This window comes from Chryseobacterium lathyri (assembly GCF_003290185.1).
GTDB lineage: Bacteria > Bacteroidota > Bacteroidia > Flavobacteriales > Weeksellaceae > Chryseobacterium > Chryseobacterium lathyri.
Genome location: NZ_QNFY01000003.1, coordinates 173,015 through 288,357, shown reverse-complemented (window position 1 = coordinate 288,357; position 115,343 = coordinate 173,015). Strand labels below are relative to the sequence as shown.

The window sequence follows — 115,343 nt, the reverse complement described above, 5'->3', positions numbered from 1 at the left end:
CTAAAGGAAAAACGTTGCAGGATATTCCGCCTTTTCCCATTACGGTTTCTTACGTAGATGATACTGGGCTACAGGTCTGTCATGTGCTTTACGGCTGTAAGTTCAAAGAGAATGGAAGGTCGGCGGAAGCGGGAAGCAATGATGCTCTGGTTGTAGAAAGCCCCCTATATATTCACGATATAGACTTTGCCGCGTAATGGACCGCCCGACACTCAGGGACGTATGCAGGGAGCTTGAAATTCCCTTCACCCCCAAGAATACAATTAAAGAACTTTCTAATAAAATACGATTAAAAAAAATGTCAATCGAAACAAAAGAGGGAAATATTACCCAGGAGCAGATCACAGAATGGAAGAAAAAGTTTAAAACAGATAAGCTTCACAAGCTGACTGTAAAAGACAAGGACGGAAACCCGATTGTCGGTTATCTGAAACCGCCGGGCAGGGAAATTAAAGCCACCGCACTTTCGATGTATTCCCAAAATAAAATTCTGGAATGCGGGGAATTTATCAGGGATAACTGCTGGCTTGGTGGTGATGAGAGGCTAAAAATGAGTGGCGATATTGCCGATACGGCAGCCATTCAGGCATCAGGAATTATCAAGTTTTTAGAAGCTGAACTGGGGGAAGTTTAGGGCTTCCGATTAATAAGGAGGCCGGGTTTGATTTCATCCGTAAAGTGAGCGCACTATTAAGCTATCATTTTAAAATACCTTATCCGGAAAAGCTGGACGACCATACTTTTTGGAATAAATGGGAGCAGCTTAAATGGGTACTTTTTTTTGAAAATAAAAGAATGAACGCCAAAGAAGGAGAACATGTCGAATTATAATATTAATGTTAAAGAACTAATGGGGCGGCACTTTCCGTTTAAACTGGGTTTTGCCACGCAGACTGTTGCGGATGCGCTTTTCAACGGTTTTGATGATATTCAGGTACTGCCTACCTATAATGAAGCCGCTAAAGTTTCCGCAATGGGAACTCCGGTTTGGGATTTTATAGACTTAAAGCCCTCCTATATTGAAGGAACCGGTGAAGAGTTCGGAGGGTATTCTTTTCCGCTCGAAACCACCATTGAGCCGATACGGCCTAAAAAGATTGTAGAAACCGATATTTTCGGGCGTGACGGAAATGTAGAGGAACTCATCGCACTGGATGACTGGCAGCTAACTATCAGGGGGCTCATCATCAACTATGACAGCACCGATTACCCGGAAGAGCAGGTCAAAGAACTTCAGAGGGTTTGTGAGCTTAAAACTTCTTTACTGGAGTGCGAAGGAACCCTGTTAACAATGCTTGGTATTAATTATATGAGCATTCACAAACTGATATTAACACCGTCAATAGGTTACTCTCATATTCAGGCTTTTGAATTGGAGGCAAAAAGTAAAACCCCATTTATAATCTCCCCATAATGGTACCCTGTATTGAAATCCTGATTGGAAAATTAAAATTCACGGCAGCAGCAGAACTCAATATTAAAAAAAGCTGGAGGACCTTTACAGATACAGCATTGGTAAAGCTTCCGAAGGCGATTTATTATTATGATGAAAACGGACTGTTAAAACCTGTGGAACACCTTGGAAAATTTATAAAAGTTGGTGATAAGATAGAAATTAAGCTGGGTTACAACCGACAGCTCTTTACGGAGTTTACCGGCTATGTGGCCAGGTCACCACGGGTTAATATCCCGTATGAGATTTACTGTGAGGATGAAATGTGGCAGCTCAAAAGAAAAGAAACGAGTGTTTCCATTGAAAATGCAACGGTAAAACAGATTATCGAGGCGGTGGCACCGGGTTATGAGCTGGACTCTATTGATGAAGTGTACGGGGATTTTTCCATGAAACAAACCACCGCTGTAAAGGTATTTAACGAGCTTCAGGAAAAAGTGGGCATTTATACTTTTTTTAGGGACAAACGCCTGGTCTGCGGAAAAATCTATTCTGATGAGAAAGTTTCAAAGGTTCAACCTGTTTTCCAGTACTCTGAAAATATCATTGATCATAACCTGCAATATATTTTCCCGGATGAGGCAAAGGTTAAAGTGTATGCGAAAAGTAAGCAAAGCAATGGTACTTATGAAAGAGTTGAAATTGGAGAGGACGGTGGAGATATTGAGCAATGGAATTTCAGTGCGGGATTAAATAAAGAAACTTTGAAAATAAATGCTGAATCCCGATTAAAAAACAAAAAAACAAGAGGCGGCTATAAAGGGACTGTAACCTCATTCGGTTGGCCGCGTGTAGAACACGGGCAGGTTGTACAGGTCATTGACAAAAAATATGAAGAAAGAAATACTAAAAATTTTGTTGATGAAGTCGAGATCAATGTCAGTGCAAACGGTGGATACAGAAGAACAATGGATATAGGGAAAACATACAGGGATGGAGAATTTAAAACAATTACTTAACAGATTTCCTATAGAAGTGGCAAATGGAAAGGTCATAACAGTAAAGGAAAATATTTGCCATATCATTTTAGAAAATTCTAAAAAAGATATTTGGAACTGTTCTATAAATTCTATTGTAGAAAACGGAGAAAATCAACTCACAGTTTATCCTAAAGAAGGGAGCATTGTCGTAGTAGGGTTAACCGGTGATGGTAGTGCCACGATTTTAGCGGTTAGCGAAGTTGAAAAAATTTACTTCAGGAATGAAAAATCTGAATTCACGTTTGATAGTTCCGGTTTTCAGTTTAACCGTGACGGGGAAAATCTGAAAGAGGTCCTTAATAATTTTCAGGAGGGATTTGGGAAATTATGTGATGAGCTGGCAAAGGTAGTGGTTTCCATTGGAGTGTCGCCCGATGTTCTGGCCATCATGCAGATTAAAAACGACATTGTTAATGCTAATAAACAAGCATTAAACAAAATTTTAAAATAAGCATTATGACTGACATACTTCTGAATAATGATAATGATTTATCTATTGTAAACGGTGATTTCCAAATTGGGGAATCAGAGCGGCAGGAAATTGAAAGCATACTCATTTCTTTTAAAGGAGAATTTAAAAATTCTCCGCTTTTGGGTGCTGAAATTCCCAGAATGTTAAAAGCAAGAAATACCAGGCAAGGGATCACGCGGGAGATCAACGAACAGTTAAAATATGACGGTTTTCACAACATTAATTTTAAAATTGAGGATGCCGAAAATTTCACCATAAACGCCCAAAGAAATGTCACTTAACAAACCTCAATTAATACAAAGTCTTATAGCACTTTTTAATAAGCCCAAGACAGAAAGTAATATTGAAATAGCTGCTCAGGAATTGGCAGATGCCATTGAGCAGTATGTGAAGAGTGGAACCGTTACCGGGGTTTGCCCTCCTAACGGGGGAGCATTAACACAGGGAAAATTAACGTAATGAAACCAATTATTTTAAACAACCAGTCTATTCTGGATATCGCAATACAACATACCGGTGATGTCCAGAACTGTTTTGCAATTGCCATATATAACGGCTTTTCGGTTTCGGATATTTTATCCGCGGGATTACCTGTTGAAATTCCGGAGGATTTACTAAAAAATACTGATGTGTTGAATGCGTACAGGGCCAAAAAAATTCAGCCTGCTACTGGGCTGGCAGCACAGAATAACGAAATCCCATTATTAAAAGGCATAGGATATATGAGAATAGGAGGAGATTTTAAAGTAAGCTAAAGAAATGAATAAAACACTTTTAGAAATTATTGCGGAAATGTTTGGAATCAAAGAGCAGAACGGCTACTTACAGCAGCTTAGTTCTACCTCTAAAGTTTCTGTTTGGCGTAATCTTTTGGAATCAGTGGCCTTTGCAATTTTTATTTTTCAGCAGGCCGCTAACCTTCACATGAAAGAAATCGATAATAAAATCGCAAATCAGAAGGTTCCCCGCCTACCTTGGTACAGAGATTTAGCATTAGCGTTTCAATACGGTTTCGACTGGCTGGAGGAGTTGGACGGGTTTTCTCCGACTTATGAAGATAACGGAGTGCAGGTAGAAGCAACACAGCAGCAGGTAGAAGCTTCAAAGATTATAAAATATGTTGCTGTAACCAGGAGCAGATCCAATACAGGAAAAATTAAAATTTCTATGAAAATAGCCGGTGAAAATACTGATGAAGTACTTTCAGACGAAAAAGCGCAGGCATTCAAAAAATATATTGAAGAAACACAGTGTACCGGTGATGATATTGTGATCGTAAACTTTCTGCCGGATATTTTAAAATCAGACCTTAAAATATGTTATGATCCTTTGATTCTGCTTCCTAACGGAATGAGTATAATGACAGGGAGATTTCCTGTTCAGGATACTATAAACCGCTTTTTGCTGAATCTTCCTTTTAATGGTGAATTTAGTGTACAGGCTTTTTTAGAAGCTATCAAAGCTACTGAAGGAGTGATTGATCTTGATGAGCTAAATATACAAAGTAAATGGATCGAGCCTGGTGTAGGATACGGGCAGTTTCAGCCTATTGAAATAAGCAAAATCCCAAAGTCTGGAAGATTTAAAATTGAGGATTGGAGTGGAATTACTTATATAAATTATACAGCACAGGAATAATGGATCATTTATTTAATATCAATTTTAAAAGGTTAGCTCTGTGGTGGGTTCCTACTTTCAGAAGAAAGTCGATTACCCTTAATTACCTGTGGTGTCTGCTTTTTCCTTTAGAGGCGATGTACATTGATTTTTTAAGGAAAAGAAAACAGAACCTTATTAAAATGAATTACAACTATCAGAAGTATTCAGTTCAAAAAAGGCTGAATGATGCTTTTGATCCGATAGAGCGCCGGATAAAAATTGTAAAGGCGGTACAGTATGAAGGGGTGTATCTGTACACAGAAGCTGAGGACAATCCGCAGTACTCTAAAACAAAGTGGCTATATGATGACAGTAACCCAATTTATTTAAGAACAGAAGCAGAGCTGTACAGTGAATATGATTTTATCGTAGAAATTCCAAATACCGCAATTAACCCATTACAGCTAAAAGCAGAGATTGATTTTTATATCCTGCAGAGCAAACAATATCAAATAGTAATCATTTAATTATGAAATATATTTTCAAATTTTTACAGACCGGTGGAGTGCCCCTGACAAATGATCTGATGGCTCTTATTGAGGAGGCATATGGCATCTTTGAGGTGTTGGGTGATCTGTCAGGAAATTTGACCATTCTTTCAGGCTGTGACATTACCGGAACAAATGTCGCACCTGGCATTGTGGCGATTGAAGGAAAATTATATTATTTCGAGGGTGGCTCCATCATTTCAACCGTCTATATTCATAAAGAAGATATTGCCAAAACTTTCGAGGATCAGACCACAAAAACACTTATTGAGAAAAGGACAGTTCGCTTCGGATCAGGAGCTGTTAATTATAATTGGAGTGATTTTGTGAAGCTTCAAACTCTGAAGGAAATTCAATCGAAAGTTGATAACAGTGTAAGCCGGCAAGAATTTGAAGTTGCTCTGGCTGATATCGAATTATTGAAGCTTAAAACCGCACCAATCGTTAACGGTGGTGTTGTTTGGGCCTTTGGTAAACCTGTAGATGAAATCCCTGCCGGTTGGAAAGAATGTACTGACATCAGGGGAAAAGCGGTTGTCGGCTGGGACCCGGATGATCCTGATTTTGAAGATATAGGAAACAGTGGCGGAAGTAAAACCATTCTGTTAACCGTTTCACAGCTTCCGAAAATCAAGTTTCAATATACAAGAACACTGCCCTGGTCTTCAGGAAGTGGTGGCGGATTTTCAGGAGGGGGAAATCAGTTTAATATCGGCCCTTCAGAAACTAACGAACTGGGTAACAATGACCCTATTAACATTATGATCCCACATTTTATTGCGGCTTTTATAGAACCTAATTTACCATAATATGCCCATTACACCATTAAATACGATACTAAGCTGGTATGAGACCGGAGACTATCCTACACAGGAACAGTTTGCAGCTTCATGGTCTTCGTTTTGGCATAAAGATGATCTTATTCCAATAGATAAAGTAGAAAATCTTAGCGCCAAATTACAGGATAAAACAGATAAATTAGTTTATAATGCACATCTAACCGATCAAGATGCTCACAATTCTACACTTGCAAAATTAGACGGATCAAACCTGAATGATGTAAATATTCAGGCTTGGAAAAATATTTTAGGGGTTGGAGCCCTGCCCGCGAATATGGCAACGGTTGATGATCCGGCAAATACTATTTATGGGAATGTTTGGAAAAAAGAGCAGAGCGACGCCCTTTATATGATCGCAGACCACTTTGTCTCTAATGGTAAAATTATGGCTTCCGCAATTGAAGCTCTGGGGCTTACAACCATACTTAAGGACCCTATGCCTGTAGAATCTACGATTGCCCAGTTTGCCGTTAATTCTGCAAATTATGAATTTCAGGATAATGACATAATTCCGATTCCCTCCGGAGGAGGAAATTATACATTGTATATTTTTATTGGTGGGAACAAATCTCAAACCCTTAATTATCTTTCTATGGGTCTGAGTAATATTACGATTGCTATGGTTCAGGGCCTTCAGGCTGCTTTGGATGCTAAAATGAATAAACCTGTAGGAAATGGAAATTTCTTTATCAATCAAACAGGAACCGTTACAACCTATAAAAACATTAATCCGGCTGCTAATTATCTTTTATTCTGGAATAGTACTGATTTTACCGTTTCCGGCATTTACCACAATTCCGGTAAATATGGTGCGGGAACTACTTCGCCAAGTGAAATGCTGCATTTATTTAATGGTAGACTAAGGACAAAGGCTGTTGTTTTGGATGATAATAGCGAACAACTTCCAGGGCAGATCACCTATGCCGGCCGTAGATTCGCCGGCACGGATGATACTGGAGTATCCCGGAATTTCATGTACCGGGATTATACAGATATGTTAGGTTTGTTTTCTTCCTTTACTCAATCTCAGTTGAATGAATGGAAAACAGTGGCTAATGGTGGCTGGACTACAGGAACCATGAGCGTAGCCGTAATACTTCCCCCTATTGTTGATAAGCAGGACAGGGATTATTATATCACCTTAAAAGGTGCAAATCTGAATCTAAATCCTACAAGCTTTTCAGTAGAGATTATGAATAGTGCCGGAACAACTGTAATAGCTACCGTGCCTAATTCACAGGTACAGCTCTATCAGAACGGTGTTGATCTCGTATTTTATTATAATTTTAAAAACCTTCCATTAGGTAATTATAAAATAAGGCTATGGAACGGCGTTGCTTTTTATGTAACGAATCCCACTATTAATTTGATCGACTTGCTCACTCCGGTTAGTTTGTCTGGGTTAAGCTGGAATATGCTTAATAATGCTACAATTTGCCCTACCGTAGATATTACAACAGCTTCGGGAACATCAATACATAGAGCAAGGAATACCAATGAGCAGTTTGTAGGTTCTAACCAAGATGCTATTTCATATAAAAGTTCTGTTTTGATTCCTTCTGCAATTGCAGACGGTGATTTCTATTTAGAACTCACAAACACTACTGCCGGTGTGATTTACTATGACGGTAATTATGGCTACGATTATGGTTTGGTTGATGCAGCACAGCCCCTATCTCATTCAATGCAGATTTTAGCAGGAATAAGACGAAATTTTTTCTTTGATGAAAGAATTTTACCGGACAATATTGTCGTTAATGGAAGTAATATCAATACTGCTACAGGCTTAAATAGAACTTCTAAACTTTACATAACCAAAAAAGGGAATATAGTAAGTATCAGTTCTGTTAATAACGGTCAGCTTACTACCGTTGTATCAACTTGGTTTCAGCCTAACGGGGTAGATCTAGCGTTTTTCGTGAATTTTAATTCTTACAACAATAGTAACAACAACAACGGGGCGAACATTCAAACCGACATCTATGTTAATTCACTAATCCAATTATAAAAATGAAAACAGAACTTATATTAACACCGGAAGTACAGGCTATAGTAGATGCCATAAAAAACACCGGAAAATCATGGCATGAAATAGGACTGCCGGATCATCCTATGTACCCACAATTTTCCAGAAGATTAGTGGTAACAGGATTTAACACTCCCGATATGGAAGGAGACGAAGACCGTATTTATGTCAATGTTCGTCAAAATCTGATAGTCAGGGAAGGGAATAAAATACATAAACAGTTAAGAATGCCGGACTGGATGATCCATGAAAATAATACAGAGGAAATTTTAGGAGAAAATGGCTTTTTAAAAGGAATTAACCGCACTACCAATGATAACGGGGAAATCATAAGCGAAGAAGAGGTTAATGTAAAAGCGGGCTCAGTACAATACATCCGGTTTTTGATCAAAACAAAATCTGTGCATTTAGCTGATATATTAACCCGTTTCATGGGAATGTATATACAGATTTTTGATGAAGAAATTAATAATATTTAACCCACCTGACAATCTCACTATAACCTTTACTGATCAGAAATGAAAGAACTATTAAAATTACTCATTGAACACTTCGGAGCCTTCATCGGGGCAGTTTTAACCGGGCTTGCAGGGTTTATATTCGGAAAGAGAAAATTACGGGCAGAAGTTGCCGGAATAAACGCCGACAATGAAGGCAAAGAAATTGAAAACGCTGATAAATTGGTCAAGCTTTACAAGGAAGCTTTAGATGATCTGGGCAGCCGGTACGAAGCAAAATTTACCGAATTTTCAGATCTGTCGGATAAAAAAGTCCTTATGCTCCAACAGCAGATTGACTTTCAGAAACGCATTAACGAACAGTTAAAAGCCGAAAATAATTTGTTGAAGGCGGAAAATACGATGCTGAAAACAAAATTAAAAGATAATGGGATTGTAATAACATCATAAAAACAAAGTATATGGCAGAATTTAAATACAAAGAGCAGCATGCTGTTATCATTAAGGTAGACAGCGAAAAAGAGCAAAAGGAACTCTTCGACAAACTTAAAGAAATGGGATTTAAAAATTTAAAAGTAGTATCCGTATGAAAATAGAAGTAAAACATACCTGTAAAAATTTTAATTCGTTCAGGTCAGAAAAAGTAAAAAGTTTATTTAATGCTGAAAGCGGCCACAACTGGCAGCATATTGCCGATCTTCCGATTGAGGATGAAGGGTGGCAAATTGGGCTTATCGTTGGTCCTTCAGGAAGCGGCAAAACATCAATAGGCAGTCAAATTTGGGAAAATGAAATCGTAAACCTTGCCAAAGGTTGGAATCCTGAACTTCCGATTATTGAAGACATCGCGCCGGACTTAGATATGAATACAGTAACGAGTGCATTGTCGGCCGTTGGACTGGGTGATGTTCCGGCTTGGCTTCGTCCTTTCAAAGTTCTGAGTAATGGGGAGCAGTTCCGCGCCGGCCTTGCCCGTCTTATTTGTGAGGCTCCGGATAAAGCTGTTATTGATGAATTTACCTCAGTCGTGGATAGGCAGATTGCCAAAATCGGGGCATCTGCATTTTCCAAAGCATGGCGAAAAACGAAAGGAAAACAGATTGTACTTTTATCATGCCATTATGATATTGTCGAATGGCTGCAACCTGATTGGGTTTATGATACCCGGACAGGTGAAGTAAAAAAAAAGCCTCAAAACGGCCTCCTGTTAAACTCGACATTTGGAAGGTCAACGGAAGTTACTGGAAGTTTTTTAAACAGCATTATTATTTAGATTTAAAACATCCACCCTGTGCAGAATATTTTGTCGGAACCGTAGATGGTGAGTTAGTTTGTCACGTTGCTGTTTGCCCCTTCTTTCCTTCAGGGGGATATCGCGCAACCCGTTTGGTTGTAATGCCGGAATGGCAGGGAGCCGGAGTGGGCACCGCCTTTTTAAATGAAATTATGCAGTATCATTTGGAAGGCAAGGGAAGATGTGAAAGAAAATATCCAACTTATTTTCACACATCACACCCTCAGCTTTGCGGATATATGAGAAATTCTAAAAAGTGGAAACAGGTATCGGCAAAACTTACCGGGGATAATAAGGCACGAAGCATAAAGTCACTTCAAAATACAGCTAAGGGTTTTGATAACGGCAAAAAAACAACAACCGGAGGCTATGGCGGTCATTTTAGGGCGGTACAGGGATTTAAATATATAGGAAATGAAGAAATTTAAAGTTTTTATATCGGGACAGAAGTTTTTCGGAGAAGAGGTTTTCAGGCTTTGTCAGAAATTAAATATTGAAGTTATCGGCGTTTGTTGCCCATTGGATGATAAATATATTGGTAGGGCTGCTCGGCGTTGGAACATACCAATCATACCGGCAGGTAGTCTCAGCGCAGATAATATGCCGGACTGTGATTTAGGTATTACAGCGCATTCATTCGATTATATCGGAAAGAAAACAAGATTTATTCCCCGTTTGGGATGGCTTGGCTATCATCCTTCATTGTTACCAAGACATAGGGGCCGTTCGTCTATTGAATGGGCTATCAGGATGAAGGAATCCGTAACTGGAGGGACGATTTTCTGGCTGAATGCAGGAATTGACCGTGGTGACATTGCTTATCAGGATTGGTGCTGGATACCTCCGGAATTTCATTTAAGCCCTCAAAAATCGGCTGTCAGCCTTTGGCGTGATACATTACTCCCGATGGGGCTGAAACTCTTTGAAACAGCCCTTAACGACATCTTAAACGGAGTCATCATGCGTAAACCGCAAGATAAAAGGTTTAGCACATTTGAACCGGATACCAATGTCAAAGATATTTACCGACCCGATCTGCTAATGATCGGATATGAAAACAGCCACAACTAAGTGGCTGCTTTTTTATATCTTTGAATTTATACTTTTTTCGGCAATTTGGAAAGGGCCTTCCGGCTTTTTGGAATTGTTGGTTGTAAAATGATTATAATTCAAGTTATATAGGAAAGGCAAATACTTATGTTTTTGATACTTTTACTTATCAAAATATAGAAGCTTGTGACATTTTAAAAATCGAAAAAAATGAAATCTATTTTTATCATATCAAAAAGGGATTTGATAACTCAATGCGTGATCTATGTAATCAAGTCTATATTTCAGCGAGAAAAACTATTGAAGATGTAAAAAATAATTATAAATATCTTGATGGTCTTTATTCTTTAGTCGTTAATAATAATGGTGAATCACCATATTATAAAAAAGCAAAGACACAATTTGGAAAATTAACTAAAGAAATGTTCATTAATAGTATAAAAAACAAAAAAATTATTTTTGTACTAGCAGTATTAGATACGTCTACCAGTAAACGTAGTTTAGTAAATGACATAAGTAAATTCAATTCAAATATTGCTAAATTCACACTAATTGATCTCTCTAAAAACATGAGAAATCTAGGAGTAAATTTTCAAATTTTACAGTTAGATAAATAAATTAAAACCTGCCTCACGGCAGGTTTTTCCATATCTAAAAAATTTTAAAACAAACCCTCATCTACAAAATTCGGAAGCGTTACTTTCAAATTTGGTTCTGCTTCCATCGCTCTTTTAATAGCGAAAACAGCGCCTTCATTTCTAGCCCAGCTTCTTCTGGAAATTCCGTTGTTTACGTCCCAGAAAAGCATAGATTTCAGTCTTCTGTCGGCTTCTGAACTTCCGTCCAGCAGCATTCCGAAACCACCGTTAATGACTTCGCCCCAGCCTACTCCGCCGCCGTTATGGATAGACACCCAAGTCGCGCCACGGAAACTGTCGCCAATCACGTTGTGGATGGCCATATCTGCGGTAAATCTTGAACCGTCATAGATATTGGAAGTCTCCCTGTAAGGCGAATCTGTACCGGAAACATCATGGTGATCCCTTCCTAAAACTACAGGACCGATTTCTCCGTTCTTAATTGCATTGTTAAATGCTTCGGCGATCTTCATTCTTCCCTCTGCATCTGCATACAGGATTCTCGCCTGGGAACCGACTACCAGCTTGTTTTCCTGAGCACCTTTGATCCACTGGATATTGTCTTTCATCTGCTGCTGGATTTCTTCGGGAGAATTTTTTACCATTTCTTCCAAAACAGCACATGCAATATCATCTGTTTTCTGCAGGTCTTCCGGCTTTCCGCTGGTACATACCCAACGGAACGGCCCGAAACCGTAATCGAAACACATAGGCCCCATAATATCCTGAACATAGCTAGGATATTTGAATTCTCTTCCAAGGCTTGGATTTTCTGCCATTACATCCGCTCCTGCTCTTGAAGCTTCGAGTAAAAAGGCATTTCCATAATCAAAGAAATAGGTTCCTTTCTGGGTATGCTTATTGATAGCTGTGGCATGTCTTCTTAAAGTTTCCTGGACTTTTTCTTTAAACAGTTCAGGTTCTTCAGCCATCATCCTGTTTGATTCCTCGAAACTTTGTCCAGCCGGATAATATCCGCCTGCCCAAGGATTATGAAGTGATGTCTGGTCTGATCCTATGTCGATTTTCAAATTTTTCTCATCAAATTTCTCCCAAACCTCAACTATGTTTCCAAGGTAGGCCAGTGAAACTGTTTCCTTATCTTCCTGAGCTTTCTGTACCCTTTCTACCAAAGCATCCAGATTTTCATGGATTTCGTTTACCCATTTCTGATCGTGGCGGATCCTGGTGATTTTCGGATTCACTTCGGCACATACTGTGATACAACCGGCAATATTTCCTGCTTTAGGCTGTGCTCCACTCATTCCTCCCAATCCTGAGGTTACAAAAAGTCCTCCTTTCGGTTCTTTTTTAATCTTTCTGAAGGCATTCAGAACAGTGATGGTTGTTCCGTGAACAATTCCCTGCGGACCAATATACATATAGCTTCCTGCCGTCATCTGCCCGTACTGCGTAACGCCCAGAGCATTGAATTTCTCCCAGTCATCCGGCTTGGAATAGTTTGGGATCATCATTCCGTTGGTGACTACCACTCTCGGTGCATCTTTATGCGAAGGGAAAAGTCCCATCGGATGCCCTGAGTACATGGTTAAAGTCTGCTCATCTGTCATTTCCGACAGATATTTCATCGTTAAAAGATACTGTGCCCAGTTGGAAAATACAGCTCCGTTTCCTCCATAAGTAATCAGCTCATGAGGATGCTGTGCCACCGCATAATCAAGGTTATTCTGGATCATCAGCATAATGGCTTTTGCCTGCTCAGATTTTCCGGGATATTCCTCAATTGCCCTTGCCTTCATCTCATAATCAGGACGGAAACGGTACATATAAATCCTGCCGTATTTTTCCAGTTCTTCTTTGAATTCAGGCAGTAATTCTGCATGAAACTTAGGCTCGAAATAACGCAGAGCATTTTTCAGCGCAAGCTTTTTCTCTTCTTCCCCTAAAATCTCTTTACGCTTCGGTGCATGGTTGATATTGGTCTCGTATGGTTTAGGCTGTGGCAGCTGATCAGGAATCCCCTGTTGTATCTGTTCTTGAAATGTCATATTGCTATTTAAAGTTCAATGTTTAGAATCAATGTTTGAAGTTTTAAAGATATTCAAATTAGAAAATATAGGCAAATAAAAGGCGAAAAGGGCGAAATGATAAAATGGCTAATAAGGCAAAATGCTTACAGATGATTTGTAAGACATAAAATATAAGCTGCGACCTTTGTTTATAATTTGGAGAAAGGTTTCCCCTCAAAAGGGAGGGGAAAATATTCCAGGGAAAACAAGTGGCTTCCAAAAATAACAAAACCTCACTGAAAATCAGTAAGGTCAGTTTATTGTACAGGGCACAAATTAAGTTAACACATCATCATTTTCTTCCTCATGGTCATCTTCGTTATCGCTTCGGCTCCAGTAATTATTTTCTTCATCCTCAGATCCTATTTCTTCCATATCGTCATCATCTTCGATTCCCGGAATGTCAAGTCCTTTGTCTATTTTATCATCATCTTCTTCATTCAGGATTGGATTTCCGTCACCATCGAGCGGGATATGCGGTTCCTGATTAAATATATCTTCATTCGGATTGTAATCCATTTCCTCTAACTTTCTGTTCTGTTCATTGGTATTGTTCTCTGGTATCATAATATTTTGTATTTAGGATTTATGTATACAAATCAAAAATAAGTCCAAGCTGTCAGGAATTCTTAGAATATACTTCAGGATTGGCACAATAAGGAATTTTTTCACCCTTGGAGAAGGCGACCATATTTTCAGCGGCCATCTTTGCCATTCCGGTTCTTGCTTCTATGGTTGCTGAACCTATGTGTGGCAGTACACAGACATTGGAAAGTTCCAAAAGCGGACTTTCCTTGGACATGGGTTCAGGATTGGTTACATCCAGACCTGCTCCCCAGATTTGTTTTGAAATCAATGCTTCATACAGATCTTTTTCATTTTGGAAACCACCTCTGGCTGTATTGATGAAAATGACATTGGATTTCATTTTTTCAAATACAGGTCTGTTAAAGAGATCCTTCTGCTCAGGGGTAAAATTGGCGTGGACACTCAGTACATCCGACTGTTCAAGAAGTTCTTCGAAAGAAACATAAGTGGCATTCAGTTTTTTTTCTGCTTCTTCATTACGGTTCCGGTTGTGGTAAATGATCTTCATATCAAAAGCTTTATACGACTTTTCGGCCATTTCAAAACCTATCCTTCCCAACCCCATAATTCCTAAAGTTTTCCCGTATAATTCCTGCCCCAAAGCATGCAACGGGTCAAAATCTCCCCAGTTGCCATCTTTCACTTTCTGAAAATTATAGCTCGCTCGTCTTGCCACAGACTGCATCAGCAGAAAAGCGATATCAGACGTGGCTTTACTGAGGACATCCGGTGTATTTCCTACAGGAATATTCCTGCGGTTTGCTTCTTTAATATCCACATGATCAAAACCTACGGAGTATAAAGCAATCGTTTTTATGTTGGGACACTGATCAAAAAAATCTTTGTCGTATTTAAATTCCCCACCCACACTTAAAATGGCATCGTGGTTCTGGCAGTAGATCAACCATTCTTCATGGGAAAGGTTTTCATGTTCCGGAATAAAAACGTCGAGTCCGGCTTCTTTCAAGATATTGATCCCCACTTCCGGAATTCTTTTGTTTACAAATACTTTCATTCTTTATTTTGTATTTATTGTGCTTAGAACTTTCAAATAAAAAACCTCACTCCTGTTAAAAAGTGAGGTTCTTTAACTTTAATATTAAAAATTATTGGTCTTCATCTGATTGGTTCTGGCTTTTGTCCCAGGCCTGAGAAGCCATTTCCTGAATCTCTTCCCAAACATCCTTTGCCGATTTCTGTGCATGAGCTATAAATCCCTGCTTGGTTGCTTCCTGGTTCTTAATTTTCATATCATTCATATAATCCTTTACCTGCTGGGAATAGCTCTCTGCGTGATATCCGGGATTATTATGCAGGTTTTTCTGAATATTACTGAAATCGTGTGAAGATTTAAATCTATTCGTATCCATAATAATAAAAATTTAAGTGATTAGGTTACAAATTGAATCCAATTACTGTTCCGAAGCAGTCTTAAAGTTTATTAAAAAACCGAAGTTTCTTTTTAACCACAAAAGTCTTTTAAACACTTTAGTTATTTTAAAGTTAAATACTTTGCGCCTATGAAGCACACTTAAGTTTTATGAAGTGTTTAATTGAAATTAAAACTTTTTTGCCTTTTGTGGTTATAAAAAAATCACGTTAATGATTCGTATCTCCCAACATCGGAACAAATTTATAAGCTCCGAATTCTTCTTTTTCGAATTGTGTAGGAGCAGTTTTTGTAAATCTGTACAGGATCTGTTCATCGGTAGGGCCTAACGGAATAACCATTTTTCCACCTACATTCAGCTGTTTTAATAATTCTGTGGGCAAAACCGAAGCTCCACAGGTAACAATAATCTTATCAAAAGGTGCAAAAGTAGGAAGCCCGGCAAAACCATCCCCAAAACTCTGAAATTTTGGATTCAGATGAAGCTCACGGAATTTTTTCTTTGAGAAATCAAAAAGATCTTTCTGCCTTTCCACGGTATAGACCAAGGCTTTCATAGCGATCAGAACAGCAGTCTGATACCCGCATCCGGTTCCGATTTCCAGAACTTTTTCGCCCGGTTTTACCTGCAGCAGTTCGGATTGTTCCGCTACCGTTGAGGGATGGGAAATGGTCTGATGTGACAAAATCGGAAAAGCGCGGTCTTCATAAGCAAAATCCTCAAAAATACTTTCGATAAAAAGATGTCTCGGAACGTTACTCATAGCCGAAAGTACATTTTCATCCGAGATTCCTATCTTATGTCTTAAATATTCGACCAGAATCTTTCTTTTTCCTTTATGTACAAACGAATCATGCATCATTAGTAAGATAATAGTTATTAGGTTACAGGTAGTAGTTCCTGCAAAAGTAAAAAAACTATCCATACTTATCAACCTAAAAGCGACAGGGTATTTCTTAATACCTAAAATTCTTATCTTTACAAAAATTAAAAAAATCTATGTTAAAAGCAGGTTTGGTAGGTGCCGGACATCTGGGGAAGATCCATTTACGACTTCTTAACCAGTCAGATAAGTACGAGCTGGTAGGTTTCCATGATAAAGATCCTGAAAACGGAAAAAAAATAGAAGCTGAATTCGGGTATAAATATTTTGAAAATTTTGATGAACTTCTTGAACAGATCGATATGCTGGATATTGTGACTCCCACAGTCTATCATTATGATTATGCCCTAAAAGCAATTGAAAAAGGTCTTCATTTTTTCATTGAAAAACCGGTAACCCAAACGCTTGAGCAGGCGGAAGAAATTCTTCATAAGTGCCAGGAAAATGGTATTAAGGCACAGGTTGGACATGTTGAAAGATACAATCCCGCTTTTATTGCCACTAAAGAATACATTAAAAATCCAATGTTTATTGAGATCCACAGGCTGGCAGAATTCAATCCCAGAGGGACGGATGTTTCTGTAGTACTGGACCTTATGATCCATGATCTGGATATTTTACTGAGCATGGCCAAATCGAAGGTTAAAAATATTCATGCAAGCGGTGTTTGTGTGGTAAGCAAGACCCCGGATATTGCAAACGCCAGAATAGAATTTGAAAATGGCTGCGTAGCGAACCTTACGACTTCCAGAATCTCTATGAAAGCGATGAGAAAAAGCCGTTTTTTCCAGAAAGACGCATATATTTCTGTAGACTTCCTGGAAAAGAAAGCAGAGGTGATCCGAATGAAGGATGCTCCTAAAAACCCTACTCCTTTTGACATGATCATTGAAAATGCTGATGGAGAAAAGAATCAGATCTTATTTGAATATCCGGACATCCAGCCTAATAATGCAATTCTTGATGAATTAAATTCTTTTGCAGATGCCATCACTGACGGTAAAAATGTGGAAGTTTCCCTGGAAGACGGAACGGAAGCTTTAAAGGTTGCTCTTGAAATTGTAAAACTGATTTCAAAATAAGTTTTATCTCATAATATTTACAACAGGCTGTCATTAAAATGACAGCCTGTTGTATTTAAAAAGTCATCAACAAACCTTCCTATTTCCTTTTTTCTGAAATAATTTTTTCATGACACAATTTTAATTTTTATTCTGGATTTTTTAAATATATTTGTCTTTCTTAAAACTATTATTCTAAAATTCTCTCCTATAATTTAAAATAAATAAATCTAATATGAAAAGACTCATCCTATTATCCGCCTTGTTATTGTCTCAATTTGGGACATCACAATTATTAAAAACTGACGGACAGAAAATAATTAATGACAAAGGAGAAAACATCCAGCTGCGAGGCTTGGGCCTTGGTGGGTGGATGCTTCAGGAAGGATATATGCTGAAAACAGCCGATTTTGCAGGGCCTCAGTACAAGATCAAAGAGAAGATCGCCGAATTAATTGGTGAAGGCGGAATGAAAGATTTCTATAAAGTTTACCTTAAAAACGGCATCACCAGACAGGATATCGATTTTCTTGCTCAAGCGGGATTCAATTCCGTAAGGCTTCCGATGCATTATGATCTATACACTCTTCCCATTGAAAAAGAACCGGTAAAAGGACAGAATACATGGCTGGAAGAAGGCTTTAAAATGACAGATGATCTTCTGAAATGGTGTGCTGCCAATAAAATATATCTGATCCTTGACCTTCATGCAGCACCTGGTGGGCAGGGAAATGACGTTAATATTTCAGATAATGATAAAACAAAACCCTCTCTCTGGGAAAGCATTGAAAACCAAGAGAAAACGATTGCTTTATGGAAAAAGCTTGCTGAACGGTATAAGGATGAACCGTGGATCGGAGGTTATGATCTGATCAATGAACCAAATATTAATTTCACCGGAAAAAATCCGAATGGCACCGATGAGATGTCGAATGCTCCACTCTGGAAGCTGCAGAAAGACATTACCACCGCTATTCGTGAAACCGATAAAAAGCATATCATATTTATTGAAGGAAACGGGTGGGGAAATAATTACAACGGACTGATCCCGATTTGGGACAGCAATATGGCATTTAGCTTTCATAAGTATTGGAATTATAACAATGATGAAACCATCCAATCAATTCTTGATCTCAGGAAGAAACACAATATTCCGATCTGGCTTGGGGAAACCGGAGAAAATTCCAATGTATGGTTTACAGAGCTGATCCAGCTTCTGGACAGACACAACATCGGATATGCATTCTGGCCGATGAAAAAGATCGATAATATTGCAGGAATTACGAATGTCAAAATCACTCCTGAATATGAAAAACTCCTGAATTACTGGAAAAACGGTGGCGAAAAACCTTCTAAAGACTATGCAACAAAAGCATTGATGCAGATTGCCGAGAATTATAAATTCAATAATGTCGAAATCAAAAATGATGTTATAGATGCCATGTTCAGACAGGTTAATGACGATTCTGCAAAACCATTTAAAAACCATCAGGCTCCGGGAAGAATATTTGCTTCGGACTATGATTTGGGAAGAATGGGTTCAGCCTATCTGGATAAGGATTTTGTCAACCTTTGGGTAAGTGATCCGAAGAAAAGATCGGAATGGAATTCCGGACAGCAGATGAGAAATGACGGCGTGGATATTTATCTGTGCCATGACAAAGTGACCAATAAATATTATGTGGGAAAAACGGAAGCGGGAGAATGGCTTCAGTATACCATTGATGTAAAATCTGATAAAAACTACACCTTCAGCATCAGGTATGCAGGTCAGAGTAATGCTGGTATCAGACTGGAAGATGCTTCGGGAAAACTGCTGGCCAAAGTTTCACTGCCTTCCACCGGAGGAGATGAAAACTGGAAAACAGTTTCAGTTAAGAACGTCTCTCTGAAGAAAGGAACAAATAAAATCAGGCTGCATTTTGAAAGCGACGGTTCCAACCTGAATTATTTTGAAATAGAGTAATAATTTATCTTAAATTGCAAATCCCTTTTAGTATCTGAAAGGGATTTTCTTTTAATCATTATACTATGAAAAAAATAGGACTTTTCTTTCTTCTGATCTCGTCGCTGGCTGTAGCTCAAAAATCTGTTTTAGAGCAGAAAATAAACTCTATTATTAAAGATAAAAAAGCAACCGTTGGAGTTTCGGTTCTTGGCTTTGAAAATAATTTCAAATACAGCAAAAACGAGGATATGCCATTTCCTACTTTAAGTGTTTTCAAATTTCATATTGCCTGCGCAGTGTTAGATCTTGTGGATAAAGGAAAACTGTCTTTGGGTCAGAAAATATTCATCAGTAAATCTGATCTGATGGAAAATACATGGTCTCCGTTTCGGGAAAAGCATCCCGATGGAAATATTGATGTTTCCTTAAATGAAATAATCGATTATACCGTTGCATTAAGTGACAATAATCTTTGTGATGTTCTGCTGAAACTCATTGGCGGAACAAAAACGGTTCAAGGATTTATGGATTCCAAAGGGGTAAAAGGCTTCCAGATTAAGTACAATGAAAATGAAATGCACAAAAACGACTGGAAAGCACTTTATGAGAATTACAGTACAACGAATTCTGCTGTACAGCTTCTTAAAAAGTTCCATGATGGAAAATTGCTTTCCAAAAAGTCCACAGATTATCTGATGCAGATTATGATCGGTACAAAAACAGGCACCAATAAAATTGTTGAACAGCTTCCTAAAAACACTCCTGTAGCCCATAAAACGGGAGCTTCCGGGAAAAATAACGAAGGACTTACCATTGCAGAAAACGATATGGGAATCATCACCCTTCCGAACGGAAAACATTACGCAATTGCCATATTTGTAAGCAATTCCATGGAAAGTAATGCCGTGAACTGCAGATTGGTTTCTGATATTTCTAAGGCAGTCTGGGACGATTTTAATAAGTAAAATATTAAGCTTATTTTTAAAGCTGAAAAAACCGGTAATTTTTTGTTCTTTAATCCGGAAAAACTATGAATATGAAAAAAATAATATTAACAACATTTCTTTTCTGTTCTGCATTCTTTTTTTCGCAAAAGAGTATGAGCTATGTACGCATAAGCTATGGCAGCATCTGCTGTGGAACACCCTCCACAAAACCTGTGATGGATTATCTGAAAAAGTTTGAGAAAAACAATCAACTGAAAGCTTTTGAAATCTTGAAACAAGGAGGCTTAGGAAGAGAAGGTGAGTTTACTTTATACATCGGAACAGACAAACTGGGTAAAAAACAGAAAACTGCTTTCAGAAAAGGCCTGCAATCTGTTATTACTTCACAAAACAGAACCAGAAAACAGAACAGTGACGGTACAGTGGATTTCGATCCCGCAGTGACTGTCTATAAATCTGATTTAGCAGATATTAAAAATTTAACTATCTATAAAAAATAAAAGAAAAAAATGATCAAAAACATTGTAGTTATTGGAGCTGGAACCATGGGAAATGGAATTGCGCATACTTTTGCACAAAGCGGATTCAAAGTAAATCTGGTGGATGTATCTCAGGATGCTCTGGACAGAGGACTGAAAACAATTACAACTAACCTTGACAGAATAATCGCAAAGGGAAACCTTACGGAAGAGCAGAAAGCTGAAACACTAGGAAACATCAGCACTTTTACTGAACTTAAAGAAGCGGCAGGCAGCGCAGACCTTATCGTAGAAGCAGCCACTGAAAATCAGGATCTGAAACTGAAAATCTTCGGACAGATGGATGAATTTGCACCTGCAAACTGCATCCTGGCTACCAATACTTCTTCTATTTCCATCACAAAAATCGCTGCGGCTACCAAAAGAGCGGATAAAGTAATCGGAATGCATTTCATGAACCCGGTTCCTATCATGAAGCTGGTAGAAATCATCAAAGGATATTCTACTTCCAAGGAAACTTTTGATGCTATTTATGAAATGAGCAAAACACTGGGTAAAGTCCCTGTGGAAGTGAATGACTACCCTGGTTTCGTAGCCAACAGAATTCTGATGCCCATGATCAATGAATCTATTGAAACGCTTTACAACGGTGTGGCAGGTGTAGAAGAAATTGATACGGTAATGAAGCTTGGAATGGCACATCCGATGGGGCCTCTTCAGCTGGCAGATTTTATCGGTCTTGATATCTGTCTTGCTATTCTTAATGTAATGTACGACGGTTTCAAAAACCCTAAATATGCACCGAATCCGCTTCTTGTAAACATGGTAATGGCCGGAAAACTGGGTGTAAAGTCAGGAGAAGGTTTCTATGATTATTCGGAAAGCAAAAAAGCTGAAAAAGTTTCAAAAATGTTTTTGAAATAACTGAATGAAATTAAAGGAAAGAAATATCCAAATAGCAATGGTCATCATCACTGTAATGATGACCATTCTTCGTTTTATATTAAATGAAAAAGGAAGAGTGAATCCCGATTCTATCCGCTTCATGAGATTTGCGCATGTTCTTCCTACTATTGACAATACTACCACTCCGGTAGGCTATCCTGTTGGCATCAGGTTGTTTACATTTCTAGGCTTCGATGAGTTCTGGGGAAGTAAGGCTCTTGGGATTGCTGCTTATCTTTTTATTATTTATTTCTGCTGGAAAAAAAAGTTCTATAAACGTGAAGCCATTGCAGTATGCGGATTGTTCAGCTTTGTTTCATTGTTTGCTTATACGATGAGCGAAGCCCTTATTATTCCTTTTGTATTCTTATTTTTATATACTGCCTCGCAGATCATAACAGGAAAACTTGAAAAAGGAAAAGCTATTTTTTATCTTTCACTTTCATTAATTGCTCTTTATAATATCAGATACAGTGCTTTATTCTTCATTGGAGGAACCGGCCTTTACGGCTTAATATTTTTGAGAAAAAAATATTCACTAGTATTTATTATTTCCAGTATTATTGGAATCCTGTTTGTGGGAGCTTATAAACTTTTATTTATTGATTATTTTAATGAAAATTATATCAAGCAGGTTCTGATCATGGGAATTCACCCCACTTCCAAGCTATTGAAAGAACTGATACAGGGATTGACAACTTCATTCAATCCTTTCATCCATATTGCAGATCCCCGGGGAAGCTTCATCAATTATGGTATTTATGGTATTGGGGCTTTGAATATCTTTTTGATGATTTATCTTCTTGTAAAAAATAAGCTGTCCGAAACGGAATATTTCTTTAGCATTATCAGTATTTCCGGCATTGTATGCTCTTATTTTGTTCAGTATTTTTATTCGGTTATCCCTCTCGATTACAGGATTATAGGACCTTTTATAATTCCTGTATGGCTTATTTATTTTAATAGACTTTTCCGGATCTTCAATACTAAAACCTATGTAATCACCGGACTAAGCTTACTGTCCGGACTGGCTTTCACATGGCTGTCTAAAGGAAATTATCTTGAAAACAGAAAAGCGGCCTCAGATTTTTTAAAGAGTGAGAAGCTGGATAAAGTTCCTATACAGTTTTTTGTTTTAAATGAAGAAAGTCTGGAAAGAATACAGGTTGCTGAACTTTTAAGTACAGTAAATCCTGATATTACCCTTACTTTCAAACCTGAGGATACACTTCGGAGAACGACTCTTACAAGGTATAAAGTTTTGCAAAAAATTAAAATCAACAGGAACAAATATCAATAATTTTATTATCTTTGATTAAAGTTAAAATATAAAAAAATGAAATTACCAAAGTTTTTATTAGCAGACAATTCGGAATTTCCTGAAGATTTATTCGTAGTTCACACAGAATATCCAAGATTTATCTTAAACGTTGAGGAAGAGGAAGTTGAGTGGCTAGATGATTTGGAAGGTGACGATGAAGAAACTATGGCAGACGAAGCTACAAAAGTTGTAGAGGCTGCATTTAAATGGTGTGATGAAGAGTTGGCTAAGTACGACGAAGAAGAGGAAGAATAATAACTACCTAAACATAAAAAAAGGAACTCAATTTGAGTTCCTTTTTATTTTATTCCGCTTTATTGAATTTCAACAGCAGTAAATTGTCTTTGTAAAGCTCTAAGGTAGTCCCGGAAATCACATATTTATTAGCTTTCCCTACCATATCCATAAAATTCTGCTCAACGCTCATATTGTTGCACATCATTTTTGTAGATCCCATTTGTCCGGCAGAAAAATCACCTGTAGAAGGATCTATTTTAGCTGTCCCGAAATAGTTGTTGCATCCCCCATTTCCATTGATCTTTTCGCCTTCGATATTAAGGGTCGGAACCTTACCTTTTACGTTATCAGCCAATGTCCATTTCGTATTGGCCAGTGAAGGCTGTGCTTTTCCTACTTTAGATGCAGAAGCACTGGACATTGTACCGCACGATGCCAGAATAGCAGCCGCACCTATACTTAAAAAAAGATTTTTCATTTTTTTCTTTTTGATTTAGTCAAATTTAAGGAAATTATATTATTTAAACGGTTTATGAAGGATTTTATTACTTTCGAATGTTCTATTTTAGAATTATTTTTTTCTCACAGATCTGGTTGATTGAGCAGATTTCTATACTTTAAAAACATATACTATAAGATTATGTAGAATTTAATTTGCAATGATTACAAAACAAAAAAACGGGCTAAAGCCCGTTTTTTTTGATATATTTTTATCTGAATTAAGATCTTAATTCTGCGTTGTATTCTTTTTGGAATGCTTTGATCAGAGAATCCATTACTTCAGAAATTTCCTTCTCTTCCAATGTCTTTTCCTCATTAAGAAGTTCAAAACTCATAGCATAAGATTTTTTTCCTTCCGGAAGATTCTTTCCTTCATACACATCGAATAGATTAATCCCTTTAATGAAAGGAGATTTGTTCTTTTTCGCTGTCTGATAAAGATCCTCATAGCTTATATTCTTATCAATCAATAAGGCAAGGTCTCTTCTGATTTTATTGAACTTAGGAATATCCTTAAACTTAAGAACATTTTTAGAACGTAATTCCTGAGCCAACTCAAGTTCTATTTCTGCATAGAAACATTCCTGATCAATATCAAAATCTTTCAATAAAACGGGAGATACTTTTCCAATTCTTACTAAAGTTTTTCCTCCGGCTTCATAAGCTAATGAATCGGAAAATCTTTCGTCTGTTAAAGCAATTTCTTTATAATCAACACCCAGTTTTTCTAATAATACTTTTACGTAGGCTTTAAGATTGTAGAAACTTACTGCAGATTTAGGCTGAAGCCAGTTTTCAGCAACATCTCTTCCTGTAACAAGAAGGGCCAGCTGTTTTCTTTCTTCATATTTATCTTTTTTATGGTAAATTTTTCCGAATTCAAAGAATTTGATATCCTGATTCTTTCTGTTGATGTTGTACACTGCGTTCTGAAGAAGCCCTTCCAATAAAGATTTTCTCATGAAAGCAAGGTCTCCACTCAATGGGTTCAGCAATTTTACGGCATCGGTTTCATCTTTTACAGAAGTCAGCGAGTTATTCATAGCTTCGTTAAAACCAAGTCCCTGCAGTGTTCTTGCCCAGTTATTTTCCAGCTCGTCCTGATCGTTAGCACTCAGCTTTACTGGTGTAAACGAGATTTTTTGCGGAGCATCAATCTTATTGTATCCGTAAATTCTCAGAATCTCTTCAATCACATCAATTTCTCTCGTCACATCAGCTCTGTAAGCCGGTACAGAGATTTCAAGTCCGTTCTGGATCTCATTTAAAACCTGGATCTCGAGAGATTTTAAGATTTCCTTTACTTTCTCTCTATGGATCTTTGTTCCTAAAATCTGTTCGATCTTTGAGAATCTGATGATCACATAATTATCTTCAATTTTCTTTGGATATTCCTCTAACAGATCCCCAACCAATTTTCCTCCGGCAATCTCCTGGATCATTTTGATCGCGTGAGTTATTGCTGTTCTGGTAATATTAGGATCTACTCCCCTTTCAAATCTGAAAGAAGCATCTGTATTTAAGCCATGAAATTTAGCCCCTTTTCTTACGGCTACCGGGTTGAAATAAGCACTTTCCAGGAAGATGGTTTTCGTTTCATCAGAAACTCCTGAATTCGCACCACCGAAAACCCCTGCAATACACATTGGATTATCTTTCCCGTCTTTGATCATCACTTCAGAACCATTCAAAGTTCTTTCAACACCATCCAGAGTGGTGAATTTTGTTCCTTCTTTTACAGTTCCTACTTTCACTTTGCTGTCAGCAATCTTGTCTGCATCAAATGCATGAAGAGGCTGTCCGTAACCGTGAAGAATATAGTTCGTAATATCTACAATATTGTTGATCGGGTTTAACCCGATTGCTTTCAGCCTGTTTTTTAGCCAGGCAGGAGATTCGGCTATTTTCACATCTTCAATAACAGCCCCTATATATCTTGGACACAGCTCGGCGTTTTCCACTTCCAACGTGAAGTTATGTGAACCCTCGCCATTCAAAACCTCAGAATTCACTTTCTCAAATGTTGATTTCTGTTGGTTGGTTGAAAGAAAAGCATGAAGATCTCTTGCCACACCATAATGTGACATCGCATCTGTTCTGTTAGGCGTTAAACCAATTTCGATCACCTCATCAGTGGCCAATTCAAAATAGTCAGCAAAGTTCTTTCCTACTTCATATTGGGTTTCATCCAAAACCATAATTCCACCATGATCATCGCTAAGGCCAAGTTCATCTTCTGCACAGATCATCCCCTGAGATACCTCACTTCTGATTTTAGCTTCCTTGATCTCAAAAAATTTTCCGGTTTTATCATAGATCTTAGTTCCGACAACAGCTACAGGAACCGTCTGTCCTGCTTCAACATTAGGAGCGCCACAAACGATATTTAATATTTTCCCGTTCCCTACATCAACTGTTGTTTTCTTTAGTTTATCTGCATTCGGGTGCTTTTCGCAGGTCAATACTTTTCCTACTACAATACCTTCCAGACTGCCTCTTACACTCTCAAATTTTTCTATCCCCTCCACTTCAAGACCTATATCTGTCAGGAATTCTCCAATCCTTTCCGTTTTCAGTTCCGTTTTGATAAAGTCTTTCAGCCAGTTGTTTGATATTTTCATTTGCTATATTTTGAAAAAAATTATTGAATTTTCGCACAATATGTACTGTACAATTTTCCCGTACAAATGTCGTGTTTTTTTAAGAAATAGAGAAATTTAGGAATCATTTTAAAACAAATAGTTTTTATTAATTTCTTCTTGTTGAATGAGCAAGTTTTCCTATAAAAAAAGATAAATTTGTTGATATTATCTTTAGAATTTGCAGTTATTCACTAAAATTAATCTTTTAAAAACCAGAACTCATTTAAAATAAAAAAAAGAGACTGAAAAAATTCAATCTCTTATATTTTTATTGGTTTCAAATATTACAACCCGATTACCGGCATTGATAACATCAGAATATTTTCACTTTCTTCAAGACCGTCAAGAGGTTCTATGATTCCTGGTCTGTTTGGCTGAGACATTTTCATAGTGATATCGTCAGAACCTAAAATGGTAAGCATTTCCGTTAAAAACTTGGAACTGAAACCAATATTGATGTCTTCCCCGTTATAATCGCAAGGAATCTGCATATCTGCTTTGTTTGCATATTCTGTATCTTCTGCATGAAGGTGAAGAATATTGGCAGACAGCTTAAATCTTACCTGGTTGGTAGATTTATTGGACATGATTGATGCTCTTTTGATCGCTCCCAGAAGAAGATTTCTGTTGATCGTCAGTACATTTGGATTCTCTTTCGGAATTACCGCTGTATAATTAGGGTATTTACCATCTATCAATCTACAGATCCAGATATGTTTTCCAAAAGTAAATTTAGCCATATTCTCATTGAAGTCGATGGTAACGTCTTCGTTGGAGCTGGCCAGAATATTTTTGAAAATGTTCAAAGGTTTTTTAGGCATGATGAATTCCATTGGCTCGGCATTCATCAGATCTGTTCTTTTATAAACTACCAGTCTGTGGGAATCTGTAGAAACAAAATTGGTTTCATTTTCTCCAAACTGGAACAATACTCCGGTCATTACGGGACGAAGAGAGTCATTGCTTGTTGCAAAAAGAGTGTTTGTCAATGCTTCAGATAAAACTCCTGCCGGCATAGCTACACTTTGAGCTGCATCAAATTCGGGAAGTTCCGGATAATCGTCGGCGTTATCCAGTGCTACAGCGAAATTGTCTTTCTCATCTAAAATCTCAAGCTGGCTTCCGGTTCCTTCTGCATTATCCTTTACAACGAACGTTAAAGGCTGTTCTCCATACGTCTTGATAAAATCTTGAAAAATTTTAGCAGGAACGGCAAATTTACCCGAATCATCAGACTTTACGTCCAGAGAGGTAACAAGAGTAGTCTCGCCATCAGATGCTGTAATGGTAACGTTATTTCCGTCTAATTCAAAAAGATAGTTTTCTAAAATCGGTCTCGATTGAGAGCTTGATATTACGCCACTTACAGTTTGCAATGCTTTCTGCAGTTCACCACTTGAAATAATAAATTTCATAGATTTAAAAATAAGTTTCTACAAATATAATAAATAGAAACTATAATGAAAAAAATAATCTTAAGGAGTTTTGAACAAATATCATTAAGCGGTTTTAAGACATGATTTTAATGTCCGTATTTACTTCTAATCATTAATTCTGATCAAAATCTGATCTTTATTTTCTCATTGGTGAGTGAATATAAGTATGAAAATGGATCCTGAATATTTCACTTGTATCAAATTACAAATCCTATCTTTGTTAAAAATAAGCTATGCAAAAACCGCCTGTTCACAGAAGTTTTTTAAATGCTTTCCGGGGTATTTTCCTGATGATAAAAACGGAAAGAAATTTCCGGATTGAACTTGCTGCTTTCTTGATAAATCTGATTCTGATATGCTATTTTAAGCTTTCATCAATTGATATCATGCTTATTCTTATAGCGTCAATAGGTGTTTTAAGTGCTGAAATATTCAATACAGCCATAGAAAAGATATGTGATATGGTTCAGCCTGATTTTGATAAAAGAATCGGTTTTATTAAGGATATTTCTGCCGGAGCCACTCTTCTGATGACAATTGGGTCCGTTATTGTGGGAGTTATTGTTTATTGGAAGTATATATTTCAATAAAAAAGCATCCCGAAGAGGAATGCTTTGTAGTTTTTAAGAGCAGTGAAAGTCCCAGGATTCGGAGGTCATACAGCCGTTAAATTTTGGACAATACCAGCCATAAGGATAATTACAATATCCGTTTTCATCAACAGGGACAGTAATCAAAGGTGGGTTTACCCCTTTTCCATTTACATTTTTCAGTTCCTGTCTTTTAAGTTTTTTCAGATTTTTCATACTTTTTTATTTGTAATCCTAAAACTACAAATAAAATTAATATTTCACTACGTTAAGATAAATTAATCTTATAAATATTTTTCTATAATTGGTATGGCGGTTTCAGCCATTACGCCGTAGCCTTTTTCATTAGGATGAACACCGTCTCCGGAAAGTAAAATTTCCTTATCTCTTAAAAATACAGTATAAAAATCAATATAATGCAAGGTATTTTCAACCGCGATATCTTTAAGAATCTGATTATAAACCAGAATTTCCTCACCTGTTCTTAATTTTCCAGTTGCAGTCTGCACTCCATCTATTTTCCGGGAAACAGGAAGAATGCTTACCAGATAAATATCATTCGTATACTGTTTTGCATGATGAATAGCTTCAATCATATTATTTCTAAACTGGACAGTACTTACCATAGGTACTCCGTCCTTTATGGCCAGATCATTGGCTCCGTACCCAATAAAAACTATATTTCCTTCTGCTGAATTTCTGGCTGCCAGCTCATAAGGCATCCGTTTTAACAAGCCCTCTGTTGTTTCGCCTCCTATTCCCAGATTAAAAAGAATCAATTCGTTGCTTCCTTCATGAAACTGCTGCAGGGCATATCTTTTAAGAATATCAACCCAACCTCCGAATACTCCGTCATATTCTCCATACGTAATGCTGTCTCCGAAGAACAGCCCATAAATCATTTTCTTCATATTAAAGATGTTAGATATTAGAAATTAGATGTTAGTACTGTTGGAATATAAGCAATACTGTTGAACACAATTCATTATTTATCATTCGTCTAATATCACTCCAAAATTAGTGTAATATTTTTGTGTGATTCTATAATTTCGACTAAAATTTCAAATAGGGTCTGGCCTTTTCCTGACAGCAAATCCTCCAGTTTTTGCTGCATTAACTGTATGTCAAATGGTTTTCCCTGTCTGATCTTGTTCTGGTAAAAATTCCGGGTGGGTTCGAGGCCTAGATCTTCTTTTGATTTTTGAGATTCTTTCCATATGATCTCAATTTCTTCTCCGCCTTCAAATACACCGAAACCACCATACAGAATGTCGTCAAAGCCGTCCAGTGTTCCTGCTTTCCAGTCTGTATCTTTCATCAACACTAAGGAAACCTCATGGTAGAACCCAGGAAGATCTGAAAAGTGCCTGCCATCGATTGTGATTATTTTATTTTTATCTGACTCCAACCCTGTTTAATTTTTATAAACTTAATCCTTGTAAATATAAAAAAATGACCGCCATTCAGTGGCGGTCATTTCTATTTTATTTGAAGTATTCTACTCCGTTTTTGAATATATTGTGGTAATTCGCGGTCGGTATGTTTTTCATGAGGCCTTCTGCAAAACGCTCAGGGTGTCCCATTCTTCCGTAAATCTTTCCGCAAGGGCTGGTAATTCCTTCAATTCCGAATAACGAGTTATTGGGGTTGAAAGGCATTCCGTGGGCAATATTTCCATCAAGATCAATGTATTGGGTAGCGATTTGTCCGTTTTCGTAAAGCTTTTTGATTTCTTCTTCGGAAGCCATGAAACGTCCTTCCCCGTGAGAGATCGGAATGGTGAATACCTGATCTTTCATTCCTTTTAACCAAGGGCTTTCGTCATTAATCACCTTTACATTCACCATCTGGGAAATATGTCTTCTAATGGCATTGTGGGCCAGCGTCGGAGAGTTTTCATCCAGATCTTTGATTCTACCGTAAGGCAACAGACCGGATTTAACCAATGCCTGGAAACCGTTACAGATACCGATGATCATTCCGTCTCTGTCCAGTAATTCGTGAACAGCGTTTTTCATCTTCTCGTTTTTCAGAACGTTTACAATGAACTTTGCAGAACCATCCGGCTCATCACCTGCTGAGAAACCACCTGAGAATGCAAGGATCTGAGATGTTCTGATCTCTTCTACCCATGCATCAATGCTTTCATCCAGCAATTGGTGGCTGATATTTTTCAAAGGCAGGCTGCTGATCACAGCACCTTCTTTCTGGAATGCATTCAGGGTATCGTACTCGCAGTTTGTTCCCGGAAATACAGGAGCAAATACTTTCGGCTTGGCAATTCCGTGTTTTTTAATGACAATATTTCTTGGATGGATTGAGTTTGAGTTCTCATCAATTTCAACCGTCAGTTTTTCTTTTTCCTTGGTTGGGAAAAGGTTTTCGAAGGTTCCGGTATACGCTGCCAGAAGATCCAGAATCGGAGATTCCATACCATTTATCATTAAAATACCTGAGTCTTTTACTTCACCGATCTGCTGAAAAGAAGCATTACTCAACTCTTCTTTTGATTCGATAATTAGGCTACCGATATTCTTAGCCAGTAAAGCATTTTCGTCAATACTGATTTCTGCTCCAAGCCTGTTTCCAAAGCTCATTTTGGCTAAAGCTACCGCAGCACCTCCTTCTTTAACAGTTTTTACCGAAACAATTTTTCCGGCTTTGATGTTTTCAAAAATAAATTCGAAAATTCCTTTTAAGCTTTCATAATGAGGAAGTCCGTTTTCCTGGGGAATATGGTTGAAGAAATATATTTTGTTTCCAGCCTGTTTGAATTCCGGTGAAATTACATTTTTCTTTTCACCGTTGGCACAGGCAAATGAAATCAAAGTCGGCGGAACATTCAGATCCTGATATGTACCGCTCATAGAATCTTTTCCTCCGATAGCCGCAAGACCTAAATTGATCTGGGCATCATAAGCTCCTAAAAGAGAAGCTAAAGGTTTGCCCCATTTCTCTGGATTCTGGCCCAGTTTTTCGAAATATTCCTGGAAGCTTAACCTGATATTTTTGTAATCACCTCCCATGGCAGCAATTTTAGCAACACTTTCTACTACGGCATAAGAGGCTCCCAGCAATGAATTTTGTTTTGAAATTCCGGTATCGAATCCCCAGCTTGCGAAGGAAACAGTTTCAATATTTTTTGCTCCTAAGATTGGTAGTGTCTGGGCACTCCCTTCCATCAGCGTCTGCTGGTATTTTCCACCTAAAGGCATCGCAACAGTAGTTGCACCGATGGATGAATCAAACATTTCCAGCAATCCTTTCTGGGAAGCTACATTTTTATCGCTTAATATTTTAAGGAAGTTCTCTTTTGTAAAAGATGCTGCTTCTTCTTTTATTTCTTCAAGATGAGTAATTTTTACATCCTGTGATTTTGAACATCCGTTGGTATCTAAGAATTCTCTTGAAAGATCAACAATTTTATCGCCTTTCCAGAACATCTGCATTCTACCTGAATCCGTCACTTTTGCAACTTCTACAGCTACAATGTTTTCATCTTCACAGAATTTGATAAATTGCTCTTTATCTTTCGGATCAACTATAACCGCCATTCTTTCCTGAGATTCGGAAATAGCAAGCTCAGTTCCGTTTAATCCTTCATATTTTAAAGGTAAAACATCAAGATTCACTTCTAAAGAATCTGCAATTTCACCGATGGCTACAGAAACACCTCCTGCTCCGAAATCATTAGATTTTTTGATGAGTTTTGTTACAGCAGGATCTCTGAACAGTCTCTGGATTTTACGTTCTTCAACGGCATTTCCTTTCTGAACTTCAGAGCTCATCGTATGAATAGAGGTTTCGTCCTGCTCTTTTGAGCTTCCGCTTGCCCCGCCAACACCGTCACGACCTGTTGCACCTCCTAAAATAATGATGGAATCACCATTTGCAGGCTTCTCACGTCTCACCCAATCAATAGGAACTGCTCCGGTAACGAAGCCTACTTCCATTCTTTTGGCTTTGTAACCTTCATCATAGATTTCCGAAACCATTGTAGTGGCCAGACCAATCTGGTTTCCGTAAGAGGAATATCCGTTGGCAGCCTGTTTTGTAATGGTTTTCTGAGGAAGTTTTCCTGGTAAGGTTTTATCAACCGGTTCTAAAACATCGGCAGCACCAGTCAATCTCATCGCCTGGAATACATATGATCTTCCGGACAAAGGATCTCTGATAGCACCTCCCAAACATGTTGAAGCACCTCCAAAAGGTTCAATTTCTGTAGGGTGATTGTGGGTTTCGTTTTTGAATAATAAATACCACGGCTCTTTTTTACCGTCGTACTCAGCTTCGATCTGGATGGTACATGCATTGATCTCGTCTGAAACAACAAGATTCTCCAGGTTACCTGTTTTATGGAAATATCTTCCGCATACTGTTGCCAGATCCATTAAAGAGATCGGCTTCAGCTCACGGCCTAAGAATTTTCTTTTTTCAATATAGTCATTGAAAATGGTTTCCAATGTATGTTTAAAATCTCCTTCAAACTGGATGTCTGACAATTCTGTTTCAAAGGTGGTATGACGGCAGTGGTCACTCCAATAGGTGTCTAAAACTTTCAGTTCCGTTTCGGTAGGATTTCTTTTTTCTGTTTTAAAGTATTCCTGAATAAATTTCAGGTCATCCAATCCTAATGCAAAACCGTGATTATTGTAAAAATTTTCAAGCTCAGCATCATCGAAACTGATGAAATTTTCGTGGATCAAAACTTTTGTCGGAATTTCATCTGCAGGAATATTTAAGGTAGAAAGATCTTTTTCCTGAGACTCCACTTTATTGATCAGAAGATCCTTGATTTTTACAAGCTCTGCTTCAGAAACTCCTTCAAACCGGATCAGTTTTCCGCTTCTTACTTTAGACTTTTCATTCTCCGTCAATAAAGCAATACACTGTTGTGCAGAATCTGCACGCTGGTCATATTGGCCCGGCAAAAACTCCATGGCAAAATAGATTCCTTCGGCAGGATTTTCTTCATGTAAAATATCAGTAACCGGATCTACGAAAGTGCTGTTGACCACCTTTTCGAATTCACCATCATTCAAATTGAAAATATCGTACACATTGTACACTTTCACACTTTTGATTGACGGCACAACCGCTTTTACTTCATCAAAAATTTTTGGACTTTCTACATCGAAAATACCTCTTTTTTCTACGAAAATTCTTTTGTTATTAGACATTAGATGTCAGATTTTAAATATTAGATTTATTACTTTCTTTTTAGTTTTTCAGAACCCATAACGGTCCTTTATATTTTAAAGCTTCAACGTCAGATTATTATCATCTGTCCCGTCTGTATTAGAAGCATTTTTTGATGCATTGATCCAGTCGTCTCCGTTCAGCACCAGTTTAAAGGTATAGGTCTTTCCTTTTTCAAAACAGGATTTCGGAACTTCCAACTCGAAGCGGTTGTCTTCTTTCTTCGTTAACTGATAGTTCTTATGGTCTGTCTTCCAATCGTTGAAAGATCCAGCTACAGAAGCACTATTGATCAGTTTTGAATTTAAATTCTTTGGATGCGCATAGATAAATACAACGTTATCTCCTTTCAGATAGTATCCTTCTGTTTCCTTTTCTCCCGGTACTATTGTCAAATCATTCATTAATCTGGCCACTGAATTATAAAGCACCGGGAATGTATCCGGGCCGCTGACGTTTACAATAACACAGATCCCAGTATTCATTTCTGGATAGATGGCAAACCACACCTGATCTCCGAATGCTCCACCGTGCTTGTATCCTCTTTTCCCATGTTCACTAAGACCGAAGCCGTCCCAAAAATATCCATACCAGTCACCTTTGCTGTTGCTGATGTTTCTTTGAGATTCCTGAACAATTGAGTTTTTCGAATCCAGTTCATACTTTAAGAACTTCACCAGATCTCCCATAGTGGATTTGGTTCTCACTCCACTGGCACCCCATAAATGGCTTATGAATTTTGGCATCAGGCGTCCGCTTGAATGATATCCATTGGCTAAGACTTCATTTTTACCCAATTCCAGTTTGGTGTGATCCATTCCTGCTTTTGAAAAGATGTTTTCTTTAAGCAGCGTTTCATAGCTTTTCCCGTAGATATTTTCCAGCATCAAACCTGTTAATTCAAGGCTTAAATTGCTGTAATTGTATTTGATTCCGGGTACTGTATCCAGTTTTACTTTTTGAAGATCCTGCTTAAAATTATCTTTTGTATAATTTTCTCCTAATGCATTGTATTGAAAAGGAGTTTCATCTGACATTTTTTTCCGGATTTCAGAGTCATCAGGCAAACTGCGAGGCAACGCTGTCCTGTAGGAAATCAGATCTTTAATTTTAATCGGAGTTCCGTTGTATTCTAAATTGGGATATGATCCTTTTAGGTATTTACGGATGTCGTCTTCAAGATTAATTTTATTTTCCAAAACGGCCTGAGCCAACAATTGTCCGGTAAAAAGCTTTGTTACAGATGCTATCTCAAAATAAGTATTGTCATCTGCTTTATTTCCCTTTCCTTTATCTATTTCCCCAAAATGTTTTGTGTACACTTTCCCGTCTTTCACGATTCCGATCGATACGGAATAAGCCCCTGATTTTTCTTTTAATTTTTGCGCATTGGTCTCCATGATGGAATACACCTGTTTCTGGCTTTGTGAGAAGCTCTTTGCAGACACAAGAATCAATAAAAAAATCGACAGGTTTTTCATGGGCAATTGTTATTTTACAAATTTATTAGGATTATCGGGATGTTCTTTCTGAAACTGTTCGGCCTTTTCTGTCTCATCTTTCAGCCATTTCTGAAAAGGAATTTTTTCATTTTCAAATTCAAGTGCAAAAATATTTTTACCGTCTTCTGAAACTATAAATTTAAAATCCGATATTCCTGCTTCCGTTTTTCTATAACCATACGTATTTACCTGATAGAATGGAAAATTTTCTTTTGGCCTCTCTACAATTTCAAAAAATAATTTCTTTTCATTATCAGAGAGTTTTGTATAATGATTGACATAATAGATTTCTGAAAGCTTTTTGTTTTGTGCATTGAAAAACTGAAGAATGGTCTTCTCTTTTTCATTATAATTAAATGGGTTTGGAAAATATTTCCCTCCAACTTCTACTGCATTTTCTGATTTTGAAACGGGCTTTACAATTTTCCCTTTGAAATCCATTACTCCCCATGTTCCGCCAACGATTGCTTTGTGCTCATCTTCTGTTTTTTCCCAGTCACAGCCGTCGCAAAAAGCAGCGTAGCCATACTTGAAAGGCGATGCAAAATCATGACTTGGTTCTATAACAACTTTTCCATTTCTGTCTGCAAAACCTACTTTTCCATTTTTAACGAATCTTCTTAAACCTTCGGAAAAATAATCTGCTCCATTGTCGTAAAAGAAAGGTCTGTAAAGGAAATTCCCTTTTTTATCATAGACATATCCCCATGCATTTTTCTCTTTTGCTTCTCCTGTTTTAAACCCATCAAAATAAATGGTCTCCCCTTCAACTAATTCTCCATTTTCAATGTTTGAAAAAATTTTAAACTGGGCCGGAACAATAATTTCATCTTTCTGATTCTTAACTCCAACCAAAGAATCTTTTGAAATAAAATATTTTAAGACCTCTTTCTTCTGGGAAAAAGAAAGGATGGGTATCAGGGAAATGAGTAGAAGAGTTTTTTTCATGTTGAATATAAAATAAAAAATGCAGCCCAAAAGGACTGCATATGTTTATACTTTAAGATCAGCCTCCAATCCTATCAGGTCTTTATTTTTATCCAGAATCGGCTGAACTTCATTACTGATGAACTCCTCTGTCTGGATCGGTGCGAAACCTATAAAGTTTTTAGGATCTAAAACTTCTTTTAATTTTGATTTATCTAATTTTAAAGAATCATCATTTAAGATTCTTTCAATAAGGTCATTTTCTTTTCCTTCTTCTTTCACTTTTTTAGAAGCTTCCATAGAATGAACTCTGATCACTTCGTGAATTTCCTGACGGTCACCACCAGCCTTCACTTCTTCCATGATAATGTATTCCGTTGCCATGAAAGGAAGCTCTTCCATAATATGCTTGTTGATTCTGTTCGGATATACAACAATTCCGTTCATGATATTATTCCAGATCAATAGAATAGCATCAACAGCAAGAAATGCCTGAGGAATCGTCAGCCTCTTGTTGGCAGAATCATCCAGTGTTCTTTCAAACCATTGGGTAGAAGCTACCATCGCGGAACTTGTCGTCAAAGACATTACATATTTTGCCAATGCTCCGATTCTTTCACTTCTCATTGGATTACGTTTGTAAGCCATTGCTGATGAACCGATCTGGTTTTTCTCGAACGGCTCTTCAATTTCTTTAAGGTTTTGAAGAAGACGTAAATCGTTGGTGAATTTATGAGCAGACTGAGCAATATTCCCTAATAAAGCAACTACTTTAGCATCGATTTTTCTGTCATAAGTCTGACCAGAAACACCGAATACTTTTTCAAAACCGAATCTTTTTGAAAGCTCTTTATCTAAATGTTTTACTTTGGAATAGTCACCATTGAAAAGTTCTAAAAAACTTGCAGCAGTTCCTGTAGTTCCTTTTACTCCTCTGAAACGAAGTGTTTCCAGGAAGAAATCCAGTTCTTCAATATCAAGAACCAAGCTCTGCAACCAAAGTGTAGCCCTTTTTCCAACAGTCGTCAGCTGAGCTGGTTGGAAATGAGTAAATCCTAAGGTAGGAAGATCTTTATACTGAATAGAGAAATCAGCTAAGTTTTTCATGACGTTAACCAGCTTTTTCTTTAAGATTAAAAGCCCGTCACGGATCTGAATAAGGTCTGTATTGTCACCTACAAAAGCTGAAGTAGCCCCCAAGTGAATAATTCCTTTTGCTGAAGGCGCCACATCACCATAGGTATGAACGTGAGCCATTACATCATGGCGGAATTTTTTTTCATACTCAGCTGCTTTATCATAATCGATATTTTCAGCATTAGCTTTCAGTTCAGCAATCTGCCCGTCTGTAATATCAAGACCTAAGTCTTTTTCAATTTCAGCCAAAGCGATCCAAAGCTTTCTCCAGGTACGGAATTTGTTATTATGTGAGAAATTAAACAACATTTCTTCACTGGAATAGCGCTCTTCCAATGGATTTTTGTAGGAATTCATTCTTTCTTTTACTTTTTAGATGTACAAAAATAAGGATTTTCAGTGAGAGATGAAAATTGTGGATGCTGTTTTAAATTTTAGTTAAAGTTGGTCATTTTATTCGTGTTTTTAAATAAGCTGAAATCTGTTTTTGCAATTTATTTTACAGAAATGATTTTAATTTTTCAACAAAAGGTGATTTTATTTCAATTTATTTTCTAATTTAGTAAGGTGTAGAACTTAAAAGTTTACAGAAAAAAAATAACAAATCTAAAATCAAACTTATTATGAAAAATCTAAAAAAATTATCAAAAAGTGATTTAAAAATGATTTCGGGAGGATGGGTTCCTCCACCGGGTGGATATTGCCCTGCCGGTACTTGTCAATATACAGAAAATGGACCATGCAGAACTTACGACCCTGATAAATGTTATTAAAAAATATCTGACCTGAAATATTAATAAAAACCAGATCAGCGTAACCACCGTATTATAGAAAAAGCCGTTCTTCCGAACGGCTTTTCTTTTGTTTACAGAAGCAAAGAGTGATTACTATAGAGCAAGTCCACATTCTGTCCCTACAGGTATGCATTTTTTCACAAATGAACACCAGAAATAGCCTGGCAAGCACATAGGAATACCTCCCTGAACTGTTTTCAATTCCTGTTTTGTAAGTTTTTTTAGATTTTTCATATAGTATTTTTTACACTTTCCTACTCTATAAGCTTTTCGGATTCCGCTATGATTTGGTCACAGCAATATACATTTTTTAGTTGGAAGTGTAATTTAATATTTATTATTTATTTTTTTCAACTTATCAAAGAGTATTTTTAATTGACAGACAAGTCAAAATCCACCCTGGTTTCATAAAAAAAGCCACTCTTTTCCGAGTGGCTTTTGTGTATTAAAATTGGATCACTGATAAATCACAACATTATCTTTTTTAAGCTGATATCCTTTTTTCTTAAAAGGAACCAAAACATAAGCTTCTTTAATATAGCTTCCACTTTTCCACATTTTGCTTTTTCCTTCTCTGGTAAGGATGATGCTTTTTGCATTTCCGTCCGGGATGAAAATTTCAGCCCTTTTCATATCTTTACTGAAAATAACAGCTGTCACAGAAGTGTAACTTTTATCTGAGCTCACTTCCTTTAATTTGATTTTCTGTTCAAAAACCCTCACACAATCATTTTTGATCTGTGAATACGTATAGCCTGCTGAACCTATACAGCCATGAACATCTCTGTCACCTCCTAAAACTGGAGATTTTTGTTGGGTAAAGGCTAAAGAACTGACGAATATTGCGCCCAATAAAATAGTTTTTCTCATAGTAAAATATTAATGGTTTTAGTTTTATACAATAACAATAGTAACAAGGTATTAGCTAACCTAAGATACAAAAAAAACACTTATTTTGAAGGGTTTACAAAATATATTATTTAGTTATGTATTTCCTAGATATTATATCACCAGAGCTGGTTCCGATCATATTATACAATTCTCCAGGCCCTAGTAGAAAATATATGTTCGTAGAATCACACTCTTTATTCAATTAAAAAAAAGAGACTGCCTTAACGGACAGTCTCAATTGTATTTTATAAATCTGGATTTACTGATAAATCACAACATTGTCTTTTTTAAGCTGATACCCATTCTTTTTGAAAGGAACCAATGCATATCCATCTTTTTTCCAGATTTTACCTTTTCCTGTTCTTGTAAGAATCAGGCTCTCTCCATCCGTATCCGGAACAAAAACTTCGGCTTTCTTCAAATCTTTACTAAAAATCACGGCAGCCATTGAAGTAGAGCTTCCTTTAGGGGCAACTTCTGTTAATTTAATCTTCTGCTCAAATACTCTTACACAATCTTTTTTGATCTGGGAATAGGTATATCCTGCAGAACCGATGCATCCATGTGCATCTCGATCACCACCTTTGATCTGTGCGAATATAAAAGAACCCAAAAACATTGCGCCAAGTAAAATCGTTTTTTTCATAATTATTATCTTAAAGTTATAACTGTGCTATTAAAAATCATGCCAAAAAAAGGGAAAAAGCCATTCAAAAGAATGGCTTTGGTTATATTATTTAGTCCAGTTGATCTTTGAATGTTTCACATCATCAGAATTGGTTCCGATCATGATATCAAATTCTCCCGGTTCCCAGTCAAATTTCAATTCTCCATTGTAGAATTTCAAGCTTTCTGGTGTAATATCGAAAGTTACTTTTTTAGATTCTCCTTTTTTTAGGAAAATTTTCTGGAATCCTTTCAGTTCCTTTACCGGTCTGGTAATGCTGCCTACCAGGTCTCTGATATACAACTGCACCACTTCAGCCCCGTCATAATTTCCGGAATTAGTAACCGTTACTGAAGCCTGAATCGTTTGATTTCCTTTTGGATTCGGATTTGAAACTGACATATCGGAATAGCTGAATTTAGAATAACTCAGACCGTAACCGAATGGATATAGTGGTGTATTACACTCATCCATATAATTGGAACGGAATCTTTCATACACACATTTATCGACTTTATCCTGACTTAACGGGCGGCCAGTATTTTTTGCATTATAATAAATAGGAACCTGTCCTAAGCTTCTCGGGAAGGTCATCGGAAGTTTCCCTGAAGGATTTACTTTCCCGAATAAAACGTCTGAAATAGCATTTCCTGCTTCTGATCCGGCAAACCATGCGTTCAGGATAGCATCAGGTGTATCTTTTACATTGGTTAAAGCTAACGGTCGTCCTGTGTAAAGTACCATCGCGATCGGCTTTCCGGTCTTTTTCAGTTCATTTAATAAATCAACCTGTGACTGGGGAATGGTAATTTCTGTTCTTGATGAAGACTCCCCGCTCATTTCGGCAGATTCTCCAATTGCCAGAACGATAACGTCTGCTTTGTTGGCTACGTCAACTGCTTCTTTCAATAATTCTTCTTTAGAACGATTATCCCTGTCTGTTTTTTTACCGTGAGCTGCATAGATATCTTCTAATTTGGCATCGTAATCAATGTTAGCACCTTTTGCGGAAAGAAATTTCACTTCTTTTCCATAATTAGCCTGAAGACCCTGCATTAATGAAACTGAGGCAGCATGTTTTGTGGCAACACTCCATGTTCCCGCCATATTCAGTGAGTTATTAACCAATGGTCCGATTACGGCTACTGTACCGGATTTTTTCAGTGGCAATACATTATTCTCATTTTTTAATAAAACCATAGACTGGGCTGCTGCACTTCTTGCTATGTTACGGTTTTCCATATTGTAAACCTCTTTTGCAGCCAGTTTTGCATCACCGTAACGGTAAGGATCATCGAATAATCCAAGATCGTATTTTGCTTCAAGAATTCTTCTTGCAGCCATATCGATCTCAGCTTGCGTAACTTTTCCTTCGTCAAGGGATTTTTTCAGGGTTGTTAAAAATCCTTCTCCTACCATATCCATATCTACTCCGGCCTTCAGGGCTAAAGCAGATACCTGCTGAAGGTCTCCCATTCCGTGTTCTGTCATTTCATTGATCCCGGTATAATCGGTCACTACGAAACCTTTGAAGTTCCACATTTTTCTCAGAACATCAGTCTGCAGCCATCTATTTCCGGTTGCCGGAACTCCGTCCACTTCATTGAAAGAGGCCATTACAGAAGCTACTCCTGCATCTACCGCTGCTTTATATGGAGGAAAATATTCGTTGAACATTCTCACATGACTCATGTCCACTGTATTATAATCACGTCCGGCTTCTCCAGCTCCGTATAGTGCGAAATGCTTTACACAGGCTAAAATGGTATTACCGGCGGAAAGATCTTTTCCCTGATAGCCATAGACCATATTTTTAGAAACTTCGCTGCCTAAATAAGGATCTTCTCCGGAACCTTCGGAAACCCTTCCCCATCTCGGTTCACGGGAAATATCTACCATCGGCGAGAAAGTCCAGTTGATCCCGTCTGAAGAAGCTTCTTTCGCAGCAACTCTTGCAGACTGCTGTACCAGGTTCATATCCCATGAAGCAGCAAGGCCCAGTGGAATCGGGAAAGTGGTTTCGTAACCATGGATGACATCCATTCCAAAGATCAAAGGAATTTTCAGACGGCTTTTTTCTATAGCGACCTTCTGAACAGCTTTGATTTTATCAGCTCCTTTTATATTAAATAATCCTCCTACTAATCCCTGCTCTACTTTTTTTCCGATATCTGAACTTTGAGCCTGTCCGGTTGTAAAATCTCCGGAGGTAGGCAGGTTGAGCTGGCCAATCTTTTCATCTAAAGTCATCTTAGACAAAAGATTTTCTACGAAAGCTTTTCTTTTCGCCTGATATTGGGCTGTCTGGTAAGACTGCACCGGCTTGGTTACCATTTCCTGTGCGGAAAACACAGGTGAAAGTGCTAAAGCTGCAAGTACAATTAACTTTTTCATAAATCTATCTTCTTAAATTATAGTTCTAATTTTATTTTATTGTTTAACCGTGGGGTCTTTTTTTGTTGGATAATGCAAAGGCGCTATTTTTTTAAGCTTTATGTTTTTTAGGTGCAAGGATTTTATCTGCGATAAAATTGATCATATTATTATCTCCCCCTTTTCTTTAAACATTTTTGATTTTTGGTTCTGCATTATTCACTAAAAGCTCTATTCTCCTTTTTTCTTAGACAACATCCATTCGTACAGTTTAGGGTCTGAATAGGTGGAATCCCATGAATTGTGATTGTCATTAGGGAAAATAATCAATTCTGCTGACGGGTTTACCGGATGTAATCTCTGGTAGAAGTTAAATGCATTTTCAGGCAGAACGATATCATCCATTCCTCCATGAAAAATCTTCATATTCAGATCTTTATATTGGTTGATATTTGCATACATGATCATATCTGTAGGTGCACAAACCGGCACTACTGCTGCAAACATTTCAGGATGTTCCATGGCGAGTTTCAAAGTTCCCCAGCCTCCCAGGGAAAGTCCTGTAAGGTAAATTCTTGAAGCATCAATTTTATATTTTTTCTGAATTTCTTGGATCAGGTTATAAATTGTCACTGTATCCCACCATGAATCTGCAGGACACTGCGGAGCTAAAATGGCTACAGGTTCTTTGATCAGGCTTTTATATGTAAACGGACTGTGTACCTTGACTGCTTCAAGATTGTTACCTCTTTCTCCTGATCCGTGAAGGAACACGATCAGCGGAACATTTCCTTTTACCTTTTGAGGGTAATCGAGAATATAAGATATCTTTTCTGTTCTTTTAATTTCTTTATTGAGTTCTGCTTTTATTTCCTGAGCATTCACCTGTAATGAAAACGGAAGGAGTAAAAGTGGAAGGTGTTTTAGTTTTAATTTCATATTGTTAATCAGGGTTTGGTTAAATCCGTTTGGTGTGTTACTTTGTATTTGAACGGACTAAAGTCTGTTTCTATTCATGAAAATCCTGCTGAAGGTAAGATTTATAATTATTTAATGCCATATTTTTCAGACTGAAAACTTAATTTCTTGAGTCCCTGCTGAATTTCAGGGGCATTCATAAATAATTTCCAAAGGAATCCGGTCCTGTAGTTTTCAATCATAGGTGCTATTGTGCCCTGATCTATGGCTAAATATCTTGGTGTAAACCAATTGTTGTAATTCACTGAAGTAGCATCATATGGTCCTGCTGAGCCGATAAACTCAGGTTTCTCAGTATATAGGAATCTCAGAAAGTTCATCGATTCTTTTGGAGTGTACGGGAAGCTGCTCAGTGCTGCTGTAGGTGTGATCACTCCGTTGTCATTGCCAGGCATGTGGGCAGTGTATCCTGTACTTCCGTCTTCATTTCTTGTATATCCGGCTGTCAGACCCCAGTAATTTGGCCCGTAGCCTTTCCACTGTTTTGGATTTTCAACACAGTATTTATAGTCGATAAGGACTTGATTTTTGTTTAAATCAAAATAGTTTTTCACCAGCTTGTCAGAAAGTCCGGTAGGATCCAGACCGATGTAGGAATATTGTGACCAGAAAAGCGGCCCGCCGTATTCTTCGGCATAATTGTGTTTTACATATAGAGGAAGTCCATATTTTGTTTTATCTGTAAGGTACTTTCCGTTTCTCGTCCAGCCTTTGTAATAGGTTTCAGCATCGATTGGATGGGTAGGTGATGAAGCAGCTAAAATGTAGGTGATAAGACATTCGTTATACCCTTCCAGCGGAAAGTTCATTTCCCACTGATATTCTGGTGACCAGTGCCAGTAAAGGACTTTTTCGCCTCCTTTTGTGTACCAGTTCCATTGAATTCCTTTCCAAAGCTCATCGCATTTTACAGCAAGGGCTTTTTCTTCGGCATTTCCGTTTTTAAAGTATTCACGGACCATCAGAATTCCGGAAGTAAGAAATGCGGTTTCAACCAGATCTCCACCGTTATCTTTTTTTCCGAAAGGAACAGTTTTTCCTGTTTCTCCATTGATCCAGTGTGACCAGGCACCTTTATGACGATCAGCTTTAGCAAGAAAATCCATCATATGAGTCAGCCTTTTTACCGCTTCCTGTCTTGGAATGAATCCTCTTTCCACTCCTACCAGAAGCGTTGCCAATCCAAATCCTGAGCCGCCCGTTGTCACTACATGCTTATCATTATCCGGATAGATATTGTCTTCATGGTAACGCTCTCTTCCCAGCATGGATTTGGGTTCCGCATAGTCCCAAAAATATTTTAATGCATCTTTCTGAACTCTGTCCATAAGCTGTTCATCAGTAATGTTGCTTTTCACGGCTTCATTTTGAGTAATTTCCTGTTTCGGAGATTTGGAGTTTTTGCAAGAGTATGCAAAGAATAAAGAGGTTACAGCAATTGATAATACGGTCCTTTTCATGAAATCTTTTTTACCTGTTTTTACTAAAAGAAGAGGAGAACTTTCATTCTCCTCTAAAGTTTATGGTTTATTTTTAATAGCCCGGATTCTGTGTAAACAGCCCGTTACTTTCATTGATGACATCCAATGGAATTGGGAAAAGTTCATTCTTTCCAGCCTTAAACCCATAAGGAGTCAGTACTGTTGCGGCCTGTCCTGTTCTTACCAGATCTACGAAACGATCACCCTCTAATGCCAGCTCTACTCTACGTTCATGCCATATTGCTGCTCTGAGAGCTGTCTGTGTTGAGGCTGTAGTACCTGGAAGCTGCGCTCTGGTCCTAACCTTATTAAGATTTGTAATAGCTGCGGCAGTATTCCCCAGTTCATTTGCTGCTTCAGCATTTATTAGTAGTATTTCAGCAAATCTCAAAATTCTGATATTTTGGATCGATCCATAACCACATGCATTATTATTGAGTGCCTTTGGTACATACACTTTCTGGTTGTAAGTAGTAACAGATTGAGGATCTCCCATTGCAATCAGGTCTCCTTCCGGAGTAATTTCTCCATTTCGGAGAATGGTTAATTCTTTACGAATATCTCCTGGTTCAAATGCATTTTCCAATGCCTGAGAAGGGGTAAAGAATCCCCAACCGAATTGATTTCTTACTCCCTGAACCTCAGCATACTGGCTACCTCCAAACTGAGCTGAACATTGACAGTTAACTTCAAATACTGATTCTGATCCGAATTCTCCAGCTGGTCTGAATAAATGATTGAAATCCGGATCTAAACCATATCCCAATGCAATAACCTGATTGGTAGTATCATAAGCTTTCTGCCAGTCTTTTTTATAGAGATAAACTTTAGAAAGCAGCCCAAGAGCAGCTCCTTTTGTTACTCTTCCTAAATCTGCAGCGCCATAACTTTGTGGAAGAACAGCTGCAGCGCTTGTAAGATCTGAAATAATAAAATTATAAACTTCATCCACAGAGTTTCTTGGAATATTATAATTGGTCTGCAGACCATCAAATATTGGAACACCACCATAGATTCTCACCAAATTAAAATAAAAATATGCTCTTAACATTTTGGCTTCTGCAACCAATCTGTTCTTCAAATCAGCATTCATTTCAATTCCCGGCACTTTAGAAATTACCTGGTTAGCCCTATTAACAGCCTGCCATTGCCCAATCCAATATCCTCTTACTCCATCGTTACTAACGGTGTATGTAAAATTATCATACTCATTGATAAATGATGCATCTCCGGGATTCGAGCCTTTCACCACATCATCCGCAGGCACTCCAAAAACAAACTGGTATGGAAACGCTGAATTGTCCCAGCTTCTCAAAAAACTATAAATAGCATTGGTTCCATTCATTGCATCCTGTTCTGTGGTAAAAAATGTAGACGCTTCAATTACCCCCTCTTCTTTTATATCCAAAAAATCATCTTTGCAACTAGCTAAAAGAGAAACTAATGCGATTGATAAAAATATTTTTTTCATAACTCTTCTAATTAAAATGTTAAATTCATACCAAATGTATAGATCGCCGAGATAGGATAGATATTCTGATCAACTCCCATTTGTACTCTGTCTGTATTCATAATTTCAGGAGAAAAACCATTATATTTGAAACTGGTCCAAGGATTCTGTGCGCTTATATACAATCTCAGTTTAGTGATAGACATAGAATTTGTAAATGCTTTCGGTAAGTTGTATCCAATCTGAACATTTCTGATTCTAATATAGCTCCCGTCTTCTACATAAAAACTGTTAGGTAAGATAATAGCCTGATTATTCGTAACCATTGAATAAGAATTAGATGATCCTGCACCAGTCCATCTGTTATTATAAAAATCTAGGTCCCAATTTTCGTTTCCAAAACGCTGTTCACGGTTATAATTATATATCTTATTTCCGAATACTCCCTGGAAATCAATAGCAAAATCGAAGTCATAAATATTCATATTAACTCCAAAACCATAAGTTCCTTTAGGAATAGGGCTTCCCAAAAATGTTTTATCTCTTGTATCAATAACCCCATTTCCATCCAGATCTGCAAATTTAAATCCGCCAGGCTGTGCTTGATTCTGCGTTGCCCAAGCATTTACCTCCGCCTGATTCTGGAAAATTCCAGCAACCTGATATCCATAATAAGATCCAACTGCCTGCCCTTCCTCAAGTCTTATAATAGAATTACCAAATAAGCTGACCCCTGTTTCTAAATAGGAATCCCCATATACTGAAGTGATTTTGTTTTTCAAACCTGTAAAATTACCATAAACGCCAATGCCAAAATTTTCGTTGATTTTAGTATTATAATTTACGGAAACCTCAAATCCTTTATTATTAAAAGAATAGGCATTGGTAACATAATTACGCCAATTACTTGCTCCAGAAACTGTTCCTTGGAAAATTCCATATACGACATCTTTGGAATCCTTGCTAAAATAAGTAGCATCTATCTTCAGCTTATTATTAAGTAAAGCCATTTCCAAACCTAAATCTCCACCGGATGTGGTTTCCCATCCAATGGTTGGATCTATTATTTCATCAATAGTTTGTGCAGGATATCCTGTATTTCCATAATATGCACCACCTGCAATACTTGAAACATTTAGTGTATATTTTCTTGTTACATTAGGGTTTCCTAGCTTACCGTAACTTGCTCTCAATTTTAGAAGATTAAACAGATTCTGTTCACTCATAAAATTTTCTTTGGATACTACCCAACCTACACTTACTGCCGGAAAAATCTTATATCTATCATCTGAAGAAATTTGTGAAGTTCCATCCCTACGGATAGAAGCATTCAATAGATATCTTCCTTTATAATCATAATTCAATCTTCCAAAGAAAGACTCAATACGATACTGATCCTGATTTAGGCTTAACTCCGGTCTGTCATTATTATAAATCAAGATATCAGTTCCATTACTTATGCTTAAAGATTCGTTCGTCCCGTCATAGCGTACATTTTGCGCTTCAGCGTAGGTTTCAGAATAGGAATTTCTTGTTCTGGAAAAACCTGCCAGCACTTCAAAATTGTGACCTCCAAAAGTTTTCTTCCAGGTTAAGGTATTGTCCCAAACATAATTTCTGTCTCTGGAATCTCTTGTAATTAATTTTGTTGGTTTTTGGTCTGCAACAGGAACATAAGTAAGTGTCGGGGAATACTCATATTTGTTTGTATTAATATTATCCGACGTATAGCTTACTCTTAATGTAAAGTCTTTCAAGAATTTGTATTCTCCCCAAATATTATTCAGCAGCCTTTCCTGCCTGATCTGCGAACGGAATAAATCCAGCTTGGCTCTTGGGTTAGGAATAGAATATCCATTGAAAAACTGATAATCTCCTGTTGCAGCATTCATCGTTGAAAATATCGGAGGAGCAGTATAGGCATCTAACAATGGATTCTGTGCTGCATCCGTACGCATTTTCGAAAATGAAAAATTATTTCCAATGGTTATATTGTCCGTTATTTTATATGTAAGGTTTAATTTTGTATTTAACCTGTTGAATCCGCTTCCTGAATTTATACCTCTTCCTGCAGCTAAATTACCTTCATCCTGCAAATTTCCGATACTTCCATAATAGTTAAGTTTCCCCAAGTTACCGGAAGCCGAAAAATCATTTGAATTAATAATACTTGTCCTGAAAATTTCTTTAAACCAATTGGTATCTGCCGGAAAGTTGGATCTGCTTAAATATGCGGCAGGATCGGTAACTTTTTCATTTCTCAGCTTTTCATTATATAATTCTATATACTGATCAGAATTAGCCATTTCTGGAATATTGGTTACTTTTTTAAAGCCCAGATATGAATTAAAATTAAAAACGGGCTTCTTTCCTCTTCCTACTTTGGTTTTAATAATCACAGCTCCATTGGAAGCTCTGGCTCCATAAATTGCCAAACTGGAAGGATCTTTAAGAACACTCATGGATTCAATATCCTGAGGATTCAAAAATGAGATATCATCCGTAATCATTCCGTCAACAATAAATACAGTCTTCCCTGTAAGTGAACCTACTCCCCTAATATCCACTCTAGGCGAACTACCAGGAGCTCCGGAATTCAAAATTTGAACACCAGATAGCTTACCTTGTATTGAGCTTATTGGGTTGGCATTCGGTTTATCAGCAAGATCTTTTGCTGTTACCAGCCCGATACTTCCGGTAATATTCTCTTTTTTCTGAGAGCCATATCCTATCAAAACCACTTCCTCGATCTTCTGCTCTTTGAGAGTGTCTTTCGGTGTAGTCTGCGCATTGACGTTCATACCGAAGTACAAAACCGCAATGAGGCATGAATACTTTAAATCACGTTGTTTCATATAGTTCAATTTTATTCGTACAATCTAATTTTAAAAACATGTCCTTCTTAGTGGAGTTATTTAAATTCTCAAAAAAAGACATTACTCAAAAATAGAAAAAAAATCGAACAATGTTAACATATTGTAAAAATTTAAAAAACTCAAATGAATCTTATACAGAAAGCTAAATAATTCACATTAGAATAACTAAATTACATTATAAATATGAATTTACAACAAAATACCTAATCGAAAACCTTTTACTTTTAACAAAAAAATCCCCAAATACGTAATAAGAATTTAATATTTTGTTAATACGGTTATAGTGTTTACCTTTGGCGCAATATTTGGAAAAATAAGAAAAAGATCAATGAAAAAATACATTATAACAGCAGCATTATTAATTGGAACCGGTACATTAATTTTTACCAGTGTTCAATCCTGCACAACCATGGCGACATCCGACCTTGGATTATCTATTATTAAAAGAGTTTTACTGAACGGTATAGATAAAGGAATGGGGATTTACAGCAACAAGGAAGCTTTCCTTCAAAATAATATGGTGGATAAGGCTCTTCCAAAAGAGCTGAGAGACATTAATTCTACCCTTGAAAAAATTGCTCCTTCCCTGGTAGCTAAGGAAAGAGATTTTATTGCACAGGCAGCAGCATATACCGTTAACACATCAAAGCCTATTCTACAAGGGGCTGTAAACAGTTTAAATGCACAGGATGTGACAAGAATTATTCAGGGTACAACAGCAACACAGTCTTAAAGGAGAAGACCTCTCAGCAGCTCGTTGCTGCCATCGCTCCCAAAGTGGATGAGAAACTGAATGAATATGGAATTGCAAAAACAATCAATACCGCTCTTTCAGGAAATAATCTTTTGGGCAGCCTTCTTGGTGGAAGCAACAGTAATGTAAACACCGGTGGCTTGAGCAGACTTGCCTCTGAACAGCTGGTGAACGGACTGTTCAATATCATTGAAGATTACGAGCATCAGAACTCTAAAGCACTGCTTGGACCACTTGGAAAATAGAAAAATTTTCGCTATATTTATATATAACTTAACAACTGCAGATGGACATATTACAAGGAAACCAACACGCTAACCCTGAGGATTTTTATAATTCTCTGAAGGAGAAACTGGAAGGTCACCATGACTTTCCTGAAGATTATTTATTTAAATTTATCATTCCCACAGATCAGGCAAAACTTACTGAAATTTATAAAGTTTTTGACGGTATCAAGTTTACATTGGGAAACCGCGAAAGCAAAAACGGAAAATACACCGCATGTAATATCAATGCATTCGTTCTGGATGCAGATCAGGTGGTGAATATTTATAAAGATGTCGCTAAAATAGAAGGCGTCATTCTATTGTAAGAGAAAAGAAAAGTCAGCTAAAAGCTGACTTTTTTTATTATTATTTTTCAATAAAGAATTTTACATTCTCAATAGGTCTCCCCAGCATGGCAACAGATCCTTTGATCAGGATAGGCCTCTGTATCAGGGAAGGATTCTCAGACAGGATTTTAATCCATTCTTCTTCAGAATAATTTTTATCAGCATAATTTTCCATATACAGCTTATCTGCTTTACGGATCATATGAAATACGCTCTGATTCAGCTTTTTCAATACTGTTTTGATTTCCAAGACGCTCAACGGATCTTCCATGATGTTGATGATCTCAAAAGGCACACCGTTTTCATCAAGATACTCAAGTACAGCATTTGATTTAGAGCAGTTCCCGTTATGTAAAACCTTAACCATCATAATGTTACTATTTAAAATTGAACTTTCTCCTTAAAGTTAGGAAGAATAAACGGAGAGCTTCTCTTAAATTCTGATAAAAATTTGTTAAAATAAGCCGTTCAGTTCTGCTTCTATCTTTTCAAGAATAAACCCAAAGTCTTCGGGCTTTTCTACAAAATCCAGGTCATCCACTTCGATTACCAGAAGTTTTCCTTCAGTATAATCGGAGATCCATTTTTCGTATTTCTGATTGAGTTTTGACAGGTATTCAATACTGATCGATGCTTCATATTCCCTTCCTCTTTTGTAGATCTTTTTCACAAGATTCGGAACATCGGATTTAAGATAAATTAACAGATCCGGAGCAGAGACGAAAGACTTCATCAGACCGAAAACAGATACATAGTTATTGAAATCCCTGTCTGAAAGAAGTTTCATGTCATTTAGGTTTTCAGCAAAAATATGGGCATCTTCATAGATCGTACGGTCCTGTATAATATTCTTACCGCTTTCCCTGATCTCTTTAACCTGACGAAATCTGCTTCCCAAAAAGTAAATCTGAAGGGCAAAACTCCATTTGCTCATATCCGCATAAAAATCTTCGAGGTAAGGGTTGTGATCTACATCTTCAAACTGTGCATCCCATCCGTAATGCTTGGCAAGCATCGTAGTTAATGTTGTTTTACCGGCACCAATATTTCCTGTAACTGCAATATGCATTCTCCTTAATATTTTTTATTTAATCCTGACTAAACACCTGCAGCCTGAACCTCGGATGTGTCTTCCATCAGCTTTTGTAGAGTATTATCCGGAGCTTTTTTATCAGATTCCGTCTTTTCTACATCAGTTTTTTCCACTTCTGTTCCAACTGGCTGTTCAGATGGTGGTTCTGGAGCTGGCGGAGCAACCTGCTTGGTTTCGGGTTCTGTCTGCAGTTTAGTTTCCTTTATTTTTTCAAGGCTGTAAAGATAGAGTTTGTTCGCTTTGATTTCAAAATAAGAAAGGATGTTTTTATCCACAATTTGTGCGTCTTTATCTTCAAAAATTTTAATCATCCCTTTTTCCGGGTCATATTTCAGGATCGAATTGTCTGCGACCACCAAAATAACATCATTCTCCCGTCTGAATCTTTTCCCGTTTTCAAGTGGAGCTTCAAAGAGCTTTTCAAATTTCAGCGAGTATATCCGGATATGTTTCCGGGTTAAAATATAGACTTTATTTTCAAATACAAGCAGATCCATCATATCATCAAAACTGATATCAAAAGGATAAGAATTAATTGTTGTATCGTTTCTGAAGTTATACTGAATCAGTCGTTTCGTACTGTCATCCAGAAGCCACAGCTGCTGAAGATCTTCGGCATAGGCCATTTTGATAAACCCGAACTTCTGTCTGAAATCTATTTTCTGGATCTCGTTCATATTCTGATCGACAAATTTCATTTCCTGGGCATTTTCTGAGAATAATGCCAGGCTCAGCGGGTTCTGCACAGACTGTACTTTATATGGCACCGTAAGCATCATTTTTCCAAGCTGTTTTCCTAAAGAATCGTATTTGGTAAAACTGAAATCTTTGTTTTTATAGATATAGAGATTGCCGTAGTCGTCCGCCAGCATATCTTTAGCTTCCTTCAGCTTTAATGTATCTAAAGGAAGGGACTTCTGTGCGTTTACTGTACAGAAAAAGAAGATAAATATGATGTAAAATAATTTCAAAATCTATTTTGGTAAAGATAATTTTCCTATGCGGAACGTCGGCAATTTACACACTTTTATTTAAATTTTAAAAATGAATTATTAATAGTAATCTTATCCATTTTAGCTAGTCTTTTAGTTAAAAACAGCGCTCCTGAGGAACGCTGTTTTTTATAGATAAATCTTCATTCAGATTATTTGATCTGAACTTCATAGATTTTAGGCCAGTTTTTACCGGTTACGAGCATATTGTCACCTTTGAAAGCAATACCGTTCAATACGTCATCACTTCCTTTGGTATTTTGTTTTGCAATATCTGTAAAGTCAAATGTACCTACTACTTCTCCCGTTGCAGGATTGATCTTTAATACGACAGGTTTCTGCCATACATTCGCATAGATAAATCCGTTGTGGTATTCCAGTTCATTCAGCTGGTCATAGATCTGGGAACTTCCTGCTACTGCAACATATTTGATCAGTTTTGAAGGATTGTTGGCATCCAGGAAGTATAAAAGCTTGCTTCCATCCGATGCTATCAGGTTTTTTCCGTCATACGTAAGTCCCCAACCTTCGCCCAAAACATTCGGGTAAGCAAATTCTGAAAGCAGTTTCAAAGAGCTTTTATCATAAATATAGCCTTTTTTGCTCTGCCACGTCAGCTGATATACTTTATCACCTACAATGGTGCTTCCTTCAGAGAAATCTTCCTGAGCCTGCTTTGTAGAAGCAAGCGGGGTTGTAGTTCCTAATGTATATTTAAGGATCTGTGAAGAGCCGTTCTGCCCGTCACTTTCATAGATTGTATTTCCTTCGATCTGGAAACCCTGAACAAAATTCTTTGGATCGTGCGGGTATTCAGCTATGATCTGATATGCCATGGTTTTTTCAGGATTTTTTGCAAATACATTGATGGTTGCATCCTGATTAAGGGTTTTTCCGCCTTTTGTTTTGATATTAAAAGTAACAGCATTATCACCTAATGTAAAGAATTTAGGGTCAACAGTTAAGCTTGAAGTTTCTTTATCTCCAAAGCTGATACTGATGCTTTCAGCATTTTCCGTCACCTCTTTCGGAAGTTCAAGTTTATCCCCAAAATGATATCCTTTTTCTACCATTGAATTATTATACTCATTCAAAGTGTTCAGGATTTTCTCATCTTTATTACAAGACGCCAACATCAAAACCACCGCTAAACCTACTATTATATTCTTTTTCATTGAATTTCTAAATATTTCTCCAAAAATAGCAAATTTTATTCCGTATTGCCAATATAATCCACAGGCTGTCCAAATTGTACTATATAACCGTTGTGGTCATACACCGTAAACTCCCTCCTATTCTATTCAAAAGTCCTGATCTTACAACAGATTTTACTTTTGTTTTAAATCTTTTAGGAACGCAGCGCAGTAAATGTTGTCATTATTCCAGGGATTCAAAAGTATCCGTATTAATTTTCATATTAATAGAAATCCATAGCTCGTTATCGATGCTGACTTCGCTCATGACACCCGGATCAATCTCAAATCCTACTTTTTTATAGCATTCAATAGCTCCGGTATTCCAGTCGTATACATTCAGCTCAGCTGTTTTTCTATCTAAATGACTGAAGCCATATTTCAGCAGCTCCTTTACAATTTTCTTTCCATAACCTTTTCCCCGATTGTTTTCATCCCAGATCAGGATTCTTCCAAGCAGGAAAGTATGGTTTTTCAAAAAGATTTGAGCATGACCGATCACATTGTGCTCTGATGTATCAAAAACCCTGAACATAAATCGGTTTTCGTTTTTCAGATCATCTTCCAGCTGTTCTTTTGTAAGGGGAAAATAATAAGCAGGACCGGCAAACTGAAGAAGTGATCTTTTGTCTTTTATTTTAGAAATCAGTTCAGGAGCATCTTCTGCTTTAAAAATCTGCAGCTCAATCATATTCTTATTTTTCCAGGTATTCTTTCATACTTTTTCCGATAATTCCGTTCCAGCCTTCGGTAAAACTTTTCTTTGAAAAATTTTCGCCCAAACTATCGAAACCTTCAATATCATCATGAGTCAATGTTACCAACGTTCCGGTGTCTTCTTTCTGAAGATCCCATGTTACGGTAGTTACGGCATCAGAAAGTTCAGGATATGACCATGTATGTTTTAATTTTTGATTGGGAATAATTTCCAGAATACGGCACTGATGGTGATATTTCTTAGCTTCACCCGGCTCATAGAAATTAAATTCTTTTCCTGCTTCCAAAGTAAAATCATGGATATCAAAATACCAGGATTTCATTTCATTTTTATCAGTTAATGCTTTCCAGACTTTTTCTGCCGGAGCATTTATTTTGTACTGAACAGTGATTGGGTTGTTCATATCTTTATTTTTTAATTAAAAAAATTTAAATACTTGAATTCAATTTTTCCAATATCTTTTCTTTTTCCATTTTCCAGCGTTCTGATAACTCTAAAATCAATTCATCTGAAAATCTTATTTTCACATCATCGCCACCAAACCTTTCCTGATGTATTTTAAAGCTTTTAATAGCTTCCTCAAACGGTTCATCGTCTACAACCTCAACAGTACAGTTTTCGATTTCTAAAATATTTTTGGCAAATGAACCTACTGCCGTCTCAATTGTTCTGAGGTCAATTTCTTCATCAGGATGCCAAATATCTATGAAACGCGGTTTTACTCCTTTTTCATTTTTGGGAGCATCATAAGATACTTCCTGGAAATCTTCATCCTCAGGCTCGTCATAATAGAACCAATAATGACAGGCATTATCTGATAAATATTTCTGGACTGCATCAAAGAATTCTTTTTCGCTTTCCTTGTTTGATAAATTTCTTAAATATCCTTTTGTATTTAAACAAACTGCTCCAATTCTCTCGCCAGATTCATAAAATAGTTCCAGATCTTCCCAACCGGCCTTATCACAAAGCCCATAAATTCCCCACCATAAATTGGAAGATTCTGTTTTTACAATAATTTTTTTCGCATCCATTGTCTAAATTATAGCTTACCCATGAGAAAATCCGGTGATTTTCGCTTCATCAAAATCCAGCTGCATCTCAATGGTTCTCATGACATGGTCATCAAAAATCTTCTCCTTTTTCATCCGGTGCAGCTCATTTCTCTGTGCCTGGATGATCTGGCGGAGCACATCTTTATTTTCATTGATCGCGTTGACGTAATCTCCTGTAGAAGCCATACACTGGGCTTTATCTGCCATCAGCATCATTTCGGTTTCCAGCTTATGTTTCTGGTGGCGAACCAAAGTATTTTTTTCTGCCAGCTCAGAAAAATCATTTTCCATTTTGTGCAGTGCTGTTTCTTTAAGCTTACGCATAAGGATCACTTCCTGTTTTTCTTCAGGTAATTCGCTTCCGGCATCATCTATTTTCAGCCATTTCAGGATCGGAGTCAAAAGAAGCCCCTGTCCTACCAGCGTGATCAATATAATAACGAAAGTTACGAATAAAATAATGTTACGGTGCGGAAAAGCTTCTCCATTTGGCAAAAATGCCGGAATCGAGAGCGCTGCAGCCAGTGAAACAACTCCTCTCATAGCCGCAAAACTGATGATGAAAGGTTCCCGCCAGTCCGGTTTGGGAACTTTTAACCTTAATTCTTTTGAACAGAGTCTCGGGAAATACATGACAGCATAACTGTACAATATCCTTGTAAAAATAATAGCTCCTCCAATTACAACGCTGTAAAAGATTCCTTCTGAAATGGTGTAATCTTTCATAGCGGCAACCACCACCGGAAGCTCAAGACCAATAAGAATAAAAATAATAGTATTCATAAGGAATATAAGTACACTCCAAACATTTCCGGACTGTATTCTTGAGGTATGACTTAAGTAGCAGTGTGAATTATACGACATCAAAAGACCTCCGGCTACCACAGCCAATACTCCTGAAAAATGGAAGTGTTCTGCCCCTACATACATAATGTACGGAACAATCAGCGTAATCACCGTATCAATATTGGAGTTGGAAGGAATAATCCTCAACAAAGCCCCAAACAAGAGTCCTGTAGCTATACCTACTGCCACTCCACCTACTGCCATCAGAAAGAAGTCCTGAATAGCATCTCTCCATATAAACTGTCCCGAAATAACAGCCGCTAAGGCAAATTTAAAGACAATTAAACTGGAAGCATCGTTGATGAGACTTTCGCCTTCCAGAATACTCGTAATCTTTTTAGGGATTTTCATATGTTTCAATACGGAAGTGGCTGCTACTGCATCAGGTGGGGAATTCACCCCTCCAAGCAGGAATCCCATTGCAACAGTAAGTCCCGGGATAATGGAAGATGAAAGATAGGCCACTACAACTGAAGTTAAAAATACAAGCCCAAAAGCCATTGAAAAGATCTGCTTTCTCCACTTGTGAAAATCCTGCCATGAAGTAAACCATGCCGCTTCAAAAAGAATTGGAGGAAGGAAGATCAGGAATACAAGATCTGGCTCTATTTCAATATGTGGCATTCCGGGGATCAGACTGATCAGAAGACCGGCAATAACCAAGAAGATGGGATAAGCTACTTTCAGCTTTTGCCCTATCATCACCAATATCATTACAGACAAAAGGACCGCAATGGATATGATAACATAACTGTGAATCATTTTGATTTGTTTTTTTAGTTGTTTTTTGATTTTGAAGTTGACTAAATACAGAGACACTAAGTTTTTAAAAACCTTGCTTTTAGGCGCAAAAGTATGACACTTAACTAAGGCTGGCTTTTAAAGTCTATCTTTTTTAAAACCTTATAAGTTTTGGAAGTCTATAAGCTTGGAAGTTCTGTTTTTATTTAAAATTCTATCGACTGATTAGCAGTATATATTCAATCTAACCTCTATTTTAAAGTACAATATTGTTCTTCGGAATAATGGCTGGCGGAAGTTCAGTTTCATCCAGCATATCTCTCATATCAATCTCTATGGTACGGCTGATCTGGGTGATTGGCACGTCATTCGGGCTTCCTTCAAAAGGGTTTACCGAAGCTTCACCTACACTGTCCAGTGTATGGAAACACCAGGTAACCATCAATGAAAATGGAATATTAAACCATATGGTCCAGCCTTCCAAAACGGTTCCTTCACCTAATTTATCCAGTTCTTTCAGTAATCCAAAAGGTACGAAAAGAATAAACAGCAGCAAAAGATACGTGGTAATGGATGAGAAGTTTCTCGGATAAGGAAAGTTCTTAATCCTTTCTGCTTTTCCCTGGTCATCTGTAAATTTTACCAGCTGCTGGTTGATCTGTGTCCATTGAAAATCATTGATATCTCCTTTTGCATAAGCTTCGGATAACTCTTTGCTCTGGCTGGCCATCAGCTGTGTTGCCCTGTTTTTTTTGCTTAAAATGTATTGAAGTTCGGTTTCGGAAATATACTTTTTCAGCTCATCGTCCAGCTGGGTCAGTCTTTCCGGTATATCATATTTTTTAGCATATTCATCATATTGTGCGGTTCCCATATTCTCCCAGGCTCTGGGCTCTCTCAGTTGGAAACGGAGTGCTGTAAGCCATGCATAATGACGGGAAAACATTTCTTTTACTTTTTTCGGATCTTTTGCAGAAAGGGAGTCTCTCAGAATGTATCCGAAGCTACGGCTGTCATTGATGATGGCACCATAGATCTGTCTGGCTTCCCAAAGCCTGCTGTAGCTGGCATTGTTTTTAAAACCAACAATAAAAGCCACTGCAGTTCCCAAAATGGCAATGGGCTGCCAGGGAACGGAAACAAATTTCCAGCCTAAAAAGTACAATACAGTAGGTATTGCCGACAATATCGTTAGAACATAGATACTTCGTCTTGTCCAGGTAGCGAACTCAAGCGCACCAAATCTTTTTCCTGAATGCATATGTGTTATTTATTTTTGATCTGTTGATTCTATTTCCTAAACTAACAGTTTTTTTCTTCATCAAGGCATCCGGCAAAGACTGTTAATATTAATTTTTGTTAAAAGGAATATTATTATAAAAACCGATCTGGATCTGCCCCCGGTTTCTGTTTTCCTGGATCTGATTCATATAACCGGCTTCTATCCGCATATTTTTATTGATAACATATCCTAAAGCTCCATATACTCTGTTCCTGTCGAAAACCGGACTGTCAAAATGCAGAAAAATCTCATTATATACCGAAGCATATAGAGATTTCGGGAGCATTTCTTTTTGGGTAATGGGTATATTCAGTCCGATCATATAGCGGAATCTCATCCTGAAATCATCCTGCAGAAAACGTTCTTCCAAACGATATCTGTGCTGCAGATTAAAACGTCCGAACTTCTGTTTCGTAATAAACTGCTGGAAAATCCTGTGCTCAATATTCTCTTTTTTCTCACCGTTTACATAAGGCCGGCTCAAAATAAAACCGTAACCCAGCAAAACGTTATTGTTATTTTCCGTCAGATCATACCCTATTCCCGTACGGATCAATAGCTGTTCGAGGTCTCCTACTGCATCAAAATTCCGGTACTGGACTTCGTTGTGCCAGTTCAGCTTCTTGCTGATCTTATTATTTCCAAAATACATGTACCATGCTCCTAAATCATTTTTCTGCGCAAATGTCGTTATCGACCCCAGACTTAATACTGTAAATACCAGCTTCGTGAAGATCTTTCTCATGTTATTCAATTACTATTATCTATCGTACAAAACAAAATTAATAATTTAAATCAATAATAGCAAACAATAATGAATGGAGAATTCAATCGAAAATATTTTTAATTAATTTAGGTATAGTTCTTAATTAACCGGGAATTTGCCTTAACAAAATCTCATTGCCTTCTGTATCAAAATAATGCATGTCATGACATTAAAATCCATTTTCCAGCCTTTTATTCCGATCTCTGAACAGTCTATTCCTCCTCTGGAATGGAAACCGTATACACCGAAACTCCAAAATTCTTTATGGCCTGGGTTACTTCGGAAAACCTGCTCCGCTTTTCACTTTTGGGTGCCGCTTTAATCTGTTCAATTGTAAATTTCATCACTGCTTTTTTATTTGTTTTAATTATCCATATCCAGATCTCTTCCTACACTCTAAATTATGTTTTTTTTGGAATGAAAATATAAAATAAAACCGGCAGATCTCTCAGCCGGTTATTTTTAAACTTTATTTCGTATAGAATCTTAAGGATGCTGTTGCATTTTCGCAGGATCATCATAGTTTACCATCCAGTTGATTCCGAATTTATCGGTAAACATTCCGAAGTATGCTCCCCAAAAAGTATCTGCCATAGGCATTGTCACCTGTCCTCCGGCAGAAAGTCCACCGAATAGCTTATCTGCTTCTTCTTTGGATTCTGCATTGATGGAAATAGCGAAATTATTTCCTGCTTTGAAATTGGAAGACCATTCACCACCTGTATCACTTCCCATTAAAATGGTTTCTTTAGATATTGGAAGAGAAACGTGCATAATTTTGTTTTTATCTTCTTCAGAAGTTTCTTTGCCTTCCATTGGAGGCATTTCCCCAAAAGTTCCAATGTAAGGATATTCTCCTCCGAAAACTGATTTATAGAAGTCGAATGCTTCTCTGCAGTTTCCATTAAATGTTAAATAAGTGTTTACTGATGCCATTGATTGTTTTTTATGAGTTAAGTTTTAATGAGTTTCTGTTTAAGGTTTTTCAGATAATTCTTTTAATCTCGAAAGTCCTTTCTGGTAATCTTTTCCAATAGCATCTTCCATATTCATAAACAATTTCATTACTGTGAAAGGATAAGGTATTTTTGAGGTAAATCCCCAGGTGGCTTTGCTTCCACTGCCTTCCGGAACAATTTTTACATAAGCATTGGCTTCACTTTCATACGGTGTTAAAAATTTAATCTCCGTATCTATTCTTTTGCCTGCTGCATCCACTTTTTTTACTTTCTGACATCCTTTTCCGGCAGCATCTTTTTCACTGTCCCAGCATACTTTTTCACCGGGTTGCCCTGTAGTTCCGGTCCAGTCTTTTTTCATAGCCGGATCCAGATCATTCCAGGGGCTCCACTGATCCATAGCTCTTAATGTATTGGTCTGCTGCCATACTTTTTCAACAGGCGCATTAATCGTTATTGATTTTTCATAGACACAGTCTCCTGAAACCAGAGCAGCCACTACCATCCATAAGATAAGAATAGAAGCCAGGACAAGGATAATTCTTTTTAATATTTTCATAATTTGGTTTTTATCTGTGTTGGTCAATTAAGATCATGTTTCCGTCCGGGTCTTTCAGGAAAATGTGTTCAGGGCCAGAAGTGGTTTCATCTGCTGTTTTTTCAAGCGTCACTTCATTTTCTTTTAAATGTTTCTGAATGTCACGTACATCATCAAAAGATTCCAGGTTCCGGGCATTTTCATCCCATCCAGGATTGAAGGTAAGCATATTTCCATCGAACATAGCCTGAAAAAGACCGATCAGGGTACTTCCATTCTTCATGATGAGATAATTCTGCTCCATACTTCCGCCCATAGCGGAGAAACCCAGTTTTTCATAAAAATCTTTAGACTTCTGAAGATCTTTTACACTTAAACTGATTGAAATGCTCCTAATTTCATATGTGTTTTATTTTTTTAAAGCCAATTTACTTCCTACCAATACCAATCCCCACACAAAAATTCCTAAGATCCAAAACCAAACCGGAGTAGGCAGGGAGAACATCATATATATAGTTATGAACAGGAAAATAACTCCACAGACTATGGCAGAAGTATGCTTTCCATTGTTAGCCACTTTTGAGGCTGTGAATCCTGAAACGAAAGCTGCCAGGGCATATCCGATGATTACAAAGAAAAGCGCCATAAAGGGAGCATGGGCAACATAATCTTTCATGGCTACCATATCACCACTTGCAGCTCCGGCAGGAGGCGGATACAGCTGATGTCCTATTTTTTCAATGATGGTAATGCAGATAATACCTGCAATGAGCCCAGCCGGAACGGCCAGTATTCTTCTTAACATGGTTATTGATTTTTTAAACGGGTTTTAAAGTCCAGTTTTCCGTCATAACTTTTCCAATCTCCAATTAATTCTATATACTGTCCTTCTATTTTTTCAGTTTTTTTATTCCACTTGAAGGTATAAATAAATTTACCTTTAAAAATACCGATATGCTTACCTGTGGGTTCTTCCGCCAGTTCATAATCTCCAAATACTACACCTTTTCTTTTGGTGTCCCTATATTTTGTAATGGTTATTTTACCTTCATATTTTGCATAGCTATCATTCACAAGAGAATAGCCGGAAATAAAGTATTCCTGGTCATTTTTCTTATTCTGTTCGGAAATATTAACCTTGATTTTCAGTTCCTGTCCGCGGTCTCCTATTGTTCCTGTATAAGGTTTGCTGTTGTTCAGCCAGACTGTTGAAATATCCGGCATCTGCCCCCATGCAAAATTGCAGGCAAGAATGAGGAACCATAAAAGTTTTTTCATAATGTGTAATGTTTAAACGCCAAATTGGGAAAGATGATGGTTCAGATGCTTGGCAAACATATTGTTCCATTGCTGCGAAGTTAATTTACCAAAAGAAAATGACTCTTTTCCATCGAAAGCTTCTGCCCCCAACTGCTGTGTTTTTTGGATAAAACCGATCAGCCTTTTCTTCTCTTCGTCAAAGTTTTTCCTTCCGGTAATTAAGAACTGGGGAGCTGTAGGGGAATCTCTTGGATAAGCCTTTTCTCCAACTACTTTAGGTTTTACAAAAGTCTTTAAAATAAATTTTGCAATGGAGCCCGGTTTTTTATGTTTTTCAGGTTCATATACCATTTCATAGGATACGCTGCAGTGGGCAAGCATCTGATCAACCGTCATTTTTCCCCACAAACCGTGGGTATCCTCTACCAGCTTATTTATCCTATCAATATAGTTCTGAGCATCTTTTGCATCAAATACATTTTCCATAATATGTCTAATTATCTGAAAGCAAATATATCAGTTTTTTCTTTTGATTTTACAGGATAATGAAAAAAACGGTGTCGTATTTTCGGAATGTGTTTTTTAAAATTCGGAATGTAGGTTTTAGCATAAGGTTGCCCGTTGTAAGCTGCTGGTTACGATGTCAATTGTTGAAAAAAGCTGTGGTTTAATAAATATTTTGACCTTATTCTCAAAAATTCTTATCCCTCTCAAACACTCTCAGCTTCCTTCTTTGCCGTATTTTTAAAAATAATCCAAAGCTTAATCTTTAAGGCAATCCAGCCAAGAACAGCATAAACCAGAAGTAGAATACTTAAATGCTTTAAATAGGGAAATGTAAGCTCTACAGAGCCTTTCTGGATCAGTAAAATTTTAAAGGCCTGCAGAAAGGGAGTCAGGGGAATAATGTTAGCAATGTATTGGACAAAAACAGGCATTGCGCTTAACGGCCATGTAAATCCGCTGATGATGAATGCCGGTGAGGCAATAACCATTAAAATCTGTGTTGCCTTCAAAGCATCCGGGATCAATATACTGATGAAAACGCCTAGAAACGAAGCGGAACCAACAAATACTGCAGTCAGAAGAATAAAATTAAGTATTCCTTCGGGCATCGGAACCCGGAAAATCATATGCATAAAGTAATAGACCCCGACAATAAGAATGGAGAAAACCCAGATCGGGATGACTTTGATCAGCATGGTCGGGAAAGCCCATTTTTTCATTTTAATGTATTCCTTTGCAAAGGAGCCTCTTTCAAACTCAGCAGCAAAACTTACCGCCATTGCCAGGAGAATAACCTGCTGAAGAACTACAGCCAGCATTGCGGGCCACATAAAGATCAGATAATTTCCTGTGGTGTTGAAAAGTGTGATATAGTTGGCTTTGAATGGCTCATATTGCGTTGCAGCCTTTGTAGCGGGCATTCCGGCTTTCTGCAAAGCTTTGATTGATGCTCCGGCAGAGAAAGTTCCTATGGTAAGCTGAAGTGCTTTGGACGCAAAATTGGCAGTAAGAACATTTCCTGTATTAACGTACACATTCAGTTCGGGATATTTTTTCTGGAGCATATCAGCTTCAAACCTTGACGGAATGATCACAACAGCCGCTGCTTCATGCCGGATTACCTCATCTTTTATGCTTAAAGGTTCCTGAGCATATTTAATGATGCTGATGCTTTTATTATCATCCAGCATATCGGTCAGCTGGCTGGACAAAGGCGTATTATCCCTATCAATAACAAGTACAGGAGTATTTTCTACTTTTCCGCTTTTATAGACAAAACCCAGCAATGTAGCATAAAATACCGGAGCCAGAAAAAATACGGTCCTCAGGGTAGAATTGCCGATAAAAAGCTTGAATTCCCGTTTTAAAAGCCGAAAAAATTCTTTCATGATTATTTCAGGATAACGTTAGCATTCACCAATATACTTTTAGCCTTATTCATGTCTGCAGGCTTTACTTTGATCTCGTAAACAGCATCCTGCAGCTGGTAATCAGGATAAGCAGTGGTAATATCCGCATATCTTGTAAGCTGTTTGATGTATACAACTGTTCCCGTGAGGATTTCCTTATTATAAACGACCTGCATACTGACCTCCTGCCCTTTCTTGTATCTGGCAATAGCACTTTCAGGAACTGTAAATCTGAAATAGGTGCTTTCGGGAATATATCCGTTAAACAATGCAAAACCAGCTGTGGCCAACTCACCTGTATTCAGGCTGATGGTTTCTATTTCCATATCATTGGTGGCAATAATATATCTTTCGGAATAGGCAACATTAGCTTCCTGAAGGGCACCTTTGGCCTGTGAGGCCTGTCCTGCCGCCATTTCCACTTTTTCGAAGCGGGTTCCTCTTTTTACATCATCCAGTTCAGCGACAACGGCATCATACTGCGCTTTAGCACCCTGAAGCTTGGCATATACCTCATCATATGCCTGAGGAGACATGAGACTGTCACGGTACATATTATTAGCTCTTTTAAAAGATTTTTGGGCAAATTCATACTGCTCCTTCAAGCCTTTATATTTAGCCTGAAGCTGCCTCAGCTGATCTGCCGTAGCTCCGTTTTTTGCCATCTGTTCCTGAGCTGTTGCAGCACTTACTGCTCCCTGAGCCTGTGCAATTTTTGCGGAAACCTCCGGGACATCAAGTAACGCAAGGGTATCTCCTTTTTTCACAGTCTGGCCTTCCGTTACATATATTTTGAGGATTCTTCCGGTGACTTTAGGTGCAAAAGAGATCACATCTTTTTTGGTCTTTCCTTCGGAATCATTCAGATTTTCTTTTTTTTCGCTGCAGCTCCCTACTAGAAAAAGAACAGCAAAGAGTATGAGTATATTTTTATGCATCATTTTAATGGTAAGGATTAATACAATTTAGTGATATCAAGCTCCTGAGTCGATCTCATCAGCTCTATTCCGGCTCTTCTCTGGTTGAAAAGGGCATTTTGGTATTCAAGCTCTGCAACCTCCAGATCATTTTCAGCATCAATAAGCTGTGAAGATTTGCTCATTCCGTATCTGAATTCTTTTTCAGCCTGAACCAGAGCATTTTTGGCCAATTCTTTTTCTTTGGCTTTTAAAGCAATCTGAGCAGTGGCAATATCATAGTTGGTCTGATTGTTAGCCAGATTCAGGGTTAATTTTTTTAAGGCATCCTCTTTTTTATTCTGCAGGACTTCTTTTCCGACTTTTGCGGTTTCTTCTGCGTGTTTTCCTTCTTTTCCGTCAAAGATCTCCCATTTAAAGCCCACTCCAGCCGTCAATAATGGAAGGATATTGATATTGGTAGGTCTCCAGTCCAGTTTTGCGCCTTCATAACCCAAGGCAGGAACTGCAGGAATTACATTTTCGGAAGTTTTGATACGGCTCCCGTAAAGCCCGATATAGTATGCAGAGGCCATCAGCTGTACTTTCGGGATCATCCAGGTTCTTTCAGCTTTTATTTTGTAATCTGCTGCTGTTATTCCATGTTCCAGGGCACGAACCTCAGCTCTTTCTTCTATCCCTTTTTCTGAAGATAAAAGTTCTACGGGAGAAAGCACAGGGTCAATCATTCTGAGACGTTCTTTACTGATACCTGTCAGAATATAAAGCTGGGTAAGAAGAAGCTCTTTTTTGCCTTCGTATTCCACCATTTTAGCATTCAAAGTGGCCTGTGCCAGTTCTATTTTTTTATGGTCGTATGGCGTAATCAGGCCATAACCGAGAGCTTTATCTGCTGTTTTCCGGTTAATTTCCAGTCTTTTTTTACTTTCATCCAATACTTTTTTAGACTGATGAATCAATGCCAGCTGATCGTATGCCTTGGAAATATTAGCCACCACATCATCTTTGGTTTTTTCAAGGAGAATATCTTCAGAAATTTTCTTTTCTTCATTGGCTTTTTTCAGGTATTTTACTTTTCCGCCTGAATAGAGAAGCATTTTGGCATCTGCTTTAGCAATTCCTGAAAAGCCTGAGACATTGAGATTATTATTGAAGCTTCCTTCGGGAATATTGATAAAAGGTGCAAGGTTAATTTCTGGCGACGTTAATCTTGTGGTCGCATTCAGATATCCTACCTGCCCGCTTACTTCCAGAGTGGGAAGAAAGATGTCTTTCAGTTTGTGTCCGTCAAGGTCTGTGAGTTTGTTCTGCGTTATCTGCATTTTGAGATCGGAATCCCGGACCATAGCGCTGTCTAAAAGTTCTTTAAAGTCCGGCGCAGACTGTGCCCAGCAAAAAGCAGGAAAAGCCAAAAAACTAAACGTAAAAATCAATAAATTGTTTTTCATGGTTTATGTTTACAACAAATATAATGCAAAAATTTGTTAAATACACGAAGATAATTCGTCAGTATAGTGAATTTAAAGTATGTTTAAAAAGCGTTTAGTTTTAATCCTCTATTTTTGATGATTATAACGGAGCCGTTTAAGTTTAATTTGAGGGATGTTTTAATTGAAAAAAGTTGAATTTTCTTTTATTCATGGGGATTTGCCTTTCTAATTTTATTAAAATTCTTTTTTTAAACCTTCACTCATCTTAATGGTTCAAAGCTTTCAACATATCTGCGATAAAAAGCTCTCGTTTACAGCATCATACCTGTTGTCACAAACAAAAACTCCCCACAAATGTGAGGAGTTGTTATTTAAAAATCATTCAGATTATCTCTGAACCGCTGATTTCATTTTAGCATCAGGACGTAAAATTCTGTAACGAACTTCAAGGTCTTTCGGCACGTAGAATACCAAAGGCAGCTTGCTGTTGTATCTTACGATTTCAGGCTTAAGCGTTACAAACTTCTTAGTTTTCTTCTGATCCGGGCAAGCCATTAATGTACCTCCTGCTTCACCGTTGGACTCTACTTCATAATAGTTGTAGCCCCAACCCTGAAGATCCTGTGTTTTCACTTCTCCCATCAGAAAATATTTATTACAGTCCAGCATCTTTTCAGCGCCTACAAAAAACTCAACTTTTAAATCGTTTTCGTTTTTTGCAACAGGCAGCTGAATATATACCTGCTTAAATCCTTCTTTAGCTTTTGGGAACATCTCAATTTCCAGCTTCTCAAACTTTTCTGCCTTCTTTTGTGCGAAAGCATTTACACCTGCAAACATAATCAGTCCCGTCATTAAAGTTTTTGAAAATCTCATCTTATTTTATTTTAAAAATTTTTACTACTTCCCTATAGCCAAAAATCATTCCAAAATCTGAACCTGGGTTCCTTTTGTATGGGCATTCATCTGCGGAGCATAGTAATTCTGCATCGTAGTAATCCCGTTGGAGAACTTACCGGCTGCATTGGATATAAGGTCATATTCAAAAACATATTTTCCTTTCGGCATGTACTGGATATAGAAATTCGTGGAAGCATCTTTGGTAGACTGATAATAACCTAAGCTGTTTTTCCACTGGTATCCTGACATCGCATCAGTTGGTTCAAATCCTGCTGCACGCATATCTTTAATATGAATAAATTCCATAGCTCTGTCTGTATTCAGGATCATTCTTACGGTTACTTTATCGCCTACTTTTAAAGGAGTGTCTGCTGAAATTTTCTGAAGTTCTTCTCCATTCACTGTTTTCACTTTTTTGTAAAGTTCCTTGGTGATAGAGATATAGTTTTCAGAAGATTTAATCTTGTCTAAATCTTCATAATACTGCCAGAATAATCCACCCTGAACAATTCCCGGACCCGGTTTGGTAACGGTAACAGTTCCTAAATTCTTATTTACTGCATCGGTTTTCACTGTTGATTTCACATAACCTGTAGCCTGGGTTTGTGGAACCAATTCTTTTCCACCCCAAACGATCGTTGCTTTATCACTTTCAGCGCTTGTCCATGATTTTCCTGAGTTTAAGATCGTAAAGATCACTTCTGAAGTTCCTCTTGAGCTTCCCCATGAATTCACTTCTTTCTGTGTGATCAGCCAGATCTTCATGTCTTCAATGAACTTCTGATCATTGGATTTTAATGTATTGAATGCTTCTAAAGCTCCTGCATGATTTACCACTTTAGATCCGAACCAACCCCAATCGTTAAGGTTCTGTTTCCAGTAAACGCCCTGAGTTTTGGTATCGGTAGAGGTTTCTTTCAGGTAGTTCATTAATTTATCTGAAACGTCTTTTAAGCCGTAATTATTCATCAGTAAAGCAGTACGGTGAAGTCCGAAGAAAGTGAAATCCGTGATTTTAGCCGTTTTTGCTTTCTGTTTTACCAGTGTTTTCAAAGAGGCTCCTTTTCCTTTAAGAGGATATTCTTTTTCCCAATAGTTTCGGGTATCAAGATAATCAATAGCCCAGTTGTTCCAGATATTATCCTTTTTCACATCCCAGTATTTGTCGATCTCGTTGTCTACATACTTAACCAGTTTGGTTACAAACTCTTTCTGTTCTGTTCCCTGATAATCTTTAGCATTATCTTTTAACCATTTGTTGATCTTACCCAGGTTTTTAAGGATGTACAGCGATGTTCCGTAAGAACTTGGATATCCGGGATACCATGAAAAGCCTCCATCAGGATTCTGAAGCTTTCTAAGATCATCCCAGTCCTGACTGATTGAATTTCTCATTGTATTGGCATCAAATAACAGAGCCAGTTTCTGCATCTGCTCGCCTTCGTTTTTACTTTCCAGCACCCAAGGAGTCTCTTCCAGTAAAAGCTGTTTCAGTTCCTGATTTTTTTCAAGATTTGAATTCAGGAGTCCTTTATTCTGATATTCTTCGAAAACAGTTTTCATTTTCGGATTGGCTTTGAATATCTCAGAAGCCAGTACATCTGCGAACCATTTGTTGAAGATCACATCAGCTGAGCTGTTCTGATCATTTTTCAGACTTGGTAATGCAAACATGATTTCCCAGATCGGATTGGTGGTCAGCTCCAGGGTATTGGAAACATTTGTGATGGTCGCAGAGTTTGTATTGGTAAGGTTATCCAGAACAAATGTCTTGGTTTCGCCTTCTTTCACAAACACAGGTACCGCATCTGTTACCAGCATTCTGTTCGGAAGTACAGCAACCGCCTGCTGCTCTCCATCTGAATAAGCTCCTGCTTTGGCCACCACTTTTAAAATGATAGAAGACACATTATTCGGAACTTTAAGCTTCCATGTTAATGCACTGTTTCCTTTTTCATTTAAATTAAAATTCTGCGTTCCTGCACTGATTCCAAATTTAGACGAAATATTCTCATTCGTAAAAGCATCCAGGATCTGAAGCTCTGCTGAACCGCTTAATTTTTTATCGGTAAGGTTAGAAAGTTTTGACTGAAGATTCAGCTCATCGCCTTCTCTTAGGAATCTCGGATAATTTGGTGTTACGGAGAATTCTTTCTGTGTCACTACCTGCTTTTCCAATACTGTTGCTCTGGCATCTTTGGTGTGAGTTAAGAACATTAGTTTCCATTTCGTTAATGCTTCCGGAGAGGTGAATTCAAAGCTTACATTTCCTTCTGCATCTGTTTTCAGATCGGGATAGAAGAATGCGGTTTCGTTCAGGTTTTGACGTACTGGAACTTTTTCCAGGTTTTCTTTTGAACCTTCTTTATCTAAGGTTTGATCAGCCTCAGTATCCTGCACTCCTGCAGCACTCACTTTCATCGCACTTGCTTTCGCTAATACAACTTCACGGGCACTGCCATCTCTTGCGATAGGTGATGGAGGTGGTGCATATGCCGGAGCTTTCACCCCTTCCTGATTAGTTACACCCGTTGTTGTTTCTATTTGAGTATACATTTGATATATATCACCATCGAACCAGTTAAAGTTCGGTATCTCCACATATTTTCCATTGTAATATTTCAGCCTTTTCTGATAGTATTGCTGAAGCAGATACTGTCTGATATCGTAAGATGTAATAATAGAATATGGCGTATATAAATTCTGCCAGCTAAAACTATTCACAGCAAACTGATCCAGTGACATATCGTACATATTGGCCAATACTTCAGCATTGACTTTTTCTTTATCGTTTCCTGAAACTTTCACCGTCCATTTTTCCTTTGAGTTCGGCTCCAGCTTATCTCTGAAAGTAACGGTTTCAATTTTTAAAGGCTGCTCAGTATTTTTTATTTTTAAAGTAACAGTTTGGGTCTGCACATCATTGAATGCCGCAATCTGGAACTGGATATTCAGTGCTGTCACGCCCTTGTCTTTCGGAATATCTGTTGTGTACTCTAAAACTCCGTTTTTCAGCTGATGAACCTGTGAAACCGTTTTCCCTGATCCGTCCTGAATAAATACATTCACCAGTGCATCGGGAATTGCAGAATACACATATACTTTAGCCCTCTCTCCTCTTGAAAATTCATTTTTAGGTTCAATAACCGTCAGGAAGGTTTTTTGTGAAGGTTTTAAAGTTCCTTTATCCCAGATACTAAAATTCTGAGAAGATTTTATCGTGTCTTTTCCTTCGATATTATACAGTTCTAGCTGGTAATCTCCTGCTTCCAGTTTTCCAAGGTCTAATTCTGTAGAAGGCTGCTGTTGTTTTTCAGAAAGTACTTTCTCTGTTTTCCAATTTTTCGTTTCGTCATTTTTATCAAACAGGTCGTGCGGAAATTTGCTGATGAATTCTTCTTTGGAGTATTTTGGAAGATTCTGAACTTCTGCAGCAAAGTTATCCCTGAAAATCCTGTTCGGTACCGCCAGTTTTGACAGTTTTACGTTGTATGATTTTTTAAGATCCTGCTCATTGTAATTCAGGGTTTCTACTTTCAATTTTACATTTTCATCACTGAATGTATTCTTGATTCCCTCAGCTTTAATATAGTGAGAAACTGAAGCTACTTTCAACTGTGTATTTGCAGACTGGGTTTCCCCATTAATATCCGTTACCGAAGCATTGATTTCATAGTTATCAATCTGGATTCCTTCCAGTTTTTCATCTTTTTTAAGATCAAGACGGATCACAAATTCTCCTTTCTCATTGGTTTTAGCTTCTCCAAGAATGGAATTTTCATTATCGTCACCCTGAGGGTACCACCAGAAATACCTCCACCTGATATTGTGCTTCCTGATCTCGTAGTTAACGGTTGTATTACTAAGAGCTACTCCTGAGAACATAGTTGCTTTTCCTTTCAACTCTATGGTTTGTCCGTATTTGTATTCTTCTTTTACAGGATCAAAAGTCACTTCAAATTTCGGTCTCTTGTATTCTTCAACTCTGATGTCTTTATACCCTTGGGATCCTTCGTCTGTTCTCAGGTAAAAAACTCCATTCAGCTGACCTTTAGGAAGGATAAAGCTTCCATGGTAAGAACCGAATTCATTGGTTGAAAAATTCTGAGAAGAAACTTCCTGACTGTTGGCATCCAGAAGTGTGATTTTCTGTTTTAAACCTGAAATTACAGCTTCTGTTTCTTTATCTATCTTAGTATTGATTACTTTGAAATAAACAGTTTGTCCCGGTCTGTAGATCGCTCTGTCTGTAAAGATCTGTGCCAGGGTGCGGGTCTGCTTGTTTGGGTTATAATCTTCTGCATTTCCGTTATTTCCATACACCTGCATAATCTGGAAATCGTTGGTCTTTGGCTGGCGGATCAGGAAAGTTCTGTAATATTCTTTGCTGTCCGTGGAAGGGAATTTGAAAACGCCGTTAGCATCAGTTTTTCCGTCAACTTTATTTAAAGTTTTATTAGCAACAAATTCATAGAAAGTAAGATTTTCATTCGCTGCAGGTTTACCGTTTTCACTATTGACCAGCTTCAGTGTATTAGAAAGCTGGTTTCTGTCTGTTTTTGTCTGGTAAATTATTCTGTTTCCGGAAACCAAGAAGTAGAAATTCTGTCTTGAATCACTGTCTTTCACCTCAGATCCTGCAACAGCATATTCCACAACGTAAATTCCAGAAGGCAAAGGTTTGATCTCCAATGAAGTTTTATGAACCTGATAGTCTTTGGAATCGCCAAGTTGAAAGGTTTCTTTCCTTACCAGACTTTTTTTAACCTTTCCAAAGGTATTATTGTAAGAATTCTGTACATACTGCATTAATGTTGTAAAATCTTCTTTTACTTCATAGATATTCAGTGAAAATTCTGCCACGTTTTTATGGTCCGCTACAAAATGGATCGGTACATTATTTTGAGTCTGCTGCTCATATTTAATGGTAAGAAACGGATTGGTAATCTGGTTTTCTTTATTTTTTATGTTCTCGATGAATGAAGATTTCGGATACTGATTCTTGGCCTGGGCTGCAATGGCCAAAGCTTCTTTATCTTTCTTTTTAGCAATAAGTTCATTCATAACATCTTCCATAATGAGCACTTTATAATCTCCTTCTGTATCAGACTTTAAAAGGCTCTGAAGCTGTTCAAGCTTATCTTTACACTGACTGTAGTTACAGTTTTCAGTAAGTTTTTCCCTCATAAAAAACAGCTTGGGATTTCCGCTGTTCTGCGCAATCAGTTCATCAAAAGTAGCATTGATCTGTGTTCTGTTCTCAGTAAGTTCATTTTTAGTAAAAAGTCCATTTTCAGACAGGAAACCGATCTTTTTCATAGAATACCATTCAAGTAAAGTCGGGAAATAAGTGATATCCTTGACCTCTGTAAAAATATTTTTGTACTTCACCAGAGCAATTTTCTTCATATCCGGTTTCTGCTGATCAAGAGTCTGATAGCTTTTTGTCAGATAATTTTTGAAATCCAGTTTGCTCCAGGTTTCTATTTGAGACAGATCCTGAGAATTGACATTCGTTCGCCCCTGTATTTCCCAAGAATTCTGGTTGTAATAATCCATAAAGAATCCGTTCAGAAGAACGTCGTACACGAGTCTTTCTTCGCCTTTAAGCTTAGTTTGGGCATCTTTAAGTTTGGTGAAAAACTGAGAGGCTGCATCATTTTTATCGTCATCTGTGGTGAGATTCACAATACTGAATTCTGCCTTCAGGGAACGGATAAGCTGGATCGCATTATTTTCTTTCATTGCGTGGTTTTGGATGTCTAAAATAATGGGTAGATTAGATTTATAAGCACCTTTGGTACTATTTTCACCGACTTTCTTCCATTGGTCGTCATAATATTTCTGTGCGGAGACCGCCGAAAAGCTCAGCATTAGAAGCAAAAGCATAAAAATCTTGGAAAATCTTTTCATAAATGTTATTTTTGATAAATGAACTTCTTAAAAATACTGAAAAAAACTGTCATTGACAGCCAAATTTATGTCTCCATTATGGGAACTTTATTTGCAGTATTTTTCATGAAAGAGCAAAACACATTCCGTTTCCCCACTATCTTGTTAATTTTCATCACTTATTTCAGCGGTTATCTTTACACGAAATACCAGTATACCAGACACTTTTTTAAAATACTGATTCTAAATGCAGCAGCAGGCATTGTCTGTGCTTTTCTCATCATTCATAACCATAATGAAATAAGACTTCTGAAATGGTTTATTATTGTGGTTCTGGGATTACTTTACAACAGTTTTTTCCTGGAGGTCTATATCCGGAAGATTCCATTACTGAAAGTATTTTACGTTGGTCTGGTCTGGGCATTGGTCAACTGCTGGCTTACACTGCCGGAATTCAGTTTTCCTATTTTTCTGATCAGCTTCTTTTTTATAACAGCACTCGTCCTGCCTTTCGATATCCGGGACATGGAAAGTGATACGGTACAGACTTTTCCAAAGCTGATAGGCGTTCAGAATACAAAATACATTGCCTACGTGCTTGTCTTTATCAGCATGCTTATTGCCACATTTTACCTTAGACCAGTTTACGGGACTGCATTTTTTCTATCGGGAATTATGACCTTTATTTTGATCTATTTCTCTGAAAATAAAAGAGATGACGCGTATTTTTCTTTCGGGATAGAAACCTGTTCTGCACTTCCTTTTTTATTTTTACTAATAATGGAGTATTTTTGACGAATGATTATCAAAAAGCTTTCCCTTTACAATTTCAAAAACCATTCGGAGAAGAAGTTTGAATTTTCTCCGCAAATCAACTGTTTTGTGGGAAACAACGGCGCCGGAAAGACCAATATCCTGGATGCGCTGCATTATTTATCGGTAGGCAAGAGTTTTTTAGGGAATACTGATTTTAACAACATCAAAAGGGAAGAAGATTTTTTCACCATTGATGCTGAAGTCCAGAATGAGGACAGTGAAGATATTATCAAGATTTCTCAGCCCAAAGAGGCTAAAAAGATCATTAAAAAGAATGATAAAAGCTATGACAGGCTTGCAGATCATATCGGCTATCTGCCAAGTGTAATGATCTCACCATATGATTCCAACCTGATTTCAGATTCGGGGGAAAGCCGGAGAAGATTTCTGGATTCTATGATATCCCAAACCGATTCGGAATATCTTTTTGACCTGATTCAATATCAGAAAACGGTACAGCAGAGAAATGCACTGTTAAAATATTTCGCAAAAAACAGAACCTGGGACAAGGATTCTCTGGAAATTTATGATGCCCCGATCTCAAAATTCGGGACCAATATTTTTGAGAAAAGAAGAAATTTTGTCGAGAAACTGGGGCCTATTGTTCAGAATTTTTATAAAATTATTTCCGGAGGAAAAGAAATGGTTTCTGTTTACTATCAGTCTGATTTAAGTGAAGGCTTTGACTCTGCTCAGCCTGAGAAAGCTTTTCAGACACTTTTAATGGAAAGCCTTGAAAGAGACCGGATGCTAACTTATACTTCAAAGGGAATTCACAAAGATGATCTTCTGTTTGAAATGGATCATGTGCTGATCAAAAAAATAGGTTCACAGGGACAGCAAAAATCTTTCCTGATCTCTTTAAAGCTGGCACAAATGAGTCTTGTGAAGGAGCTAACGAAAAAAACTCCGATCCTTCTTCTTGATGATATTTTCGATAAGCTTGATGACACACGTGTTTCCCAGTTGATCGAGCTGGTTAATCAGGAAAGTTTCGGGCAGATTTTTATTACAGATACACACAGGGAACGTACCGAAAGTGTGGTGAAGAAAATTAATGAGGAAAGTATAATTTTTGAGGTTTGATAAAGTTTTAAGATTATTTCTCGAATATCAGATGCCAAGCCCCAAACCCAGAAAATCACCCTATGAAGAAGAATAAAAAACGCGAATTTCAATCCTCAGAACTTGTAAAATCTTTTGCAAGGATTCATGGTTTTGAACATAAACTGATCGCTTTTGAAATTAAGGATTTTTTGGAAGATTATCTGGATGAAAGCCTTTTTAAGGAGATCAAGAGCGTTAATATTGAAGATAAATGTATTATGATCAGGATTGATTCTCCTTTGCTTAAACATGACTTTCAGATGCGGAAAAGTTTTTATCTTAAAAAGTTTCAGGATAAGTTTGGAGAGGATAAATTCAATGATATTCGCATTTTATAGGTTATTTACCAAAAATATAATTAGAACAACCCGTTAATTTTAGAGCATTTGCTGTGCATGCTGGACACAACTTCCAACAAAGTGTCCAAGATGCTTTAGTCAAAAAAATTAGTGTTCTTCCGGTTTATTAGCAATGGTATTGCTCATCAAATCATCTGCTTTTTTATCCAATCCTGAACTTAAAGGTAAGAAAAACTTAAACGGATGCTTTACAAAATACCTGAAAATCTCCCTGTAAATTTCACTCACCTGTCCAAAGTTCATTTTTCTTGATCTGAACGCTAAAAACATAGACAGACTAAAGCTTACCAGAAAATTGAAGAATCCAATCAGGAAAACGGTGAAGAACGATATCCAGAAGGTATAGGAATCCACTGAAAAGTCTTTTCCGTAAAGTCCTAAAGCAAAATTTCCGGCAGCAAAAGTAATATGCCTGATATCAAGGTCCAATCCGAAAAACAACCCCACCGGAGCTGTTGCCCCTAAAAATACCCCAAACCAGAAGTTGGAAACGATTCCCGGCCAGTTTTTAGCATAATATTTAGATAAGCTTTTCGCAAATTTCTTTCCTAAAAAGCTTCTGATAGAAAGATTTTTTGCAATTCTTTCCGGAATCTGGTAAAATACGGAATTATTTCCTATATTCCCTGAAATGATCCCTGAAATAAACAGGTAAAATCCAGCAATACTGGCATGTAATATAGCTTTTGACTTAAACGGATCAAGGTCTTTTAATAATTTATCTGATCGTTCTACAGCTAAATTCTGAGAGAAAAAAACGTCCAACCCGTAAATGATCGCCAGCGCAATCGGAAATGAGAGAAGCACGTTGCCCACAAAGGCAATGAATTGGCTCCTGAAAAGCTTTGATACAAGATGGGCAAATTCAGTATTATTACGTTTGCTGTTGCCCTCTTCTGACAAGACTTTGGTCATCGTAGCAGCAGTCATTGCGGGCTGTTTTGTTGCCAGCGTAAAACCCATCAGATAGATCATGATGAACCCCATAGCATAGTTCATCGAGTATAAAAATGCATGTGAAAAATCGCTTCCGGGAATATAACCGTAAAGCATTTTCAAAACACAAAGCGCACCAACAATAATTCCACCTCCACTGGCTTTATAAAACATGGTCATATACTCCTTCCGGGTAGATGTAATGTAATGGGTACCGGTTTCTGCCGTATGATTGGTAATAAGATGCGAGAGCAGACGTGTGCTGTCGTTAATCAGGTCTGCAATATTATTTTTATGGGATTTGTAGTTAAGTATATTAAAGATCAGCTGTTTAGATTTTATAGTAATATCCTGTTCATTATCAATCACTAAAAGCTGTACGATCTCATAGATCCTTTCGGTCTGCTGACGGATCTTCAGCAGCGACTGATTGATCTTTCCGGAAATCCCGTATTTAGCAGAATTTTTAAAAGCAATATTAACAAATTCATGACAGTGCTCTGTATAGATCTTGATCTGCTTGTAGCGGCTGTCTTTGGAATGAAGCTGCAGCCCCGGATCATTTTTAAGGTCTTCGGTGAGTGCCTCCAGCTCATTCTGAAGTGCCAGAAAAGGATTATCCAGGTTTCTGTACTGGGGCGCCATTCTTACGACCTCAACTTCCATAGCCATCCCTGTAACACGCCAGGAAAGAATGCTCATAGAGAAGATCAGTTCTTTCTTGACATTCGGTTTAATGATAAAATCTGTAGCTCCAAGAAGATTTAAAAACTCATCAATTTCATTCTCCGGAAGGTTGTGAAGATATTTCAGATCGCTTTTGGGCCTGAAACTCACGTTATCAATCATGTACCACACCGTTTTTTCATTTTCTACGGGCGGAAGTATTTTATTAAGGATTCTTTTTTTAAGTTCCGGAAAGAAAGCATTTTCTGACAGAATATTGGCTTCAGTAAGGGAAAGGTTAAAAGGTCTTCCTTTGAAAATATTATGGATGTAATGTTTAAAATTCTCAGCAAAATCCGGATTATTTTTTAGAAAATTAAGGACATCTGTAAAATCTGCCCTTTTAATGCTCTCTAAAAACTCGGCAAATGGTTCTAAAGAAATAGTCTCGTTCTTAAAAGAGAAATATTTTTTAAGAACTGACTCAAAATTTGTGCTGGAATTAAAAAATTTCATTGGGGCAAAGATACTATTTCAAACTCACATTCCTCATCTGTCTCATGATCCAATTGTGTTTCTTTCTTAAATAAGGGGATGGATTTTTAGGATCATATTTCTTTGGATTAGGCAATACGGCAGCAATCCATGCTGCATCCGAAGCACTTAAATCTTTGGATGATTTTCCAAAATAATACTGAGCCGCAGCTTCTACTCCAAATACGCCCTGTCCCATTTCGATGGAATTCAGGTATCTTTCTAAAATGATATCCTTACTCCATACTTTCTCGATAATGAAGGTATAAACAGCCTCCAGCCCTTTTCTGAGCCAGCTTCTTCCCTGCCAAAGGAAAATATTCTTTGCAGTCTGCTGGGAAATGGTGCTTCCGCCACGGATCTTCTTTCCTTTCTCGTTATTCTTCATAGCCTTCTCAATGGCTGTATAGTCAAAGCCGTTATGAGTAAAGAATTTCTGGTCTTCTGAAGCAATGACCGCTTTTTTAACATTATTCCCCATTTCATCATAGGAAATATAATCCCTGTGCAGCTTTCCAAATTCAAAAAGACCTCCAATCTGCGTGATGGTAATCGGCGGATTAAAGAATCTGCCCCAAATAATAAAAACTACATTCAGGACAAGAATAATAAAGATAGCCTGTTTAACTTTTTTCCACATAATTTTGTTTAAAAAGAACTGCAAAAATAAGCAATTCACCCGAGTTATTGAAGCTCTTTCATATAGGTTAACTGATATTCCGGAAGAAGTTCGGGATGGAAGATTCTGATGTAATCTTTCAGGACAAGATCGGCCCGTACAGCACCACTTTCGAAAAAGTCATTGGCTTTCAGTTTTTCTTTTCCGGCAACGGTATAGATTTTTCCTTTGTTGAATACCTCCAGCTTTCCGTAGAAAGGATTGCCGGTCAGCATTTCTTTTTTTGAAGTGTGATTTCCTGCATTCACCCAATACTGTACTTGGCCTGATTTGGCATATACTTCTTCAAAGCTCATCGTGAGAGACTTTTCTTCTTTATTATCTTTCATGATGTAGGAAGCATTGGCATCTGTAATATAGTTGGCCACAGAGGTTTTTCCGCCAGGAAGATACCATACATCTCCGTACATTTCATTGGCCAGCACCATAGGGTTTTCTTTTGCTTTCAGTGCCAGCTGCTTCAGGTGATTATAATTCTTTTCAATTTCCTCATATTTAGCTTGAGCTTCTTTTTCTTTTCCGAAAAATTCTCCAAAAATCTTGATATAGGCTGCTTTTTCTAACGGAAGCTGCTCCATATATTCATCCAGAAAAACCACCTGAATGCCATTATTTTTTAGGAGTTGATAGGCGTTGTCAAAACTTGCGATATAATTGGTGAAAACAGCATCCGGCTTCATGGAAATGATTTTTTCCACATCATATTTCTGTTCACTCCCTACATTCTGGATCTTACCCTCTTTTAACAGATTCTGAATTTTCTCTGAATAAATGTACTCCGGACTTGAGACTCCGACAATCAGATTTTCGGCTCCCAATTCAGAAATGTATCCTGCCATGCTCGCATTTAAAAGGATAATTCTCTTAAACGGAGTCTGACTTGATTTAAAATTATAGGTAAAATTTCCTGACTTCAACTCTAAAAGGCCGTCATGCTCTTTAAATTGGGTCCGACTGGATATGTTGGTCCAGTCCGAGGACGAATTTTTTTGTTCTCTTTTACAGGAGATTAGCGCTATAACCGTAAATAAAAGTAAAATTCTCTGTTTCATCTTTCAAAGAAAAGAAAAAAGTGCTATATTTGCAAACCTTAAAACATCAAGGAAATGACGGCCTCGTGGCGCAACTGAATAGCGCATCTGATTACGGCTCAGAAGGTTACAGGTTTGAATCCTGTCGAGGTCACAAGACGGGGATTTAGATTTTTTGAATTTAAATTCCCGTTTTTTTTGTTGAGATAATTTCCCTCTAATCAAGAAGATAGCATGAACAAAAGAGTTAATTTTGGTAGTTTGAAAGTAGCTTCCATTAAAAATTATCTTTTCAGGGTATATCAAACTCACGATCGCTCGTTTATCCATAGTGCTAGCTTTTATATATCTCTCTGAAATATTTCCAACGATTTTTAGTGCTTTGCTAATCTTATCTTCTACCCACTAAGCCGATAGAGAGCCTAATTATCTTTTAATAGATTAATATTAACAATGTAAAATTAAAATAACAAAGACAATATATCTTGTATTCGTTTGAAATAACATAATTTGATATTGCCATATTCTAGACATATTTATGTTTCCTCGAAGAACTGCATAGGAAAACTGTAAAACAGATGCTTGATGCGGAGTTAGATTCTCATCTGGATAATGAAAAACCCAGATAGCTGTCCAGATAATCGGTTATGTCGGCTACTGTATAGCAATCCATAATTCCACATTCTGATTTAGGACTTATTTTCTGAAGTTTCGTTCTGTTGGCTCTATATTCTTTATTTTTCTTTAAATCAAGCTATCAAAAAATAGTATGTGGTCCGAAGTTACAAACTTTGCAAAGCTGTGAAATTTGTTTGATCAATATTCCAATTAATTCCATCTGTAATCAGCCAACTCACAATGTTATTCTTAAGAGCTATTCTGCAAGATATTTAAAAAAATATTTGGTCATCAAAGTAGTATTACCAGCCTAATTCATTTACAATTCAAAAACAGACTACCCACCCTTTCAATTTAATTGTATCCCATTCATGATTTAGTAGATTTGTTATTGCCCTAAATAAACAAAATAATTAGTGTTTAATGCTGCCGGCTGTATGTTGATAGGAGTTGCAGCTCCTCCGGTGCTCACCGTATAAGTGTGATTATGTCCGATTGATGAAGAAGTTATATTATAGAATCCCCCACCTCCGACAACCGTTCCTGCGAGCCAGTATACATGGATATTATTTTCGCCGCCAAACGCGGTAGTAGTTCTGATCCTTTGATAAGTCATTGTATGGGAATGCCCCGCTTCCGCATCGGCTGTATAGCTGAGGTTGACATTGGGTAGATTGGACCTGGTAAGAGTTGCTGTATTACTTCCTGAAACTGCACCGGGAGCTGCTGTGGTTCCCATAGAATATCGACCTGCCGCATTGGGCAGCAACGTGGTTATTCCTAATATATTTGATGCATTATTTTGGGCTGTTTCCGGAAGTGTGCTAATATTTCTTCCGTCCAGCAGATACCACCCATCATGATCGGCTGTAATCAATGAAGGTTTTACATCTCCCACATCAAAAAAGTCAGGATTATGCATAAGTACACCCTGCGCAGTAGATATAACACCGGCTACCTTGTTAAGAGTTTGAATTCTGACAGTACCGTCTACATCAATGGTTTGAGTGGGAGAAGTAGTAAGTACTCCCATAGTAGAAGAGGTTCCATCCAGATAAAGGAATCCCGGACCTATATTAAGTTGTTTTCCATCCTGATTGACTTGCCGGTTTGATGTTAAAGTCCCGTTTACAGTATAAATGTTTTCATTATTACTCCCGTCTCCTGTAAGAGGAAACCAGGTTCCTGAACGAAAATACCAAAATCCCTTTCTGGTAATTATCACTCCGTTATCTGTTAACGAATAAGCCAGCTCTGATTCATCAGGATTTTGCATGCTTTCAATCTGAAAAGCGGCTTGACGGGGAATTAAGATTCCGTTATTAGTGGAAACTATATCCAATACTGCTCGAGGATTAGCCGTTCCTATTCCAATTAATGGCTTTTGTGCCAGAGAAGGTATAGATAATCCTAAAGAAAAAATAAATAGTATAATTATTCTTTTCATTGATTTAATTTTATTCTCCTAAGTAAATAAAGTAGCTGTATGATATATTTTGCGGCACGATAGTAAGGGGAGTTCCGCTTCCGCCCGTATTAACGGTGCCGGTGTGGCTGTGTGCACCGGCAGCAGGTAAGGTTATCGTTGTAGTTCCGGACACCGTTCCCCTTCCCGCTCTAAAGACATACGCGTTACCAGCTGCATTTTGAGCAAAATTGTATCCGCCGGCAGTTAACGAATGCGTATGTGCTGCTGCTGTCGATGTTACTCCTGTTAAATTAACATTAGGAAGGTTAGCTCTGGTCAGTGTTGTCGTATCAGAACCTCCTGCAGTAAATGGAGTTCCTTGTTTCATGAGTCTTCCATTGGTATTTACCAACGTACTGCCAAGTCCTATTGCTGAAGCATTACTTTGTGCAATGGCTGGGAGTGTCGTTACAGCCCGGCCGTCAAGTTTATACCAGCCATTGTGGTCATTTGAACGCAGAGATTCTTTAACAGTGCCATAAGCTACTTTAGGGCCAACAGATAAAGTTCCGTCTGAGAGAGCTTTTACATTTCCTCCTGTAAGACTTCTAACACGCATATCTCCATTTACATCTACCGTGTAACCCGGAGTATTGTTTCCAATTCCTATTCTCTGTTCCACAGAGTGAATCGAAAGCTTATCTGTATCAAATGATAAATTGCGCCCGTTCATTGTTACGGTACGATCGGAAGTCAGAGTGCCATTATTATTATAAATGTTGATAACTGGCTGAGAGCTTCCTCCCAAGGGACGCCATACTGTATTGTCATAATACCAGAAGCCTGTTTTATTAATAACAATACCGTTGTTTGTAGTTACATAAACCAATTCTCCTGTAGCAGGCGTTGTAATGGATTCTGCCTGTAGGGCAGTCATTCTGGGGATGAGTATGCCTTGTGTAGTGGAGCTGACATCCAATGCTGCATTGGGATTGGCTGTACCAACACCTACATGCTGTGCACTGGCCGGAAGAAAAAAAAGAAGATTGAGTATAGATATAATATTAATCGAAGTTTTACTAAACATAATTTAATTTTTAAATTCCTAAATAAATAAAGTAATTAAGCTGTATGTAGTCAGGATTCAGCGCGATAGCAGCTCCAGTTCCTCCGGTAGGTATAGTGACGGTGTGATTGTGTGCTCCCGATGCTGAACTTGTATAAGTTCCCTCAGAAAGTATTGATCCCACTATTGCCCCTCCCGCCAATTCCCATGAATTGGCATTACCATTAACAGTTTGTAAAATATCCGTTCCTCTTACCTGTGCTGCACCCGGGCTTACCAGAGGATGACTATGATACAAAGTTGTTGTATTTCCGCTAAGAACAAAATTGGGTAAATTAGCTCGGGAAAGAACTACGCTTGCCGCTCCGCTCAGTGTTCCGGGGGGACCTTGTTTAATATATCTTCCTGTAGCATTGGGAAGATTTCCTGCAAGCCCAAGAGCTGTAGCTCTTGATTGAACACTTACTGGTAATGTAGAAAGTGCTCTGCCATTAAGCAAATACCAACCTTCATGATCTGTAGGAAGATAGGAATATTGGATATCCCCATAATGGTTAATCAACCCTGTATCAAAAGACAGTAAACCATCTCCCTGGGTAATCACATTTCCTTTAAACAAATTACGGATTCTCATTCCTCCGTTAACGTCTAATTTTTCTGTTGGAAGATTGGTGTTAACTCCAATATTACCTGTACTTCCGGATATAAACAGTTTGTCGGGCCCAATATTCATATCATGATTGTTAAGACTTACAATTCTGTTGCCGGTAAGAATGCCATCAGAATTATAAATATTCTCACCTATTGAATTATTGGCGATAATGGGGTTCCAGGTAGTGCCGTCAAAATACCAAAATCCAATAGTATTAACCACACTACCTGTATTAGTTGTACTGAAAACCAGCTCCCCTTCAGTTGGCGTATTGATTTGTTCTATTTGAGCGGCAGTCATTCTGGGAATTAAAACTCCACTTTTATCCGACACAATATCTAAGGCCGCATTGGGCTTATCTGTGTTGATTCCTATTTGGGCGGAAATCAGGGATGCAGTAAGCACTCCTAAAGTGGTCAATAATTTTTTCATGCCTTAATGTTAGTTTTATGTATACTTATTTTTGTAATTGTTTTATTACCTGAAGTAAAAAAGGGTAAATAAAATGCATGATTACAAAACGGTTTTGTTGATTATTTAAAATTGCTGAGTATGCAGATAAAATAAAATATGGACAAAAGTAGAAAAGTATAGGGCTGGTAAAAAGATAATATCTTGTCTTTTTCGGGAATAAGTTAAAATACAATAAATGTATAAGTATGTGTATTGCAATATGTTATATTAAAAAATAACTTTTGTAACAAAAGCTTTTTACAAAGTTACTTTAAGATAAATTTAATGATTAACTAAGACAAAACATTCCTGAAAGCAGAATTTTGAAATTACTTCTTTGTTGCGAGGATCTTTCCAACCATTTACGGAACTAATTCAGAAGAATTATAAGTGCAATCTATTGCAAATCAATATTATTATAGCAAAAAAATAAATGGTCATTTTCCTGAAAATGACCATTTGTTATATTTCTGCATAACATAATGAAAACTACTTTTGTGATCTTTAGTAGGAAATCTTTCAAATGAAATTACAATTTATTTCATTCTGATTTTTTAAGAGGAATGCTATCTATAGCGCAAGTAGGCATTAATAATATTAATCAGGAAAATAAGTAAAATATCATGTTTAATACAGTGAAATCAGATGTTTTCGCAGCAAATAAGAAATTCAACTTCATATAAATAGTATAATTATTAGTTTTTAGGTTATTATGAAAAACAACATTCTCCTTTTAATGTTTCTGGTTGCATGCAATCCGTTTGTAACAGCTCAGGTCGGTATTCTGACCTCAAACCCACAAGGCCCTTTACATGTTGATGGTGCAAAAGATAATCCTGCTACAGGAACTCCGACTACCATTCAGCAGGTAAATGATGTAATAATAACTCCGGAAGGAAGTCTAGGTGTGGGTACCATTGCTCCAGATTCCTCCTCCTCTGTGGAGGTTAACACAACCAGTAAGGGATTTCTTCCTCCACGGATGACTAATACTCAAAGAGATGCCATCGCTTTACCGGCAACGGGATTAATGATCTATTCAACTACCAGCAAATGTCTGCAGACAAATATTGGTACCCCTGCTTCTCCCAATTGGGGATGTGTAGCGGTACAAGGCAGTACAGGTGCCCCGGTTGTACAAGTAAATTCTTATACTCCTAATACACCGGCTGGATCTGCGGCAAGTGAAACCTGTCTTGGAAGTCTCTGTGTGAGACACAATGGTAACGCAAGTGAAGGAAGTATTTTGTTAAGAAGTAATACGGGTGCATCAATTCCTAATTCAAGTATAGCAGGATTTCAGGTTGCTACCAGCGGAATTAACATGGGAGATACTGAAATTGTAAGTTTAACTACATCTTATACCCAATTCTACAGGGGAGGCGCCAGTGGTGGCGAATTTATCAACTATCAGGTATGCACAGGTACTGGTGAGAATTATAGAATTTTTTTGACAATGGTGGCACCGGTACTTAATCCAGGTGCAGGAAACGGAATGTATCTTCTCAATCTTGAAAAAGTAAGATAATACCACATAAAGCATTCTTAAAGTCGGTCTTTACGATAATTGGCAGATGTGAAACCAATATGATAAAACGCACCTGCTTATCAGGTGCTTTTTTAGCAAAGTAATTCTTGGTGGCATCTAAAATTTTTTTTATTCTCAATAGAGAGTAGTTTATAGCTGTTATCTCAAACAAAAGCTGGTTGTTGCATAAGATAAAGCCTTATGACTGTTAATTTTGTTGAATCAATACTACCTTTGGTTTTTTGATCAAAGGCTGATTATCTAACTTTTTGTATTTTCTCTGAATCAATATGGATATTAACTTTATTTAAAAAGAAAATCAAGTTACTTGTGATAGCAGAACTCTGCATATTTATTCACACTTTCTACATATCCAACGACATACCACCTGTAATATCAAAGTTTATATATTCTCTTCCATCGTGTAAGAGTATTCCTGCTGAGCTTAAAGTGCCGGGCTACCTGGCTGTTGTTGAGGCTGTTTTTATCCTGATACTCTAATATTTCCAGAATTACTTTTTCATTGTATGATCTGTGTGCCTGATTAAAATGATCAAACTCTTTTTCTATACTTTTAAAAAGAATTTTTTCAAGGTTAATAACATCCAATGGCGAAAGATTGTCCTTTGACAGTATTGTTTGGCATTTCCATTTCTTTTCAGGATATTTTAGTTCAATAAGATCTGTATAAATTTTTATATAGTCTGGGTTACCTTGTTTTTCCAATAAAAATAATTTTAAGTATTATCAATTTTTTTGTATTTGCTGATCCATTTATAAAGGGTAGTTTTTGGGATTTTATATTCGTCAATGACCTGCCGTATTGTTTTTTGTTCTGTACTGATAAGTTCCAGAATAAAATCAATCATTACTTTGGTATAAATATTTTTGCGGAATTGAGGGAGTTCAGATTTTTGGTTCGAATCTTTATTATCAGGTGAAAAAGGAGGTGAAAAAAGTACGAGATGCTGAGTATAGATGCGGAAAAAATCATATTTCAGCAATTTGCTCCATTTTAGAAGAATACCTGTATTCATATCTTTTTGTTTATACATTTCTTCGATATCTTTCTCAATACAATCAAAAAAATTGCATATGCGGGATACTTTTATATTGCATTCCGATACTCTTTTTTCAATAAGGTTACCGATGTGTATGTTTTTATAAATGATTGACATAGAACTCTCTTTTTAAAGGATCATTTTTTATTGATAGAATTATGCTGAGATATTATTTAAGTAATGTCAATGTAAAGCTATTCTGAGAAAAAGAACCTCTTGAGGTATTTGTAGTACAGCCTGGAGAAGAAGACCCTCTTACTTGCATATAATATGTTCCGACTGTCAGGTAAGCAATATTCGAAGTATAAATAAAGTCATAACTACTAGAACCGGTAGGTACATGGATATCCTGCGCAGGAAATGCAACATTTACTGCTGCTGTTGAGCTTTTGCTCAAATTATAGGCAAGAAAAGCTCCACAACCCGCTGGGCTTTTATCGGTAATAAGACGCGGTGAAACAATATAATACCCTGGAGTAGTAACAACGGCGTTTGCTCCAAGGTAGGTCATAGCCGCAGGGATATTTACACTGGTACCTGTTGTAGAGTTAATAACAAGTGCAGAACCCGTAGTGTCACGCCAAGTGGCTACACCACTCGCATCAGAAACCAGAACTTTACCTTCTCCCTGTGTTCCGTCTGCAATTTTTATTGCTCCCGGAGTACTTCCGTTGTCAATATCTAATCTTGTAGCAGGAACTGTCGTTCCCAATCCTACTCTGTTATTTAGGGCATCGATATTGAAAGTAGTATTGTCTACCTGAAAATGACTGGTTCCTGTAGTGGCAGAAGAAGTAAAAGAAAGAGTTTTGTCGCTCATCGTTACCACTCTGTTTGATTCAAGAGTTCCATTGTTTTTGTAAATATTGGTGTCCTGATTTATTTTTTGCCAAATATTTCCATCAAAAAAGTAATATCCCTCTTCTGTAATGTTTATTGTCTTTGGTGATGCTATACTTACGGCCGAGGTAGCATAGATGATGTTCCCTTTTTGATCCATCGTATATTGTGCATCTCCGGCTTTGATCTGATCTCCAGCAAGTCTTGGTGCAAGAAGTCCTTCCGGTCTGCTGCCATCAGTTGTTTTTGCCGTTACATCGAAGGTTGATTTTGAATTGCTTGTGTTGATCCCTATTTGGGAGAATAACAATTGAGTACATAGGAAACATAATAGTAGATTGATTTTTTTCATTCTATAAAATTTAAATATGATGTATGAATCTGATAACGCCCTGGATATGCTTATTAAAAACGATGTAAAAGTAGATGAATAGTGTATTATCGAAAAAACAATATCTTATTGTTTTCAGGAAAATGACAAGACATAAAAATGGTATAAATGTAAATATATCAATACTTTGTAATTCATTTTTAAATTTATCATAAGCGCTGTTTCTACAAAAAAGAGAAAATGATTTAAGATGAATTTTAATGAGTAACAAGAACATAAACATGGCCGGTTCTTCGGCCATGTGAGTAACCTGCAGATAAAATTGAGGGATGTTCTGCATCGTTAAAAATCATATGTGCTTTCAGAATCATCAAAGAAGTTAATCCGTTAGTTCATAGATAGGAATTTTCAAAAATTTATGAGCTTATTGTTTTGATGTCTTGCTTAACGCCTAACAATAATCAGTTGTTGTGTTGTTAATCCTAATAAGAATAATATATTATCTTTGAAATTCTACAAAAATATATCCTAGTGCTCCAAAGCCAAGTCCGTCTCCATCTGCTATATGAAAACTTACTCTATAGAAGGTTTTATCTACATAAGAAAAGAATGTAAACTCTGCGTGGCCATCCTGCGTACAATTGATAGGAATCAAAGCTGGATTAGGATTGCTTGGTATTCCGGCTCCTATATTCGCAAATGTCGGAGTTATGGTTAAGGGAACACTGTTAATAAATCCGGAACCATTTTGTGCAGTTCGAGATATTCCGTGGATAATCCCCGTATTATTGGTTCCTGTTGTTGTTCTTACCTGCATATAAGAATCCGTATTTGTACAGGTCGTAGATGGATATCGAAATTCTAAAGATCCTATAGCCACAGAAGAACTTGTGGGAGTCGTTGCATTAATATTAAACGACCTGAATGAGGTGGTTATGGAGCTCTGTACCACAACATTACCATTAGCATCAATTCCCAGTGGTGACGTATTTGATGAAGGTGTAGTTGTATTGTTCATATTGGTAAATTTCAATCCTGAAGATCCGTCTACACCAGATTCAATTTCCATTTTTGCCGTTGGCGTGCTGGTTCCTATTCCTACCCTGTTATTGGCAGCATCCACAGAAAAAGTGGCGCCGTTTACAGAGAAGGCATTGGTAGATGTCCCGTTAAAAGCCAGGGTGTGATCCGCTTGTGCCACCGTTCTGTTTCCTGTAAGTGCTCCGTCTGAACTATAAATGTTAGCATTGAGTTTCGTCCAAGTTGTTCCATTGAAAAAGTAAAAGCCCGTATTATCAATATTAACGGCATTCCCGGTTTGTGTTCCGGTTGATGTATCATTAACATAAATAAGGGTTGAGGTTGGGATGCCCGTCATACTCTGGGCTCTTTGCCTGTTGATCCTCGGAATCAGCATTCCGTCTACTGTTGTTATTGTTCCTGTTGCTTCTTTTGCTGCAATTTCAAAAGTTGCAGAAGGAGTTGATGTATTGATGCCGACCTGGGCAAAAATTCCGTAGGGAACTAAAAAAAGCAATAGTAGTTTTTTCATTTTTTTACTCTGGATTTAATTAAAAATGTTTGGGAAATGAGGTCAACTTAATTTATGCAATAGCTTTTATCTCAACCAGGATATTATAGAGTGATTGTTTTTCCTGATTGTGTGGCAAAAGTATCCCGTCAATTGTTAGGGAAAAAGAAAATACCTTGCTTTTTTCAGGAAAAAGACAAGGTATATTTATTTAGTAAAATTCTGATTAATAATACTTAATCTTCTTTTTCTTGAATTTCTTCCTGCAGGTATTTTATAAATAGCGAAGGAGATAAAGAAGTCACTTTCTTGAATATTTTGCTGAATTTGCTATGCGAAGAAAATCCCACCTCATCTGCTAATGAGGCCAATTTAAAGTTCCGGTATTGAGGATCATTTTTGAGTTTTTCAATAATGTAATTAATCCTCAGCTCATTAATATAATTATTAAAGTCTTTCTCTTTATGAGTATTGATAACATAAGAAAGATATTTGGTATTGGTTTCAAAACGGCCTGCTAAAAAGGGAAGGGAAATATTTTTATTATTAAAGAGATTTGTTTTTTCAAATTTATTCAATTTTGCAAGCAGTTTTCCTTCTGTTTCTGAACTCATTAATACAACGGCCTCATTATTTCCTGCTTGATGAACCGATATATCAATTTTTTCTGAGGCGATAGGACTATCAGTACTGTTTTTTATATTGGATTTTCGAAGTATCTGTTTAAATTTTTCAATATTTTTCCTTTGTTGTATTTTAGATCTTATATATAATGTAAGGATAAGAATAAGCAGAAGTCCGGTAATGAATATAAGATAGTTTTTCTGAATACTTTTTTTCTCTGTCTTTATTATTTTTTTGTCAAGCTTGGTATAGGATTCATCGATAAACTGACGAGTCTTTGACTCTATTTTCTTCTCTAACGTGTCTTTTCGTTGGTCTGTAACCTTTAGTTTTTCAATATTTTCAGTCTGTAAATAATATTGTTTCTCCGTAGTGTAAATCTCTTTTTTTTGTTCAAGGTTTTCTGTTTTTTCAGATACTTTTTTGGCGAGATCCAGATATTGTTTAGCTTTTGACAGATTTTTTTTTTCTAAATATACATTAGCAAGGCCAATGTAAATATAGCTCGTAGTTTCATTTTCGGGAAAATCTTTAACTAAGTTTAGAGCCTTCTTATAATGATATAAAGAAGCATTAATATTTTTCAGATTGTAATAATTAGACCCAAGCATCTGTTCGTTATCAGTAGTAAAAAAATCTTTTTCTTTTATAACATTGAAATGAAGCTGAGATTGTTGAATATACTGATTGGATTTCTTGTATTTTTTTTGATCCATTTCGTAATAGGCCATTTCCTGCAGAATTAATCCCTGGATTTTATGTGCTATTAACGTATCCTTAATCATTTTAGCTGTTTTGAGAGTTTTTTGAGCGTATTTTTTTGACTGGCTGTAGAGTTCAACACCACGATATTGGCCAGCTAAAAAAAGAGAAATCCGTGCTTGCCAGTTTAAATTATCCGTATTCTCAATAATTGTTTCAGCTTTTTCAGCATACGATAAGGCTCTGTTAAAATCTTTCGCATCTCTGCAAAGGTTAGCAGAAAGCATTAAACTTTTTGCCTGAAGGGTCGGTGTTCCAGAAATCTTATATAAAGAATCAGCAATATAGAGTGCTTTTTTGAAATCTTTGGAAGCGGTTTCTAAATAGGTTTTGTTATATAATTTATTATATGCATCTAAATCCTGGGCATTAACAAGCGCACACGCCACAAGATACAGAAGAACTAATTTTTTTTTCATTGATTATTTTTTCTTTAAGGAATTCCGATAGTATATAAAAGTGAATTATAAAGTTCTTTTTATCCAAAATAGCAAAGACATAGAATAGTTAGTTGACATACTTTAAAATATTAAAAAAATTAAAGATTAAAGAATATGGTTAAATTATATTTCAAAAATGAAGAATAAAATTCATATTTCAATATATAGATTAACAATAATTTTCGCGTCACAAAATTATAATTTTTGGAATCATGATAAAAGCTATTATTACTGATAGATCCAAGCAGGATTATAAACGATAAATTTACTATGACCCAATTATTGAATATTGCTGAAACCTTCAAAATATTTAGCCAGACGATAAAATTTGCCACTATTGAGGTATATGATTTATGATCATAGTCACTAAATTGTGAAAATTTATTTCTTAACTTGATTTTCTTTCAAATAGAAATCAACACAGATAGACCAATGCAACCTTGGACTGTGTATGAGATAAAAACGGAATTCTAATTCCCAGAATGATGCTGCTCAAATAGAACATATAATTCCCATAACTGATCTGGCTATGGGGATATGTGTTCTAAAAGTATTTTTGGATAGTGGACAAGAAAAACGACGCATAAATCACAGAAATAAAGCAAAGCATTCATTGATATTGAGTAGAACAATTCAGTAATGTCTGCCTTTTTTAAGCCGAGGGTTAATTAAAAAACAGGTCAGGATCCATTTTGTGATATTATAATCATTTCAAAAAAGTGAAATCGATCATTCTTTTTATAATTTCGCTGTTGATAAGCGGTGCAGCGGGTGTTCCTGTATTTAACGATATTCCTTCCCTTAGATTCGCTGCGTTAGGATTAGAATTATATACGATAAGTCCGGTTGCCGGATTTGTTATTGTTAATGCGTCAGTACGGGAAGTAAGATTAACCCGAGGTGGTAAAAATCCTGCCGGTTTATCTGGTTTTGCCTGTATATCCAATGCTGCTGAGGTGTCTGGACTGCTTGTATTTATACCTACTTGTGCTTCAGTATATATTATGCTACTGAATAATAGCATAAAAAAGATTTTAGCTTCCATTTTTTTAATTTTTTCTTATCAAAGTATTTGTTGAATGAGAGTAATGATATCTCTGTAATTTTTCAATACACAGCTGTTATAAAGTCCAAATGATATTGAATATCTTGTTCTCTATTTTTACCGCCGCAAGGTATATTTAAAATCAGGCGATGTAAAGCATTTGACTGATCGTATTCAGGAATATGACAACACTGATTGACTGGAAAAAATGCATCAAACTAATGGTATATGTTTGCCCTAATCAATGTAAATTAGTGAGTCCGGCTTGACAATTCTGAGCAAGTTAAATCTGTAGAAATTCTCATCTTTAATATTTGATAGAAATGTATTGTCCTTAAATTATGGGAAGATCCCTGTTATTGAGATTGAGTTGCTTCCATAAAAACATTAGTGTATATTTAAGAATCTCATTCATCGATCATAAAAAAACTATCATGAAACACATTTTAGCCCTATTTATAATATTATCTATATTATCTTGCGAAAGCAAAGAACAAAAAAAAGAGAGAATTTTAAAGGAATTCGAGAAAGAAGCTAAAGAGTTACAAAAAAATCAGATTGATTTTTCACTCAATGCAAGGCCCAGATATTTTTCAGCTAAAACAACTAATGGTACTGTATTCAATTCACAGAATTATAAAGACAAAAATCTCGTGGTTTTCATATATGACAAGTCTTATTTAAAAAAGAGCGAGTCTTATGATATGGCAGAAGAGTTCAATACTCTATATACGAAATATAAAAATGACACTTATTTTATTGGTATTGTAGAAGGTTTTATAGAAGATGAAAAAGAGCTAAAGAATTATCTAAGTCATTCACAAGTTCTGTTTGAGCAGATCGACAATACCAAATCTTACAGTAAATCAGAAAAATTAAATTACAATCTATTTTGTAGTCCTGCAAAGGTTCTTATTGGTACTAATGGAAAGGTTATACACTCTTCTTGTGGCGGTGGCAACAATATGATGATCGAACAGAAGCTCGACAGTATAAGGGCTATTGTAAAATAGTTAAAATATTGCCTATGTTATAATATGATTGCAATTGTAGGAAATTTGCTTTTCAAATAATTAAATTGGACCATAAAATCAAAACTGTCAGCAGAAATTCTGCTGACAGTTTTTTGAAAGTAAAAAATGTAAAATTAATATCCCTCGTTCTGAACCAGATATCCAGGAACACTTGATGCTCCGTCAATTGTCGATTGCGGAATCGGGAAAAGCCTTTTTCGTACATCAGTATTTGTTTTAGATGTATAGATATCTTCATAATGACCAAAACGAATCATATCTGTTCTTCTGGAATATTCCCAGTAAAACTCAAAACCTCTTTCTCTGTATAAAAGATCCAGATTCATTGTTGTCAGTGCGGGAGGGGTAACGTTAGGTCTGGCTGTTCTAGATGCTCTAACGAGATTAACATCCGCTAAAGCTGCTCCTGCATTTCCTTTTCTTAACTGGGCTTCTGCTCTCATCAGATAAATATCCGCTAAGCGTAAAAGGACAATGTCTGCATTTCCTCTGTTTCTTCCTGTATCTGAAGTTCTGCTGAACTGGTATTTTGAAACTCGATATCCATCAGTGTAATCTTTATTGTTAGGATTTTCTAAATCGATATCCAGCGTGTGATTTACATAGCTTACAAATCCATTTCTCTGCTCTATGATAGGATAAATTTTATATTGTCCGTTCAGAGTTTGGAAGGGCTGTCCATTTGATGCATTTCGCAACCCCCACTGAACTCCTCTCTGAATTCCTCTGTTAATTTCATAAGTAGCACCATTCACAAGGAAATAATGATTCCCATCATTTGCAGGAGTCACTCCGGTTAAATCCTGTAAATTTGCCGGAACACTAAAGTTTTCTTTATAAAATCTGGCATCTGCCTGAGCAGGATCAGTGCTTCCGTAAGCCTGAACCCATGTCTTATAAAAATCAGAAGTTATCGCTGGGCCATCTGTTCCGTTGGCTTTAGGAAATGCAGCTAAAGGATATTGACTTCCTGACAAAGACCAATAACCTAATCTGTTGTGTGATGTGTTAAGGTCCTGACGCTGGTCAATTGCAAAAATTAATTCTTTATTTGAATGGTTATTGTCGTCAAATATGGCAAAATATTCCGCAGATAAACTAAATAACCCGCTATTGATAACTTTGTTAGTATATTCAATTACCTTATCCATATCTCCCGCTGCAAAAGAAGGAGTTCCGTAAGGGTTTCTGTAAACCGCTGCATTAAGGTAAAGCTGTGCTAAAAATCCGTTTACTGCTGCTTGAGAAACTCTTCCCGGACCTTTCGTATTGTCTAGGTTATTTACAACAGCTAAAAACTCACTTTCAATATAAGAAACAGCTTCCTGCCTTCTTAGAACTTCAGAATTTTGCCCCGTGTTATCTTTTTTGAATGCAATTCCCCAATAATCAAGTATCAACATATTGTAATAAGCTCTCAAAGCACGCATTTCGGCAACAGCTTTAGCTGCATTGGGATCTGTTGCAGCAATGGGTTGTAGCTTTTCGATTGCTGTTACAGTTCTTGAAAGCATTAATCTCATTGCATCCCAGGTTTGCTGTACAACAACGTTTGTAGTTGTAGTGGTGTGCTGATGAAGTTCGATGTATTTTCCGCCATCATACCAGTCGTTTCCACTTCCTCTTGGAGGAAGAATAGCTTGGTCTGAACTGATCAGCTGAAGCCCATAATTTTTGGTATGGGTAAATGCATCTGGAAGCGGACCGTAAGCCGGAGCGATGAAAGATTCAACAGGCGTTGTTGTTTGTGCATCAAGTGATTCGTCGATAACTGATTCTTCAAGATCTGTACATCCTACAAGTGCCAAAACACTTAGACTAAAAATAGAGGTTAAAAATTTATTTTTCATTTTTTTTCTTTTAAATATTAATTAAAATGCTACGTTTACACCAAATACAAAGCTTCTGGCTTTAGGATAAGTAACATAATCAATTCCGAAAGACTGAATTCCGCCCTGAGATAAACCGGTATTGATTTCAGGATCGAAACCTGAATATTTGGTAATCACGAATAAATTCTGAGCCGTTACTGAGAATCTGATGTTTCTGATATGCTCACCAATTCCAAGGATTTTCGGATTCAGATTGTAACCTAAAGTGGCATTATTCAATCTGAAAAAGTCTCCCTTTTCAAGGTATCTTGTTGAAATTACATTGGTATTGTTTACACTTTCATTAGGAAATTGCGTTGCAGCATCTGTTGTGTTGTGAGATAATCCCAATCTGCCTCTCGAAAATAACGTAGAAGCAGTATTGTTATAAATCATATTGCCTGAAACTCCGTTGAAATTTAATCCTAAATCGAAGTTTTTGTAAGCTGCCTTCAGGTAAAGATTATAAGTAAAATCCGGTAAAGCGCTTCCTGCAGCAACTCTGTCGTTGTCTGTAATAATTCCATCTCCGTTTACATCTCTGAAGATATTGGTGCCGTTTTCGCTTAATCCTAGAAATTCTCTTACGTAGAAAGTTCCGATTGGTTCATTATTAATGTATCCATTGATAACAGCATTAGTTGTTCCCGGTCCCTGTGCTTCTCCTGTGGAAATTACTTTATATGGAGAATTTTTTACTTCATTTTTAATAAAAGAAGCATTTCCTCCAATGCCATATGTAAATGCTTTATTCGGATCGCTGTTGTAGTTTAATGAAATTTCCCAACCCGTATTGTTGATCTGCATATTCGGGATATTCTTCCACATTGTTGGAGCTGGTTCTATAGGATCCACAGTATTTATTACCGAAATAATGTTATCAGAAATTTTTCTGAAGAAATCGACAGTACCCGTTAATCTATTATTTAAAATTCCAAAGTCTAATCCAATATTGGTTTGTGTCGTTACTTCCCATTGTAAATCCGGATTGTCGGCTCTTACCAAATACACTCCTATAGGATAATTTCCACTGTCATTTAGAGGATAGGTGGCTTGTGCAGTTCCGCTAGCATCGGCTTGGTAGCTTTTTTTTGTTACCTTACCCGGGATTTCCTGATTTCCTGTTTTACCCCAGCTTGCTCTTAATTTCAGATTGTTGATCTGCTCTACATCCGAAAGAAATTTTTCTTTGCTGATGTTCCATCCTGCAGCGACTGACGGAAATATTCCGTATTTGTTATTTGCTCCGAACTTAGAAGATCCATCGGCTCTTAAAGTTGCTGTTAAAAGATATTTATTCTGAAAATCATAATTTACCCTTCCAAACCAGGACTGTAATTCATTTTTATTAGCAATAACAGACGTTGTTTGATTCGTTGCCCCTGCAGCAGGAATCTGATATTGCGGCTCGATTCCGTTGATTGGGAAGTTCTGATAATACCATCCTCTCGATGTCAACATTAACTTTTGATAAGAATGTCCTGCCATTACATTAAAATCGTGACTGTTGATTTTAAATTTATACGTTAAAGTATTTTCTAAAAGAGTATTGTTATTTGAATAATTGCTTAGGTTTAAAGTTCCGATCTCCAGAGGAATAGCATGCGGAATATTCTGGATAACTCTTTCCGCTGTAGAATAATCAACCCCTAAATTCAGCTTATAAGTCAATCCTTTAATAATTTCCACAGAAGGAGAAATGTTGGCTAAAATTCTGTTATTTGTTGTAAAATCCTTGTAAATCTCGCGACGAATTAATGGGTTAAAAGCCCCATTATTAAAGACAGTAGTTGGTACCCCATCGGTATATGCAGGATACGTCGGATTCCATGTAAGCATATTGGAAACTACATCTGTTGAATTCGGTCTGTTATTTTCGGTTCTTGTTCCGTTTAAATTGAAGTTTATACTTACTCTTCCGTTAAACGCTTTTTGTGAAGCATTGATACGACCGGAATATCTTTTTAGATTACTGTTGTGAAGAATTCCTTCCTGATCTTCATATCCTAAAGCAGCATAATAATTTGAAGTATCTGTCGCTCCTGCTGCTGAAAAATTTACATTTTTAGAAACAGCTGTCCTGGTCAGCTCATCCTGCCAATCGGTATTTCCTCCCATATCATCCAATTTTCCTCCGGCTGCGGTTACCTGCCTTCTGAATTCATCTGCTCCAAAAACATTCATTTTGTTCGCAAGATTGGAAATCGTAAGATTGGAAGAAAGATTCATCTGAGTTCTACCTTTTTTACCTTTTTTAGTCGTGATGATAATCACTCCATTGGCTCCTCTTGCCCCATAGATTGCAGCTGCAGAAGCATCTTTTAAAATATCCAATGATTCAATATCATCAGGATTAATGAAGTTCATCGGGTTGTTAGCTGTTCCGGTGTTGCTGTTATCGATTACAAACCCATCGATAACGTAAAGTGGTGTTGTGCCGGAACGTAAACTTCCGACTCCTCTGATGATAATATTTTGGTTAGCTCCCGGTTCACCACTTATATTCGAAACATTTACTCCGGCAACTTTTCCCTGAAGCAATTGACCAACATTAGCAACCATTCCTTTATTAAAATCTTCGCTTTTTACAGAACCTACAGCTCCGGTTACATCAGATTTTTTTTGACTCCCGTATCCTATCATTACCACTTCTTCAATGTCTGTCAATTTGTTCTCATCCTTGAGCGTGTCGGATTCTTTTTTTTGTGCAAATGTTAAGCTGACACAACTCATCAAAACTGTCGGCACGAGATAAATACGTTTCATTCCTTATTATTTTCGTGCAAAATTAGCTCGATAAAATGCCGAAAACTGTTAATTTAACATTAAGTAACCGGTTTTTAAAATTAATAAAACGTGAATATTTTTGTCAAAAATTAAATTTATGAAAACTTTATGTAAACAAACTTTTTTAAAGTTCTTAAATTCAATTATTTCCCTGTTAACATTGGATTTATAGTTTATTATTGAAATTTTTGAAATGATATTATATCTAATTTCGCATCTTATTTCATACTTATAAAATTATTAAAAATCCAATCATTATGAATTATTGTTATAAAAATGTTAATTTCAAGGCAATCGCAGCTTTTTCGTTGCTTCTTTTTGTAGCCATGTTATCAGCTCAAAAAAAACAAAAGCCTCTTAACGTCATTTTTATGATTGGTGATGGAATGGGCGTTTCACAGGTTACTTCTGCATTCTATTTTGGAAATTCAGAACCCAATTTTCAAAAATTTAAAATTGTAGGTCTGTCTGAAACATCTTCAACCAGCGATTGGGTTACAGATTCTGCTGCCGGGGCAACCGCTTTATCAACAGGTGAAAAAACTTACAAACGTGCGATTGGCGTAAATAAAGATTCGATAGCACTTCCAACGATATTAGAACAGCTGCAGAAAAAAAATTACCAAACCGGGTTGGTTAGTTTAACGAGTATTACTCATGCAACACCTGCTTCTTACTACGCTCATGTAAAAGACAGAGATCTTCATGAAGATATTGCGCTTGACCTTGTAAAAGCAAACGTTAATTTTTTAGCAGGCGGAGGTTTAAAATTCTTCAATAAAAGAAAAGATGGAAAAAACCTTCTGAATGAATTTAAAAAGCTCAATTATAATATAGACACGCTGAAACTTTCAAAACCCATTCAAAATAAAAACAACTTTTATCTTTTGGCGCAGGACGAACTCCCTAATAAAGTTCAGGGAAGAGGAGATTTTCTTCCCGAAGCCACACAAACCGCTCTAGATTACTTATCTAAAAACAAAAAGCCATTCTTTTTGATGGTGGAAGGCTCATTTATCGATTGGGGCGGTCATGCTAAAGATGGCGAAATGATGGTAAAAGAAGTTTTAGACTTTGACAAAACCATCGGCGTGGTGATGGAGTTCATCAAAGAAAACCCGAATACACTGTTGGTAGTCACAGCAGATCACGAGACAGGCGGTGCAAGCATCGGAAAATTCATGGAAAAAGATTCAACAGGAAAAGAGAAGAACATCAAAGACAAAGTACAGGTGAATTTCATCGACAATCAACACACTGCGGCTTTAGTTCCCGTTTTTGCGATGGGAAAAAACCAGGAGCTTTTCTCTGGCGTATACCCCAACAACACCATCTATCATAAGCTTGCTGAAGCTTTGAAAAAAAGCGGAATCACTATTAAATAATTTGAATTTTACTAAATCTTATGCGCTTACATTTAAAAAAAATTACAGGCTTTATCACTCTGCTTTTTGTTGCAACTGTTTTTGGTCAAACTACAAGAGTACACTCTCATAATGATTATGAACAGAAAATCCCATTTTGGTATGCCTTAGGTTCTGATGCAAATTCAATTGAAGTGGATGTTTTTCTTGAAAACAACGAACTTTTTGTAGCCCACAACAAAAAAGACATTACCCATGAACGAACATTTGAAAGTTTATATCTGAATCCTATTGATAAGGCATTAGGAATGAATATGATCAAACAGGAATCTCTACAGATTCTGATTGATATTAAAACAGATGCTAAAACAACTTTAAAGCAGATTGTAAAAACAATTCAGAAATATCCGGCCATTACAGCTCAAAAAAAAGTACGTTTTGTTATTTCAGGGAATCAGCCAAAACCGGAAGAATATACTTCTTATCCCGAATTTATTTTTTTTGATTATCAAAAACTGGATAATTTAACTACAGATCAATGGAATAAAGTTGCTTTGCTTAGCTTAAGCTTTCCGCAATATTCTAAATGGAACGGTAAAGGAGGCTTAACGGAAGAAGATTTACCTAAAGTAACTGAAGTCATCAAAAAAGCAAAATCATTTGGGAAACCATTCAGATTCTGGGCGATTCCCGACGGGAAAACTTCCTGGGAATTTTTTGCAAACAACGGTGTTGATTTTATTAATACAGACCATCCTAAAGAATGTGTGGGATATGTAAATTCTTTGCAGAAAAGAACTTTTAAAAATAATCTGTTTTCAGAAGTTTATCAGCCTAAATTTTCCTATCTGAAAAAAAATGTTCCCGTGAAAAATGTTATTTTATTAATCGGTGACGGAAATGGTCTTTCACAAATTTCTTCATCCGTCTTAGCCAATAAAGGACAATTAACGTTAACACAATTGAAAAATATTGGTTTAATTAAGACTTCTTCGACTGATAATTTCACCACAGATTCTGCAGCAGGAGCAACTGCTTTTGCAACAGGAAAAAAAACAAAAAACAGATTTATCGGAGTAAGTTCTGAGGGGCAAAAAACGGCAAATCTTACTGAAATTCTATCAGAAAAGGGCTTCAGCACCGGAATTATTACGACTGACGAAATTGTGGGAGCAACACCTTCTGCATTTTATGCTCATCAAAAAGACCGTGGTATGGAAAAGGAAATTGCTGAAGATTTGCCAAAATCAAAACTTAACTTTTTTGCAGCAGGTGGAAAATCTAAAGTTTCCGGCCTGCATGATTTTAAATTAGCAGAAAACCCAATGGAGGTTGCAGAAAGTAAAGCCAACCGTTTGGCGTACTATCTTTCTGATAACGGTGTTCCGCAAGTTTTGAAAGGTCGCGGGAATCTTTTGGCTGAAACTGTAGAAAGTGGGCTGCAATTTTTAAAAAGCAAGAAAAAACCATTCTTCATCATGATTGAGGCAGCGCAAATTGACAGTGGCGGCCACAGCAATAATGTAGGAACCATCGTTACTGAAGGTATTGATTTTGACAGAGCAATTACAAAAGCAGTACAGTTTGCTGACCAGAACCCCGGGACTTTGGTGATAATTACTGCAGATCACGAGACAGGAGGTTTTAGTATTCCTCATGGCGATCTGGAAACAAGCACTATAGAAGGTGATTTTACGACAGACGATCACTCAGCTACATTAATTCCTGTGTTTTCCTACGGCTCAGGCTCAGAAATTTTTACGGGAGTATACGAGAATAATGAAATTTTCCATAAAATATTGAAAGCTTTGAAAGTAAATTAGTTTTACAATTATTTTTTCTAAAATACATACAGCTTTGAAAAAACATTTTTCCATTCATCTATTGATCGCTTTACTGCTTTCATTAAACGTATTTGCGCAACATAAAGCCATTCAAATAGCATTTTTGGCAGATGTTCATTTTCAGGATCTTTATGGAGATTTTTCAGATAACGCATTCAGAGGAGTAGAAAATCCAAAAACCCAAAAGAAAACCTTATTGAGAACAATGGATTCACAGCTCCACTCTACAAGAATTTTTAATGAAAATTATTTTGCTTTTCTGGCGGCTTTGGATGATGTGGCAAAACGGGGGATTAAAATCGTCGCACTTCCCGGTGATTATACTGATGACGGACAAGCCTACAATTTGAGAGGATTGAAAAAGATTTTAGATGAGTATCAAAAAAAACATGGAATAAGGTTTTTTATTACCACAGGAAATCATGATCCGGTAAGCCCATTTCTGAAAGACGGCGGGAAATCTGATTTTTTAGGCGAAAATGGAAGCCCTGTTAACATTTTTAGTAATAAAATTTCAGTTGAAGATAATGGTCAGGAAACTTTCATTACCAAAGATATTGCGATGTCTGGCTATTTTGAAATTATGAAAGAGTTTAAAGAATTTGGATTTTGCCCTTCTGAAAAAGATCTGTTTTGGGAGACTCCGTTTAATCATAGTTCTTATGAAAATTATAGTTTTAAAAAGGCTTTAAAAAGTTCAGAATATTCCAACAGAATGTATGAAGTCAGTCCGGGATTTACTGTTCCTGATTTGAGTTATCTGGTAGAACCCGTAAATGGAATTTGGCTTTTGGCAATTGACGGAAATACCTATTTGCCAAAAAATATTAATGGAAATCCAATAGATCCAGATAATTTTCATAGTGTTTCCGTTGGATACAATAATGTGCTTTCAAATAAAAAACATTTGATTGATTGGGTGAAAAACATTTCAAAAGAAGCAGAAAAAAAACACAAAGTTCTCATTGCATTTACGCATTATCCGATGCTTGATTACAATGACGGTGCTTCTGAAGATATTAAAAATTTATTAGGCAAAAATAAATGGCAGCTCGACAGAGTGCCAGATGATCACGTTGCTAAGGTTTTTGCAGATGCAGGAGTGAAACTTCATTTTGCGGGCCATATGCACATCAACGATACCGGAATCAAAAAGTTTGAAAACGGAAAAATACTCGTCAATATTCAGGTTCCTTCGTTGGCAGCTTATCTTCCGGGATATAAAATTCTGACAGTGAATTCTCCCGCTGATTTTGAAGTCGAAACGGTTTCTATTACTGATGTCCCACGTTTTGATGAGCTATTCCCTTTGTATAAGAAAGAATTTGGAGTCTTAAAAAATCAGACCAGAAAAGATCTTTGGAACGTTGAAATTTTAAAAACAAAGAATTACCACGATTTTACATTATTTCATTTAAAAGAATTGGTAAGGCTAAGATTTGTTCCTTCAGATTGGCCTAAAGATTTTATAGAAAAAGTCAGCCAACTTTCAGGAGAAGATTTACTTTATTTAAGTATTGACATGGACAATTCAACTACAATAAATGCAGGAGAATTTAAAACATGGAATTTTGAAGATGCTTTATTAAATCTTTATCAATTACAGTCTGCAGACGAATTAGCAAAAAAAGATATTCCTGAAAAACGACTTTTGCAATTCAAATTTTTGCATGAAAATTTCGAAAAATTAAATACAAAAGATGGATTTCTAAATCAGCTGAAATTATTTTTCAGAGTTTTAGTTAAGCTCTCTTCGGGAGATCCTGCAGACCATTTCAAAATTGATTTTGAGAAAGGGGAAATTTTGAAATTGAAATAATTGCTGCTTTATCAAAAAAAATAATATTGTTCAAACAGAAATCTTAACAAATTCCTCCATCAAAAATACCAAAGCAACACTATTTTCAAAGATACTTCTGAAATACAAATCATTGCAGCTTTTTATTTAACTTTCAAAATATTTCGAAAATCAAAATGAATTTTGACATAACTTGAGAATTTCCAGAAGAACAAAAAACTAAAGCATTAATCAAACAGCAGGAATTGGATTGGTGACTGAAATTTACAATAGCAATCTTTAATACAATATCAAAATTTTAAATAAAAAATCCCGGTTAATCCGGGATTTTAATTTCTCATATTACATTTATTTTATCTCTACAGGAACTGAGATTTTATCCCAATCCATTGTGAATCCATTATTGTTTATTTTATAAACTAAAGTTTCCTGTGTTGCTGGTAAAGCCTTGGTTTTTACATCAACACGTAAAGCATCCTTTGCTTGTTCGTATTTATAAGCTCCCCATTGTTTTGGCTCTTTGTTAAAAATTGCAGTCCAGGTTCCAGACTCTTTTGGGATTAAGAAAAAGCTATATTTACCGGCAGGTAGTGATTTACCCTGAACAGTAATATTTTTATCGGTTTCGAAAGTAGTTGCTTCATTGGCACCCGCACGCCAAACTTTGTCATAAGCTTCTAAACCACCCCAGATCGTACGCCCTTTTACAGAAGGACTGCTATAAGCTATAGTAATGGTTGCATCTTTAATTTTTCCCGTAGCAGTAGCCGGAGGGCTGGCAGGTTTTTTAGTGTCCTGTGCAAAGGCATTCATGGAGATTGTCATTGTCGCAACAAGTACGGCAGCAGATTTAATGATGGTTTTCATAATATTTTTGTTTGTATGTTTATTTTGTCTGTTTACGAATTTACTGCTTTCTGTTTATAAAACAGTAATCCGATTGCTGAAAATATAATGACTGCTGCTGCCCCAATGACGTTAAGCCAAAGGAAAGAAACAATATCAAAATTATAAACGGCAATAACCACAATTTCTGATAAAATGGCAGCAATAAATACATTGGAACCGGTGATTTTTTTATAGTAAAATGCAACAAGAAAAATCCCCAATATCGGACCGTAGAAGAGAGAACCTAATACATTAACCGCTTCAATAAGGGAACCCATTTGAGTGGCAAACATGGCTACACCAATTGAAAAAATACCCCAGGCTAAAGTGTGCAGGCGACTGTACTTCAATTCGGTTGCATCATCAGGAATTTCTTTTTTAAATATCAAATGAACATCTTTTAATGAGCAGGCGGCAAGGGAATTCAGTGCTGCAGAAATTGAACCCCAGCTGGCCAGAAAAATGACGGCAAACAGTAAACCGATCATTCCTACAGGCAAGGTATTTTTTACAAAATACAGGAAAATGTAATTCGTATCCGTTTTTTCCGCATTATAGTTTGAATGATTGATCGCTTCCTCTACCCTGCCGTGAAGTGCCTTTACCTGAGTTTGCGTGTTTTTAAAATCCTGAATCGTTTTTTTGAGCTGAGGAGAATGAGTTTCTTTCAACCTTAAAATTTCTTTCGATTCTGCATTAAATTTTAGTTGTAAACCCTGATGTTCTTTTTCAAAAACCGCAGCCTGTTCAGGTTTTGTTTCCTTTAAATGTTGATAAGAACGTTCGTTAAAATAAATCGGAGCCGGTTTTAGAGAAAAGAATGCAAAAAGCAAGGCACCGATCAGGAGAATAGCAAATTGCATCGGAATTTTAACCAATCCGTTCAGCAGCAAGCCCATTTTTGCATTAGTATTGTCTTTTGCAGTAATATACCTCCCGACCTGGCTCTGGTCTGTACCAAAGTAAGAAAGGGCCAGAAAAAAACCGCCAATTAATCCGCTCCAAATATTGTATTTATCTTTCCAATCGAATTCTGTAGTGATTACATTGAGCTTTCCGGATTTCCCTGCCAGATAAAGCGCATCCTTAAAACCAATTCCATTCGGCATATTCTGAATAAGCAGATAACCTGCAAAAGCCATTGTTCCCAGAATAATGAGAAACTGTAGTTTTTGGGTGTGAGCGATCGCTTTTGCTCCGCCAACATAGGTATAAATCAACAGAATTCCACCTGTTAAAACATTGGTTAAATAAATATTCCAGTTTAAAACGCTTGATAAGATGATACTCGGAGCGTAAATGCTGATTCCTGTTGATAAACCTCTGGAAAAAAGAAAAAGCAGTGAAGTGAGTACCCTTGTTTTTTTATCAAATCGGTTTTCCAAATATTCATAAGCCGTATAAACATTTAAGCGCTGAAAAATCGGGATGAAAGTGATACAGATCACAATCATCGCCAAAGGCAAACCAAAGTAATACTGAACGAAACGCATACCGTCTGTATAAGCCTGGCCCGGTGCTGAAAGAAATGTAATGGCACTTGCCTGTGTAGCCATAATACCTATAAGCACAATGTACCAGGGCATTTTATTATCTGCTTTCAGATATGATTCATTGCTTTTTTGGCCACGACCGATCAATACGCCGTAAACAACCACTGCAACAAGGGTAAAAATGAGAACTGTCCAATCTATAATACTCATGCCCAGAATTTAGTAAACAAATAATAAAATGCGATCTGAAATACTAATGCAACGGCTAATAGTATGTACCAGGTATTCCAATTTTTAAATGGTTTGTTCATCAGTTTTTCTGTGCAGATAAAAAGTTAAAAAATAAACGTGCCGCCCCCACATTTCCCGCAGGCAGCTGTCTGAAAAATGCCAACGGTGTGTAGATAAAATTACCCTTCCCATATTTGGCATATAAAGTTGATCCCTGCAGTGGCTCTTCATCTGTGTCGTGCATTTCAAAAAGCGGTTCATACGCTGCATCCCATTGAGCAGGGAAATAGGCACCACGCTCCTGTACCCAGCCTTTAAAATCATCCGCAGTAATTTTGTTCGGAAAGTTCAGTAATTTATGATTTGGATTTAAAAATGTAACCGCTGCATTTTCTTCGGTAACACGCTTATTGGCAATACTGAAATTGTACATCCCCAATTTGTCAACGGTTGTATCCTGGTTGGTGTTATACTGCATCACCAAATTACCTCCGGCTTTTGCATAAGACCATAAAAAAGGCATCCAGCGACTCAACTTTTTCTCTGTATTATTGGCACGAACGCCAAGTACGATGGCATCATATTGCAATAGCTTGTTTTGACTGCCGTTTCCAGCAGATTCATCTAAGTTGCCATAAAAATCTTCGTCTTTCAAAACATCTACCTGAATACCTGCAATGCGTAGGAACTCAGGAATGAAATCGCCCGCACCTTCTATGTAACCCACTTTTTGAACCTTCGCCTGAATATCGCCTTTCATTACGATGGCAGTTGCAGGTGAAAAATATTGTAAGGAAGATAAATGCGGGTACTGAATTAATATTTGTTTTTTATTATAAGTGACTCCATCTGCAACAAAATTGGCATCTAATTGCAAACGAGATGAATGTATTGCGGCAAGCTTAGTTTTTGGAATAACGTAATCGATGGTAGCATCTTTTCCATTGAGCGAACTTACATCAGCACCGCCTAATCGTTCTCCGTTATACATCAGGTTTACTTTACCGTTACCGTACTGTCTGTTAGAATTAACCTTAACATTTAAACTCAAATGTAAATCTTCATTTTCCTTGACCTGATAAAGGGGTTGTGTAAATTTCAGTTCCAATGCAGGAACAATGCGCAAGGCTTCGACTACATCACCACGCACCGGGTCTAATTTCTTGAAAGATAAAGGAAGTTTAACCTGAAACTTCTCCGAACCGATTCTTAAACCAAGCAAAACATTCAGTGGCGATTCTGCCTCTGGCAAACCGATTAAAGTATCATTTGGAACAGAGAAAGTTGCTGCGTTCGTGGGAGATTTTGCTAACCAGTAAGGTTCTGTGAGTGCTGCATCTGCAGGAATCTGTATGTCATGCTGAATGGTAATTAAAGAATCTTTTGATAGTTTTCTGTTGAAGCTTTCTGATTGACTTAACCATTTTACATTGTCTAAAACGACAGGATTTTCAGCTCTTGAAATCAAATTTAACCTGAAATTGTAATGGTCTCCGGCAACAGCTTCAGCCTGATTGGTCACTACCTCGCCCATAAATCCGGCACAGCTTAAAATGATATGGTCAAGAGATTTAATTTTATCCCTTTTCAGATCTCCATCCTGAAGAGACACAACCTTTTTTCGCAAAGCAAGCAAGGCAGGTAAGCTGAGATCAGGTTGATTAAAATTAAAAGAGGAAAGAATTTTATCTAATGATTGGTCAATGTCAGCATTTCCTTGTGAAGTCCAAGTTTTAGCCACTCCATCAAAAAGTGTTGCTTTTGCAGGTTCGCCAATAACGTGGGCAAAATATTCAGTTCTGATGCCGGCTACAGACTGTGTTCCTGCTCCCTGGCTTTTATGTAAACTTCTGCTTAATCCTGCCAATTCACCATAGCCCATTCCCAATTGCGCATCATATTGCCCAACGGTAACTTTCAGTTGATTTTCTGCTGTCGTATTGACCCCACCAAAGCGGAAAGTATTCCACAATACTCGTTTTGGTTGCCATACATTCACATATTTTAGTTGATCTGGGAAAGCCGTTTTATCGCCCGCCAGCTTAAAAGCTTTTTCCGCAACCACGGCCGAAGCCGCATGTTGTCCGTGGCCTGCCGCAGCATTAGGAGGAAAACGACAAATGATAACATCAGGACGGAATTTACGGATGACCCAAACTACATCCGCTGTAATGCTATCTGCATCCCATTGTTTAAAGGTGTCGGTCGTATTTTTAGAGAACCCGAAATCAATTGCCCGGGTAAAAAACTGTTGGGCGCCGTCTAACTTTCTTGCCTCTAAAAGCTCATGCGTTCTGATTAAACCCAATGCAGCACCCTGCTCAGTACCTAATAAATTCTGACCACCATCACCTCTGGTTAAAGACAAATAGCCCGTTTCTACATTTTGGTCATTGATTAACCAGGAAAGTAATCCTGTGTTTTCATCATCAGGATGAGCCGCAAGATATAAAACTTTAGGCAGCTGTTTAAGGGTTTTGAGTTCACGGTAAATTTCAGATGATTTGGAGGGCCGGACCTGCTGGGCCGAACAAAAAACCGTATAAAAGCTAAGAATACATACAGTGCTTACTTTTTTGAACATTTAGATTTGCTTTGCGAGCAAATATAAGTAAATCGTTTTTTCTTTTAAACTTAAATTAGCAACTCCAAAAATTGTATTATATTCTTCGTAAAATCTTTGTGTGAAGGTAAAAGGAACCAAAGGCTTGATAATCATGTATACATTTTTTTCAAATAAAATTTAAACAGGTATTTATGTTTTTCTAATCGTATTCCGCGTAAGATAGATATAATTAAACATGCAAAATGTGGCTACCGCCCCAAAAGTATGCCATAAAAAGTGTGTTCCGAAACTCAACCATTCCCGTTTATCAATGATCCGGAAAGTGAGTGCGAGCGCAAACGACAATAAAGCAAAGCCTACCCATTTGCCAGCTTTCCATTGGGTATAAATCAAATAACGTAACACCGAAAAAAGGACAAATGAAGCCATGATTGCATAATTTACGTTGATAAAAAGAGAAGTGTTATCTGTCAAAATCCAATTTCTCAAGCCCAACATAAGTATCACATATGCAAGAACCATTACAACAGCATAGTACCATCTGGTGCTCTGAGCTACAAAATAAAATCCGGCAGACAGACAGAGCAGCATAATGGGCATCCAATCCATCATGATAAATACCGGCCATTGTCTGAATGCATGGTAAACAGTTCCCCCAATGGCACCAATATATAACAACATTAAGCAGTAGGTTAAAAAAGGATATTCTTTAAAATTACCCTTCATTTTAAGGGTCCAAAAAATAGCTATGGCTAAAAATAACAGAGCAGTTATTGCATTGAATGGCTCAGGGAAAAACTGGGCCATATCTGTTTCTTTATATAACATGCCTCCGTCCGGAGGTATTCGGTTTATTGGCATTCTCTTTTTTTATATTATATTTATATACCTGTTCTAAATATAGAAAAATTATGGTATTAAATAGACTGGCAAAACTCTATACAATGGACGCTCAAAAAACAGGCACGAAAATCTCGTACCATACTTTTGGATTATAATATAAACTGAAATATGAGAATTGCAATAATCGGCGCTCACAAAGTCGGTAAAACTACATTGGCAGAAGAACTTCTGGAGAACCTTCCCGGGTACACCCTTGAAATAGAACCCTACTACCAGATGGAGTCTTCAGGGTATGAATTTTCAGAAGAACCTCATCCTGACGATTTTCTTGAACAATTTAATTATTCAGCCAAACTGGTTTTCAAAAGCGGAGATGATGTCATATTTGACAGATGTGTCATCGATATCTTAGCTTATCTTCATGTTCTTGATTCAGGTCGAAATATCCAGTTTCTCTTTGAAAAAGTTCAAACCATCATCGATGAAATTGATATTTTTGTTTTTGTCCCTATTGAAGAACCCGATCTGATATCCAAACATCAAATAGAGCTGCCAAAACTCAGGCATAAGGTTAATGAGTTACTTTATGACTGGATTGAGGATCTTGGAATAAAGGTCATTAAAGTAAGCGGAACTTCATCGAACCGAAAAGATCAGGTGCTGACCGGAATTTTATCCTAGGATCTGAGGTGGGTAACTTCTGTAAGGCTTTAAAAAGGTTACAGGTTTGAATTCTGGCATTATGCTCAACTTTCTTATCCTGAATGGGTGTCAGCCATCTCCTTTTCTCTCCTTCTTTGAAGAATAAGGTGTGCGGCATCCAGCATTTTAACCGTATGGATGTAGGGCATAACGATATTCCTTTCCGGTAGATTTTCATAGACGCCCATGGAGAAATAGACGATTCCGGACATAAAATAATCGAATTCTTTGACGCTGTATGCTCTGAATGCTTTTTTGAAAACCAGCAGAGGATTCCGGTATTCCTTCTCCGAAAGCAAACCAAGAACCCACGGGGAAATCTTTTCCTGTTGGGTATCGACAGTCCATTTCCTTTCCTTCAGCATGATGAGATATCCTGCCCGGATCAATGACCTCATCGACTGATGAAACTGGAAGATAACCGCCGGATCTTCATTGATCCAGCTATTCCTCTTTACTGCATAATTCATAATATTGCTGAGCCTTTCTTTGGAAACATCCAGCTCATTGAACTGAAAGAAAGTTTCCATCAGCTGCAACCCGGAGCGCTTCTTTCCTGCCCGAAACCAGGGATCGAAATCTGTTTTTATCTTTTTCATTGGTTGTATTTTTAGAATGCATGAAACCACCAGCCTACCAAATGTACGCTGAGTTGTATTGTAAATGATGAATCAAAATAAAATCTGTGTTCCCGTGAAAGCCCTGAAGCCGCAATGGATTGTACACTCCATTGTATCGTATCATGATACTTTATATAGTAAAGCAGCTTAGAAAAAGATGATTGTAGAAAAGCAGAACAGCATGAAATAAAAAACGGCATAGACTCTACATTATCCGTAATAGAGGTACTGGTATACCCAACACACAGATAAGAAAGCCCACGCCTAGGTCGTGAGCTTCTTGCCTATTGTCTTGTGTGTTTAAAATTACCAGTTTTCTATTACAAGATTCTAAGCAATAGCTTCTATTATTCTTTGAAGTATCGCAAAGCTACTTTATTGTAGCTTATTGGACAAATATAGGAAAAAAAACAAAAGGATACATATAAGTATCCTAAATTTTAATTTCAAACTTTGAATTTTACGGTTAATGAATGAAATTGATCTTAACAATTATAAAAAAGCCCTTGGTTATAGAATTTCTGAGTTAAGAAAGAAAGTTATAAATCCCGAGACGAATAAGCCTATTTCACAAGAAGAGCTAGGTTTAAGGACTGGGCATGCAAAAAAAACAATAGGAGAATTAGAAAGAGGTAATACTAATCCACGATATGATACTCTACTTATGATCAGCAAAGAACTTAATGTTACAATACAAGAACTCTTTGATTTTGATATGAAAAAATATATTAAACTATCACAGAAATACTGATGAGAGTTGGGATTTTTACTTTATAAATTCTTATAATATTTATTTGAACGTTGTTGGAGAACATCTTCAGTTTCTTCATACTTTTATTGTTCAGCCGGATCTTTGTTTAAAACAAAATATTTACAAATTTAGATATTTTCTGCGCCTCGCTAAGCGAAACAGCAACTCATATTAGTATTATCTTTATTTTTTAAATATATACACTGGCTTCAATTTGTGCTCTTGCTAAAACAGAATCTCTTAAAAAACCATCCAAAACAGGTTTTCTAATAAATGAAAGTCTTAATTTTTCATCTAATTCTAAAGCTTTGAGACATGCTAGTTTTCTATCTTCTTCAGGCATATGAGCCATATCAGCATCATTAAGATATTCCCAATAAAAGCGATACCATTTTTCTACTCTTCCTTTTGCAAAATCACTATATCTGGCATCAATATCATAAATAGATCTCCATGATTGAATTTCGTCAACTTTACCATCTGGGCTTGAATAAGTAATATTCCAAAGTATTTCCTCTGGTTTTACATTGTCTGTATTTATTCCAAATGATATTGATAATTGTTTATGACTAAAATCAAATGGGTAGAATAAACGACCAGTTGATAATGCAATGGTATCATTATCTCCTTTAACATCAAATGAATTGCATTCTTTACAGCATAAAATTAAATTTTCAAAATTTACTGATGAAAATGGATATAATGATTTTGGCAAAAAATGGTCGTATTGATCTCTTGTTTTGCTTTTGGACATTTTTAGCTCTCCAATCCCACATGTAGGACAAAGTGTTAAGTCTTTATTAAGACTTCTAAATTTATTAAAATGTTCTAATAATGTTGTATGAAATTTATTTCTGAAAGCATCTCCATCTAATACTTGATCGTATAAATTCAAGAAAAAATCTCGTAATAATTTTTTAAGACCTCTAACCTTATTATCTAATGAAACAGGAATATAACCACCCGAGCATATTAATTCTAAATTATTACTATTCTTTATTTGGTTACAAATAGTGGTTCTAGTAGTTTGATCTAGTCTTTTAAAAATATTATAAATTGCGATTAATTGGGTCTTAATTATTTTGGGATGCCTTTTAACTATATCATAGAAGTCAGGATCAAAAAAAGCATCATCAAAAGCGCCAGTTTCATGTTCTATTTTTTCAAAGAATCTGATAACATAGTCATGTAACATGATATGACAACTAATTAAATATTTATAACTATTTATCATTCTAGCTTCTTCAATTCGTTTTCTTTGATTATAAGTTCTCTAAATAACAAAACTTTTTCTACCGATTCTCCTAATACTCTTGCTTGTTCTTTAGCTTCTATAATTTCTTCAATGCTGTTTAATGGCATTCCTTTTATACTTTCTATAATTTCAAGTGATAATTTAGAAATCGATTCCTTTTTGCCAAAAATTTCTTCTGTCAAAATATTCACTGAAGTACCAAAAGTTCTTATTCCTTTATCTCTCGCTGTTTGATGTACGACTTTTTTATTATGCTTATCAAAAATGATGACATTTTCAGGTTTACAATCTGATACTATAAATGGTGAATGCGAAGTAATTAATAAATCTCTTCTATTATCTAATGGACTATTATCTTCCTGTTCGAGACAATCTTTTAATGTTGAAATAAAATTGGAACGCCAATCAGGATTAAAATGTGTTTCTGGTTCATCCAACAAAAACAAAGAGTTAGTATCTCTAAATAACAAGCACAATCCTATGGAATGAATAAATTGATATTCACCATCTGATAACGATTTGGTGTAAATCACTTCATTAATTTTATCCTTCTTTAAAATAACATTCTTAAATCTAAAAATTCGTTCTTCATCATAAGGCAATGGAATAACATCTTGATTGATATATATATTCTTAGAATGATAAACTTTTTGTTTTATTTTTTTAGGAGTTTTATAATTATTCAAATTGAGTAAAACTTGAAAAGTTCTAAAAAGCTCAAATGCATCGTTTGCAAAATGAAATTTAAACGCTTTCCTACATTCTTTATCCACAAAATAATCTAAAATCCACTCTTTAGTTTCATGATTGTAATATGAAGTTGTACTGCATGCTTTTAATCGTTCAATTGATTTACTTATCAAAGACGTCAATTCACGTGTAATTTTGTTTTTATTTTTCCTGTCTACTATTGGAATTGTTTGGAAAACATCCTTATGAACTTTTTCAAATTCTTCTTGTTTGATAATCAATCTAAAAGATTTTATATCATCAAGTCCTAATTCATTCTTAAAAGGAAGTAGTGATTTTTTTTCACGTAATAAATAAATTGATAACAAAACAGCTTGATTATAGTATTCATCTAAATATACAAATCGACTTTCAGGTTTAATGTAGTCTAAGTCTTTGATTAATCTGTACAAATATTCATCATATTGTATAAATCGCATTTTAAAAAAGGGAAGATTTATAATTTGATTTTCACCAGATGAATAAGCAACAATAAAGTCGGGTAAAAAATATTTAACCTCAATTCTTTCTAGTAAAGTTTTCTCAATTCCAACACATTCTTTTCTGTTTAACCAATATACTTTGGGAGATTCATTAACTTTTTTTTCAATCCTTATATGAGCATCTTGACCAATATTATAATCCGAATTATAATGTTTTCGAGAATAATCTCCTTTAATGTAATAATAGTATTCTAATTCAAAAGCATCAGGATTACAACTTTCAGCAAAAAAACCATCAGTATGTACTTTTTTAAATTTTCCTTCTCCATTAAAACCATCAGGTTTAAAATCTAAATAAATACATTCAATATGATAAAAAATTTCTGCTAAAACTTCAAGAATATTTGATTTACCAGAACCATTTCTTCCAACTAAGCAATAGGGCGAAAAACCCCATAACTCACTTGAATTATAATCATTTAGAAAGTTTATTTCAAAACCTGCTTGCAGACTTCTAAATTGTGAATGTAATTTAAGGCTTTTTAATTTCATTGATTAGTAATTCTAATTGATTGGTTTTTGTATTGAATTTTTGCTTTAAGAAAGATTTAGATTTTGATAATTCCTCAAAAACAAAGGCTTTCCAATCTTCAAATTCAAAATCATGACCACCTTGATAAAACAATTTATGGTAAATATCTTCAAGTTTAGATAAATCTACATAGCTGTTGTGAAAAAACTTTTTAAGTAAAAATTCCCAGTTTTGATGATGTTCTTCAATACTGCCATATTTCGCTATTATTTCTTCCGGAATTCCATAATATTCATCAAGTGACATATCTTTGATATATTTTTCTTTTTCTGAAAAAACCGGAAGGTTTTCAACTTCAATTTGTGGCTCTAAAGAACCTGCAACATGTGTTTTTAATTCGACCTTATATGATTTTAAATTGACTTTACTTAAATTTAGTTCACCTTTAAAAGCCTTTTGACTCAAAGTTCCATACATATTCTCTAACTCTTGTAAGCTAGCTTCATATTCTTTCTTTAAGCTCTCTACTTTTTCAACTATTGTAGCAAATTGGTTTTGGAGTTCAATAGGAGGAATAGGTATTTTCAATTTTTTTAATGCACTAACATTAAAGTGTTTTTGAATACCACCCACTTCGTTGGATGAAACTATTCGTTTACCAATATCAGAATTAAAAAAGAAAACTAAATATCTAGGATTAATTAAATTCTCTTTAGGTCGTGTTATAATTAAATCAATACAATTACAACCATCTAGTTCTTTCGGAATTATCGCTGCAGTTCCTGTTAGGCCTGTTCTCACAAAAACTACATCACCCTCATTTAAGATTGATTTAGATAATAAACTTTCATTTGCACTATTAGAAAAATAAACAAGGTTAGATAGATCAATTCTATTAGGTTTAATATTTAATGATCGTAATGCAATAACCCCTTCGTCTACATAATGAGATGCAGGTTTGATAACCACTCCAACAGTAATTTTAGTTAAATATTTTTCACCTGATAAATATTTCCACCCTTTTTCATTCTTTACAGGATCACCAAACATCTCCAAAAACGTACTCTTTAAAAAGTTATCTAAAAGTTTAATACTTTCTTTACGTTTTTGGATTAGGTTTTCTGCTTTTGTTAAAATTTCTGCAATTTGGATTTGGTCACGTAATGCAGGTAAAGGGATTTCTATTCCTTCAATTGAATTAGAAGAAATATTAGGTTGTGCTCCACCATTTGCTTTTGTTTCAATAATTGGCTTAATGGTATTTAAAACTTGAAATAGATAATCTTGATTTAATCTATTTTCATCTAATATTTTAAAACATCCTACTCTTTGATTTTGATAAGCAATTTCGTCAGATTTATAAATTCCAAATTTACCAGTTGTTGCTCCTGACATTGCAATCAGAATATCCCCATTAGTAATTTTAAAATTATCAAATTGTTTTTCATAAATAGTTCTTACTGAATTTTGTGGTGTTACTACATGATCATTAATATTTGAAATACGAATAATCGGCACACCTCTTTCAGTAAAATTACTACTTTTAAAGGCATAACCATTTCTCAATTTACAAACAAAACCTAATTTTACAAATTCCATTAAAACAACTCTTTTAATTCATTAATGCCTTTAATAATATTTGCTTCTATAGTTTCTAATTTTTCAAATATTACTTTTGGTTCTTCATATTCAACTTCTTCATAAACTTGTTCTTGATATTTACTAAAACTTAAATCGTAGTTATTATCTACAATTTCTTGTTTAGAAATTGTAAAAAAATTCACTGTTCTTTGATTATCTATGCTGGGAGCAGAATTACGGTTATGATATTTCTGAACAATGTCTAGTAAATCACTCTTTTCAATTTTATTACGTTTATCATCAAGAGTATATCCATCATTTTGCATATCGTAAAACCAAACATTACTGCTTTCACTTCCCTTAGTAAAAATTAAAATGGCCGTACTTACTCCCGCATAAGGTTTAAATACACCACTAGGCATACTTATTACAGCTTTCAATTCACTTTTTTCTACCATTATTTTACGGCATTCCACAAAAGCTTTTCCGCTACCAAATAATACACCTTGAGGTATGACAATTGCTGCAGTACCTCCCATTTTAAGCATGGTATAAATACGTTCAATAAAAAGTAATTCCGTTTTGGTCGTAACCAGTTTTAAACTTTCATTAATATCACCTTTGTCAATATTACCTGTAAAAGGGGGATTAGCCAATACTAAATCGTATTGCGAATCCTCATTATAGGATTTACTTAACGTATCTTTATAGTCAATATTAGGTTGGTTAATACCGTGCATCATCAGGTTCATCAATCCTAATCGTACCATAGTAGTATCAATATCATATCCATATAACGATTCTTCAACAATATGCTTTAAATTTTCATTTAAAGTAGCCGAAACGGTGGCACGCATAAAACCATCTTCATCTGGTTGTAAGGCTTCTGGATTATCTTTTTTAACCAAATCGGTCAAAATATACTGATACGCTCCCAGTAAGAAACCAGCAGTTCCACAAGCTGGGTCAACAATTCGCTGTCCCAATTGTGGCTGCAATAAGTCGATCATCAATTTAATGATATGACG

110 protein-coding genes and 1 tRNA gene (2 of these 111 running past the window's edge) are annotated in these 115,343 nt (G+C 36.7%); 43 read left to right on the top strand and 68 right to left on the bottom strand.

Features of this window, described 5'->3' with window-relative positions:
• The 20 genes from DRF61_RS05510 to DRF61_RS05430 form a co-directional block, all read left to right on the top strand.
• Positions 1 to 197 carry the 3' end of a hypothetical protein gene (locus tag DRF61_RS05510; protein WP_053326930.1) on the top strand. The gene continues 238 nt to the left of window position 1, outside the view, so 197 of the gene's 435 nt are visible here — the last part of the coding sequence; its start codon lies beyond the left edge, outside the window; the stop codon is at positions 195 to 197.
• 101 nt (positions 198 to 298) lie between these two features.
• Entirely contained in the window at positions 299 to 634 is a 336-nt protein-coding gene (locus DRF61_RS05505) for a hypothetical protein (RefSeq protein ID WP_146897011.1), read from the top strand.
• A gap of 44 nt (positions 635 to 678) precedes the next feature.
• Positions 679 to 831 (top strand): hypothetical protein, encoded by a 153-nt coding sequence (locus DRF61_RS22580; RefSeq protein ID WP_157963363.1) that lies wholly within the window; start codon positions 679 to 681, stop codon positions 829 to 831.
• Positions 818 to 1,414, top strand: coding sequence for a DUF6046 domain-containing protein (locus DRF61_RS05500; RefSeq protein WP_111954861.1), 597 nt, complete (start codon positions 818 to 820; stop codon positions 1,412 to 1,414). The genes DRF61_RS22580 and DRF61_RS05500 overlap by 14 nt, the downstream gene beginning before the upstream one ends.
• A complete protein-coding gene (locus tag DRF61_RS05495) occupies positions 1,414 to 2,412 on the top strand; it encodes a hypothetical protein (protein ID WP_111954859.1) in 999 nt (332 codons plus the stop codon). The genes DRF61_RS05500 and DRF61_RS05495 overlap by 1 nt, the downstream gene beginning before the upstream one ends.
• Positions 2,387 to 2,884, top strand: a complete 498-nt coding sequence (locus DRF61_RS05490; protein ID WP_111954857.1) for a hypothetical protein — start codon at positions 2,387 to 2,389, stop codon at positions 2,882 to 2,884. The genes DRF61_RS05495 and DRF61_RS05490 overlap by 26 nt, the downstream gene beginning before the upstream one ends.
• Positions 2,885 to 2,889: 5 nt before the next feature.
• Entirely contained in the window at positions 2,890 to 3,186 is a 297-nt protein-coding gene (locus DRF61_RS05485; RefSeq protein ID WP_111954855.1) for a hypothetical protein, read from the top strand.
• Positions 3,176 to 3,364 (top strand): hypothetical protein, encoded by a 189-nt coding sequence (locus DRF61_RS05480; protein WP_111954853.1) that lies wholly within the window; start codon positions 3,176 to 3,178, stop codon positions 3,362 to 3,364. Before DRF61_RS05485 ends, DRF61_RS05480 begins: the two co-directional genes overlap by 11 nt.
• Entirely contained in the window at positions 3,364 to 3,660 is a 297-nt protein-coding gene (locus DRF61_RS05475; RefSeq protein WP_111954851.1) for a hypothetical protein, read from the top strand. Before DRF61_RS05480 ends, DRF61_RS05475 begins: the two co-directional genes overlap by 1 nt.
• A gap of 4 nt (positions 3,661 to 3,664) precedes the next feature.
• Entirely contained in the window at positions 3,665 to 4,543 is an 879-nt protein-coding gene (locus DRF61_RS05470; RefSeq protein ID WP_111954849.1) for a hypothetical protein, read from the top strand.
• Positions 4,543 to 5,031 carry a hypothetical protein gene (locus tag DRF61_RS05465; protein WP_111954847.1) on the top strand — a complete coding sequence of 163 codons (489 nt, stop codon included), beginning with the start codon at positions 4,543 to 4,545 and terminating at the stop codon, positions 5,029 to 5,031. Before DRF61_RS05470 ends, DRF61_RS05465 begins: the two co-directional genes overlap by 1 nt.
• A 2-nt stretch (positions 5,032 to 5,033) precedes the next feature.
• A complete protein-coding gene (locus DRF61_RS05460; protein WP_111954845.1) occupies positions 5,034 to 5,861 on the top strand; it encodes a hypothetical protein in 828 nt (275 codons plus the stop codon).
• A gap of 1 nt (position 5,862) precedes the next feature.
• Positions 5,863 to 7,899: a hypothetical protein gene (locus tag DRF61_RS05455; RefSeq protein WP_111954843.1), complete on the top strand. Its 2,037-nt coding sequence runs from the start codon at positions 5,863 to 5,865 to the stop codon at positions 7,897 to 7,899.
• Between the two features lie 2 nt (positions 7,900 to 7,901).
• Positions 7,902 to 8,396, top strand: a complete 495-nt coding sequence (locus tag DRF61_RS05450) for a hypothetical protein (RefSeq protein WP_111954841.1) — start codon at positions 7,902 to 7,904, stop codon at positions 8,394 to 8,396.
• A 39-nt stretch (positions 8,397 to 8,435) separates the two neighbouring features.
• Complete coding sequence (locus DRF61_RS05445; RefSeq protein ID WP_111954835.1) at positions 8,436 to 8,825, top strand: hypothetical protein; 390 nt, start codon at positions 8,436 to 8,438, stop codon at positions 8,823 to 8,825.
• 11 nt (positions 8,826 to 8,836) lie between these two features.
• On the top strand, positions 8,837 to 8,965 hold the full coding sequence (locus DRF61_RS23005; protein ID WP_262510820.1) for a hypothetical protein: 129 nt from the start codon (positions 8,837 to 8,839) through the stop codon (positions 8,963 to 8,965).
• The gene (locus tag DRF61_RS22840; protein WP_202974495.1) at positions 8,962 to 9,648 is read left to right on the top strand and encodes a hypothetical protein; all 687 of its coding nucleotides are present in this window, start codon (positions 8,962 to 8,964) and stop codon (positions 9,646 to 9,648) included. Before DRF61_RS23005 ends, DRF61_RS22840 begins: the two co-directional genes overlap by 4 nt.
• A complete protein-coding gene (locus DRF61_RS22835) occupies positions 9,594 to 10,097 on the top strand; it encodes a GNAT family N-acetyltransferase (RefSeq protein WP_202974496.1) in 504 nt (167 codons plus the stop codon). The genes DRF61_RS22840 and DRF61_RS22835 overlap by 55 nt, the downstream gene beginning before the upstream one ends.
• Before the next feature lie 172 nt (positions 10,098 to 10,269).
• The gene (locus DRF61_RS05435; RefSeq protein ID WP_157963362.1) at positions 10,270 to 10,740 is read left to right on the top strand and encodes a formyltransferase family protein; all 471 of its coding nucleotides are present in this window, start codon (positions 10,270 to 10,272) and stop codon (positions 10,738 to 10,740) included.
• Between the two features lie 233 nt (positions 10,741 to 10,973).
• Positions 10,974 to 11,336, top strand: a complete 363-nt coding sequence (locus DRF61_RS05430) for a hypothetical protein (protein WP_111954831.1) — start codon at positions 10,974 to 10,976, stop codon at positions 11,334 to 11,336.
• Positions 11,337 to 11,380: 44 nt separating this feature from the next.
• On the opposite strand, the gene DRF61_RS05425 is transcribed toward DRF61_RS05430, so the two are convergent.
• From DRF61_RS05425 to DRF61_RS05405, 5 genes are all read right to left on the bottom strand, one after another.
• Entirely contained in the window at positions 11,381 to 13,366 is a 1,986-nt protein-coding gene (locus tag DRF61_RS05425; protein ID WP_111954829.1) for a urocanate hydratase, read from the bottom strand.
• Positions 13,367 to 13,663: 297 nt separating this feature from the next.
• Positions 13,664 to 13,954 (bottom strand): hypothetical protein, encoded by a 291-nt coding sequence (locus DRF61_RS05420; protein ID WP_111954827.1) that lies wholly within the window; start codon positions 13,952 to 13,954, stop codon positions 13,664 to 13,666.
• Positions 13,955 to 14,006: 52 nt separating this feature from the next.
• Positions 14,007 to 14,990, bottom strand: coding sequence for a 2-hydroxyacid dehydrogenase (locus tag DRF61_RS05415; RefSeq protein WP_111954825.1), 984 nt, complete (start codon positions 14,988 to 14,990; stop codon positions 14,007 to 14,009).
• A 91-nt stretch (positions 14,991 to 15,081) separates the two neighbouring features.
• Positions 15,082 to 15,345, bottom strand: coding sequence for a prevent-host-death protein (locus DRF61_RS05410; protein WP_111954823.1), 264 nt, complete (start codon positions 15,343 to 15,345; stop codon positions 15,082 to 15,084).
• A 229-nt stretch (positions 15,346 to 15,574) separates the two neighbouring features.
• Entirely contained in the window at positions 15,575 to 16,225 is a 651-nt protein-coding gene (locus DRF61_RS05405; protein WP_111954821.1) for a protein-L-isoaspartate(D-aspartate) O-methyltransferase, read from the bottom strand.
• Positions 16,226 to 16,365: 140 nt separating this feature from the next.
• On the opposite strand from DRF61_RS05405, the gene DRF61_RS05400 reads away from it, so the two are divergent.
• The 7 genes from DRF61_RS05400 (at position 16,366) to DRF61_RS05370 (ending at position 23,205) form a co-directional block, all read left to right on the top strand.
• Positions 16,366 to 17,331, top strand: a complete 966-nt coding sequence (locus tag DRF61_RS05400) for a Gfo/Idh/MocA family protein (protein ID WP_111954819.1) — start codon at positions 16,366 to 16,368, stop codon at positions 17,329 to 17,331.
• Positions 17,332 to 17,545: 214 nt separating this feature from the next.
• The gene (locus DRF61_RS05395; RefSeq protein WP_111954817.1) at positions 17,546 to 19,276 is read left to right on the top strand and encodes a cellulase family glycosylhydrolase; all 1,731 of its coding nucleotides are present in this window, start codon (positions 17,546 to 17,548) and stop codon (positions 19,274 to 19,276) included.
• A gap of 65 nt (positions 19,277 to 19,341) precedes the next feature.
• Positions 19,342 to 20,223 (top strand): CGA/CIA family class A beta-lactamase, encoded by an 882-nt coding sequence (gene bla-A / locus DRF61_RS05390; protein ID WP_111954815.1) that lies wholly within the window; start codon positions 19,342 to 19,344, stop codon positions 20,221 to 20,223.
• A gap of 71 nt (positions 20,224 to 20,294) precedes the next feature.
• A complete protein-coding gene (locus tag DRF61_RS05385; RefSeq protein WP_111955077.1) occupies positions 20,295 to 20,705 on the top strand; it encodes a hypothetical protein in 411 nt (136 codons plus the stop codon).
• Positions 20,706 to 20,717: 12 nt separating this feature from the next.
• Positions 20,718 to 21,608, top strand: coding sequence for a 3-hydroxybutyryl-CoA dehydrogenase (locus DRF61_RS05380; protein ID WP_174772308.1), 891 nt, complete (start codon positions 20,718 to 20,720; stop codon positions 21,606 to 21,608).
• A 4-nt stretch (positions 21,609 to 21,612) separates the two neighbouring features.
• Positions 21,613 to 22,929, top strand: coding sequence for a hypothetical protein (locus DRF61_RS05375; RefSeq protein ID WP_111954811.1), 1,317 nt, complete (start codon positions 21,613 to 21,615; stop codon positions 22,927 to 22,929).
• A 36-nt stretch (positions 22,930 to 22,965) separates the two neighbouring features.
• Positions 22,966 to 23,205: a hypothetical protein gene (locus DRF61_RS05370; RefSeq protein WP_007845674.1), complete on the top strand. Its 240-nt coding sequence runs from the start codon at positions 22,966 to 22,968 to the stop codon at positions 23,203 to 23,205.
• Between the two features lie 49 nt (positions 23,206 to 23,254).
• Here the strand turns inward: DRF61_RS05370 and DRF61_RS05365 are convergent, their stop codons facing one another.
• From DRF61_RS05365 to dnaN, 3 genes are all read right to left on the bottom strand, one after another.
• Positions 23,255 to 23,665, bottom strand: coding sequence for an META domain-containing protein (locus DRF61_RS05365; protein WP_073335269.1), 411 nt, complete (start codon positions 23,663 to 23,665; stop codon positions 23,255 to 23,257).
• A gap of 241 nt (positions 23,666 to 23,906) precedes the next feature.
• Positions 23,907 to 26,309: a phenylalanine--tRNA ligase subunit beta gene (pheT, locus tag DRF61_RS05360; protein WP_111954809.1), complete on the bottom strand. Its 2,403-nt coding sequence runs from the start codon at positions 26,307 to 26,309 to the stop codon at positions 23,907 to 23,909.
• Between the two features lie 305 nt (positions 26,310 to 26,614).
• The gene (dnaN, locus tag DRF61_RS05355) at positions 26,615 to 27,745 is read right to left on the bottom strand and encodes a DNA polymerase III subunit beta (RefSeq protein WP_111954807.1); all 1,131 of its coding nucleotides are present in this window, start codon (positions 27,743 to 27,745) and stop codon (positions 26,615 to 26,617) included.
• A 254-nt stretch (positions 27,746 to 27,999) separates the two neighbouring features.
• Between dnaN and DRF61_RS05350 the strand changes: the two genes are divergently transcribed.
• On the top strand, positions 28,000 to 28,356 hold the full coding sequence (locus DRF61_RS05350) for a diacylglycerol kinase family protein (protein WP_111954805.1): 357 nt from the start codon (positions 28,000 to 28,002) through the stop codon (positions 28,354 to 28,356).
• 33 nt (positions 28,357 to 28,389) lie between these two features.
• Here the strand turns inward: DRF61_RS05350 and DRF61_RS05345 are convergent, their stop codons facing one another.
• The 7 genes from DRF61_RS05345 to purB form a co-directional block, all read right to left on the bottom strand.
• On the bottom strand, positions 28,390 to 28,572 hold the full coding sequence (locus DRF61_RS05345; protein WP_111954803.1) for a bacteriocin-like protein: 183 nt from the start codon (positions 28,570 to 28,572) through the stop codon (positions 28,390 to 28,392).
• Between the two features lie 68 nt (positions 28,573 to 28,640).
• Positions 28,641 to 29,267 (bottom strand): SGNH/GDSL hydrolase family protein, encoded by a 627-nt coding sequence (locus tag DRF61_RS05340; RefSeq protein WP_111954801.1) that lies wholly within the window; start codon positions 29,265 to 29,267, stop codon positions 28,641 to 28,643.
• A gap of 95 nt (positions 29,268 to 29,362) precedes the next feature.
• Positions 29,363 to 29,764, bottom strand: coding sequence for a ribonuclease inhibitor (locus DRF61_RS05335; RefSeq protein ID WP_111954799.1), 402 nt, complete (start codon positions 29,762 to 29,764; stop codon positions 29,363 to 29,365).
• A 76-nt stretch (positions 29,765 to 29,840) separates the two neighbouring features.
• Complete coding sequence (locus DRF61_RS05330; protein WP_111954797.1) at positions 29,841 to 33,536, bottom strand: phosphoribosylformylglycinamidine synthase; 3,696 nt, start codon at positions 33,534 to 33,536, stop codon at positions 29,841 to 29,843.
• 75 nt (positions 33,537 to 33,611) lie between these two features.
• Positions 33,612 to 35,036 carry a serine hydrolase gene (locus tag DRF61_RS05325; RefSeq protein WP_111954795.1) on the bottom strand — a complete coding sequence of 475 codons (1,425 nt, stop codon included), beginning with the start codon at positions 35,034 to 35,036 and terminating at the stop codon, positions 33,612 to 33,614.
• A 9-nt stretch (positions 35,037 to 35,045) separates the two neighbouring features.
• Entirely contained in the window at positions 35,046 to 36,005 is a 960-nt protein-coding gene (locus tag DRF61_RS05320) for a WG repeat-containing protein (protein ID WP_111954793.1), read from the bottom strand.
• Between the two features lie 45 nt (positions 36,006 to 36,050).
• Positions 36,051 to 37,478 carry an adenylosuccinate lyase gene (purB, locus tag DRF61_RS05315; protein ID WP_111954791.1) on the bottom strand — a complete coding sequence of 476 codons (1,428 nt, stop codon included), beginning with the start codon at positions 37,476 to 37,478 and terminating at the stop codon, positions 36,051 to 36,053.
• 266 nt (positions 37,479 to 37,744) lie between these two features.
• Between purB and DRF61_RS22575 the strand changes: the two genes are divergently transcribed.
• The gene (locus DRF61_RS22575; RefSeq protein WP_157963361.1) at positions 37,745 to 37,894 is read left to right on the top strand and encodes a bacteriocin-like protein; all 150 of its coding nucleotides are present in this window, start codon (positions 37,745 to 37,747) and stop codon (positions 37,892 to 37,894) included.
• Positions 37,895 to 38,008: 114 nt separating this feature from the next.
• On the opposite strand, the gene DRF61_RS22570 is transcribed toward DRF61_RS22575, so the two are convergent.
• The 8 genes from DRF61_RS22570 to DRF61_RS05280 all read right to left on the bottom strand — a co-directional run bounded on the left by DRF61_RS22570 (position 38,009) and on the right by DRF61_RS05280 (position 48,610).
• On the bottom strand, positions 38,009 to 38,149 hold the full coding sequence (locus DRF61_RS22570) for a bacteriocin-like protein (protein WP_146897008.1): 141 nt from the start codon (positions 38,147 to 38,149) through the stop codon (positions 38,009 to 38,011).
• Between the two features lie 222 nt (positions 38,150 to 38,371).
• Positions 38,372 to 38,785, bottom strand: a complete 414-nt coding sequence (locus DRF61_RS05310) for a hypothetical protein (protein ID WP_111954789.1) — start codon at positions 38,783 to 38,785, stop codon at positions 38,372 to 38,374.
• 280 nt (positions 38,786 to 39,065) lie between these two features.
• Entirely contained in the window at positions 39,066 to 39,452 is a 387-nt protein-coding gene (locus DRF61_RS05305) for a hypothetical protein (protein WP_111954787.1), read from the bottom strand.
• Positions 39,453 to 39,539: 87 nt separating this feature from the next.
• The gene (bglX, locus tag DRF61_RS05300) at positions 39,540 to 41,867 is read right to left on the bottom strand and encodes a beta-glucosidase BglX (protein ID WP_111954785.1); all 2,328 of its coding nucleotides are present in this window, start codon (positions 41,865 to 41,867) and stop codon (positions 39,540 to 39,542) included.
• Positions 41,868 to 42,077: 210 nt separating this feature from the next.
• A complete protein-coding gene (locus DRF61_RS05295) occupies positions 42,078 to 42,785 on the bottom strand; it encodes a carboxylesterase family protein (RefSeq protein WP_111954783.1) in 708 nt (235 codons plus the stop codon).
• 107 nt (positions 42,786 to 42,892) lie between these two features.
• Positions 42,893 to 44,284 (bottom strand): glucoamylase family protein, encoded by a 1,392-nt coding sequence (locus DRF61_RS05290; protein ID WP_111954781.1) that lies wholly within the window; start codon positions 44,282 to 44,284, stop codon positions 42,893 to 42,895.
• A gap of 73 nt (positions 44,285 to 44,357) precedes the next feature.
• Complete coding sequence (locus DRF61_RS05285) at positions 44,358 to 45,776, bottom strand: RagB/SusD family nutrient uptake outer membrane protein (RefSeq protein WP_111954779.1); 1,419 nt, start codon at positions 45,774 to 45,776, stop codon at positions 44,358 to 44,360.
• A gap of 11 nt (positions 45,777 to 45,787) precedes the next feature.
• A complete protein-coding gene (locus DRF61_RS05280; protein WP_111954777.1) occupies positions 45,788 to 48,610 on the bottom strand; it encodes a SusC/RagA family TonB-linked outer membrane protein in 2,823 nt (940 codons plus the stop codon).
• A gap of 349 nt (positions 48,611 to 48,959) precedes the next feature.
• Between DRF61_RS05280 and DRF61_RS22860 the strand changes: the two genes are divergently transcribed.
• Genes DRF61_RS22860 through DRF61_RS05270 form a run of 3 tightly spaced genes read left to right on the top strand, consistent with a single transcriptional unit; the run spans position 48,960 to position 49,977 of the window.
• The gene (locus DRF61_RS22860) at positions 48,960 to 49,364 is read left to right on the top strand and encodes a DUF4197 family protein (protein WP_228452596.1); all 405 of its coding nucleotides are present in this window, start codon (positions 48,960 to 48,962) and stop codon (positions 49,362 to 49,364) included.
• A 44-nt stretch (positions 49,365 to 49,408) separates the two neighbouring features.
• On the top strand, positions 49,409 to 49,630 hold the full coding sequence (locus tag DRF61_RS22855; RefSeq protein WP_228452594.1) for a hypothetical protein: 222 nt from the start codon (positions 49,409 to 49,411) through the stop codon (positions 49,628 to 49,630).
• 41 nt (positions 49,631 to 49,671) lie between these two features.
• Complete coding sequence (locus DRF61_RS05270; RefSeq protein ID WP_111954775.1) at positions 49,672 to 49,977, top strand: DUF493 family protein; 306 nt, start codon at positions 49,672 to 49,674, stop codon at positions 49,975 to 49,977.
• A 40-nt stretch (positions 49,978 to 50,017) separates the two neighbouring features.
• On the opposite strand, the gene DRF61_RS05265 is transcribed toward DRF61_RS05270, so the two are convergent.
• From DRF61_RS05265 to DRF61_RS05160, 22 genes are all read right to left on the bottom strand, one after another.
• Positions 50,018 to 50,368, bottom strand: a complete 351-nt coding sequence (locus DRF61_RS05265) for an arsenate reductase family protein (protein ID WP_111954773.1) — start codon at positions 50,366 to 50,368, stop codon at positions 50,018 to 50,020.
• 84 nt (positions 50,369 to 50,452) lie between these two features.
• Positions 50,453 to 51,067 carry a deoxynucleoside kinase gene (locus DRF61_RS05260; protein ID WP_034705905.1) on the bottom strand — a complete coding sequence of 205 codons (615 nt, stop codon included), beginning with the start codon at positions 51,065 to 51,067 and terminating at the stop codon, positions 50,453 to 50,455.
• A gap of 29 nt (positions 51,068 to 51,096) precedes the next feature.
• Positions 51,097 to 52,062: a hypothetical protein gene (locus DRF61_RS05255; RefSeq protein WP_111954771.1), complete on the bottom strand. Its 966-nt coding sequence runs from the start codon at positions 52,060 to 52,062 to the stop codon at positions 51,097 to 51,099.
• Positions 52,063 to 52,235: 173 nt separating this feature from the next.
• Complete coding sequence (locus tag DRF61_RS05250) at positions 52,236 to 53,258, bottom strand: glutaminyl-peptide cyclotransferase (protein WP_111954769.1); 1,023 nt, start codon at positions 53,256 to 53,258, stop codon at positions 52,236 to 52,238.
• Positions 53,259 to 53,460: 202 nt separating this feature from the next.
• Complete coding sequence (locus tag DRF61_RS05245; RefSeq protein ID WP_111954767.1) at positions 53,461 to 53,967, bottom strand: GNAT family N-acetyltransferase; 507 nt, start codon at positions 53,965 to 53,967, stop codon at positions 53,461 to 53,463.
• 4 nt (positions 53,968 to 53,971) lie between these two features.
• Positions 53,972 to 54,397, bottom strand: a complete 426-nt coding sequence (locus DRF61_RS05240) for an SRPBCC family protein (RefSeq protein WP_111954765.1) — start codon at positions 54,395 to 54,397, stop codon at positions 53,972 to 53,974.
• Between the two features lie 25 nt (positions 54,398 to 54,422).
• On the bottom strand, positions 54,423 to 55,028 hold the full coding sequence (locus DRF61_RS05235) for a hypothetical protein (protein WP_111954763.1): 606 nt from the start codon (positions 55,026 to 55,028) through the stop codon (positions 54,423 to 54,425).
• Positions 55,029 to 55,043: 15 nt separating this feature from the next.
• On the bottom strand, positions 55,044 to 56,657 hold the full coding sequence (locus tag DRF61_RS05230; protein ID WP_111955075.1) for a Na+/H+ antiporter: 1,614 nt from the start codon (positions 56,655 to 56,657) through the stop codon (positions 55,044 to 55,046).
• Between the two features lie 235 nt (positions 56,658 to 56,892).
• On the bottom strand, positions 56,893 to 57,897 hold the full coding sequence (locus tag DRF61_RS05225) for a bestrophin family protein (RefSeq protein WP_111954761.1): 1,005 nt from the start codon (positions 57,895 to 57,897) through the stop codon (positions 56,893 to 56,895).
• A gap of 88 nt (positions 57,898 to 57,985) precedes the next feature.
• The gene (locus DRF61_RS05220) at positions 57,986 to 58,663 is read right to left on the bottom strand and encodes a DUF2490 domain-containing protein (RefSeq protein WP_111954759.1); all 678 of its coding nucleotides are present in this window, start codon (positions 58,661 to 58,663) and stop codon (positions 57,986 to 57,988) included.
• 233 nt (positions 58,664 to 58,896) lie between these two features.
• Positions 58,897 to 59,028 carry a hypothetical protein gene (locus DRF61_RS23000; protein WP_262510819.1) on the bottom strand — a complete coding sequence of 44 codons (132 nt, stop codon included), beginning with the start codon at positions 59,026 to 59,028 and terminating at the stop codon, positions 58,897 to 58,899.
• A gap of 142 nt (positions 59,029 to 59,170) precedes the next feature.
• Positions 59,171 to 59,620: a VOC family protein gene (locus DRF61_RS05210; protein WP_111954755.1), complete on the bottom strand. Its 450-nt coding sequence runs from the start codon at positions 59,618 to 59,620 to the stop codon at positions 59,171 to 59,173.
• Between the two features lie 39 nt (positions 59,621 to 59,659).
• Positions 59,660 to 60,202, bottom strand: a complete 543-nt coding sequence (locus DRF61_RS05205; protein WP_111955073.1) for an SRPBCC family protein — start codon at positions 60,200 to 60,202, stop codon at positions 59,660 to 59,662.
• A gap of 10 nt (positions 60,203 to 60,212) precedes the next feature.
• Positions 60,213 to 60,512, bottom strand: a complete 300-nt coding sequence (locus tag DRF61_RS05200) for a VOC family protein (protein ID WP_373865961.1) — start codon at positions 60,510 to 60,512, stop codon at positions 60,213 to 60,215.
• 78 nt (positions 60,513 to 60,590) lie between these two features.
• A complete protein-coding gene (locus DRF61_RS05195; RefSeq protein ID WP_111954751.1) occupies positions 60,591 to 60,986 on the bottom strand; it encodes a hypothetical protein in 396 nt (131 codons plus the stop codon).
• A gap of 2 nt (positions 60,987 to 60,988) precedes the next feature.
• Positions 60,989 to 61,459, bottom strand: a complete 471-nt coding sequence (locus DRF61_RS05190; RefSeq protein WP_111954749.1) for a hypothetical protein — start codon at positions 61,457 to 61,459, stop codon at positions 60,989 to 60,991.
• A 12-nt stretch (positions 61,460 to 61,471) separates the two neighbouring features.
• Positions 61,472 to 61,927, bottom strand: coding sequence for a DUF1569 domain-containing protein (locus DRF61_RS05185; RefSeq protein WP_111954747.1), 456 nt, complete (start codon positions 61,925 to 61,927; stop codon positions 61,472 to 61,474).
• A gap of 224 nt (positions 61,928 to 62,151) precedes the next feature.
• On the bottom strand, positions 62,152 to 63,336 hold the full coding sequence (locus tag DRF61_RS05180; RefSeq protein ID WP_111954745.1) for an ABC transporter permease: 1,185 nt from the start codon (positions 63,334 to 63,336) through the stop codon (positions 62,152 to 62,154).
• A 2-nt stretch (positions 63,337 to 63,338) separates the two neighbouring features.
• The gene (locus tag DRF61_RS05175; RefSeq protein ID WP_111955071.1) at positions 63,339 to 64,295 is read right to left on the bottom strand and encodes an HlyD family secretion protein; all 957 of its coding nucleotides are present in this window, start codon (positions 64,293 to 64,295) and stop codon (positions 63,339 to 63,341) included.
• A 17-nt stretch (positions 64,296 to 64,312) separates the two neighbouring features.
• Complete coding sequence (locus tag DRF61_RS05170; protein WP_111954743.1) at positions 64,313 to 65,722, bottom strand: TolC family protein; 1,410 nt, start codon at positions 65,720 to 65,722, stop codon at positions 64,313 to 64,315.
• A 369-nt stretch (positions 65,723 to 66,091) separates the two neighbouring features.
• Positions 66,092 to 66,580, bottom strand: coding sequence for a serine protease inhibitor ecotin (gene eco / locus DRF61_RS05165; protein WP_111954741.1), 489 nt, complete (start codon positions 66,578 to 66,580; stop codon positions 66,092 to 66,094).
• A gap of 45 nt (positions 66,581 to 66,625) precedes the next feature.
• Positions 66,626 to 72,517, bottom strand: coding sequence for an alpha-2-macroglobulin family protein (locus tag DRF61_RS05160; RefSeq protein WP_111954739.1), 5,892 nt, complete (start codon positions 72,515 to 72,517; stop codon positions 66,626 to 66,628).
• A gap of 18 nt (positions 72,518 to 72,535) precedes the next feature.
• On the opposite strand from DRF61_RS05160, the gene DRF61_RS05155 reads away from it, so the two are divergent.
• From DRF61_RS05155 to DRF61_RS05145, 3 genes are all read left to right on the top strand, one after another.
• Positions 72,536 to 73,291, top strand: coding sequence for a UbiA prenyltransferase family protein (locus DRF61_RS05155; RefSeq protein WP_111954737.1), 756 nt, complete (start codon positions 72,536 to 72,538; stop codon positions 73,289 to 73,291).
• Between the two features lie 3 nt (positions 73,292 to 73,294).
• Complete coding sequence (recF, locus tag DRF61_RS05150) at positions 73,295 to 74,398, top strand: DNA replication/repair protein RecF (RefSeq protein ID WP_111954735.1); 1,104 nt, start codon at positions 73,295 to 73,297, stop codon at positions 74,396 to 74,398.
• A gap of 62 nt (positions 74,399 to 74,460) precedes the next feature.
• On the top strand, positions 74,461 to 74,757 hold the full coding sequence (locus tag DRF61_RS05145) for a DciA family protein (protein WP_111954733.1): 297 nt from the start codon (positions 74,461 to 74,463) through the stop codon (positions 74,755 to 74,757).
• Between the two features lie 108 nt (positions 74,758 to 74,865).
• On the opposite strand, the gene DRF61_RS05140 is transcribed toward DRF61_RS05145, so the two are convergent.
• The 3 genes from DRF61_RS05140 to DRF61_RS05130 are packed head-to-tail and all read right to left on the bottom strand — an operon-like array spanning position 74,866 to position 78,645.
• Entirely contained in the window at positions 74,866 to 76,896 is a 2,031-nt protein-coding gene (locus tag DRF61_RS05140) for a recombinase (protein WP_111954731.1), read from the bottom strand.
• Positions 76,897 to 76,909: 13 nt separating this feature from the next.
• Positions 76,910 to 77,554, bottom strand: coding sequence for a monofunctional biosynthetic peptidoglycan transglycosylase (gene mtgA, locus DRF61_RS05135; RefSeq protein ID WP_111954729.1), 645 nt, complete (start codon positions 77,552 to 77,554; stop codon positions 76,910 to 76,912).
• A gap of 44 nt (positions 77,555 to 77,598) precedes the next feature.
• Positions 77,599 to 78,645, bottom strand: coding sequence for an ABC transporter substrate-binding protein (locus DRF61_RS05130; RefSeq protein ID WP_111954727.1), 1,047 nt, complete (start codon positions 78,643 to 78,645; stop codon positions 77,599 to 77,601).
• 59 nt (positions 78,646 to 78,704) lie between these two features.
• On the opposite strand from DRF61_RS05130, the gene DRF61_RS05125 reads away from it, so the two are divergent.
• Positions 78,705 to 78,778: transfer RNA gene (locus DRF61_RS05125), tRNA-Arg, on the top strand.
• Positions 78,779 to 79,630: 852 nt separating this feature from the next.
• Here DRF61_RS05125 and DRF61_RS05120 read toward each other — a convergent pair.
• The 3 genes from DRF61_RS05120 to DRF61_RS05110 are packed head-to-tail and all read right to left on the bottom strand — an operon-like array spanning position 79,631 to position 82,800.
• Positions 79,631 to 80,689, bottom strand: a complete 1,059-nt coding sequence (locus DRF61_RS05120; RefSeq protein ID WP_111954725.1) for a hypothetical protein — start codon at positions 80,687 to 80,689, stop codon at positions 79,631 to 79,633.
• Between the two features lie 10 nt (positions 80,690 to 80,699).
• Positions 80,700 to 81,737 (bottom strand): hypothetical protein, encoded by a 1,038-nt coding sequence (locus tag DRF61_RS05115; RefSeq protein ID WP_111954723.1) that lies wholly within the window; start codon positions 81,735 to 81,737, stop codon positions 80,700 to 80,702.
• Between the two features lie 10 nt (positions 81,738 to 81,747).
• Positions 81,748 to 82,800 carry a hypothetical protein gene (locus DRF61_RS05110; RefSeq protein WP_111954721.1) on the bottom strand — a complete coding sequence of 351 codons (1,053 nt, stop codon included), beginning with the start codon at positions 82,798 to 82,800 and terminating at the stop codon, positions 81,748 to 81,750.
• Positions 82,801 to 83,533: 733 nt separating this feature from the next.
• Between DRF61_RS05110 and DRF61_RS05105 the strand changes: the two genes are divergently transcribed.
• A complete protein-coding gene (locus DRF61_RS05105; RefSeq protein WP_111954719.1) occupies positions 83,534 to 84,349 on the top strand; it encodes a hypothetical protein in 816 nt (271 codons plus the stop codon).
• Between the two features lie 396 nt (positions 84,350 to 84,745).
• Here DRF61_RS05105 and DRF61_RS05100 read toward each other — a convergent pair whose 3' ends face one another.
• The 6 genes from DRF61_RS05100 to DRF61_RS05070 form a co-directional block, all read right to left on the bottom strand.
• Positions 84,746 to 85,075, bottom strand: a complete 330-nt coding sequence (locus DRF61_RS05100) for a helix-turn-helix domain-containing protein (RefSeq protein WP_111954717.1) — start codon at positions 85,073 to 85,075, stop codon at positions 84,746 to 84,748.
• 11 nt (positions 85,076 to 85,086) lie between these two features.
• The gene (locus DRF61_RS05095; protein ID WP_307724880.1) at positions 85,087 to 85,527 is read right to left on the bottom strand and encodes a transposase; all 441 of its coding nucleotides are present in this window, start codon (positions 85,525 to 85,527) and stop codon (positions 85,087 to 85,089) included.
• Positions 85,528 to 85,579: 52 nt separating this feature from the next.
• Entirely contained in the window at positions 85,580 to 86,602 is a 1,023-nt protein-coding gene (locus DRF61_RS05090; RefSeq protein WP_146897005.1) for a hypothetical protein, read from the bottom strand.
• Between the two features lie 478 nt (positions 86,603 to 87,080).
• Entirely contained in the window at positions 87,081 to 88,133 is a 1,053-nt protein-coding gene (locus DRF61_RS05080) for a hypothetical protein (RefSeq protein WP_111954711.1), read from the bottom strand.
• Positions 88,134 to 88,348: 215 nt separating this feature from the next.
• On the bottom strand, positions 88,349 to 89,917 hold the full coding sequence (locus DRF61_RS05075) for a helix-turn-helix domain-containing protein (protein ID WP_111954709.1): 1,569 nt from the start codon (positions 89,915 to 89,917) through the stop codon (positions 88,349 to 88,351).
• A 727-nt stretch (positions 89,918 to 90,644) separates the two neighbouring features.
• On the bottom strand, positions 90,645 to 90,983 hold the full coding sequence (locus DRF61_RS05070) for a hypothetical protein (protein WP_111954707.1): 339 nt from the start codon (positions 90,981 to 90,983) through the stop codon (positions 90,645 to 90,647).
• Between the two features lie 434 nt (positions 90,984 to 91,417).
• Here DRF61_RS05070 and DRF61_RS05065 point away from each other — a divergent pair, with 434 nt between their 5' ends.
• Positions 91,418 to 91,996: a peroxiredoxin family protein gene (locus tag DRF61_RS05065; RefSeq protein ID WP_111954705.1), complete on the top strand. Its 579-nt coding sequence runs from the start codon at positions 91,418 to 91,420 to the stop codon at positions 91,994 to 91,996.
• A gap of 134 nt (positions 91,997 to 92,130) precedes the next feature.
• Here DRF61_RS05065 and DRF61_RS05060 read toward each other — a convergent pair whose 3' ends face one another.
• Together DRF61_RS05060 and DRF61_RS05055 are read right to left on the bottom strand one after the other, a co-directional pair.
• Entirely contained in the window at positions 92,131 to 93,867 is a 1,737-nt protein-coding gene (locus tag DRF61_RS05060) for a RagB/SusD family nutrient uptake outer membrane protein (protein ID WP_111954703.1), read from the bottom strand.
• 21 nt (positions 93,868 to 93,888) lie between these two features.
• Positions 93,889 to 96,654 carry a SusC/RagA family TonB-linked outer membrane protein gene (locus DRF61_RS05055; protein ID WP_111954701.1) on the bottom strand — a complete coding sequence of 922 codons (2,766 nt, stop codon included), beginning with the start codon at positions 96,652 to 96,654 and terminating at the stop codon, positions 93,889 to 93,891.
• A gap of 278 nt (positions 96,655 to 96,932) precedes the next feature.
• Between DRF61_RS05055 and DRF61_RS05050 the strand changes: the two genes are divergently transcribed.
• From DRF61_RS05050 to DRF61_RS05040, 3 genes are read left to right on the top strand one after another with little or no spacing between them, the layout of a single operon-like run.
• Positions 96,933 to 98,060 carry an alkaline phosphatase gene (locus DRF61_RS05050; RefSeq protein WP_111954699.1) on the top strand — a complete coding sequence of 376 codons (1,128 nt, stop codon included), beginning with the start codon at positions 96,933 to 96,935 and terminating at the stop codon, positions 98,058 to 98,060.
• Positions 98,061 to 98,080: 20 nt separating this feature from the next.
• A complete protein-coding gene (locus tag DRF61_RS05045) occupies positions 98,081 to 99,862 on the top strand; it encodes an alkaline phosphatase (protein WP_111954697.1) in 1,782 nt (593 codons plus the stop codon).
• Between the two features lie 34 nt (positions 99,863 to 99,896).
• Entirely contained in the window at positions 99,897 to 101,702 is a 1,806-nt protein-coding gene (locus DRF61_RS05040) for a metallophosphoesterase family protein (RefSeq protein WP_228452592.1), read from the top strand.
• Between the two features lie 327 nt (positions 101,703 to 102,029).
• Here the strand turns inward: DRF61_RS05040 and DRF61_RS05035 are convergent, their stop codons facing one another.
• The 4 genes from DRF61_RS05035 to DRF61_RS05020 form a co-directional block, all read right to left on the bottom strand.
• A complete protein-coding gene (locus tag DRF61_RS05035; RefSeq protein ID WP_111954695.1) occupies positions 102,030 to 102,548 on the bottom strand; it encodes a DUF2911 domain-containing protein in 519 nt (172 codons plus the stop codon).
• A 32-nt stretch (positions 102,549 to 102,580) separates the two neighbouring features.
• Positions 102,581 to 104,272 carry a sodium:solute symporter family protein gene (locus DRF61_RS05030; RefSeq protein ID WP_111954693.1) on the bottom strand — a complete coding sequence of 564 codons (1,692 nt, stop codon included), beginning with the start codon at positions 104,270 to 104,272 and terminating at the stop codon, positions 102,581 to 102,583.
• 100 nt (positions 104,273 to 104,372) lie between these two features.
• Entirely contained in the window at positions 104,373 to 106,877 is a 2,505-nt protein-coding gene (locus DRF61_RS05025) for a PIG-L family deacetylase (RefSeq protein ID WP_111954691.1), read from the bottom strand.
• A gap of 171 nt (positions 106,878 to 107,048) precedes the next feature.
• Positions 107,049 to 107,720: a hypothetical protein gene (locus tag DRF61_RS05020; protein ID WP_111954689.1), complete on the bottom strand. Its 672-nt coding sequence runs from the start codon at positions 107,718 to 107,720 to the stop codon at positions 107,049 to 107,051.
• 150 nt (positions 107,721 to 107,870) lie between these two features.
• On the opposite strand from DRF61_RS05020, the gene DRF61_RS05015 reads away from it, so the two are divergent.
• Positions 107,871 to 108,383: an AAA family ATPase gene (locus DRF61_RS05015; RefSeq protein WP_111954687.1), complete on the top strand. Its 513-nt coding sequence runs from the start codon at positions 107,871 to 107,873 to the stop codon at positions 108,381 to 108,383.
• 74 nt (positions 108,384 to 108,457) lie between these two features.
• Here DRF61_RS05015 and DRF61_RS05010 read toward each other — a convergent pair whose 3' ends face one another.
• Positions 108,458 to 109,003 (bottom strand): hypothetical protein, encoded by a 546-nt coding sequence (locus DRF61_RS05010; RefSeq protein ID WP_111954685.1) that lies wholly within the window; start codon positions 109,001 to 109,003, stop codon positions 108,458 to 108,460.
• Between the two features lie 490 nt (positions 109,004 to 109,493).
• Between DRF61_RS05010 and DRF61_RS05005 the strand changes: the two genes are divergently transcribed.
• Positions 109,494 to 109,775: a helix-turn-helix domain-containing protein gene (locus tag DRF61_RS05005; RefSeq protein WP_111954683.1), complete on the top strand. Its 282-nt coding sequence runs from the start codon at positions 109,494 to 109,496 to the stop codon at positions 109,773 to 109,775.
• 190 nt (positions 109,776 to 109,965) lie between these two features.
• Here the strand turns inward: DRF61_RS05005 and DRF61_RS05000 are convergent, their stop codons facing one another.
• The 4 genes in view from DRF61_RS05000 to DRF61_RS04985 are tightly spaced (at most 35 nt apart) and all read right to left on the bottom strand, a layout consistent with a single transcriptional unit that may run on beyond the window.
• The gene (locus DRF61_RS05000; RefSeq protein ID WP_146897000.1) at positions 109,966 to 110,970 is read right to left on the bottom strand and encodes an HNH endonuclease; all 1,005 of its coding nucleotides are present in this window, start codon (positions 110,968 to 110,970) and stop codon (positions 109,966 to 109,968) included.
• A gap of 35 nt (positions 110,971 to 111,005) precedes the next feature.
• Positions 111,006 to 112,754 carry a restriction system-associated AAA family ATPase gene (locus tag DRF61_RS04995; RefSeq protein WP_111954679.1) on the bottom strand — a complete coding sequence of 583 codons (1,749 nt, stop codon included), beginning with the start codon at positions 112,752 to 112,754 and terminating at the stop codon, positions 111,006 to 111,008.
• Entirely contained in the window at positions 112,735 to 114,333 is a 1,599-nt protein-coding gene (locus DRF61_RS04990; RefSeq protein WP_111954677.1) for a restriction endonuclease subunit S, read from the bottom strand. Before DRF61_RS04990 ends, DRF61_RS04995 begins: the two co-directional genes overlap by 20 nt.
• A protein-coding gene (locus DRF61_RS04985; protein ID WP_111954675.1) for a type I restriction-modification system subunit M crosses the window boundary here: on the bottom strand, positions 114,333 to 115,343 show its 3' portion. 561 nt of this gene lie beyond the right edge of the window; only the last 1,011 of its 1,572 coding nucleotides appear in the window; its start codon lies beyond the right edge, outside the window; it ends in the stop codon at positions 114,333 to 114,335. The genes DRF61_RS04990 and DRF61_RS04985 overlap by 1 nt, the downstream gene beginning before the upstream one ends.

What these genes read in the sequence shown, in the direction of transcription:
- DRF61_RS05505 (WP_146897011.1), top strand. Translation starts at nt 299, where the DNA reads ATGTCAATCGAAACAAAAGAGGGAAATATTACCCAGGAGCAGATCACA.
- DRF61_RS05500 (WP_111954861.1), top strand. Translation starts at nt 818, where the DNA reads ATGTCGAATTATAATATTAATGTTAAAGAACTAATGGGGCGGCACTTT.
- DRF61_RS05495 (WP_111954859.1), top strand. Translation starts at nt 1,414, where the DNA reads ATGGTACCCTGTATTGAAATCCTGATTGGAAAATTAAAATTCACGGCA.
- DRF61_RS05490 (WP_111954857.1), top strand. Translation starts at nt 2,387, where the DNA reads ATGGAGAATTTAAAACAATTACTTAACAGATTTCCTATAGAAGTGGCA.
- DRF61_RS05485 (WP_111954855.1), top strand. Translation starts at nt 2,890, where the DNA reads ATGACTGACATACTTCTGAATAATGATAATGATTTATCTATTGTAAAC.
- DRF61_RS05480 (WP_111954853.1), top strand. Translation starts at nt 3,176, where the DNA reads ATGTCACTTAACAAACCTCAATTAATACAAAGTCTTATAGCACTTTTT.
- DRF61_RS05475 (WP_111954851.1), top strand. Translation starts at nt 3,364, where the DNA reads ATGAAACCAATTATTTTAAACAACCAGTCTATTCTGGATATCGCAATA.
- DRF61_RS05470 (WP_111954849.1), top strand. Translation starts at nt 3,665, where the DNA reads ATGAATAAAACACTTTTAGAAATTATTGCGGAAATGTTTGGAATCAAA.
- DRF61_RS05465 (WP_111954847.1), top strand. Translation starts at nt 4,543, where the DNA reads ATGGATCATTTATTTAATATCAATTTTAAAAGGTTAGCTCTGTGGTGG.
- DRF61_RS05460 (WP_111954845.1), top strand. Translation starts at nt 5,034, where the DNA reads ATGAAATATATTTTCAAATTTTTACAGACCGGTGGAGTGCCCCTGACA.
- DRF61_RS05455 (WP_111954843.1), top strand. Translation starts at nt 5,863, where the DNA reads ATGCCCATTACACCATTAAATACGATACTAAGCTGGTATGAGACCGGA.
- DRF61_RS05450 (WP_111954841.1), top strand. Translation starts at nt 7,902, where the DNA reads ATGAAAACAGAACTTATATTAACACCGGAAGTACAGGCTATAGTAGAT.
- DRF61_RS05445 (WP_111954835.1), top strand. Translation starts at nt 8,436, where the DNA reads ATGAAAGAACTATTAAAATTACTCATTGAACACTTCGGAGCCTTCATC.
- DRF61_RS23005 (WP_262510820.1), top strand. Translation starts at nt 8,837, where the DNA reads ATGGCAGAATTTAAATACAAAGAGCAGCATGCTGTTATCATTAAGGTA.
- DRF61_RS22840 (WP_202974495.1), top strand. Translation starts at nt 8,962, where the DNA reads ATGAAAATAGAAGTAAAACATACCTGTAAAAATTTTAATTCGTTCAGG.
- DRF61_RS05435 (WP_157963362.1), top strand. Translation starts at nt 10,270, where the DNA reads ATGCCGGACTGTGATTTAGGTATTACAGCGCATTCATTCGATTATATC.
- DRF61_RS05430 (WP_111954831.1), top strand. Translation starts at nt 10,974, where the DNA reads ATGCGTGATCTATGTAATCAAGTCTATATTTCAGCGAGAAAAACTATT.
- DRF61_RS05425 (WP_111954829.1), bottom strand. Translation starts at nt 13,366, where the DNA reads ATGACATTTCAAGAACAGATACAACAGGGGATTCCTGATCAGCTGCCA.
- DRF61_RS05420 (WP_111954827.1), bottom strand. Translation starts at nt 13,954, where the DNA reads ATGATACCAGAGAACAATACCAATGAACAGAACAGAAAGTTAGAGGAA.
- DRF61_RS05415 (WP_111954825.1), bottom strand. Translation starts at nt 14,990, where the DNA reads ATGAAAGTATTTGTAAACAAAAGAATTCCGGAAGTGGGGATCAATATC.
- DRF61_RS05410 (WP_111954823.1), bottom strand. Translation starts at nt 15,345, where the DNA reads ATGGATACGAATAGATTTAAATCTTCACACGATTTCAGTAATATTCAG.
- DRF61_RS05405 (WP_111954821.1), bottom strand. Translation starts at nt 16,225, where the DNA reads ATGCATGATTCGTTTGTACATAAAGGAAAAAGAAAGATTCTGGTCGAA.
- DRF61_RS05400 (WP_111954819.1), top strand. Translation starts at nt 16,366, where the DNA reads ATGTTAAAAGCAGGTTTGGTAGGTGCCGGACATCTGGGGAAGATCCAT.
- DRF61_RS05395 (WP_111954817.1), top strand. Translation starts at nt 17,546, where the DNA reads ATGAAAAGACTCATCCTATTATCCGCCTTGTTATTGTCTCAATTTGGG.
- bla-A (WP_111954815.1), top strand. Translation starts at nt 19,342, where the DNA reads ATGAAAAAAATAGGACTTTTCTTTCTTCTGATCTCGTCGCTGGCTGTA.
- DRF61_RS05385 (WP_111955077.1), top strand. Translation starts at nt 20,295, where the DNA reads ATGAAAAAAATAATATTAACAACATTTCTTTTCTGTTCTGCATTCTTT.
- DRF61_RS05375 (WP_111954811.1), top strand. Translation starts at nt 21,613, where the DNA reads ATGAAATTAAAGGAAAGAAATATCCAAATAGCAATGGTCATCATCACT.
- DRF61_RS05370 (WP_007845674.1), top strand. Translation starts at nt 22,966, where the DNA reads ATGAAATTACCAAAGTTTTTATTAGCAGACAATTCGGAATTTCCTGAA.
- DRF61_RS05365 (WP_073335269.1), bottom strand. Translation starts at nt 23,665, where the DNA reads ATGAAAAATCTTTTTTTAAGTATAGGTGCGGCTGCTATTCTGGCATCG.
- pheT (WP_111954809.1), bottom strand. Translation starts at nt 26,309, where the DNA reads ATGAAAATATCAAACAACTGGCTGAAAGACTTTATCAAAACGGAACTG.
- dnaN (WP_111954807.1), bottom strand. Translation starts at nt 27,745, where the DNA reads ATGAAATTTATTATTTCAAGTGGTGAACTGCAGAAAGCATTGCAAACT.
- DRF61_RS05350 (WP_111954805.1), top strand. Translation starts at nt 28,000, where the DNA reads ATGCAAAAACCGCCTGTTCACAGAAGTTTTTTAAATGCTTTCCGGGGT.
- DRF61_RS05345 (WP_111954803.1), bottom strand. Translation starts at nt 28,572, where the DNA reads ATGAAAAATCTGAAAAAACTTAAAAGACAGGAACTGAAAAATGTAAAT.
- DRF61_RS05340 (WP_111954801.1), bottom strand. Translation starts at nt 29,267, where the DNA reads ATGAAGAAAATGATTTATGGGCTGTTCTTCGGAGACAGCATTACGTAT.
- DRF61_RS05330 (WP_111954797.1), bottom strand. Translation starts at nt 33,536, where the DNA reads ATGTCTAATAACAAAAGAATTTTCGTAGAAAAAAGAGGTATTTTCGAT.
- DRF61_RS05325 (WP_111954795.1), bottom strand. Translation starts at nt 35,036, where the DNA reads ATGAAAAACCTGTCGATTTTTTTATTGATTCTTGTGTCTGCAAAGAGC.
- DRF61_RS05320 (WP_111954793.1), bottom strand. Translation starts at nt 36,005, where the DNA reads ATGAAAAAAACTCTTCTACTCATTTCCCTGATACCCATCCTTTCTTTT.
- purB (WP_111954791.1), bottom strand. Translation starts at nt 37,478, where the DNA reads ATGAATTCCTACAAAAATCCATTGGAAGAGCGCTATTCCAGTGAAGAA.
- DRF61_RS22575 (WP_157963361.1), top strand. Translation starts at nt 37,745, where the DNA reads ATGAAAAATCTAAAAAAATTATCAAAAAGTGATTTAAAAATGATTTCG.
- DRF61_RS22570 (WP_146897008.1), bottom strand. Translation starts at nt 38,149, where the DNA reads ATGAAAAATCTAAAAAAACTTACAAAACAGGAATTGAAAACAGTTCAG.
- DRF61_RS05310 (WP_111954789.1), bottom strand. Translation starts at nt 38,785, where the DNA reads ATGAGAAAAACTATTTTATTGGGCGCAATATTCGTCAGTTCTTTAGCC.
- DRF61_RS05305 (WP_111954787.1), bottom strand. Translation starts at nt 39,452, where the DNA reads ATGAAAAAAACGATTTTACTTGGCGCAATGTTTTTGGGTTCTTTTATA.
- bglX (WP_111954785.1), bottom strand. Translation starts at nt 41,867, where the DNA reads ATGAAAAAGTTAATTGTACTTGCAGCTTTAGCACTTTCACCTGTGTTT.
- DRF61_RS05295 (WP_111954783.1), bottom strand. Translation starts at nt 42,785, where the DNA reads ATGAAATTAAAACTAAAACACCTTCCACTTTTACTCCTTCCGTTTTCA.
- DRF61_RS05290 (WP_111954781.1), bottom strand. Translation starts at nt 44,284, where the DNA reads ATGAAAAGGACCGTATTATCAATTGCTGTAACCTCTTTATTCTTTGCA.
- DRF61_RS05285 (WP_111954779.1), bottom strand. Translation starts at nt 45,776, where the DNA reads ATGAAAAAAATATTTTTATCAATCGCATTAGTTTCTCTTTTAGCTAGT.
- DRF61_RS05280 (WP_111954777.1), bottom strand. Translation starts at nt 48,610, where the DNA reads ATGAAACAACGTGATTTAAAGTATTCATGCCTCATTGCGGTTTTGTAC.
- DRF61_RS22860 (WP_228452596.1), top strand. Translation starts at nt 48,960, where the DNA reads ATGAAAAAATACATTATAACAGCAGCATTATTAATTGGAACCGGTACA.
- DRF61_RS05270 (WP_111954775.1), top strand. Translation starts at nt 49,672, where the DNA reads ATGGACATATTACAAGGAAACCAACACGCTAACCCTGAGGATTTTTAT.
- DRF61_RS05265 (WP_111954773.1), bottom strand. Translation starts at nt 50,368, where the DNA reads ATGATGGTTAAGGTTTTACATAACGGGAACTGCTCTAAATCAAATGCT.
- DRF61_RS05260 (WP_034705905.1), bottom strand. Translation starts at nt 51,067, where the DNA reads ATGCATATTGCAGTTACAGGAAATATTGGTGCCGGTAAAACAACATTA.
- DRF61_RS05250 (WP_111954769.1), bottom strand. Translation starts at nt 53,258, where the DNA reads ATGAAAAAGAATATAATAGTAGGTTTAGCGGTGGTTTTGATGTTGGCG.
- DRF61_RS05245 (WP_111954767.1), bottom strand. Translation starts at nt 53,967, where the DNA reads ATGATTGAGCTGCAGATTTTTAAAGCAGAAGATGCTCCTGAACTGATT.
- DRF61_RS05240 (WP_111954765.1), bottom strand. Translation starts at nt 54,397, where the DNA reads ATGAACAACCCAATCACTGTTCAGTACAAAATAAATGCTCCGGCAGAA.
- DRF61_RS05235 (WP_111954763.1), bottom strand. Translation starts at nt 55,028, where the DNA reads ATGGATGCGAAAAAAATTATTGTAAAAACAGAATCTTCCAATTTATGG.
- DRF61_RS05230 (WP_111955075.1), bottom strand. Translation starts at nt 56,657, where the DNA reads ATGATTCACAGTTATGTTATCATATCCATTGCGGTCCTTTTGTCTGTA.
- DRF61_RS05225 (WP_111954761.1), bottom strand. Translation starts at nt 57,897, where the DNA reads ATGCATTCAGGAAAAAGATTTGGTGCGCTTGAGTTCGCTACCTGGACA.
- DRF61_RS05220 (WP_111954759.1), bottom strand. Translation starts at nt 58,663, where the DNA reads ATGAGAAAGATCTTCACGAAGCTGGTATTTACAGTATTAAGTCTGGGG.
- DRF61_RS23000 (WP_262510819.1), bottom strand. Translation starts at nt 59,028, where the DNA reads ATGAAATTTACAATTGAACAGATTAAAGCGGCACCCAAAAGTGAAAAG.
- DRF61_RS05210 (WP_111954755.1), bottom strand. Translation starts at nt 59,620, where the DNA reads ATGGCATCAGTAAACACTTATTTAACATTTAATGGAAACTGCAGAGAA.
- DRF61_RS05205 (WP_111955073.1), bottom strand. Translation starts at nt 60,202, where the DNA reads ATGAAAATATTAAAAAGAATTATCCTTGTCCTGGCTTCTATTCTTATC.
- DRF61_RS05195 (WP_111954751.1), bottom strand. Translation starts at nt 60,986, where the DNA reads ATGTTAAGAAGAATACTGGCCGTTCCGGCTGGGCTCATTGCAGGTATT.
- DRF61_RS05190 (WP_111954749.1), bottom strand. Translation starts at nt 61,459, where the DNA reads ATGAAAAAACTTTTATGGTTCCTCATTCTTGCCTGCAATTTTGCATGG.
- DRF61_RS05185 (WP_111954747.1), bottom strand. Translation starts at nt 61,927, where the DNA reads ATGGAAAATGTATTTGATGCAAAAGATGCTCAGAACTATATTGATAGG.
- DRF61_RS05180 (WP_111954745.1), bottom strand. Translation starts at nt 63,336, where the DNA reads ATGAAAGAATTTTTTCGGCTTTTAAAACGGGAATTCAAGCTTTTTATC.
- DRF61_RS05175 (WP_111955071.1), bottom strand. Translation starts at nt 64,295, where the DNA reads ATGCATAAAAATATACTCATACTCTTTGCTGTTCTTTTTCTAGTAGGG.
- DRF61_RS05170 (WP_111954743.1), bottom strand. Translation starts at nt 65,722, where the DNA reads ATGAAAAACAATTTATTGATTTTTACGTTTAGTTTTTTGGCTTTTCCT.
- eco (WP_111954741.1), bottom strand. Translation starts at nt 66,580, where the DNA reads ATGAGATTTTCAAAAACTTTAATGACGGGACTGATTATGTTTGCAGGT.
- DRF61_RS05160 (WP_111954739.1), bottom strand. Translation starts at nt 72,517, where the DNA reads ATGAAAAGATTTTCCAAGATTTTTATGCTTTTGCTTCTAATGCTGAGC.
- DRF61_RS05155 (WP_111954737.1), top strand. Translation starts at nt 72,536, where the DNA reads ATGAACTTCTTAAAAATACTGAAAAAAACTGTCATTGACAGCCAAATT.
- recF (WP_111954735.1), top strand. Translation starts at nt 73,295, where the DNA reads ATGATTATCAAAAAGCTTTCCCTTTACAATTTCAAAAACCATTCGGAG.
- DRF61_RS05145 (WP_111954733.1), top strand. Translation starts at nt 74,461, where the DNA reads ATGAAGAAGAATAAAAAACGCGAATTTCAATCCTCAGAACTTGTAAAA.
- DRF61_RS05140 (WP_111954731.1), bottom strand. Translation starts at nt 76,896, where the DNA reads ATGAAATTTTTTAATTCCAGCACAAATTTTGAGTCAGTTCTTAAAAAA.
- mtgA (WP_111954729.1), bottom strand. Translation starts at nt 77,554, where the DNA reads ATGTGGAAAAAAGTTAAACAGGCTATCTTTATTATTCTTGTCCTGAAT.
- DRF61_RS05130 (WP_111954727.1), bottom strand. Translation starts at nt 78,645, where the DNA reads ATGAAACAGAGAATTTTACTTTTATTTACGGTTATAGCGCTAATCTCC.
- DRF61_RS05120 (WP_111954725.1), bottom strand. Translation starts at nt 80,689, where the DNA reads ATGAAAAGAATAATTATACTATTTATTTTTTCTTTAGGATTATCTATA.
- DRF61_RS05115 (WP_111954723.1), bottom strand. Translation starts at nt 81,737, where the DNA reads ATGTTTAGTAAAACTTCGATTAATATTATATCTATACTCAATCTTCTT.
- DRF61_RS05110 (WP_111954721.1), bottom strand. Translation starts at nt 82,800, where the DNA reads ATGAAAAAATTATTGACCACTTTAGGAGTGCTTACTGCATCCCTGATT.
- DRF61_RS05105 (WP_111954719.1), top strand. Translation starts at nt 83,534, where the DNA reads ATGAAAAACAACATTCTCCTTTTAATGTTTCTGGTTGCATGCAATCCG.
- DRF61_RS05095 (WP_307724880.1), bottom strand. Translation starts at nt 85,527, where the DNA reads ATGTCAATCATTTATAAAAACATACACATCGGTAACCTTATTGAAAAA.
- DRF61_RS05090 (WP_146897005.1), bottom strand. Translation starts at nt 86,602, where the DNA reads ATGAAAAAAATCAATCTACTATTATGTTTCCTATGTACTCAATTGTTA.
- DRF61_RS05080 (WP_111954711.1), bottom strand. Translation starts at nt 88,133, where the DNA reads ATGAAAAAACTACTATTGCTTTTTTTAGTTCCCTACGGAATTTTTGCC.
- DRF61_RS05075 (WP_111954709.1), bottom strand. Translation starts at nt 89,917, where the DNA reads ATGAAAAAAAAATTAGTTCTTCTGTATCTTGTGGCGTGTGCGCTTGTT.
- DRF61_RS05070 (WP_111954707.1), bottom strand. Translation starts at nt 90,983, where the DNA reads ATGGAAGCTAAAATCTTTTTTATGCTATTATTCAGTAGCATAATATAT.
- DRF61_RS05065 (WP_111954705.1), top strand. Translation starts at nt 91,418, where the DNA reads ATGAAACACATTTTAGCCCTATTTATAATATTATCTATATTATCTTGC.
- DRF61_RS05060 (WP_111954703.1), bottom strand. Translation starts at nt 93,867, where the DNA reads ATGAAAAATAAATTTTTAACCTCTATTTTTAGTCTAAGTGTTTTGGCA.
- DRF61_RS05055 (WP_111954701.1), bottom strand. Translation starts at nt 96,654, where the DNA reads ATGAAACGTATTTATCTCGTGCCGACAGTTTTGATGAGTTGTGTCAGC.
- DRF61_RS05050 (WP_111954699.1), top strand. Translation starts at nt 96,933, where the DNA reads ATGAATTATTGTTATAAAAATGTTAATTTCAAGGCAATCGCAGCTTTT.
- DRF61_RS05045 (WP_111954697.1), top strand. Translation starts at nt 98,081, where the DNA reads ATGCGCTTACATTTAAAAAAAATTACAGGCTTTATCACTCTGCTTTTT.
- DRF61_RS05035 (WP_111954695.1), bottom strand. Translation starts at nt 102,548, where the DNA reads ATGAAAACCATCATTAAATCTGCTGCCGTACTTGTTGCGACAATGACA.
- DRF61_RS05030 (WP_111954693.1), bottom strand. Translation starts at nt 104,272, where the DNA reads ATGAGTATTATAGATTGGACAGTTCTCATTTTTACCCTTGTTGCAGTG.
- DRF61_RS05025 (WP_111954691.1), bottom strand. Translation starts at nt 106,877, where the DNA reads ATGTTCAAAAAAGTAAGCACTGTATGTATTCTTAGCTTTTATACGGTT.
- DRF61_RS05020 (WP_111954689.1), bottom strand. Translation starts at nt 107,720, where the DNA reads ATGCCAATAAACCGAATACCTCCGGACGGAGGCATGTTATATAAAGAA.
- DRF61_RS05015 (WP_111954687.1), top strand. Translation starts at nt 107,871, where the DNA reads ATGAGAATTGCAATAATCGGCGCTCACAAAGTCGGTAAAACTACATTG.
- DRF61_RS05010 (WP_111954685.1), bottom strand. Translation starts at nt 109,003, where the DNA reads ATGAAAAAGATAAAAACAGATTTCGATCCCTGGTTTCGGGCAGGAAAG.
- DRF61_RS05005 (WP_111954683.1), top strand. Translation starts at nt 109,494, where the DNA reads ATGAATGAAATTGATCTTAACAATTATAAAAAAGCCCTTGGTTATAGA.
- DRF61_RS05000 (WP_146897000.1), bottom strand. Translation starts at nt 110,970, where the DNA reads ATGTTACATGACTATGTTATCAGATTCTTTGAAAAAATAGAACATGAA.
- DRF61_RS04995 (WP_111954679.1), bottom strand. Translation starts at nt 112,754, where the DNA reads ATGAAATTAAAAAGCCTTAAATTACATTCACAATTTAGAAGTCTGCAA.
- DRF61_RS04990 (WP_111954677.1), bottom strand. Translation starts at nt 114,333, where the DNA reads ATGGAATTTGTAAAATTAGGTTTTGTTTGTAAATTGAGAAATGGTTAT.